This window comes from Cupriavidus gilardii (genome assembly GCF_017598945.1).
Taxonomy (GTDB): Bacteria; Pseudomonadota; Gammaproteobacteria; order Burkholderiales; family Burkholderiaceae; genus Cupriavidus; species Cupriavidus gilardii_E.
In genome coordinates this window covers 1-115,343 of sequence record NZ_JAGFTW010000056.1, presented here as the reverse complement: position 1 = coordinate 115,343, position 115,343 = coordinate 1, and the positions used below count along the sequence as shown (strand labels likewise).

The 115,343-nt window shown below is 68.7% G+C and carries 87 protein-coding genes and 1 pseudogene (1 of these 88 running past the window's edge); 42 read left to right on the top strand and 46 right to left on the bottom strand.

All coding sequences use genetic code 11. The features are described 5' to 3' along the window. Positions 1-1,050 carry the 5' portion of a sensor histidine kinase gene (locus J5T34_RS20635; protein WP_208582538.1) on the bottom strand. Its footprint begins 288 nt before the window's first position, so only the first 1,050 of its 1,338 coding nucleotides appear in the window; its start codon is at positions 1,048-1,050; the stop codon falls past the left edge of the window. 124 nt (positions 1,051-1,174) lie between these two features. Between J5T34_RS20635 and J5T34_RS20630 the strand changes: the two genes are divergently transcribed. From J5T34_RS20630 to J5T34_RS20615, 4 genes are all read left to right on the top strand, one after another. Next, positions 1,175-1,615 (top strand): helix-turn-helix transcriptional regulator, encoded by a 441-nt coding sequence (locus tag J5T34_RS20630; RefSeq protein ID WP_208582536.1) that lies wholly within the window; start codon positions 1,175-1,177, stop codon positions 1,613-1,615. 74 nt (positions 1,616-1,689) lie between these two features. After that, the gene (locus tag J5T34_RS20625) at positions 1,690-2,100 is read left to right on the top strand and encodes a VOC family protein (protein WP_208582534.1); all 411 of its coding nucleotides are present in this window, start codon (positions 1,690-1,692) and stop codon (positions 2,098-2,100) included. Positions 2,101-2,167: 67 nt separating this feature from the next. Further along, the gene (locus J5T34_RS20620) at positions 2,168-2,356 is read left to right on the top strand and encodes a hypothetical protein (RefSeq protein WP_208582532.1); all 189 of its coding nucleotides are present in this window, start codon (positions 2,168-2,170) and stop codon (positions 2,354-2,356) included. Continuing rightward, on the top strand, positions 2,329-3,144 hold the full coding sequence (locus J5T34_RS20615; protein ID WP_208582530.1) for a MetQ/NlpA family ABC transporter substrate-binding protein: 816 nt from the start codon (positions 2,329-2,331) through the stop codon (positions 3,142-3,144). Before J5T34_RS20620 ends, J5T34_RS20615 begins: the two co-directional genes overlap by 28 nt. Here J5T34_RS20615 and J5T34_RS20610 read toward each other — a convergent pair. The 6 genes from J5T34_RS20610 to J5T34_RS20585 all read right to left on the bottom strand — a co-directional run bounded on the left by J5T34_RS20610 (position 3,141) and on the right by J5T34_RS20585 (position 8,655). Beyond that, positions 3,141-3,887, bottom strand: coding sequence for an ABC transporter permease (locus tag J5T34_RS20610; RefSeq protein ID WP_208582528.1), 747 nt, complete (start codon positions 3,885-3,887; stop codon positions 3,141-3,143). The two genes, J5T34_RS20615 and J5T34_RS20610, sit on opposite strands and share 4 nt — an antisense overlap. Positions 3,888-3,898: 11 nt before the next feature. Further along, positions 3,899-5,089 carry an ABC transporter substrate-binding protein gene (locus J5T34_RS20605; protein WP_208582526.1) on the bottom strand — a complete coding sequence of 397 codons (1,191 nt, stop codon included), beginning with the start codon at positions 5,087-5,089 and terminating at the stop codon, positions 3,899-3,901. Continuing rightward, positions 5,061-5,915 carry an ABC transporter ATP-binding protein gene (locus tag J5T34_RS20600; protein ID WP_208582524.1) on the bottom strand — a complete coding sequence of 285 codons (855 nt, stop codon included), beginning with the start codon at positions 5,913-5,915 and terminating at the stop codon, positions 5,061-5,063. Before J5T34_RS20600 ends, J5T34_RS20605 begins: the two co-directional genes overlap by 29 nt. Then, positions 5,912-7,042 carry an acyl-CoA dehydrogenase family protein gene (locus J5T34_RS20595; RefSeq protein ID WP_208582522.1) on the bottom strand — a complete coding sequence of 377 codons (1,131 nt, stop codon included), beginning with the start codon at positions 7,040-7,042 and terminating at the stop codon, positions 5,912-5,914. Before J5T34_RS20595 ends, J5T34_RS20600 begins: the two co-directional genes overlap by 4 nt. A gap of 20 nt (positions 7,043-7,062) precedes the next feature. Continuing rightward, on the bottom strand, positions 7,063-7,623 hold the full coding sequence (locus J5T34_RS20590; protein ID WP_208582520.1) for a carboxymuconolactone decarboxylase family protein: 561 nt from the start codon (positions 7,621-7,623) through the stop codon (positions 7,063-7,065). Between the two features lie 114 nt (positions 7,624-7,737). Continuing rightward, positions 7,738-8,655, bottom strand: a complete 918-nt coding sequence (locus tag J5T34_RS20585; protein ID WP_208582518.1) for an AraC family transcriptional regulator — start codon at positions 8,653-8,655, stop codon at positions 7,738-7,740. A 348-nt stretch (positions 8,656-9,003) separates the two neighbouring features. Between J5T34_RS20585 and J5T34_RS20580 the strand changes: the two genes are divergently transcribed. The 4 genes from J5T34_RS20580 (at position 9,004) to J5T34_RS20565 (ending at position 14,026) form a co-directional block, all read left to right on the top strand. Continuing rightward, on the top strand, positions 9,004-9,660 hold the full coding sequence (locus J5T34_RS20580; protein WP_244259108.1) for a (2Fe-2S)-binding protein: 657 nt from the start codon (positions 9,004-9,006) through the stop codon (positions 9,658-9,660). Beyond that, on the top strand, positions 9,657-10,754 hold the full coding sequence (locus J5T34_RS20575; protein ID WP_208582516.1) for an FAD binding domain-containing protein: 1,098 nt from the start codon (positions 9,657-9,659) through the stop codon (positions 10,752-10,754). The genes J5T34_RS20580 and J5T34_RS20575 overlap by 4 nt, the downstream gene beginning before the upstream one ends. Next, complete coding sequence (locus J5T34_RS20570) at positions 10,751-13,045, top strand: xanthine dehydrogenase family protein molybdopterin-binding subunit (RefSeq protein ID WP_208582514.1); 2,295 nt, start codon at positions 10,751-10,753, stop codon at positions 13,043-13,045. The genes J5T34_RS20575 and J5T34_RS20570 overlap by 4 nt, the downstream gene beginning before the upstream one ends. Positions 13,046-13,267: 222 nt before the next feature. After that, on the top strand, positions 13,268-14,026 hold the full coding sequence (locus tag J5T34_RS20565) for a MetQ/NlpA family ABC transporter substrate-binding protein (protein WP_432207692.1): 759 nt from the start codon (positions 13,268-13,270) through the stop codon (positions 14,024-14,026). 40 nt (positions 14,027-14,066) lie between these two features. Here the strand turns inward: J5T34_RS20565 and J5T34_RS20560 are convergent, their stop codons facing one another. Then, positions 14,067-14,984: an EamA family transporter gene (locus J5T34_RS20560; protein WP_208582510.1), complete on the bottom strand. Its 918-nt coding sequence runs from the start codon at positions 14,982-14,984 to the stop codon at positions 14,067-14,069. A 132-nt stretch (positions 14,985-15,116) separates the two neighbouring features. Between J5T34_RS20560 and J5T34_RS20555 the strand changes: the two genes are divergently transcribed. Continuing rightward, positions 15,117-16,004: a LysR family transcriptional regulator gene (locus tag J5T34_RS20555; RefSeq protein ID WP_208582508.1), complete on the top strand. Its 888-nt coding sequence runs from the start codon at positions 15,117-15,119 to the stop codon at positions 16,002-16,004. A 39-nt stretch (positions 16,005-16,043) separates the two neighbouring features. Here J5T34_RS20555 and J5T34_RS20550 read toward each other — a convergent pair whose 3' ends face one another. Next, the gene (locus J5T34_RS20550; protein WP_208582506.1) at positions 16,044-16,907 is read right to left on the bottom strand and encodes a tetratricopeptide repeat protein; all 864 of its coding nucleotides are present in this window, start codon (positions 16,905-16,907) and stop codon (positions 16,044-16,046) included. Then, positions 16,885-18,981, bottom strand: coding sequence for a bifunctional 2',3'-cyclic-nucleotide 2'-phosphodiesterase/3'-nucleotidase (locus J5T34_RS20545; protein WP_208582504.1), 2,097 nt, complete (start codon positions 18,979-18,981; stop codon positions 16,885-16,887). Before J5T34_RS20545 ends, J5T34_RS20550 begins: the two co-directional genes overlap by 23 nt. Positions 18,982-19,171: 190 nt before the next feature. Here J5T34_RS20545 and J5T34_RS20540 point away from each other — a divergent pair, with 190 nt between their 5' ends. The 14 genes and pseudogenes from J5T34_RS20540 (at position 19,172) to J5T34_RS20475 (ending at position 39,875) form a co-directional block, all read left to right on the top strand. Continuing rightward, on the top strand, positions 19,172-19,693 hold the full coding sequence (locus J5T34_RS20540) for a sigma-70 family RNA polymerase sigma factor (RefSeq protein WP_208582501.1): 522 nt from the start codon (positions 19,172-19,174) through the stop codon (positions 19,691-19,693). 7 nt (positions 19,694-19,700) lie between these two features. Then, a complete protein-coding gene (locus J5T34_RS20535; RefSeq protein WP_208582499.1) occupies positions 19,701-20,750 on the top strand; it encodes a FecR domain-containing protein in 1,050 nt (349 codons plus the stop codon). Positions 20,751-20,905: 155 nt separating this feature from the next. Beyond that, complete coding sequence (locus tag J5T34_RS20530; protein WP_208582497.1) at positions 20,906-23,362, top strand: TonB-dependent receptor; 2,457 nt, start codon at positions 20,906-20,908, stop codon at positions 23,360-23,362. 10 nt (positions 23,363-23,372) lie between these two features. Then, a complete protein-coding gene (locus J5T34_RS20525) occupies positions 23,373-24,110 on the top strand; it encodes a DUF4198 domain-containing protein (protein WP_208582495.1) in 738 nt (245 codons plus the stop codon). Then, a complete protein-coding gene (locus J5T34_RS20520) occupies positions 24,111-24,410 on the top strand; it encodes a DUF3649 domain-containing protein (RefSeq protein ID WP_208582493.1) in 300 nt (99 codons plus the stop codon). Next, positions 24,377-26,041 (top strand): PepSY-associated TM helix domain-containing protein, encoded by a 1,665-nt coding sequence (locus tag J5T34_RS20515; protein WP_208582491.1) that lies wholly within the window; start codon positions 24,377-24,379, stop codon positions 26,039-26,041. Before J5T34_RS20520 ends, J5T34_RS20515 begins: the two co-directional genes overlap by 34 nt. Then, positions 26,038-26,325, top strand: a complete 288-nt coding sequence (locus J5T34_RS20510) for a DUF3325 domain-containing protein (RefSeq protein WP_208582488.1) — start codon at positions 26,038-26,040, stop codon at positions 26,323-26,325. Before J5T34_RS20515 ends, J5T34_RS20510 begins: the two co-directional genes overlap by 4 nt. A 251-nt stretch (positions 26,326-26,576) precedes the next feature. Further along, positions 26,577-28,844 carry a DUF6603 domain-containing protein gene (locus tag J5T34_RS20505; RefSeq protein WP_208582486.1) on the top strand — a complete coding sequence of 756 codons (2,268 nt, stop codon included), beginning with the start codon at positions 26,577-26,579 and terminating at the stop codon, positions 28,842-28,844. A 2-nt stretch (positions 28,845-28,846) separates the two neighbouring features. Further along, entirely contained in the window at positions 28,847-31,393 is a 2,547-nt protein-coding gene (locus J5T34_RS20500; RefSeq protein ID WP_208582484.1) for a hypothetical protein, read from the top strand. Beyond that, positions 31,390-35,202, top strand: a complete 3,813-nt coding sequence (locus J5T34_RS20495; protein WP_208582483.1) for a hypothetical protein — start codon at positions 31,390-31,392, stop codon at positions 35,200-35,202. The genes J5T34_RS20500 and J5T34_RS20495 overlap by 4 nt, the downstream gene beginning before the upstream one ends. A gap of 75 nt (positions 35,203-35,277) precedes the next feature. Next, on the top strand, positions 35,278-36,858 hold the full coding sequence (locus J5T34_RS20490; protein WP_208582481.1) for a hypothetical protein: 1,581 nt from the start codon (positions 35,278-35,280) through the stop codon (positions 36,856-36,858). Continuing rightward, complete coding sequence (locus J5T34_RS20485; protein WP_208582478.1) at positions 36,851-39,268, top strand: hypothetical protein; 2,418 nt, start codon at positions 36,851-36,853, stop codon at positions 39,266-39,268. Before J5T34_RS20490 ends, J5T34_RS20485 begins: the two co-directional genes overlap by 8 nt. 143 nt (positions 39,269-39,411) lie before the next feature. Continuing rightward, positions 39,412-39,546 (top strand): annotated as a pseudogene (locus tag J5T34_RS20480) (MFS transporter); the annotation flags it as partial. A gap of 26 nt (positions 39,547-39,572) precedes the next feature. Next, positions 39,573-39,875, top strand: a complete 303-nt coding sequence (locus tag J5T34_RS20475; protein WP_208582476.1) for an addiction module antidote protein — start codon at positions 39,573-39,575, stop codon at positions 39,873-39,875. A gap of 42 nt (positions 39,876-39,917) precedes the next feature. Here J5T34_RS20475 and J5T34_RS20470 read toward each other — a convergent pair whose 3' ends face one another. The 5 genes from J5T34_RS20470 to J5T34_RS20450 form a co-directional block, all read right to left on the bottom strand. Beyond that, positions 39,918-41,246, bottom strand: coding sequence for an MFS transporter (locus J5T34_RS20470; protein ID WP_208582615.1), 1,329 nt, complete (start codon positions 41,244-41,246; stop codon positions 39,918-39,920). 144 nt (positions 41,247-41,390) lie between these two features. Further along, positions 41,391-42,149 carry a glucose 1-dehydrogenase gene (locus J5T34_RS20465; protein ID WP_208582474.1) on the bottom strand — a complete coding sequence of 253 codons (759 nt, stop codon included), beginning with the start codon at positions 42,147-42,149 and terminating at the stop codon, positions 41,391-41,393. An 85-nt stretch (positions 42,150-42,234) separates the two neighbouring features. Continuing rightward, on the bottom strand, positions 42,235-42,606 hold the full coding sequence (locus J5T34_RS20460) for a cupin domain-containing protein (RefSeq protein ID WP_208582473.1): 372 nt from the start codon (positions 42,604-42,606) through the stop codon (positions 42,235-42,237). A gap of 154 nt (positions 42,607-42,760) precedes the next feature. Beyond that, positions 42,761-44,917 carry an ankyrin repeat domain-containing protein gene (locus J5T34_RS20455; RefSeq protein WP_208582470.1) on the bottom strand — a complete coding sequence of 719 codons (2,157 nt, stop codon included), beginning with the start codon at positions 44,915-44,917 and terminating at the stop codon, positions 42,761-42,763. 320 nt (positions 44,918-45,237) lie between these two features. Next, positions 45,238-45,702: a PAS domain-containing protein gene (locus tag J5T34_RS20450; RefSeq protein ID WP_208582468.1), complete on the bottom strand. Its 465-nt coding sequence runs from the start codon at positions 45,700-45,702 to the stop codon at positions 45,238-45,240. Positions 45,703-45,992: 290 nt separating this feature from the next. Between J5T34_RS20450 and J5T34_RS20445 the strand changes: the two genes are divergently transcribed. Beyond that, positions 45,993-46,670 carry an ankyrin repeat domain-containing protein gene (locus J5T34_RS20445; RefSeq protein WP_208582466.1) on the top strand — a complete coding sequence of 226 codons (678 nt, stop codon included), beginning with the start codon at positions 45,993-45,995 and terminating at the stop codon, positions 46,668-46,670. Between the two features lie 33 nt (positions 46,671-46,703). Here the strand turns inward: J5T34_RS20445 and J5T34_RS20440 are convergent, their stop codons facing one another. From J5T34_RS20440 to J5T34_RS20420, 5 genes are all read right to left on the bottom strand, one after another. Beyond that, positions 46,704-47,594, bottom strand: coding sequence for an ABC transporter permease (locus J5T34_RS20440; protein WP_208582464.1), 891 nt, complete (start codon positions 47,592-47,594; stop codon positions 46,704-46,706). 10 nt (positions 47,595-47,604) lie between these two features. Beyond that, complete coding sequence (locus J5T34_RS20435; protein WP_208582462.1) at positions 47,605-48,483, bottom strand: ABC transporter ATP-binding protein; 879 nt, start codon at positions 48,481-48,483, stop codon at positions 47,605-47,607. A gap of 1 nt (position 48,484) precedes the next feature. Beyond that, the gene (locus tag J5T34_RS20430; protein ID WP_208582613.1) at positions 48,485-49,522 is read right to left on the bottom strand and encodes an ABC transporter substrate-binding protein; all 1,038 of its coding nucleotides are present in this window, start codon (positions 49,520-49,522) and stop codon (positions 48,485-48,487) included. A gap of 146 nt (positions 49,523-49,668) precedes the next feature. Then, entirely contained in the window at positions 49,669-50,583 is a 915-nt protein-coding gene (locus J5T34_RS20425) for a TauD/TfdA dioxygenase family protein (RefSeq protein ID WP_208582460.1), read from the bottom strand. Between the two features lie 123 nt (positions 50,584-50,706). Beyond that, positions 50,707-51,660 (bottom strand): LysR family transcriptional regulator, encoded by a 954-nt coding sequence (locus J5T34_RS20420; RefSeq protein ID WP_208582458.1) that lies wholly within the window; start codon positions 51,658-51,660, stop codon positions 50,707-50,709. A gap of 101 nt (positions 51,661-51,761) precedes the next feature. On the opposite strand from J5T34_RS20420, the gene J5T34_RS20415 reads away from it, so the two are divergent. From J5T34_RS20415 to J5T34_RS20405, 3 genes are all read left to right on the top strand, one after another. Next, a complete protein-coding gene (locus J5T34_RS20415; protein WP_208582456.1) occupies positions 51,762-52,256 on the top strand; it encodes a DUF6152 family protein in 495 nt (164 codons plus the stop codon). Between the two features lie 13 nt (positions 52,257-52,269). Beyond that, complete coding sequence (locus tag J5T34_RS20410) at positions 52,270-52,734, top strand: hypothetical protein (protein WP_208582454.1); 465 nt, start codon at positions 52,270-52,272, stop codon at positions 52,732-52,734. 370 nt (positions 52,735-53,104) lie between these two features. Continuing rightward, positions 53,105-54,175 carry an alpha/beta fold hydrolase gene (locus J5T34_RS20405; RefSeq protein ID WP_208582452.1) on the top strand — a complete coding sequence of 357 codons (1,071 nt, stop codon included), beginning with the start codon at positions 53,105-53,107 and terminating at the stop codon, positions 54,173-54,175. Positions 54,176-54,248: 73 nt separating this feature from the next. On the opposite strand, the gene J5T34_RS20400 is transcribed toward J5T34_RS20405, so the two are convergent. The 3 genes from J5T34_RS20400 to J5T34_RS20390 form a co-directional block, all read right to left on the bottom strand. Next, the gene (locus tag J5T34_RS20400; RefSeq protein WP_208582450.1) at positions 54,249-55,088 is read right to left on the bottom strand and encodes an SAM-dependent methyltransferase; all 840 of its coding nucleotides are present in this window, start codon (positions 55,086-55,088) and stop codon (positions 54,249-54,251) included. Between the two features lie 22 nt (positions 55,089-55,110). Then, on the bottom strand, positions 55,111-56,490 hold the full coding sequence (locus J5T34_RS20395) for an APC family permease (RefSeq protein ID WP_208582448.1): 1,380 nt from the start codon (positions 56,488-56,490) through the stop codon (positions 55,111-55,113). A 213-nt stretch (positions 56,491-56,703) separates the two neighbouring features. Further along, a complete protein-coding gene (locus J5T34_RS20390; protein ID WP_208582439.1) occupies positions 56,704-57,819 on the bottom strand; it encodes an NADH:flavin oxidoreductase/NADH oxidase in 1,116 nt (371 codons plus the stop codon). Between the two features lie 440 nt (positions 57,820-58,259). Between J5T34_RS20390 and J5T34_RS20385 the strand changes: the two genes are divergently transcribed. The 6 genes from J5T34_RS20385 (at position 58,260) to J5T34_RS20360 (ending at position 65,215) form a co-directional block, all read left to right on the top strand. After that, positions 58,260-59,837, top strand: coding sequence for an ABC transporter substrate-binding protein (locus J5T34_RS20385; RefSeq protein WP_244259113.1), 1,578 nt, complete (start codon positions 58,260-58,262; stop codon positions 59,835-59,837). Between the two features lie 34 nt (positions 59,838-59,871). Next, positions 59,872-60,822 carry an ABC transporter permease gene (locus J5T34_RS20380; protein ID WP_208582437.1) on the top strand — a complete coding sequence of 317 codons (951 nt, stop codon included), beginning with the start codon at positions 59,872-59,874 and terminating at the stop codon, positions 60,820-60,822. A gap of 43 nt (positions 60,823-60,865) precedes the next feature. After that, a complete protein-coding gene (locus tag J5T34_RS20375; RefSeq protein ID WP_208582435.1) occupies positions 60,866-61,753 on the top strand; it encodes an ABC transporter permease in 888 nt (295 codons plus the stop codon). Positions 61,754-61,805: 52 nt separating this feature from the next. After that, entirely contained in the window at positions 61,806-62,870 is a 1,065-nt protein-coding gene (locus J5T34_RS20370) for an ABC transporter ATP-binding protein (protein ID WP_432207691.1), read from the top strand. A 97-nt stretch (positions 62,871-62,967) separates the two neighbouring features. Then, positions 62,968-63,954 carry an ABC transporter ATP-binding protein gene (locus tag J5T34_RS20365; protein ID WP_208582602.1) on the top strand — a complete coding sequence of 329 codons (987 nt, stop codon included), beginning with the start codon at positions 62,968-62,970 and terminating at the stop codon, positions 63,952-63,954. A 70-nt stretch (positions 63,955-64,024) separates the two neighbouring features. Further along, on the top strand, positions 64,025-65,215 hold the full coding sequence (locus J5T34_RS20360; RefSeq protein ID WP_208582433.1) for an amidase: 1,191 nt from the start codon (positions 64,025-64,027) through the stop codon (positions 65,213-65,215). A gap of 31 nt (positions 65,216-65,246) precedes the next feature. Here the strand turns inward: J5T34_RS20360 and J5T34_RS20355 are convergent, their stop codons facing one another. The 5 genes from J5T34_RS20355 to J5T34_RS20335 all read right to left on the bottom strand — a co-directional run bounded on the left by J5T34_RS20355 (position 65,247) and on the right by J5T34_RS20335 (position 86,992). Further along, complete coding sequence (locus tag J5T34_RS20355; RefSeq protein ID WP_208582431.1) at positions 65,247-76,310, bottom strand: LWXIA domain-containing protein; 11,064 nt, start codon at positions 76,308-76,310, stop codon at positions 65,247-65,249. A gap of 299 nt (positions 76,311-76,609) precedes the next feature. Then, positions 76,610-77,413 carry a putative hydro-lyase gene (locus J5T34_RS20350; RefSeq protein WP_208582429.1) on the bottom strand — a complete coding sequence of 268 codons (804 nt, stop codon included), beginning with the start codon at positions 77,411-77,413 and terminating at the stop codon, positions 76,610-76,612. Between the two features lie 176 nt (positions 77,414-77,589). Next, positions 77,590-78,576: a LysR family transcriptional regulator gene (locus J5T34_RS20345; RefSeq protein ID WP_347880680.1), complete on the bottom strand. Its 987-nt coding sequence runs from the start codon at positions 78,574-78,576 to the stop codon at positions 77,590-77,592. Positions 78,577-78,623: 47 nt separating this feature from the next. Continuing rightward, positions 78,624-79,163 carry an SRPBCC family protein gene (locus J5T34_RS20340; protein ID WP_347880679.1) on the bottom strand — a complete coding sequence of 180 codons (540 nt, stop codon included), beginning with the start codon at positions 79,161-79,163 and terminating at the stop codon, positions 78,624-78,626. 248 nt (positions 79,164-79,411) lie between these two features. After that, positions 79,412-86,992, bottom strand: a complete 7,581-nt coding sequence (locus J5T34_RS20335) for an LWXIA domain-containing protein (RefSeq protein WP_208582427.1) — start codon at positions 86,990-86,992, stop codon at positions 79,412-79,414. Positions 86,993-87,737: 745 nt separating this feature from the next. Here J5T34_RS20335 and J5T34_RS20330 point away from each other — a divergent pair. Then, positions 87,738-89,030, top strand: a complete 1,293-nt coding sequence (locus tag J5T34_RS20330; RefSeq protein ID WP_208582425.1) for an MFS transporter — start codon at positions 87,738-87,740, stop codon at positions 89,028-89,030. A gap of 180 nt (positions 89,031-89,210) precedes the next feature. Here J5T34_RS20330 and J5T34_RS20325 read toward each other — a convergent pair whose 3' ends face one another. After that, positions 89,211-89,495, bottom strand: coding sequence for a hypothetical protein (locus J5T34_RS20325; protein ID WP_208582423.1), 285 nt, complete (start codon positions 89,493-89,495; stop codon positions 89,211-89,213). Positions 89,496-89,517: 22 nt separating this feature from the next. Here J5T34_RS20325 and J5T34_RS20320 point away from each other — a divergent pair, with 22 nt between their 5' ends. Then, positions 89,518-90,570 (top strand): helix-turn-helix transcriptional regulator, encoded by a 1,053-nt coding sequence (locus J5T34_RS20320; protein WP_244259106.1) that lies wholly within the window; start codon positions 89,518-89,520, stop codon positions 90,568-90,570. Between the two features lie 166 nt (positions 90,571-90,736). Here J5T34_RS20320 and J5T34_RS20315 read toward each other — a convergent pair whose 3' ends face one another. The 13 genes from J5T34_RS20315 to sctV all read right to left on the bottom strand — a co-directional run bounded on the left by J5T34_RS20315 (position 90,737) and on the right by sctV (position 103,126). Next, positions 90,737-91,771: an EscU/YscU/HrcU family type III secretion system export apparatus switch protein gene (locus J5T34_RS20315; protein WP_208582421.1), complete on the bottom strand. Its 1,035-nt coding sequence runs from the start codon at positions 91,769-91,771 to the stop codon at positions 90,737-90,739. 9 nt (positions 91,772-91,780) lie between these two features. Further along, a complete protein-coding gene (gene sctT / locus J5T34_RS20310; protein WP_208582419.1) occupies positions 91,781-92,578 on the bottom strand; it encodes a type III secretion system export apparatus subunit SctT in 798 nt (265 codons plus the stop codon). After that, on the bottom strand, positions 92,575-93,087 hold the full coding sequence (locus J5T34_RS20305; RefSeq protein ID WP_208582417.1) for a type III secretion protein HrpD: 513 nt from the start codon (positions 93,085-93,087) through the stop codon (positions 92,575-92,577). Before J5T34_RS20305 ends, sctT begins: the two co-directional genes overlap by 4 nt. Continuing rightward, positions 93,084-94,511: a FliI/YscN family ATPase gene (locus J5T34_RS20300; protein ID WP_244259105.1), complete on the bottom strand. Its 1,428-nt coding sequence runs from the start codon at positions 94,509-94,511 to the stop codon at positions 93,084-93,086. Before J5T34_RS20300 ends, J5T34_RS20305 begins: the two co-directional genes overlap by 4 nt. Positions 94,512-94,563: 52 nt before the next feature. Then, positions 94,564-95,172: a type III secretion system stator protein SctL gene (gene sctL, locus J5T34_RS20295; RefSeq protein ID WP_174105431.1), complete on the bottom strand. Its 609-nt coding sequence runs from the start codon at positions 95,170-95,172 to the stop codon at positions 94,564-94,566. Beyond that, on the bottom strand, positions 95,154-95,981 hold the full coding sequence (locus J5T34_RS20290; protein ID WP_208582415.1) for a type III secretion system protein SctK: 828 nt from the start codon (positions 95,979-95,981) through the stop codon (positions 95,154-95,156). Before J5T34_RS20290 ends, sctL begins: the two co-directional genes overlap by 19 nt. After that, positions 95,981-96,799: a type III secretion system inner membrane ring lipoprotein SctJ gene (gene sctJ / locus J5T34_RS20285; protein ID WP_244259104.1), complete on the bottom strand. Its 819-nt coding sequence runs from the start codon at positions 96,797-96,799 to the stop codon at positions 95,981-95,983. Before sctJ ends, J5T34_RS20290 begins: the two co-directional genes overlap by 1 nt. Further along, positions 96,796-97,224, bottom strand: coding sequence for a hypothetical protein (locus J5T34_RS20280; protein ID WP_208582413.1), 429 nt, complete (start codon positions 97,222-97,224; stop codon positions 96,796-96,798). The genes sctJ and J5T34_RS20280 overlap by 4 nt, the downstream gene beginning before the upstream one ends. A gap of 101 nt (positions 97,225-97,325) precedes the next feature. Beyond that, complete coding sequence (locus tag J5T34_RS20275; protein ID WP_006580119.1) at positions 97,326-97,529, bottom strand: hypothetical protein; 204 nt, start codon at positions 97,527-97,529, stop codon at positions 97,326-97,328. 106 nt (positions 97,530-97,635) lie between these two features. Next, a complete protein-coding gene (locus J5T34_RS20270; protein WP_244259103.1) occupies positions 97,636-98,859 on the bottom strand; it encodes an FHA domain-containing protein in 1,224 nt (407 codons plus the stop codon). Continuing rightward, complete coding sequence (gene sctC, locus J5T34_RS20265; RefSeq protein ID WP_208582411.1) at positions 98,859-100,538, bottom strand: type III secretion system outer membrane ring subunit SctC; 1,680 nt, start codon at positions 100,536-100,538, stop codon at positions 98,859-98,861. Before sctC ends, J5T34_RS20270 begins: the two co-directional genes overlap by 1 nt. 182 nt (positions 100,539-100,720) lie before the next feature. Continuing rightward, on the bottom strand, positions 100,721-100,987 hold the full coding sequence (locus J5T34_RS20260; protein WP_006580269.1) for a flagellar biosynthetic protein FliQ: 267 nt from the start codon (positions 100,985-100,987) through the stop codon (positions 100,721-100,723). A 3-nt stretch (positions 100,988-100,990) separates the two neighbouring features. After that, a complete protein-coding gene (sctV, locus tag J5T34_RS20255; protein ID WP_208582409.1) occupies positions 100,991-103,126 on the bottom strand; it encodes a type III secretion system export apparatus subunit SctV in 2,136 nt (711 codons plus the stop codon). Positions 103,127-103,582: 456 nt separating this feature from the next. On the opposite strand from sctV, the gene sctQ reads away from it, so the two are divergent. Further along, positions 103,583-104,722: a type III secretion system cytoplasmic ring protein SctQ gene (gene sctQ / locus J5T34_RS20250; protein WP_347880678.1), complete on the top strand. Its 1,140-nt coding sequence runs from the start codon at positions 103,583-103,585 to the stop codon at positions 104,720-104,722. After that, entirely contained in the window at positions 104,719-105,378 is a 660-nt protein-coding gene (sctR, locus tag J5T34_RS20245) for a type III secretion system export apparatus subunit SctR (protein ID WP_006576043.1), read from the top strand. The genes sctQ and sctR overlap by 4 nt, the downstream gene beginning before the upstream one ends. Before the next feature lie 71 nt (positions 105,379-105,449). Here sctR and J5T34_RS20240 read toward each other — a convergent pair whose 3' ends face one another. After that, positions 105,450-105,611 (bottom strand): DUF6726 family protein, encoded by a 162-nt coding sequence (locus J5T34_RS20240; protein ID WP_174105426.1) that lies wholly within the window; start codon positions 105,609-105,611, stop codon positions 105,450-105,452. Positions 105,612-105,711: 100 nt separating this feature from the next. Between J5T34_RS20240 and J5T34_RS20235 the strand changes: the two genes are divergently transcribed. Both J5T34_RS20235 and J5T34_RS20230 read left to right on the top strand, forming a co-directional pair. Next, a complete protein-coding gene (locus J5T34_RS20235) occupies positions 105,712-107,370 on the top strand; it encodes a L,D-transpeptidase family protein (protein ID WP_432207690.1) in 1,659 nt (552 codons plus the stop codon). A gap of 30 nt (positions 107,371-107,400) precedes the next feature. Then, on the top strand, positions 107,401-107,964 hold the full coding sequence (locus tag J5T34_RS20230; protein ID WP_208582407.1) for a YcbK family protein: 564 nt from the start codon (positions 107,401-107,403) through the stop codon (positions 107,962-107,964). A 15-nt stretch (positions 107,965-107,979) separates the two neighbouring features. On the opposite strand, the gene J5T34_RS20225 is transcribed toward J5T34_RS20230, so the two are convergent. From J5T34_RS20225 to J5T34_RS20215, 3 genes are read right to left on the bottom strand one after another with little or no spacing between them, the layout of a single operon-like run. Next, positions 107,980-109,206 (bottom strand): amidohydrolase family protein, encoded by a 1,227-nt coding sequence (locus tag J5T34_RS20225; RefSeq protein WP_208582405.1) that lies wholly within the window; start codon positions 109,204-109,206, stop codon positions 107,980-107,982. 19 nt (positions 109,207-109,225) lie between these two features. Next, on the bottom strand, positions 109,226-110,200 hold the full coding sequence (locus tag J5T34_RS20220; protein WP_208582403.1) for a Bug family tripartite tricarboxylate transporter substrate binding protein: 975 nt from the start codon (positions 110,198-110,200) through the stop codon (positions 109,226-109,228). Positions 110,201-110,216: 16 nt separating this feature from the next. Then, positions 110,217-111,455, bottom strand: a complete 1,239-nt coding sequence (locus tag J5T34_RS20215; RefSeq protein ID WP_208582401.1) for an NAD(P)/FAD-dependent oxidoreductase — start codon at positions 111,453-111,455, stop codon at positions 110,217-110,219. 98 nt (positions 111,456-111,553) lie between these two features. Here J5T34_RS20215 and J5T34_RS20210 point away from each other — a divergent pair, with 98 nt between their 5' ends. The 3 genes from J5T34_RS20210 (at position 111,554) to J5T34_RS20200 (ending at position 115,336) form a co-directional block, all read left to right on the top strand. Then, positions 111,554-112,420 (top strand): IclR family transcriptional regulator, encoded by an 867-nt coding sequence (locus J5T34_RS20210; RefSeq protein ID WP_208582399.1) that lies wholly within the window; start codon positions 111,554-111,556, stop codon positions 112,418-112,420. Positions 112,421-112,580: 160 nt separating this feature from the next. Then, entirely contained in the window at positions 112,581-114,554 is a 1,974-nt protein-coding gene (locus J5T34_RS20205) for a PhoX family protein (RefSeq protein WP_208582396.1), read from the top strand. A gap of 209 nt (positions 114,555-114,763) precedes the next feature. Continuing rightward, positions 114,764-115,336: an OB-fold protein gene (locus tag J5T34_RS20200; RefSeq protein WP_208582394.1), complete on the top strand. Its 573-nt coding sequence runs from the start codon at positions 114,764-114,766 to the stop codon at positions 115,334-115,336. The last annotated feature ends 7 nt before the right edge of the window (positions 115,337-115,343 follow it).

Sequence of the window (115,343 nt, the reverse complement as noted above, 5' to 3'; positions counted from 1 at the left end):
CCCATAGCGGATGGCATTGTCCACCAGGTTCTTGATCAGCATGCGCAGATCCGTCTCGGTTGCGGCGAGCTGCACGTTGTCGAGCCGCTCCACACCCAGGTCGACGCCTCGATCGACGGCGAGCGGCAGCAAGTCGGTCACGACATCGGTAACGACATCGGCCACCGCCACATTGTCCGGAGCACGGGGCGTGCCGATTTCCGCGCGCGCCAGTTCGAGCAAGCGGGTGATCAGGGCCCCGGTGCGCCGAATGCCGCGGCGCAGCTCTTCCAGCTGCTCGTCGACATTGTCGCGCGGCGCATGGACCAGATTCTCGACCTGCAATTGGAGGGCGGTCAGCGGCGAACGCAACTCATGCGCGGCGTTCGCGATAAAGGTGCGCTCGGTATGGATCAACCCGGACAGCCGGACCATCATCCGGTTGACCGATTCGAGAAAGGGACGCAGTTCCTCCGGCGCGGTGCTGGTATCCACCGGCTCCAGATGATTGAGGTCGGCCTGGGCCACACGCTCGCCAATGACGCTCAATGGCCGCAGCGCCTCCCTGACGCCGACCCGGATCGCCCACACCAGCACCGGCAACAGCACGATGACGGGAATTGCGGCCCATGTCGCCACCCGCCACGCATTGGCCTGGCGAACCGATCGCTGCTGCGCGATCTGCACGTAGGCATCGCCGGCCTGCAGCGCAAACACGTCCCAAACGGCGCCGTGCGCCTCCACGTCGGAAAAGCCGGGTTGAGCCCGTGGAAGCATGACCCAGGGCGCGTTGGTGTGTCCCGGGCGGACGCCGTCTTCGGGCCCCCAGGTCTGCACCAGCACAGGCGGAGGCGCCGGCGCAGCCTTGCCGCGGGACGGCGCCGGCATGACGGGCGGCGCCGGGCGAATGGCGGCAGCAGCCTGCCGCAAGTCCTCGTTGAACTCGCTGGCCAGTTGATGGACGACGATCCAGGCGCCGAACGCGCCAAGAAAGCCCACCAGCAGCGCGAGACCGCCCAGAGAAAGGCTCAATCGGCGGTGCAACGATCCGACTGCAGCTGGCTTGGCCATGTCCGACTCCGATCGCGTTGATGCCTGAAGTGTGGGCGATCGGCGCTTGCGCGCCAATCCGGGCGCGCGAGCATCCGGCCCACGCCGGGTTGAGCATGCGAGCCCAGCATGGCACGATAGCCCGATGCCCGCCGCCACCCCAGACCCCGCCCTCCGTGACCTCGCCCGCCTGCGTCGCGTGCGCGACCGCATCGATCGCGACTACGCCGAGCCGCTCGACGTCGAGGCGCTCGCCCGGGGCGTCCACATGTCGGCAGGCCATTTGAGCCGACAGTTCCGACTGGCGTACGGAGAGTCCGTCTATTCCTACCTGATGACCCGCCGTATCGAGCGGGCGATGGCGTTGCTGCGCCGCGGCGATCTAAGCGTGACCGAAGTCTGCTTCGCGGTCGGCTGCTCGTCGCTGGGCACCTTCAGCACGCGCTTCGCCGAACTGGTCGGCGTCCCGCCCAGCATTTACCGGCGCGATTGCGCGGGCGAGGCGGAGGGCATCCCGTCCTGCATCGCCAGGCAGGTGACGCGACCGATCAGGAATCGAGAAGCGCAGGCGAAGGAGCCCGTCTAGACTGCCCGCCATGGCTTCGGACCACGCCGCGAGGGCGGCGGCCGGCGCCTGTTTGCCCACCACGGAGACTGAACTTGGACATCACCATTCACTCGACCTTCCTGCCCCATTCCGATCCGGAGGTCTCGCTGGCGTTCTATCGCGACGCGCTCGATTTCGAGGTCCGCAAGGACGTCGCCTTCGGCGACCATCGCTGGATCACCGTGGGCCCGAAGGGCAAGCCGGAGACCTCCATCGTGCTGTACCCGCCCAACGCCACGCCGGGCGTCACGGACCAGGAGAAGCGCACCATCGCCGAGATGATGGCCAAGGGGACCTTCGCGATGCTGCTGTTGGGAGCGAGGGACCTGGATGGTGTCTTTCAGCGTCTGCAGGCGCTGGACGTCGAGATCGTCCAGGAGCCGACCGACCAGCCGTATGGCGTGCGCGATTTCGGCGTGCGGGATCCCGCCGGGAACATGATCCGGGTTCAGCAGTTGAAGTGAGGCCGCAAAGCGCAGACGCGACGGCCATCTCCGCTGCGCTCGCCATATGCCTTGCCCGCATATGCGCATGACGATTCTCTACTTCGTTCCTCAAGCCGCGCTCCCTACAATGAGCCGGCTGTCCATGCGGCATCGGGCGCGGCCGACGTTGCGGAGCCTGCCGGCCCGCATCGTTTCCGGCCGCGACATGCCCATCAACAATAAAGGGAACTGGAACAAGGATTCGTCATGCAACGCCGTCACCTGTTCAGGCTGATCGCCGCCACCGCCATCGCCGCCATCGGCACCGGCACCACCGTCCCCGCCTTCGCTGCCGACCAGACCATCCGGCTCGGCACCATGAGCGGCCCGGACGCGCAGATCTGGGAGGTGGTGCGCACCGTCGCCAAGCGCAAAGGTCTGGACATCAAGATCATCGAATTCAACGACTATGCGCAGCCGAACGCCGCGCTGGACGCCGGCGACCTCGACGCCAACGGCTTCCAGCACCAGCCGTTCCTGGACAGCCAGATCCAGGCGCGCCGCTACAAGATCGTCAATGTCGGCCTGACCTACGTGGCGCCGATGGGCTTCTACTCGCGCAAGTTCAAGTCGCTGAAGGAGCTGCCGGAGGGCGCGAAGGTCGGCATCCAGAACGATCCGTCGAACGGCAATCGCGCGCTGAAGCTGCTGCAGTCGCAAGGCGTGCTGACGCTGAAGCCGGGCGCCGGCGAGAACGGCAAGAACGCCACGCCGCTCGACATCGCATCGAATCCGAAGAAGCTGAAGATCGTCGAACTCGATTCGGCGATCCTGCCGCGCTCGCTCGACGATCTGGCGGCCGCCGCCATCAATACCGACTATGCGGTCAAGGCCGGCCTCACGCCGACGCGCGATGCGATCGCGATCGAGGACCTCAAGGGCCCCTACGCCAACCTGATTGCCGTCCGCGCGCAGGACCGCAACAAGCCGTGGGTCAAGGACCTGGTCGCCTCGTACCAGTCGCAGGAGGTTCGCGACTTCCTCGCCAGGCAGTTCAAGGGAGCGATCCTGCCGGCCTTCTAACCGGGGCTCCACCAGCGAAGAAGGCGCCGTGCGGCACTATCGAGCAGCGTGCCCACGGCGCCGATCACGATCACGGTGGCCAGCAGCTCGGAGTACGCCAGACGGTCCCGCGTGTCGAGGATGAAATAGCCCAGGCCCGCATTGACGCCGAGCATCTCCGCCGGTACCAGCACGATCCACACCACGCCGATCGCCAGGCGCAGCCCCGTGAGGGCGTGGCCGACCACGCCGGGCAGGATCACCCGCATCAGCATTTCGGTGGGTGTCGCAGCGAGGCTGCGCGCCAGCATCAGCCAGCGCGCATCGAGCGAGCGAACGCCTGCGGCCGTGTTCAGCACGATCGGCCACACCCCGGCAAAGGCCAGCAGAAACAGCACCGAGCGATCGCCCACGCCGAAGACCATCACCACCACGGGCATCCACGACAGCGGCGAAATCATCCGCAGGAACTGGAATGCCGGCGACAAGGCGGTATCGACCGGCCGCGCCGCGCCCACCAGCAAGCCCATCGGTACGCCGGCGATCAGCGCCATGCCGAGCGCCGCCAGCACGCGCCGCAGGCTGACCCACAGATGAAGCAGGAAGTCCGGCTGCTGCAGCAGCAGCGCCAGACTGGCCAGCGTCGCCTGTGGGGTGAATCGCTGGGCCAGAACGCCGCCCTCTGCCGTGGCCGCCCACCACACCGCTCCGAGCACGGCCAGGCCGGTAAAGGCCAGCGGCACGGCGGCCGCGCGTTGTCTCATTCCCCGGGCGGTCACGCGACAATCTCTTCCTGCCGGGTAAATCCATCCGCGATGCCGAATGCCTTCAGGCCGCCGACCGCCGCGATGCTGTTGCGCACGAAGCGGTCGTCGACGAGTTCGCGCGCCGCGCGCTGCGGATCGAGCGATGCCAGGAAGCCGCTGTTGCCTTCGATCAGCGTGCCCTTGAGCCGGCGCACCAGCTCCTCGGTGTAGCTCGGGTACGGATACGGCTGGAAATCGATGCGCCTGTCGTTCCAGGCAGCATGGCGAATGGCACCGCTGGCGAGATAGCGGCCGCGCTCCGACGGATCGGGCGCCAGCACCTTGCGCAGCGCCTCCAGCGAATGCGGCGTATAGCGGTTCGGGCCATCCTTGGACAGCAGCTGCGCCGCCTCGGCGCGATGGTCCTGCGTCCAACGCTGCGCCTTGACCACGGCATTGACGACCTTCTGCGACCAGTCGGGCCGCCGATCCAGATCCTGCTGGTGCATGAACACCACGCAGCAGGCATGGTTGCGCCAGACGTCGCCGGTAAAGCGCAGGATCTTGCCGATACCCAGCGTTTCGGCCGCCGCGTTGAACGGCTCGGCGACGATATAGCCCTCGATCTGCCGCGATGCCAGCGCGGGCGGCATGTCGGATGGCGCCATGACGACCAGGTTGACCTCCTGCGCCGCAATGGCCCCGCTCTTGCGCGCAACCGGTGTCAGCCCCGCCTGCTTCAGCATCGCCTGCAGCACGACGTTATGAATCGAGTACCAGAACGGGATGGCGACGGTCTTGCCGCCGAGGTCGCGCAGCGTATTGACCTGCGGCGCCACCGTCAGGCCAGATCCGCCGACGTGATTCCAGGCCACGACCTTGGCCGGCACCTGGCTGCCGAAGCGTGCCCAGACGGTCATCGGCGACAGAAGATGCACCACGTTGACCTGGCCGGATATGAACGCCTCGACCAGTTGTGCCCAGCTGCGCAGCAACGTGGGCTTTTCCGCGCGAATGCCCTGCTGTTCGAAGTAGCCATTGCGGTGCGCCACCAGCAGCGGCGTGGCATCGGTGATCGGCAGATAGCCGATCCGCACTGGCGCATCGGGCTCCTGGGCCGCGCGCGCGTTCAGCGCGCTCAGCAGCGGCAGCGCACCGCCCGCCGTGAACAGCGCGGACAGCTTGAGCCATTCACGCCGCGACATCGGTAACTGGCACATGGCATTCCTCGTCGGTATCGGGATGGAGAGCAGTCGCCGCGCCGGGCGCGCGTCGACCGGAAAGCTGGCGGAGGTGCCGAACGATGTCGACGCGCATGCGGTCAACGGCGTCGAGGTCCGGTTCCTGCCCCAATGACCGGTCCAGTCGCCACACGTGCGCGATCGTCGCCGTCGTGCCTGCCCGGCCTCCCAACAGTACGATGCGGTCCGACAACAGCAGGGCCTCGTCGAGATCGTGCGTGATCAGCAGCGTCGCCGGCCGGTGCGTTTGCACGATGCCGCGCAACAACGCCTGCATGTCCGCGCGGGTGACCTCATCGAGCGCGCCGAACGGTTCATCGAGCAGCAGCACCTTGGGCTGCCGGGCCATGCAGCGCGCCAGGGCCACGCGCTGCGCCATGCCGCCGGACAACTGCGCGGGGTACAGATGGCGCGCGTGGGCGAGCCCCACCGCTTCGAGGGTCCGCCGAACGAGCGCCCGCCGTTCTGCGCGGCTGCGTGCGGGTTGCCGCCGGAAATCGAGTCCGAAGGCCGCGTTCTGGCCGACCGACAGCCATGGCAGCAGGCACGGATCCTGGAACGCCACGGCGATGCCCGGATCGACGCCGCGCAATGGCCGCCCATTCATCTCCACCACGCCCGCGGCGGCGGGCTGAAGCCCGGCCAGTACTCGCAGCAGACTCGACTTGCCGGCACCGCTCGGGCCGACCACGGACACGACCTCGCCGGCGTGCAGCGCCAGATCGACGTGTTCGAACACCGCCCGACCGGCGCGGCCGCCATAGGCCAGCGCCACATCGTGCGCACGCAGCACCGGAGCCGTCATGCCGCGTTCCGCTCGGCCCGAGCCAGTTCGGTGCGCAGCTGCACCAGGCTGGGCGTGACGATCGGCAGAAAGGCCGCCTCGCGCCAACGGCGCGGCAGGCCGTCGTGCCGGCCGTTCAGATAGCCGGCGCCGCCGCGCGCCTGCACTTCGAGCTGCACGGCCTGTGTCGCGATCTCGACCAGTTCGATGCGCAACGCAAACAGCCGGCGCGGTGCTGCCAGGAACGAGCCGTCGTCGACGCCGGCCAGCAACGCCTCCGACGCCTGCTGCAGCCGCGTATCGAGCGCGTCGATATCCGCGGCCAGCACCGAACGTCCGGCGCCTTCACGAGACCGTGCCGCCCGCAGGCTGGCGCGCGCCAGTCCCAGCGACAGGCCGCACTGCATGCCCAGGAATGCCGGCCGCACGCGCGGCAAATAGTCGTGGGCGTCGTCGTGCAGCAGCCACGCCGGGTCGGACACGGCGCCATCGAAACGCAAGGCAGCCGTATGGGTGCCACGCAGGCCGATCAAATCCAGATCGCCGCTGCGCTGCACGCCGGTCGCATTGGCCGGCATTGCCAGCACGGCCGGCCGCCCGGCTTCGGCATGCTCGACCGCAACCGCGACGATGAAATTGCCCGGCACGAGATTGGTCGCCCATGGCACGACGCCATCGACGGCGTAGCCGTCGCTCCTGCTGGCAATGCGCACCTGCAGCGACTCGATGCCGCCCAGGAACTTCATCGCATTGGACAGCCCAGTGGCGCCGGCCACGCTTCCCTCCAGCAGCGCCGGCAGCCAGGCCGCGCGCAGTGCGCGGTTGGGCGACACCAGCAGATATTCGATGCATACCCGCTGTGCCCACAGCACGAAGGCGGCCGCTTGCGAATGCGCGGCCACGTCGGCCACGGCGCGAATGGCGTCCGACGTGGGGCCGCCATTGCCCCCCTGCTCGACCGGTACGCCGGTGCGGAACAAACCGCAGGCGGCCAACCGGGAGAGCAGCTGGCCGCCGGCCATGGCGCCCTGCGGCCCGCCCTCGTCGAGCGCGGCGGCGTGTGCGTCCAGCCAGGCGGCGACGGCGGGCGCAAGCACGGAGCCGGGCGTGGATGGAGGGCGGCAGGAATGCGCGCGGGAAATGGTCATGGGCAAAGCGTCTCTACCGGTCAGAGCGTGGCAGGCGACCAGCGGTACGGCTCGAGCTCGGGATTCAGCGGGGACTGCGCCAGGTTGTTGGCGAAGTTGCACAGCGTGGCCAAACTCACGCCCAACACCACGTCCAGCGCCTGGGCGGGGTCGAACCCGGCCGCCACGAAGTCCTGCAGCGCCGAGTCGGCAACCGCGCCACGATCGCGGATCACGGCCCGCGTGAACGCCGCGAGTGCATCGAGCCGGCCGTCGCCAACCTGCGACCGGCTGCGCAGCGCTTCGACCTGCTCGGGGGAGAGCTTCGCCTTCTTGAGCGCGACCGCTGTATGCCCGGCCACGCAGAATGCGCACCCATGCGTGGATGCCGCGGTGAGCTGCACTACCTCGCGCTCGGCCAGCGTCAGCGAGCTGCGGCTGTTGATCTCCGATACGGTCAGATAGGTCTCGAGCGCGGCCGGTGCATTCGACAGCGCGGCGATCAGATTCGGCAGATAGCCGTTGTTGGCAATCGCGCGCTCGACGAAGGGACGGCTCGCCGCCGGTGCGGTGTCGAGGGTCTGCAGGGGAAGTCGGCTCATGGCAGGACAGGCATCAATCGAACATGCTGCAAGTCTGCGGTGCGAGACGTTGGCGCGCCATGCGCGTCCGTCGATATTTGCTGCTGTTTCGTCTCGATCCGGGCCGGCCGTCCCTCAAGCGGCATGCGCGGGGGCTTCCGCACGGCGCCGCCATGCCCCGGGCTGCATGCCGGTGGCCTTCTTGAACGCCTTGGCGAACGCCGCTTCGGAGCGATAGCCCACGCGCTCCGCCACCTGCGCGATGCTCGCGCGCTCATCGAACAGCCGGCAAGCGATCTTCATCCGCAGGACCAGCAGGAAGGCGGCCGGCGATTGACCGCAGGCCGCCGCAAAGCGCTTGCAGAAGGTCGCCCGCGACATGTGAACCTGGCTCGCCATCCGATCGAGCGACCACGGTCTTTCCGGATGCGCGATCAGGGCCAGCACCAGCGGCGAGAACTCGGCGCTGCGCAGCACCGGCCACAGGCCGGTCGCTACGCTGTCCGATTTCGCCATGTCGCGAATCACGTAGAAGAACAGCAGTTCCACCAGCCGTACCAGCAACGGCGAAGGCGCCGCCTCGCTCAGGCGAGCTTCCGCATGGATCAGGTCGAACAGCCGATGCGCGGCATGGCAAGCGCTGTCCGCGGCCGGCAGCACGACATAGTCCGGCAGCGGTGCGAGCAGGGTTTCGGCCAGGCCGCTACGGAACGCGAAGAAGCCGCATGCGAGCCCGGTGGCGCCGGGCTCCGGGTCGCCGAGCCGCTGCATGGCCGAGCCGGGCCGGCAGGCATCGGCATGCGCCGCGGAGCCGAGATGATGCGGCACGTCGCGCAGAAAGAACACCGCATCGCCGGCACGCAGGTGCACCGGCGAGTCCGTGCCCTGCACGTGCAGCCAGCAATCGCCATGCAGCACCACGTGATAGCCGGCGCGCGAGCGCCCCGCGATGGATGCCCGCCAGCTGCCGCAATACTGGCCGACGTGAAATACCGTCGTCTCGAGTTCGAGGCTGTCGAGCACCCAATGAATGATCTGGTCTGTCTGCTGCATGGTTGTCGGGGCCGGGCATGGCATGGCCATCCTGAATGGACGTCAAGGGTAATGGGGCCAGGCGTGCGGCGGAACGAACCAGTTCGCATGTCGATATGCGACTGGCGCGCGGCGCCGCCCTCTTGCCCTTGGCGCTTTTTACCAGCCGCTATGGTCAAGATTGCATCGCGGCGCCGTACGCTCGGGCCCGCATGCCGCTCGCGGATGTAGCACGACGCACGTTTTCTCCGATCTGGTGCCGCCCCGGCGGCTTCGAACCGCTGCCGCCGCATTGGCGCAGCCTTTGCGTGGGCGCCCAGAGTGCTCCGCTTCGGCCGGGGCCCTGATGGCGAACCATGGAGGACCGACATGCTGGCACCCGAGCCCAAACCGATCACCGGCTCCCCGGAACCGACGGCGCCCCGCACCCTGCCGCCGCGCCTGCCGGTCCGGCTTCGCATCAACGGCGCCGACTACACGCTGCACGTCGAGCCGTGGGTCACGCTGCTTGACCTGCTGCGCGAGCAGCTGGACCTGACCGGTACCAAGAAGGGTTGCGACCATGGCCAGTGCGGCGCCTGCACGATTCTTGCGGACGGCCGCCGCATCAACGCCTGCCTGGCGCTCGCCGTGGCCTACGACCAGGCCGACATCACGACCGTCGAAGGACTGGCCCGCCTGTCCGGCGACGAGCGCGGCCTGCATCCGCTGCAGCAGGCCTTCATCGAATGCGATGCCTTCCAGTGCGGCTATTGCACGCCCGGCCAGCTGTGCTCGGCCGCCGGGCTGATGAACGAAACGCCGCCGCGCAACGTGCCGGAGATCCGCGAACGGATGAGCGGCAATCTGTGCCGCTGCGGCGCGTATCCGCAGATCGTCGAGGCCGTGTCGCGCGTCGTGCTGGATGGCCGAGGCGCGCAGCCAGGCGAAGCGGCAGGCAGAGGCGAACGCCACGAGGCCACCGCTGCCGCAACGCCCGCATCGGAGCCATCGCAGCCATCGCAGCCCTCGGAGCCGACGCCATGAACCCGTTCCGCTATGAACGCGCCGATACCGTGCCCGCGGCGCTTGCGCTGCTGCATCAGGCCAGCGAGGACGCATCCGGCAATGCCACTGGACGTTGCCTGGCCGGCGGCACCAATCTGGTCGACCTGATGAAGGTCAACGTGATGCGGCCCATTGCGCTGGTCGACCTCGGGTTGCTGCCGCTGGCCGAGATCGAGGCCCAGCCCGACGGCAGCCTGCATCTGGGCGCCATGGCGCGCAATGCCGACACCGCCGAGCACCCGCTGGTGCGCGAGCGCTATCCGTTGCTGCGCGCCGCCATCCTGGCCGGGGCCTCGCCGCAGATCCGCAATATGGCAACCAACGGCGGCAATCTGCTGCAGCGCACGCGCTGCTACTACTTCTACGATGCTGGCGTGCCGTGCAACAAGCGCGCGCCGGGCACCGGCTGCCCGGCCGCAACCGGGCTGGCGCGCCAGCACGCCATCCTCGGCGCCAGCGAGCACTGCATTGCCACGCACCCTTCCGACATGTGCGTGGCGCTGGCCGCGCTGGACGCGACGGTCCATGTCGAATCGGTGAACGGCACGCGCGAGATTCCGTTCGGCGAATTCCATCGCCTGCCCGGGGACCGGCCCGATGTCGATACCACGCTGGCGCCGGACGAGATCATCACGCACCTGTCGCTGCCGCCGGCCGAGGCCTTCGCCGCCCACAGCTGTTATCTGAAGGTACGGGAGCGCGCCTCGTACGCCTTTGCGCTGGTGTCGGTGGCGGCGGCGCTCGATCTCGGGCCCGATGGCCGTATCCGCTCCGCCCGTTTGGCGCTGGGCGGCGTTGCCCACAAGCCCTGGCGCGACACCGAGGCCGAGGGCCTGCTGGCCGGCAAGCCGGCGGCCCCCGAAGCGTTCGCCGAAGCGGCCCGCTTCGTGCTGCGCGAAGCGCGCGCCTGGGGCGGTCCGGCGCTGCCGGAAAGCCTGCCGGAAGCCGGCCCCAACAACGGCTTCAAGATCCCACTGGCCGAGCGCGCCATCGTGCGCGCCCTGGAAATGGCGGCGGCCGGCATCCTGACCAACACCGGTCAGGATGCGTACCGCGAGGAGACACTGGCATGACCAAGACCGTGCTCGAACCGATCGACGAGAATCAGCAGCCGGTGGCGGTGCCCGGCTCCGGCCAATGTGCGATCGGCACGCCGACGCCCCGCGTCGACGGCGTCGCCAAGGTAACCGGCCACGCGCGCTATGCGGCCGAGCATCCGGCGCCGGACCTGGCCTATGGCGTGGTGGTCAACAGCACCGTTGCGCGAGGCCGCATCGTGTCGATCGATGCAAGCCGGGCCTTGGCGGTGCCGGGCGTGCTCGACGTGATCACGCATCAAAACCGCCCCAAGGTCCGGTCGCTGCGGCTGTTCTACAAGGACATGACGGCCCCGGCCGGCTCGCCGTTCCGGCCGCTGTATGACGACGAGATCCACTACAGCGGCCAGCCGGTGGCGCTGGTCGTCGCCGAGACCTTCGAGCTGGCGCGCTACGCCGCGATGCTGGTGCAGGTGGAGTACGACGCCGCGCCGCACGAGACCGATCTGTTGGCGAATCGGCAGCACAGCCACGAGCCCTCATCGCTGAAAGCCGGCTATTCGCCGCCGCCCAAGCCCAAGGGCGACGCCGACGCGGCCTTCGAGGCCGCGCCGTTCAAGATCGATGCCGAGTATTACGCCGGGGTCGAGCACCACAACCCGATGGAGATGCACGCCAGCACCGTGATCCGCGACAGCCGCGGCCATCTGCTGATCCACGACAAGACCCAGGGCTCGCAGAACTGCCGATGGATGGTGTCGCGCGTGTTCGGCCTGCCCAGGCGCAAGGTGGTGGTACGCAACCAGTTCGTCGGCGGCGCCTTCGGGTCGGGCCTGCGTCCCCAATATCAGCTGCTGATCGCCGTGATGGCGGCGCTCAAGCTGCAGCGTTCGGTGCGCGTGGTGTTGACGCGCCAGCAGATGTTCACCTTCGGGCATCGCCCGGAGACCTGGCAGCGCGTCCGGCTCGCCGCGGACACCGACGGCCGGCTGAAGGCCGTCATCCACGAGGTCGCGGCCGAGACCTCGCGGCACGAGGACTATGTCGAGGTAGTGGCGAACTGGTCCGGCCAGCTCTACGCGAGCGAGAGCGTGCGGCTGGAATACCGGCTGGTCGATCTGGACCATTACACGCCGATGGACATGCGCGCTCCCGGCGCGGCCCACGGGGTGCATGCGCTCGAGGTCGCGATGGACGAGCTGTCGTACGCGGTCGGCATGGACCCCCTGGCGCTGCGGCTGGCCAACTACGCCGAGCGCGACGGCAACAAGGGCCTGCCCTTCTCCACCAAGTCGCTGCGCGAATGCTACGACGAAGGGGCCCGGCGCTTCGGCTGGGACAGGCGGCCGCTGCAGCCGCGTTCGATGCGGGACGGCCATGAACTGATCGGCTGGGGCATGGCCACCGGCACCTGGGACGCGATGCAGATGGCCGCGCGCGCCAGCGCCACGCTGCATGCGGACGGCACGCTGGAAGTCGCCAGCGCGGCCAGCGACATCGGCACCGGCACCTATACCGTGATGACGCAGATCGCCGCGTCGGCGATGGGCCTGCCGCTCGACCGCGTGGTGTTCCGGCTGGGCGATTCGGAGTTGCCGTTCGCCCCGATCGAAGGCGGCTCCTCGCATGTGGCAACGGTCGGCTCGGCCGTCGATGGCGCCTGCGAGCGGCTGCAGCGCCAGCTGTGGCGACTGGCCCGGGGCCTGCGCAACAGCGGCTTCCAGGGCTGCGGCTTCGAACAGGTGGCGTTTCGGGACGGCACGATCTGCCTGCGCGCCGATCCCGCCGTGGCCATGCCGCTGACGGCGCTGCTGTCGTCCCAGGGCAAGGCGCAGCTGGGCGTGCGGTACTTGCTGGTGCCCAACCTGGCCGAACAGAAGAAAACCGTGCGCGCGGTGCATTCCGCGGTGTTCTGCGAGGTGCGCGTCGACGAGGCGCTGGGCCTGGTGCGGGTGATGCGCGTGGTCAGCGCGGTGGCGGCCGGCCGCATCGTCAATCCGCTGACCGCGCGCAGCCAGGTGATCGGCGGCGTGGTCTGGGGCATCAGCCAGGCGCTGCACGAGGAGACCCATGCCGACCATGCGCTGGGCCGCTTCATGAACCATGACATCGCCGAATACCACGTTGCGGCCAACGCCGACATCCGCGATATCGATGTCGTCTTCATCGAAGAGGACGATCGCATCGTCAGCCGCATTGGCGCCAAGGGCGTCGGCGAGATCGGCATCGTCGGCGTGGCGGCCGCCATCAGCAACGCGATCTTCCATGCCACCGGCAGGCGCCTGCGGACGACGCCGATGACGCCGGACAAGGTGATGGCGCGGTAAGCCGCCCCCGAATCGGATCCGCCGCCGCGCATATGCCTTTGCCGCATATGCGCATGACAATTTGCAGCTTCGCTCCCGTCTCGCCCGTTCCTACAATGGGCCGGCAAGTTGCGCGGCGCATCGGCGCCGCGCCGGAACAGAAACGAGAACCAACGGGAGAATTCGATGCGAGTCGCAAGCCGAGTCCGGATACTGGCCACCCTGCTGCTGGCCTTCGGCGCCATGCAGTCCGTCAGCGCGGCGGACCCTGACAAGAAGGAAATCCGCTTCGGTGCGACCGCCGGCCCCTATGCCGACCAGATCCGCTACGGCATCAAGCCGGTCCTGGAAAAGCAGGGCTACAAGGTGACGATCGTCGAATTCAGCGACTACGTGCAGCCGAACCTGGCGCTCGCCGATGGCGCGCTCGATGCCAATGCCTTCCAGCATTCGGTCTACCTGAAGACGTTCTCGACCGACCGCAAGCTGCAGTTGTCGGAGGTGGTGCAGGTGCCGACGGCGCCGATCGGCATTTACAGCCGCAAGCACAAGGCGCTGAGCGAGGTGAAACCGGGCGCCACCGTCTCGCTGCCGAACGACCCGACCAATCTGGCGCGGGCCATCGCGATCCTGCAGCAGATCCGCTGGGTCACGCTCAAGCCCGGCACGGACGCCGTGCGCGCCTCGGAACGGGACATTGCCGGCAATCCGCACAGGCTGAAGCTGGTGCAGCTCGAAGCCGCCCAACTGCCCCGCTCGCTCGACGATGTCGACTATGCCTTCGTCAATGGCAATTTCGCGCTGGCCTCCGGCCTGAAGCTGACGTCGGCGCTGGCGCTGGAAAAGATCCCCGACTACTACATGAACCTTGTCGCCGTCAAAACGCGCGACCTGAACAAGCCCTTCGTTGCCGATATCCGGGACGCCTACCGTTCGGCCTCGTTCAAGGCCGTGACGCAGCAGCGCTTTGCGGGCTTCGTCGTCCCCGACTATCAGAAGTAGAAGTCGGAACTGGACAATCGGGGCGCCCACCCGGCAACGCCTATCGCAGGCGCCCCGCGCTCGCCCGGCCGCGTGGTGACAGCAGCGGCCTGATCACGATCGCCATCAGCGCCAGCCAGATCAGCGCGAGCGCGGTCACCGTATTGGCCGACACCGGCTGCCGGTAGACCAACGTCGCGACCACGAACTGCGTGGTAGGCAGAACGAACTGCAGCAGGCCGCTCATCGACAGCGACAGATGGTTGGCCGCATACGAGAACAACATCAGCGGGATCGCGGACACCAGCCCGGCCATGGCCAGCGCGGCCAGATGCAGCGTCGACATGTCGGCCGGCAAGGCCAGCGTCATGTCCGAGAACATCAGGGCCAGTCCGCAGCCGATCGTCAGGAACACGGTCTCCATCAGCAGGCCGCTGACCGCGTCCAGCGGCGTGAACTTCTTCAGGCACGCATAGCCGCCCCAGCTGATCGCAGCCGCCAGATACAGCCCGTGGTGCAGTTCGCCGCTGCGCAATAGCAGCAGCGCGATCGCCGCCGCGATCACCAGCAGCGCCGCTGCGACGACCTTGTCCACCTTCTCGCGAAAGACGATCAGCCCGACCGCGATCGAGATGCACGGCGCCGTCAGATAACCCAGACCGGTTTCGACGACATGGCCGTGAATCGAACTCCAGATGAAGATGCCCCAGTTCACCACCACCAGGGACGACGCGGCCACATGCAGGGCGAGGACGCGTGGCGCGAGCTTGTTGCGCAGTGCGCGCAACCGCCCCGTCAGCCACAGGATGGCCAGCAGCGTGGCCAGTGAAATCAGGATGCGGTAGCTGACCAGGGTGGTCGGCGCGATGCTGGCCAGCAGGCGCCAGTACAGCGACGATGCGCCAAAGATGACATTGGCGGAAACGCCGGCCACGGCCGCGGCCATGCCGTTCGGGATTCCGGGACGCGATAGGGTCATGCGGGCAAGCCTCGTCGACAGGTTGAAGCGTCTTGCGCCAGCCGCGAGCGCAAGTCCTTTACCGACACTGTAGGGGTGTCCCTCCATCGCGTAAAATGAATTGTCCAGAACGGATCATTCGGAGAAATCGATATGCTGGAATTGTCGGACCTGAAGACGTTCGCCGCCGTCGTGCAGGCGGGCGGGATCAACAAGGCGGCGGAATCCCTGCATCGGGCGCAATCGAGCATCACCGTCCGCATCCAGCAGCTGGAGGAGAAGCTCGGCGTGACGCTGTTCCGCCGCGATGGACGCAAGCTGGAACTGTCGCCGGCGGGCAAGGTGCTGATGGACTATGCGGAGCGGCTGCTCGATCTGGCCGACGAAGCGGCCGAGGCGACCCGCAACGATCGGCCCAGCGGTGCGCTGCGGCTCGGCGCGATGGAAAGCACGGCGGCGGTGCGCCTGCCCCAGCCGCTCGGCCTGTTCCACGAGATGTATCCGGACGTGGCGCTGGAACTGTCTTCCGGCGACCCGGCGGAGCTGGCCGAGCTGGTCATCCGCGGCAGGCTCGACGCGGCGCTGACCACCGATCCGGTGTCGGACAAGCGCTTGAACGCGATGCCGATCTACGAGGAGGAGCTGGTCATCGTTGCCGCGGCCGACCATCCGCTCATTGCGTCGCCCAGAGACATTCCCTCGAAGACGATCCTGGCGTTTCCGCGCGGCTGTCCGCATCGCCGGTGCCTGGAGGACTGGTTCGCCCGCTCGCGGACCACGCCGCGGCGCGTCGTCGAAGTCGGCTCCTACCACCTGATCCTCGGCTGCGTGGCGGTCGGCATGGGCGTCGCGCTGGTCCCGCGCAGCATCGTCGGCATCTATAGCGAGCGGGCCCGCCTGAGCCTTCATCCGCTGCCCGCCAAATCGGGCCGCATGGTCACGCGGCTGATCTGGCGCAAGGATGCCGGCGAGGCGAATATCCAGGCGCTGTCGCGTGTGCTGCTCAAATGCAGGGCGATGCCGGCGGTGGGCCGGGGATAGCACCGCCGCGATCCCGGCCCGGCACCCCGCGCCTGCCGGTCAGGGCTTCAGCGCCGGATGCTTGAGCGCGTGCGCCGTCTCGACCAGATGGAAGCGGAAGTTGCGTTCGTCCCGATCCAGCCCCAGTTCGCCATCGCGGTAGGCCATCGCCAGCGCCTGGATCGATTCGGGATGCTCGCGTTCGGCGGCCGCCTCGTACCATGCCACCGCCTTTGCTTCGTCGCGCGCCACACCACTGCCGTCGCGATAGGCATTGGCCAGCATGAACATGGCCTGCGGCACCCCGCCCTCGGCCGCCACCGTGAACCAGCGCGCCGCGTCGACCGGGTTCGGCTCGGCGCCGTAACCGCCGCGATGCAGCAAGCCGAGGTAGTAGGCGGCACCGACATGGCCGGCCTGCGCGGCAACCGGCAGATGCCGCCATGCCGCGGCGTAGTCGGGCTTCTGCAGCACGGCAGCGCCGGCGAGGCGAGCCCCGCCGAGGTCGGTCGGACTGCCGAGGAAAGCGGCCTTGCCGAGCACGAAATGGGCACGCGCATCGCCCTTCTCCGCCGCACGATGCAGCCACGCACGGGCCTGTTCGCGCTGGGCCGCGTCAGGGCGCGACCACAGCGTTTCCCCCAGCGCGGTCTGCGCGGCTACCTCGCCGCGCTCTGCCGCGGCGTGCAGCGCAGCGAGCGCGGCCGGGTCCCCGGCCGCCGTGGCCAGCGTCTGCCATTGGACGAGCTGCGTGCGGCGGGCTTCGTCCTGATGTGCAACCTGATGGCGCCAGACCGCTGCACCGCCGACGCAGGCCGCGGCCAGCAGGACCGCCGCCGTTGCGATCACCGGCATCGGATGCAGGCGGCGCCAGGCGAACGGCTTGCCCGTCGCGAGCGAATCAGCTGTTGAGATCGATCGCATATTTGGACAGGTTCTTGCCGGAGCCGTCGTCGGCGCTCTCCAGCGTGATATTGGTCAAGCCGGCCGCCTGCGCTTGCGGCAACTGTCCCGGCGCGGAACTGAACACCACCTTGCCGGCGGTCGCCACCTTGGTGAAGCGCCAGCTGCGCGCCGAACCGTTGGCGGCGCGCGTGATGGTGCCGATCTTCTTGATGTAGGAGATCAGCACGTCGCGGTTGGCATCGGGCGAGGCATAGACCGTCTTGCTGCCGTCGAGGCCCGGGAAGTTGCCGCCGCCGCTGGCCCGATAGTTGTTGGTCGCGACGATGAACTGCTGGCTCGCAGTCACCGGCGCGCCGAGATAGGTCAGGTTCCTGATGCGGCTGCCGACGGGCTGCGTCACGTCGATTTCGTAGCGCAGGTCCGGGGTGGTGAACATGTCGAAGTTGTAGCCCGGGAAGCTGCCGATCAGCTGCTGTTCCGTGGCGGCCGTGGTGCTGATCTGGTTGAAGCGCCGGGCCGCCGTTTCGAGCCAGGCCTTCAGTTCGTCGCCGTTGACCTTCACCGCGTAGACCGTGTTGGGATACAGATAGAGATCGGCCGCGTTGTTGATCGCGACATTGCCGGCCTGCACATCGGTGTAGTCGCTGCCCCCGCCAAACCCGCTCTTGAACGGCGCCGACACCGACAGCACCGGCAGCGCGGCCAGATCCGGCAGGTTGGCCGCGATGTAGTCCTTGACGTAGGCGGCCTGCGCCTGATTGACGATCTGGATCGCGCCGGGATCGCCCACATCGGCGAAGTAGCTGCTCATGCGGTAATCGGTGGTGCCGATCGGCGTCTTGACGTAGGCGATGGTGGCCTGGTGCTCGGCCTCGATCGCGGCGGCGACGCTGGGGTCGGCCTCGACATAGGCCTTGTCCGCCTTCTGGATCGAGCGCGCCTGCACGGTGGTCGCCGTCTTGTCGACCGTCCAGCGGGTGCCGTCATGGGCCAGCTCCAGCTTGATGACGCCCAGGTGCTTGCCCCAGTAATTGGCCATCACCGTCGGCACGCCATTGACCAGACCCTTGGCCTTGTCGACGCCGGGCAGATCGAACTGCGCCGCGGTGCTGTTGGCGTCGGGGAAGATCTGGTGCGAATGCCCGATCAGCATGGCGTCGACGCCCGGCACCCTGGACAGATGCCAGCTGGCGTTCTCCATGGTCGGCGAGTAAGGCGAGCCATCCAGGCCGCCGTGCGAGATCACCACCACCAGGTCGGCGCCTTTCGCGCGCATTTCCGGGATGTATTGCTCGGCGGCTTCCCTGGCGCCTACCGTGTAGACCTTGCCGTCGAGCCAGCGCTTGTCCCACGTCATGATGGCCGGCGGCGCGAAGCCGATGATGCCGATTTTGACCGGCGCGGTGACCGTCTTGCCGTCGGGCGTGGCGGCGCTCAGCTGTTTGGTGATGATCGTATAGGGCTGGAACAGCGGGGCCTTGGTCTTGACGCTGTAGACATTGGCCAGCACCTGCGGGAACGTCGGCCCGGCGCAGGCGGTCTGCGCGGCCGGCTCGGGCAGACCGTCGACATCGAAGCGGCTGCCGGTGACCTGATTCAGGAACGGCAGACCGTAATTGAACTCGTGGTTGCCGATGCCGCCGCCATCGAACTTCGCGGCGTTCATCACCTTGTACATCGCCAGCGTGTCGCTGCAGGGCAGCGGATTGACCTGGGCCTGGTAGTCGGCCAGTGCGGTCCCCTGGATGGTGTCGCCGTTGTCCAGCAGCAGCGTGTTGGGGAATTCCGCGCGCGCCTGCTTGATCAGCGTGGATACGCGCTCGAAGCCCATGGTCTGGTCTTCGGCCAGCTTGAAATAGTCGTAGCTGCGCACGTTGCTGTGCAGATCGGCGGTTTCCAGCAAGGCGAGCGTGGCCTTGGTGCCGGGCGCGACCGCGCCCGATGGCCCGCCCGGCCCCGGGTTGCCGCCGCCGTCGTCATCGGAACCGCAGGCAGCCAGCACGGCAACCGTCGCCAGGGCCGCCAGCCTGGACAACGTGAATCGGAGTGGGGACACGGGTCTGCTCCTTTGCTGGGGGGAGAAGCCGAACATTGTCGAGGGCGACTGTGGCGGCGGCATGGCAGAAATGTGGCAGCCGCCTTCGCTGTCCCGCCCGCCTTGACAGATTTTGTTTAACTCTGTTATTAATAATGATTACTATTTACATCCTTTCGCATTCTGCTTCGGCATGCCGGCCTCCGCCCCACCGGAGCGGCAGCCGAGCGGATCCACCTGCTGGAACATGAGTACGCCGGGCTGCCTTCAACCTTCGAGCATCGAGTCGCTGTATTGCGACCACCATCTATGGCTCAAGGGATGGCTGCATCGGCGTCTGGGCAGCGCGGAGCAGGCCGGCGACCTGGCCCACGACACCTTCGTCCGGCTGCTCAACAGCGAGCGCGTGCCGAACCGGCTGGACGAGCCGCGCGCCTACCTGACCACCGTCGCACAGCGGCTGGTGTCCAACCACTGGCGCCGGGAAAAGCTCGAACGCGCCTATCTGGAAGCCCTCGCGCAGACGCCCTGCCCCGTCGAGCTGTCGCCGGAGGAGCGGGCGATCCTGCTCGAGACGCTGTTCGAGCTCGACTGCCTGCTCGATGGTTTGCCGACGATCGTCAAGGAGGCCTTCCTGCTGTCGCAGCTCGATGGCCTGACCCATGCCCAGGTCGCCGGCACGCTTGGCATTTCGATCCCGACGGTCAAGCGCTATATCGTCAAGGCGCTGCAGCGATGCTTCTTCGCCGACCTCTCCTTCGTGGGATGACATCGCCTTGACCTCCTCCTGGTACCAAGCCACCGTCGATGCCGCCGCCATTCCACCGGACGTGGCCGAGCGCGCGCTCGAATGGCTGCTGGAACTGCAGGGCTCGCAGGGATCGCAGGGATCGCAGGGAGAAGGCGTCGCGCCCGAGGTCGTCGACGCATGGCGGCGCTGGCGTGCCGCGCATCCCGACCACGAGCGGGCCTGGCAGCGGATCGAATCGGTCAGGGGCAGGCTGCAGCCGCTGGCGTCGCCGCTGACCTCCGAGATTGCGCGCGCCGCCCTCGCCCCGCCCCGTTCCCCCAAACGCCGGCGGGCGATCAAGGTGCTGGCGGTCTCGCTGTTCGCCGGGGGATTGGCGTGGACCGCGCGCGACCATTCGCCGTGGCGCCAATGGGCCGCGGACTATCGCACCGCCGTGGGCGAGCGCCGCTCGCTGATGCTGGCGGACGGCACGCAGCTCTGGCTGAACACCGCCAGCGCGGTCGACATCGACTTCGGCCCGGCCGAACGGCGCGTGAAGCTGCTGGCCGGCGAGATCCTGATTGCCACCGCGAAGGACGACGCGCCGACGCCGCGGCCCTTTCTGGTCGAAACGGCGCAGGGCACCGCGCAGGCGCTGGGGACGCGGTATGTGGTGCGCCAGCGCGGCGACGATACCGACGTCAGCGTGTTCGAGGGGAAGGTCGAAATCCGCCCCAATGGCAATGCCGGCCGCTCGATCGTGCTGCCCGCCGGCTATCGCGCCAGCTATACCGCGGACAGCATCACCGCCCCCGCCGCGGCCGGAACAACCGGCGCGACCTGGGCCGAAGGCTTCATCGTTGCCCGCAGCATGCGGCTGGACGATTTCATCGCCGAACTGGGGCGCTACAGCCGCGACGCGCTGTCGTGCGACCCGGCGCTTGGCGGCGTACGCGTGTCCGGCTCGTTCCCCGTCGACGACATCGGCAAGGTGTTGAGCGCGTTGAGCACGACGCTGGATGTCCGCACCGAAGTGGTGACCCGGCTGTGGGGGCGAAGGGAGATTCGTATTACCCGCGATCCGCCGAAGACCTGAGCCCCGAGCCCGGAGCCCGGAACCCGGAGCCCGGAGCCCGGAGCCCGGAGCCCGGAGCCCGGAAAAAAATAATCGCCGAAAGCTGATCCGTTTTGATTTTTCGCGGGTCATGGGAGGTGAGCACACCAACTTCCCTCCTACAGAAAGGTCAGATCATGGGTCACCTTCTTGGCCACGTCGCGGCGCCCGAGCGCCAGCCAACTCACCGATTTCGACGCAAGCTGCTGGCGCGGGCGGCGCGGCATATCGCATTCGGCGCCGCCCTCGCCGCGCCTGCGCTGCTGGTCCCCGTCGCCCACGCGCAGCCGGCGGCGACACGCAGCTACGACATCCCGGCCGGTACGCTGGAAGATGCGCTCAGCCGCTTCGGCCGCGAGGCCGGCATCATGCTGTCGTTCAAGCCGGAACTGACGGCCGGCCGCACCAGCGGCGGCCTGAAGGGCAGCTACACGGTACGCCGCGGACTCGATACGCTGCTGGCCAACTCCGGGCTGGCGGCCGTCGAGCAGTCGAACGGCACCTATGTCGTCAATGCCGCGCCCAGGTCCGCGGATGCCGCAGACGGCGTCGCGACGCTGCCCACCGCCACCGTGGTGGCGGCGGCCGACGACGGCGGCCTGCCGGCTCCCTATGCCGGCGGCCAGGTCGCCCGTGGCGGTGGCCTGGGCGTGCTGGGCACGGCCGACGTGATGGACGTGCCGTTCAGCACTACCAATTACACGGCCGAGATGCTGCAGGACACGCAGGCGCGCACGCTGGCCGACGTGGTCGTCAACGAAGCATCGGTGCGCACGCTGACCTCGAGCGGCGGCTTCGGCGAAGACTTCCAGATCCGCGGCTATACCGTGGCGAGCGGCGACGTGGGCTTGAACGGCCTCTACGGCATGGCCTCGGCCAATCGGATGCCGACCGTGATGATGGAACGCGTCGAGGTCCTCAAGGGGCCCGGCACGCTGATGTACGGCATCGGCCCGAACGGCAGCATCGGCGGCGCCATCAATATCGTGACCAAGCGCGCCGGCGACGAGCCGCTGACCCGGCTGACCGGCACGTTCCAGAGCAAATCGCAACTCGGCGTGCAGGCGGACGTCGGCCGCCGTTTCGGCGAGAACAAGGAATGGGGCGTGCGCGTCAACGGCGCCTACCAGAACGGCAAGACCACGCTGGACGACGGCCGCGCCGAACAGACGGTCGGCGCGATCGGGCTGGACTATCGCGGCAGCAAGCTGCGCTGGTCGCTCGATGCCTATACGCAGCACGAGGGCATCGACAACTTCCGGCCGCAGATCGGCTTTCAGGCCGGCGTCACGTCGATCCCGGAGGCGCCGTCCGGCCACCGGAATTTCTATCCGGGCACCAAACTGAACCTGCACGATACGGCGGTGATGTCCCGGCTCGAATACGATGTTGCGCCCAACCTGATGCTGTGGGGCGCGGCCGGCTATCACGAGGGCTCCACGTATCAGGACTTCCCTTCGGGGCGCGTCGACTCGCTGGGCAACTTCATGGTGAACAACGCCTTGTACGACGCCTACAGCAAGACGCGCACCGCCGAGGTCGGGGCGCGGGCCAGCTTCGCGACCTGGGATGTCGGCCATACCGTCACGTTCAGCGCCACGCGGCTGGAACAGGAAGCCGGGAATTTCTATGGGGAGAACGCGCTGAGCGATCGACGCCCATCCAACCTCTACAACCCGGTACCGATCCCGCCGGCCTACGCCGTTCGCGGCGAGCCGCAGCGCGCCTCCGAGACCGAGCTGACCAGCTTCTCGCTGACCGACACCCTGTCGTTCGCCAACGACCGCGTGCTGCTGACCGGCGGCCTGCGCCATCAGCGCGTGGCGCTGCAGAACTTCACGTCGGGCGGCGTGCAGTCCGGCAATTACGACGACAGCGCGGTCTCCCCGCTGGCCGGCATCGTGATCAAGCCGCTGTCCAACGTATCGGTGTACGGCAACTACACCGCGGGCCTGACGCGCGGCGGCGTCGCGCCGGCCGGGACGAGAAACGCCGGCGAGGTATTTGCGCCATACAAGTCGAAGCAGTACGAAGCCGGCGTCAAGGTCGACTGGAGCCAGCGCGTCACCACGACGGTCTCGGTCTTCCAGATCGAACGTCCCAGCGCCGTCACCGATCCGGCCACCAACATCTACAGTTTCGACGGCGAGCAGCGCAACCGCGGCCTCGAATTGTCGGCCTACGGCGAGGTGATGCGCGGCCTGCGGCTGATGGCCAGCGCGACCTTCTTCGATGCCAGGCTGACGCAGACCGCGGGCGGTGCCAACGACGGCAACGACGCCAACGGCGTGCCCAGGCGCGCCTTCAACCTCGGGGTCGACTGGGATATGCCGTGGGTCCCGGGCCTGAGCCTGTCCGGCCGCGTGCTGCATACCTCGTCGATGTACTTCAACGCGGCCAATACGCTGAGCCTGCCCAGCTATACCCGCTACGATGTCGGCGCGCGCTATCGCACCCGCATCGGCACCACGCCGGTCGTGCTGCGCGCCAACGTGCTGAACCTGTTCAACGACAACTACTGGCTGGTCAGCGGGACCTATGTCACCGCGGCCGCTCCCCGCACGCTGATGCTCTCGGCGCAATTCGACTTCTGAGGCCCACCCCATGAAACTCTCTGCATCCCTCGCCTTCGCGCTGACGGCGTTTGCCACGGCGGCGCATGGTCACCAGATCTGGATCGAACAGGCCCCGGGCGGCAACGCCAGCGTCCGCTTCGGCGAATTCGCCGAGAACCTGCGCGAGGTCTCGCCCGGCACGCTCGACAAGCTGGGCGTGCCGAGCGCCGCGCTGATCTCGGCCAAGGGCGAGCAGGCCGCCGATGGCGTCAAGACGGCCGACGGCTTTGCCCTGCCCTTCAAGGCCAGCCGCGGCGACGCGATCGTTGCGCAGGCCCCGCACTACGCGCTCTATCCGTTCAAGCGCGGCGATCAACAGCTGACGGGCTGGTATTTTCCGGCGGCACGGCTGGTGACCGACTTCGCGCCGCAGGCGCCGAAGCTGGCGCTCGACGTCGTGCCTGCGGGCAAGGCGGGCGAGCTGCAGGTCTTCTTCCGCGGCAAGCCGCTGCCCAAGGCCAAGGTCGCGCTGGTGACCCAGTCCGGCTGGGCCAAGGAGAAGCAGACCGACGATCAGGGCAAGGTCGTCTTCGACATGCCGTGGCAAGGCGTGTACGTGGCCGAGGTCAGCCACCAGGACGAGACGCCCGGTGAGCGTCAGGGCCCGGGCGGACCGGAGCGGTACCACCGTGTCGACTACGTCAGCACGCTGACCTATGCCAAACCCGATGGGCTGCCGGCTGTCCCTGCCGCGCCCGCTCCCGCGGCAAAGAAGGCCGGCCACTAAATGCAAGCCGCCGTGCCCCGAGCCCGCAGGATCGGCTCCCTCGTGTCGCGCATCGTCGCCGCCGTGCTGGGCGGCTATGCGCTGGCAGCGCTGGCCAGCGTCGCCGCGCTCGCGCTGCCGATCGGCAAGCCGCAGGCGGTGCTGACCGGCATGCTGGCCAGCTTCGCCATCTACGCGGGCGCCGTGATCTGGGTGTTCGCGGTACGCAGCGCATGGCGCGCGTGGGCCGGGCTGCTGGCGGCCGCCGTCCCGCTGCTGCTGGCCGCATGGTATGCCGGCGCGGGAGGCAACGCATCGTGACAGTGCTGAAGCCTCGCACCGATATCGCGGCCAAGGGCCGCGGCATTCGCCAGACCATGTCCGACCTGCATACTTGGGCCGGGCTGCTGGCCGGATGGATCCTGTACGCGATGTTCCTGACCGGCACGGTCAGCTATTTCAAGGACGAAATCTCGCAATGGATGCGGCCCGAGCTGGCGCATCAGCAGGCGGTGCCCGACCCGGCGCTGGTTGCGCAGCGCGTCGCCGCCACCCTCGGGACGGTGGCCGCGGGCAGTCCGTTGTGGGGCATGGACATGCCGACGGCGCGGCACAACGTCGTCAGCACGTTCTGGCGCACGCCCGGCGCGCAGCCGGGCAAGCGCGCGTTCGACAGTGCGACCTTCGATCCGGCCACCGGGAAGAAGGTCGCAGCGCGCGACACGCAAGGCGGCGACTTCTTCTATCGCTTCCACTTCCAGTTCCACTACATGCCGGTGCCGTGGGGACGCTGGCTGGCTGGCCTGTGCGCGATGTTCATGCTGGTGGCGATCGTCAGCGGCGTGATTACCCACAAGAAGATCTTCGTCGACTTCTTCACCTTCCGCTGGGGCAAGGGCCAGCGCTCCTGGCTCGATGCGCACAATGCGCTGTCGGTGTTCGGGTTGCCCTTCCATCTGATGATCACCTACACCGGGCTGGTGACGCTGATGGCGATGTATATGCCCTGGGGCCAGCAGGCGGCATTCAAGACGCCGGCCGAGCGCCAGCAGCTGACGGCGCAGCTCAACGCCTCGCCGCCGCCCGTCAAGCCCACCGGCGTGCCTGCACAACTGGCGCCGATCGACCAGATGGTGCGCCAGGCCCAGGCCCGCTGGGGCCAGCACAACGTCAGCCGGGTGACGATCGCCAACCCCGGCGACGCCGCCGCCCGCGTGACCGTGCTGCGCGGCGAGGCCTCGCGCGTGTCGATGAGCCCGCAGTACCTGGTGTTCGACGGCGCGACCGGCAAGCTGCTCGACGCGCGCGACAGCGTCGGCCCGGCGGCCGAGGTGCGCGGCGTCATGTATGCGCTGCACCTGGGACGCTTCAGCGATCTGCAATTGCGCTGGCTGTATTTCATCGTCAGCCTGGCGGGCACCGCGATGGTCGGCACCGGCCTGGTGATGTGGACCGTCAAGCGGCGTCAGAAATTGCCCGAGCCGGAGCGGCCCTATTTCGGCTTCTGGCTGGTCGAGCGGCTGAATATCGCCGCGATCGCCGGCCTGTCCATCGCGATGACCGCCATGCTGTGGGGCAATCGCCTGCTGCCGGCAGATGTGCCCGCACGCGGCGCCTGGGAGATCCATCTGTTCTTCATCGCATGGGCCGCGACGCTGCTGTATGCGCTGCTACGTCCGGCCCGCAAGGCATGGATCGAACTGCTGTGGATGGCGGCGGCCCTGCTGGCGCTGCTCCCCGTGCTCAACGCGCTGACGACCGACAGGGGCCCGTGGCACAGCATCGTCGAGGCCGACTGGGTCTTTGTCGGCTTCGATCTGATGCTGTGGGCCTTTGCCGCATTGCATGCCGTGCTGGCGATGCGCACCGCGCGGCAACGGCCGCAGCGCAAGCCGGCCACAAGGACACGCGCCATGCCGTCCAGCGCCACGCTCTCGGAGGACCGCGCATGATGGATCTCGCCGCCTTCCTCCTTTGCATCATCGCCTTCGGCGCGCTGGCGCTGGCGATGGAGCGGCATCAGCAAGCCATCTTTGCCGTTTCGCTGCCACGCTCGCGCACGCGCCTGCTGCGCGCAGCCGGATGGATCGGCCTGGCCGTGGCCTTGTGGGTGCTGGTGGCCCACCGTGGCTGGGGGCTGGGGCTGGTGCATTACAGCGGCCAGACCAGCGTGGCGGCGGGCCTCGTCTACGGTGCGTTGATCGTGCGGGAGCGACGGCGCGCGGCGCGCCCGTAAGCGGGACGGCATCGGCCGCAGCGCCCACTGTTTCAGCCCTGATACGAATAAAACCGCGCGAGAAACAGACCTGCACAGAATTCATTTGCGTCCATCGTTGCCGTCGCCTCAGATAAAACGTCCCTGTCCTTCCATCGTGTGAGGCATCGGGGGTGCCGCGCGGCACTGCCCCACCCGGATCGCACGGACCGCCTGCTCGCCCGGCCAGCCCGGGCGGTCCTCGATCGACGCAGTACGCCAGGGCACGACGCATGGCCAGCAGCGAAGTCATCCGATACGCGGTGGAGTTGGGGGACAGCCTGCGGCGCGCGCTCGGCCCGGCCGCGCCCTCCGCGGATCTGGATGCGCTGCAGGCCGCTGCACAGCAACTGGACGCGCTGGCGCTGCAGGCGCCGTCCACGAGTGCCTGGACGGCGGCCGTCGACGCGTGGACCGCCGCGCGCAACAAGCTCGCCGCCCATCTGAACCGCTATCTGCTCGAAGGTCTGCCCGATATCCCGGGTTTGCAGGACCTGGTGCGCGCGCTGAACTGGGACAGCCCGCACGGCCTCGATGGCGAACTGCCGCTCGGCCCGCTGCAGCTGGCGTTTTCCTCGCCGTCGCTGGTGCTGCAGCCCAGGCTGCCCGATAACAACCTGTTGCCGCCGTTTATCGTGGGGCCGCAGCAGCCGTCGGGCATTGCGGTATCGCTGCCCTCGCCGTTCGGCGGCGGCCTGCCGGGCGGCGGCGCGATCGTGCGTCTGCCTGCGGCCGCCGGCTTCGGTGGGGCGCTGAACGTGCCGCTGGGCGCGGTGTCGGTCGGTGCGACCGCGGTGCTGGAGCGCCTGCCCGATGGCGTGCCCTCCTTTCTGGCGCTGATGGGCGTGTCGTTCATGCCGCCGATCCAGCTTTCGTTCGGTTTCTCGCTCGACCGCGTCGGCGGACTGGTCGGCGTGCACCGTCGCGCCGATACGGACGCGCTGGCGGTGGCCGTGCGATCCGGCGCGGCGGCCGACACGCTGCTGGCCACGCGCCCGCCTGCCAACCCGAGCCTCGCCATCGAAAGCTTGCGGCGCTTCTTTCCCGCCTTCCACGGGCGCCATCTGATCGCGCCGACCTTGCGGCTCGCGTGGCTGTCTGCGGGCGCGGGAGCGGGCAGCTTCCTGTCGCTCGATCTGGGCCTGGTGGCGGAGGTCCCCAGCGGCAAGGTCGTGCTGCTTGGCGTCGCGCGCGCCGGCATTCCCGGCGCACCCGGGCTGGTGCAATTGCGACTGGACCTGCTGGGCATCGTCGATCCCGCACAGGCGCTGGTATCGATCGACGCGAGCCTGGTCGACAGCCATGTGCTGGGGGTCTTCTCGGTCTACGGCGATGCCGCGATGCGGCTGCACTGGGGCAGCCAGGCGTATTCGGTGGTGTCCATCGGCGGTTTCTATCCGGGCTTCAATCCGGAGCCCGCGCAGCTGCCGGCCTTGCGCCGCGTGGGGCTGTCGATGGAAACGCTGGGCGGGCCGCTGTCGATCCGGGCCGAAGGCTATCTGGCATTCACGACCAACACCATCCAGCTCGGTGGCCGGTTCGACATCACGTTCTCGATGGGGCTGACCGCGCATGGCTTCCTGCAGCTCGATGCGCTGGTGCAGTTCCGCCCGTTCGCCTTCGTCGCCAAGGCTTGCGCAGGCTTCGACGTGCGCGCCGGCGGGTTCAGCTTCGGCGGCGTGCGGCTCGATGGCACGGTGTCCGGGCCCGGGCCGCTGGTCATTCACGGCCGGCTGACCATCGAGACGTTCCTGTTCGACGTCTCCTGGGACGAGACCTTCTCGCTGGGTAGCGGCCCGGCCGATATGGCGCCCAGTCCGGGCGAGCTGCTGACGATCCTGCAGCAGGAGATCGTGCGTGCCGGCAATGTGCGGGCCGCCTCGATCGACGATCCGGCCGTCGTGCTGGCGCCGCGCCCCACGCGCCCCGGCGTCGCTGCCGTGCCGCCGACCGGCGCGCTGCAATGGTCGCAACGGCGCGCGCCGCTGGGTTTTCCGATCGAACGCGTCGATGGCCTGCCGCTGCCGGCGCGCGCGGGCGTGCGCGTGTCGACGCCGGGCGCGGCAGTCACCGAACGCTTTGCACCGGGCCACTACTGCAACCTGAACGAGGCCGAACAGCTGAACCGTCCGCCCTTCGACGAGCTCGATGCCGGCGTGGTGCTGAGCGGCGGCCCGCCCCACCGCAGCGTGGCACTTCCAGACCCGCGCAAGGTGGACCTGATCGTGATCCTTCCCGGTACCGAACTGAAGCACGTCGTCGATCGCCTCGATCTTCGGGCCATCACGCATCTCGTCGCCGCCAGCCAGCGTCCCCCCGCACTGGGCAATACGGCACAGCTGATCCACGCATCGCGCGAAATCTGGGCCACGGTGCCGCCCACCCCATCCGCCAGCTACACCAGCGCCACCGCCGCGCATGCGTTCGCGCGCGGCAACAGCACCGGCGGTGCGGTGCCGATGGCGGACCTGCTGTCGCCGGTCGACCTGTCGGGAGTGTGAGCATGGCCAACTTCCACGCGTGGGAGGTCACGGCGCTGCGGCACGGCGCCAACGGCGACGTGGTGGCGGGACGGCTGCAGGCCGGCGCGACGCTGACGCTGGAAGAGATCGTCGACAGTGGGGTGCCGCGATCGATCGCCGCCCCCGCGCCCTACGAGTTGTTCGGCCCCGGCGATGTGCAACGCTTGGCGCCCGGGGCGATCACCCGGCGTTATCCGCCGCCGGGCGCGTCCGATGCGGAGGACACCAAGCGCGCGCTGGTCGAATTCAGTGCCGCCGATACGCTGGATCTGCCGTGGCGGTATTCGCCGGACCCGACGCTGCCGGGCGCGATACGGCCGTGGCTGGTGCTGGTGGTCGGGCTGCCTGGCGATGTCGTGCCCGGCCGCGATGGCCGCGTCACGCTGTCCGCCAAGGCGCAGGCCGACCATCGGCTCAATGACTCGCACCAGTGGGCGCACGTGCATGAGATCGATGACGACCGGTACAGCCGCATCCTCAGCCCGAAGAAGCTCGAACCGCAAACGGCCTACGTGGCCTGCCTGGTGCCCGCCTACGTGGTCGAGCCCGACGGCACGCTGCGCGATGCGTGGCCCGTCGCGGCCGGTCAACCGGTGCGCCTGACCTGCTACGACAGCTGGGGCTTTCGTACGGGCGAAGGCGGCGACTTCGGCGAGATTGCGAAGCGGCTGCGCACGCCGGTCGACGGCGAACTGAAAGCGGACTTCGGCCGTGCGAAGCTGCATTGCCTGCGGCGCGGCCAGGCCGTTGCAGGCGAGCCCGCCACCGTCGCGCTCCCGATGGGCGGCGCGCTGCAACGCGTCAGCATGGTGGGCGCGCCGGCAGACCCGGTCGCGCCCTGGCTCGCCACGGAAACCGCGGCGCTCACGGCCATGCCGCCGATGCCGCGGGGCCGCTGGCTGCTGACCGCGCCGCGCTACCACGCCCCCTTCACGATGCCGGGCACCAGCCCCGCGGCGGGATGGCGCGCGCAGTTCCATACCGATCCGCGCCATCGCGGCGCGGCGGGCCTCGGTGCATGGGCGGCGATTGCCTGGCAGGACCGCATCGCGAAGGCGGCGGCGATGCGCGCGGGCGATCTCGCGATTGCGCGCGAGCGCATCGGCAACGTCGCGCTCGGGGTCGAAGTGTCGCGCTCGTTGTGGTTTCGCCATATGCCGCCCGATCCCGTCGACAAGCTCGCGGTGCTCGGCGCCATGCTGGGCCGGATGCCGGTGAACGCGCAGCAGACCGTGTCCTCGGCCTTGACCGGACGCACGCCGGGCATGGTCCCTGCCATCTGGTCCTCGGCTGCGCGCCGGGCGCTGCGGCCGGGACCGGCGCGCTCGGCGCTGACCCGCGATGGCGTGATTCCGCATCGCGCGCTGCTCGAGGCGGCCGCGGCCTGCCCCGTCGACCCTGACGATCCCGACGCCATCTGGGAGCGACCACGCGGCGACGCCGGGCCCTTGCTGAAGGACGCGGTGCGACGCGCGTTCGACGACGAGCGGCAGGCCGACGACATGCTGCAGATGCTGATGGACAGCGGCACGACGACAGACCTGAATCGGCTGGCCGCCGCGTTCGATGCGCTGACGCCCGACGAGGACGGGCGCGTCGATCCGGACAAGGTCATTCGGGCCGTGCGCGAACCGCCGGAATGGATCGACGAGCCGGCCATCGGCCAATGGATCGACAGGCTCGGAACTAGCCGCCCGCGTTGCCGGCCGGTGGACCTGAACACATTGGGGCAACGCGTCGCCGATGCCGTCAATCCGTTTGCCGCGCGACCGCCGGTGGTCGATCGCGTGCTTGCCACCCTGACCGGCATCGACGACATCGGCCCGGTGGAGATCGAGCCCGAGCTGGACCTGCCGCTGTGGCAGTTCCTCAACGAGGCCGCGCCCGACTGGATGTTGCCGGGCATCGGCGACCTGCAACAGGACCGCGTGGTGGGTCTGGCGACCCATGCGGCCTTTGTCGAGGGCGTACTGGCTGGCGCCAACCATCAGGCGCTGGGCGAACTGCGCTGGCGCAATGTTCCGATCGCGCCGCGCTGGTCGCCGCTGCGCAAGTTCTGGCAGCGCACCGGTGGCCAGTTCGACATCCATCTGATCCGCAACTGGCCCGCGGACACGGCCCTGGGCGGTGCCGCATTGACGCCGCTGACGCGAGCCAGCGAGGCGGTGGTGCTGTTCAAGACCCCGCTGTTCCGGCGCTATCCGGACACGGTCGTGTATCTGTACGAGGCCAGGGACGGTTGGCCGGTGCCGGACCCGGACGAGCCGCTGGAGGCGTCGCGCAAGCACTTTCCGACGTTCCCCGGCAGGATCGGCCCGGATGTCGCGTTCTTCGCCTTCGACGTGGCACCGGCGGATCTGGGCAAGTACTGGGTGGTACTGGAAGAGCCGCCCGCCGGCTACCGCTTCTACAGCCGGATCGGCCAACAGGAGCTGCCCAGCGGCCCCGTCGCCGACGGGGCGGCCTACGGCCTGGCCACCTTCGCCCCGCCGGTGCGCGTGATGATCGGCAAGCTGGAGCTGGCATGAGCGCCGTCGAGGTGCTGGCACCGCTGCGGATCGAGACGCGCTTCTACGCGCCGGACGGCACACGGCCCGGCTGGCTGCTGCGGCTGCGCGTCTGGCCCGACGAATTCTCGATGGCGCGCCGGCCGGTCGCCCCATCGCCGGCCGAGTTCGATCTCTACGACGACGTGCTGCGCCAATTTCCCGCCGATACCGGCATGCAATGGCGGATGCTGGCCGCGCGGCTCGGCGTCGAGCGCGCGCTATGGCTGCGACGGACCGTCGCCCTCGTTGCGGATCCGCTGCCGCACACCGACCGCAGCACCGTGCAGCCGCGCGATCCGGCGGCCTGGCCCGACACCCATCAGCCCTACGGTCTGCCGCCCGCGATCCAGGTCTGGCTCGTCGAGACCGGGCAAGCGGGAGCGCCCACGCTCGCCGGCACGATGCATCCGAACCGGGAACGGATTGCCGAGCAGCTCGGATTGACCGCGTTCGACAATCCGGCCGCCACCGGCGAATTGCCGCAAACGTGGTGGACCTCTTTCCAGGTCGCCATGGACGTCGAACTGGCGCTCGAGATCCCCTTCCCCGCCGGCGCCCAGCCGCCTGCGCTCGATGCCATCGTGGTGGCCGGCATGGGCGACGTGTCGCCCGAACCGCTGATCGCGATGCACGCCATCAGCGGGCGCCTGTCGGTGCTGCGCCCCGGCACGCCGACCAATACGGTGGACGGCGAGGCCACGGCGGAGCTCGGCGGCAATCCCGACGCATGGCAAGGCATCGACGATGTGCCACCGTCGGCCGACAGTGCGTCGGCGGCCGTGATGCGCGCACTGGCCGGGCCGGACGCTGTCCCCATCAAGCTGCAGGGCGGCGACGTTGCCGCCAGCGGATACGACCCGTTGGTCGTGCATGCGCTGTGGCCGGTGCTGTGGGGCCACGCGCTGCGCGATGTCGTGGGCGCCGGCGAGCAGGAAGTTCGTCTGGCCGAATGGGCGCAGATGTGGCTCGCGCCGCAGGGTCCCTGTCCGGCGATACGCGTCGGCTCGCAGCCCTATGGCCTGCTGCCGGCCACCGTTCTGGCGGGCTGGACCGATCCAGACATCGCGACGGGACAGATCCGCGCATGGGCCGGCCCGTGGCGCGATGCGGCGGCTGCCGATGCCGCGATCCATCCCGGCACCGCGGTGGGCGCGACCGCGCAGCACGCGGCCGAACTGCTCGGCGAGGACACGCCGACGCGCCGCTGGGCCGTTCGGCTCGTCTCGACCCTGCCCGTCGTCAACGCGATGCGCGCCATGCGCGGACTGCCGCCGCTCGCGCCCAGCGCATGGGAGGACCAGACGGCATCGAGCCTGGCCGGCCGCAAGACGCCACTGTCACCGCTGGGCGCCTTCACGGCACAGGCGCATCTGCCTGCCAGCACGCCGGAAGCCGACAACGATGACCCCGAGACGCTGCGGCTGCTGCTGGACAACGACAGCGAAGTCTTCCCGCTGCGCTGGGACCGCAAGCTCGGCTTGCTGGGGCATCTGATCTTCGAATCGCTGTGCCTGCTGCGCGCCAGCGTCGGCCGGGCGCGCGCGGCCATCGAGGCCGGCCAGGCCGTCAACCCGCATGCCCCCCTGCCGATGCAGGCGAGCACCGATGCATGGGTCAAGCTGGTGCGGCGCGGTTATCCCGGCACGCCGTCGCAGCCGCAGCTCGACGATCTGTTTGCCTCGCCGGACCCGGGCGCGCAGCGCGTGGCCAAGCGTTGCCTGCGCGGCATCGAAGCGCTGGCGGCGCTGGTGCAGGCCTATGCGGACGATCCCGCCGGCGTCTTCGGCTGCGTACTGGCCGCGCTGGACACGGCAAGCCATCGCGTGGATCCGTGGATCACGGGCCTGGCCTGCTCGCGCCTGCACGAGTTGCAGGCCGCGCGCGCGCCGTGGCGGCTGGGGGTCTACGGCTGGGTCGATGCACCGGCACCCTACGATGCGGCCAATCCGGGCCATGGCCTGCCGCCCGGCCCCACGCCCGCCGGGCTGCTGCACGCGCCGTCGCATGCGCAGGCAATGACAGCCGCGCTGCTGCGCGATGCCGCGGTCCGCCATCCCAGCGATGCGCGCTGGCAAATCCAGATCGATTCGGCCAAGGTGCGCGCGGCAATGCGTCTGGCCGAGCGGGTTCGGCTCGGCGTGCACCCGTACGAGGCGCTGGGTCTCGAAGTCGAACGCATCGTCGGCGACTGGGATACCGTGCGCAAGCTGCGCGAGGACTATCCGATGCGCGAGTCGCATGCCGGCACGCGGTGCTGCGACGGTGCGCGGGTGCTGCGGCTGCTGTTCCGGCCGCAGCCGGGCGATCCTTCACCACCGGCGTTGCCGGCCGGCGTGCGCGAGGCGCTGGCAACCTGCGATGCGGCGCTCGACACCTATGCCGATCTGCTGGTGGCCGACGGCGTCCATGCGCTGGTGACCGGCCATGGCGGCATGGGCAATGCGGCAATGGAAGCCGCGTCGGGTCTCGGCCCACCGCCGGAACTGCGCGCGATCCGCACGCCGAGGCAGGCCAGCAGCGTGCGCGTATCGGTGTGGGCCCTGCTGCCGCCGGGCAATGCGGCCGATGCTGACGCGCCTCCTGCGGTCCTCGCCGATCCGGCGTTTGCAAGCCTGCTCGATCGGGAATTCGGCCCGGCCAGCGGCTGGACCTGGACCGTCGGTAGCGAAACGGTGAGCCTGGCCGACGTCGGCCTGCACGGCATCGAGGCGCTCGCGCTGTCTCCCGGCGAACTGGCGCAGCGACCGCGCGGCGATCGCGACGCGTCGGTGTCGCCCGGCTCCGGGACCCACGTCGGGACCAGCGCCGACATCGGTGCCGACAAGCTGGCCCGCGCCACACGCCTGGCCGAGCTGCTCGGAGGCGGCGACAGCAACCCACCGGTGCCCGGCGCAATCGACGGCCGCGACGACGAAGCGGCGCCCGCCTCGCCGTTGCACGACGCGATGATGGCCGATCTGGCTGAACGCCTCGGCGCGCTGCGCGATCGGCTGACCTCGCTGCTGGCATCGCTCGGCACGGTGGATCTGAACGACCCTGCGGCGGTTGCGTGGAGCCTTGGGCAGTGCCGGGCCTGGGGCGCCGTGCAGGCCGACGACGCGGAGCCGCTGGCCCAGGCGCTGGCCCGCCTGCAGACGCGTCTGCAGGCCACGGCCGAAGCCGGCGTCAATGGGCTGCGGCGATCGATCCGCGCCCTTGCGGGACACGCGCGCCTGCCCGTGTTGCCGCTGGTGCCGTCGCTGACCGTCGGCGCGCTGCGTGCGGCAATGCGCGACGGCGGCGGACATCCACGTACCGACCGCGAATGGCTGGAGATCGTCGCGGCCGTGCGTCCGCGCGTAGCCGGCCTGGAGGCATGGCAACTCGATCCCGCGACGTCACCGTGGCGCGCCGCCGTCCGCACGGCCGACGGATCCGGCGACCCGTGGAGTCCCGCCGGGCCGGTGGTGGTGGCCTACGGGCCCGACCCGGCCGCGCTGGCCGGCAACCTCCCCAAGGTGGCGCTCGCCGGCCTCGACGCCTGGCAGGACGCGATCCCGTCGGCGCGGCATACGACCAGCGCGGCCTTCGGCTTCAACGGTCCGAAGTCGCGCGCCCCGCAGGCCGTGCTGCTGGCCGTGCCGCCCGACGCCAGCCGGCGCCTGAGCGAAGACGAGCTGGCGGCACTGATCCTGGAGACCCGGCAGCTCGCGCGCGCCCGCGCCTGCCGCCCGCGCCCCGGTAGCCAGGTCGCCACGCCGGCGCCGCTGTCGTCGCTGCCGGACATGTTCTGGAGCCATTGGACCTGATGCGGCTGACGGCCGGACGCCAGGCGATGACCGCCGCCGCCCGACGCCACGACGCCCCCACCGATCGAGACCGCCATGTCCCTGCATCTCCGCCTCGAACCGCTCAGCCCGCCGACCGACTTCCATCGCGGCCTGCGCGCACGCGTGGCCGATCCCGTCTGGTTCCTGACGCGGCAGTGGCAGCTCGGCGAATTGCAGGGCGAGGATGCGTCCAGCCCGGTGTCGGTGGCGGTCAGCGTCAGGCATGAGCCGTTGCGCTACGCGCCGCGCCGGCCCGATCTCGATCCGGCGCGCATACCGGCCGAGGCCCTGGTCGAAGCCGAGCCCGGCGACTGGTGGACGTTCGGCCGGCGCGTCCGGCTCGGCCGCGCCGCCGCGCCGCTGCTGCCCGCGCTGTCGCCACAGCGCGGACAGAGCCTGCGCCTCGGTCCGCTTCCGCCACCGTACGAAGCCCTGTCCGGCGAATGGGACGGCCGCGCGATCTTCACCGCGGGCCTGCTCGCCGGCCACGCGCTGTGGAACGAGGTGCCATCGCCCCCTGCCGACAACTGGTCGCCGAGCCGGCTGACGCACGATGCCCGCTTCAGCGCCGGCACGCGCGGCCTGGCGATTCGCGATCACGATGGCGGCGATGTGGACTGGTATTCCGCCGATGCGGGCGATGCGGTGCTGCGCCCGGACGCGGGCACGGCCGCGCCGATGCCGCCGCCCCGACAGCTGCTGGTCAGTCGTCTGTCCTACCCCGGCGCCCCGCATCCGCGCTGGTGGCAGATCGAAGATCAGGCCGTGGACCTGGGGGCCTTCTCGCCGGACCGCTCGCATCTGGGCACGGCGCTGTTGCTGGACGTGGCGCTGGCCCATGCCGACGACTGGTTCTGGTTTCCGGTGCCGGAGCCGCCGCCGGCTGCCGACCGCAAGCGGCCGCCGTCTTCGGGCATGCTGGTGACGCTGCGCGAGACGGTGGTGCACGACAGCTTCGGCGATACGTGGACGCTCGCGCCACCGCCGCTCGACGGTCCGCACGCCTGGTCGCTGTTCCGCACGACCGGCATGGAAGCGGGCGCGCTGCTGATCTGGCCGGTCGCGGTGGCCCCGCATGCCGGTCCGTTGCTCGACGAGGTGTCGCTCGGCATCGACGAGGACGCCAATGTGGCCTGGGCCGTGGAGTTGCGCGCCGACGGCCGGGTGCTGCTGGCCGACGACGTCAGCGAGGCGGCCGCCCGGGAGACCACGCGAACCGGTACGCGCCGGTTCCGCTATCTGCCGATGACGACCCTGCCCGCGCACTGGCATCCGTATCGGCGCAGCGGCCCGGATGGCGTTCATGGCCACTGGCAGCAAGGGCTGGTGGCCGATCTCGGCGGCGTACTGCCGCGTGTACGTGCGGGCCCGGCCTCGCGCCTGATCGGCGGGCCGTCGGGGCCCGGTTTCGGCCGTGGCCACGAGATCGCTGCCGAGGCGATCGCCAGCAGCGGCGTGTCGCTGCGCCGCCGTGCCAGGCTCGCGCGCGATACCGAGGGCCGTCCGGTGCTGTGGGTCGAACGAAGCCGCACGCCGCTGACCGGACCGCCGGTCTCGCATCTGCGCTTCGACGTGATGGCGGAAGACCACGCACCGCCGGCAGGAGGAGCAGGCGAAGGAGAAGGCGATGGCTGAGGCCTATGTCGACGTCAAGCTGTTCGACGGCTTCGTGTTGCCGTACGAGAGCGGTGCCGAGCAGTATCTTGGCGAGTTCAAGCCATGGTGGGACGAGGTCGCCGCGAGTTTCCCCGGGCTGCGGCTGGACCCCGGTTTCCCGGCCGAGCAGATCCCGTTGCTGGCGCATATGGTCGATGCGGGCCGGATGCTCGGCGGCGAGCCGCCCGATCCGTTCGCGTGGTTCGAAGTGCCATGCGAGGCGGCCAACCTGGAGACGCTGGTCGGGCTGCTGTATGCGCTGCCCTTCGTCGAATGGGCGGAGCCGCGGATGCCCGCGTATCCCGCCGTGCGGATCGCCTATGGCACCAACGAGGATACGCTGGTGTCCCCGCAGCTGGCCGCGGCCCCCGGCGGCGTCGATGCCTACTACGCCTGGCGCGTGGCGGGCGGGACGGGACGCGGCGTCAACATGGTCGACGTCGAGTACGGCTGGAACCTGCAGCATATCGAGCTGGCGACCGTGCCGATCACGCCGTACTCGGTCTTCGGCGTCGCGAACCAGCTCGATACGGACCACGGCACGGCCGCCCTCGGTATCGTCGTCGCTGCCGACAACGGCGGCGGCATGGTCGGCATCGCGCCCGAGGCGCATGCCCATCTGGTGACGTCGATGCGCGCTGACGGTCAGCACTGGCTCGACGCCGCGCTGCTGATCGCCGGCGATGCGGTACGGCCCGGCGGCGTCGTGCTGATCGAGCTGAGCAGCGCGCGACCATGGCTGTCGCTACCGGGCAGGGATCCCGCGCTGCCACTGGAGCTGTGGAAAAAGGTCCAGCAGACGATCCAGCTGCTGTCCTTCTTCGGCATCACGGTGATCGAGCCCGCCGGCAATGCCGGCGTCGACCTGGACATCCGGCCGGAATGCGACCACATCAATCCGGCCAGGCCGGCCTTCCGCGATTCGCTGGCCATCATGGTCGGCGGCGCGACGCAGGCCGCCCCGGTAAACGGCGTACGGCAGCCCTGGCGGCGCGGTTCTACCTTCGGTGCGCGCGTGGACTGCTTCGCCGATTTCGAGGGCGCGCGCGCCCCTTACGACGATCCGGTCTATCCCTATCACACCTTCGGCGGCACCTCCGGCGCATCGGCGGTGATCGCCGGCGTGGTCTGCGCGATTCAGGGCATGCAGGCGGCCAGGGACGGGCAGTGCCTGTTCCCCACTTCGATTCGTGACCTGCTGCGCAATCCTTCGCTGTGTACCCCGGCCGCGTCCGATCCGCCGGGCAATATCGGCGGCATGCCGGACCTGCGAAAGATCGCGGTGCATATGGGCTGGCCGCGCATTCTCCCTGCGCCGGCCGCGGCGGCCATCGCCGGCGACAGCGCGCTGCTGGTCGGGCTCGGGGCCAATGATCGGCTCAGCCTGCGGATGTGGTCGCGGCTGCTCGGCGCCGGCCCCGAGCTGTCTCAGCCGGACAGCGCGCCGTTCCAGTTGTCGGACTCGCAGCCGGCTCTGCTGGTCTCGCTGGAGACGGCACCGCTGCTGCGCACGGTATTCGAGGTGTTCGTCACCAGCGTGCGCGGCAACTTGCGGTACTACTACTGGGACACGCTCGGCAATACCGGCGACATCGCCAGGGATTGGACCGAGATCGCCAGCCTCGCGCCGGGCTACGACGTGGCGGCGTGCCATCCACTGTATGAGCTGACCACGGTGGCCGCGATCCAGCCGAGCGGCCAATTGGTGGTGGTCGAATACGATGCCACCGAAATGGGGAACCACGATTTCTCCGCCCCCGTGCAGCTCGATTCGCTCAGCACCTACCGCCGCACGCCGGGTCCGGTGATGCTGTCGCGCCAGACGCGTACCGTCGATGTCGTCGCCATCGACGACGGCGGCGCGCTGCGCTGGATCGCCGGGCACGTTCCCGAGGGCAACACCATCACGTTCTGGCGCGATTCGGTGGCCGCCCAGTGCGACGTGGCGATGGAACCTGGCGTCAAACCCGGCATCGCCGGCACCCTCGACGGTGTCGCAGTAGTGGCGGTCGGCAGCGACGGGCTGCTCTATGCCTGCGGCTTCGGCCTGCAGCCGCTGCTGTTCGAGACGCTGATGCCGATCGGCACGGCCCCGGCCTTCGCCGCGCAAGGCCATGCAGGACTCGCACTGCTGAACGGCGATACGCTGGTGGCGGTTGCCGTCAGCGTGGAAGGCCTGCTGCATGCCGCATTCCGCCCCTTGGCGCCGGGCGGCGAATGGTCGCCCCTGCTGGCGATCGACCCGTACACCGTGGTCAGCCCCGCCGGCGGCGCCACCGTCGTGACGCAGGGCGACACCGTCATGGTGTTCGCCGTGCTGCCCGATGGCCGCGTTTGCCGAAGCGACTACACGCCGCAGAGCGGGTGGTCGCCGATCGTCGCGGCATGAGCGGCTCGGCCCCCCCCGGCCGCCTTGCATCGCCCCTGCAGCTGTCGTATGGTTGCGCCTTCAGGGATAACCGAAGCACCGCCTCAAAACCGCCGAACCTGGCCCGGCCCGCATGCCGCGGCCACCGAACGACGGGAGACTTCATGGACAGGCGCGTCTATCTGCTGACGGCAACGGTATTCCTGGCGGGCATCGCCGAAAACATCTGCATCGGCATCCTGCCTTCCATCGCCGGCGATCTCGGCGTTTCTGTGGCATCCGCGGGACAACTGACCACCAGGGCAGAATTCAGCAAGACACAAGCATGAAGGATCTGGAATACCGTGCGTTCGACCCTACGGAGTATTTGGACTGCGATGAGGCGCTCGCTGCGTTTCTCGCCGACGCGCTCGCCGACCCAGTACATCCCGAGTTATTCCCCGCAGCACTGGACGCAGTCGTACGCTCGCGCGGCAGGATTGCCGAGACGGCGCGCGCGGCGGGCCTGTCGACCTCAGAGCTATATGAGATTCTGGGCGCCGATAGTGATCCGAAACTCTCGACGTTGCGGGCCTTGCTCGATGTATTGGGCGTTGAACTGACGATCCGTCCGAAGCTCGCGCACTGAACGGCGCGGCCCGCTGGGCGCGGGCCGCGGGCGGGTTAGCGCTTATTGCGTCGTCCCGAGCGCGCCGTCGTATTGCCTGGCGCCCTGCGGCCGCGACACGAGCCGCGCCGGCACCAGCAGCGTCAGCACCGCCCCCGCTATCAGGCAGCCGGCCAGCAGATACATGCCGGCGTTGGTGCTCTGCGTCAGGTCCTTCAGCCAGCCCACCGCATAGGGACTGATAAAGCCGGCCAGATTGCCCAGCGAATTGATCATCGCGATGCCGGCCGCCGCACCGGTGCCCGCGAGGAAGGCCGTCGGCAGGCTCCAGAACAGCGGCAGCGTGGTCATGATGCCGATCGTCGCCAGCGTCAGACCCACCATCGCCAGCACCGTGCGGTCGTGCCACAGCACCGACAGCACCAGCCCGATGGCGCCGGCGATGGCCGGAATGGCGATATGCCAGCGGCGCTCGCCGGTACGATCGGCGCTGCGTGCCACCAGCACCATGCCGAGCACGGCGACGCCGTACGGGATGGCGGTCAGCAGGCCGATATCGAGCGCGCCCTTGACGCCCGTCTGGCGAATGATGGTCGGCAGCCAGAAGCTGATGCCGTACAGGCCCATCACGAAGCTGAAGTAGATCGCGCTCATCATCCACACGCGCGGGCTCGACAACACGCGCCGGATCGGCATGTCCTCCTTGTGCGCCGTTTCCGCGGCGATATTGCGCTCGAGCACCGCCTTTTCGTCGGCCGTCAGCCATTTGGCATGGCTGATGCGATCGTCGAGGAAGGCCAGCACCCACAGCCCGACCAGCACCGACGGAATGCCTTCGAGCAGGAACATCCATTGCCATCCGGCCCAGCCGTTGTGGCCGTCGAAGGTCTGCATGATCCAGCCGGACAGCGGGCCGCCGATCACCCCGGACAGCGCGACCGCCGTCATGAACCACGTGGTCGTGCGCCCGCGGCGTTCGGCGGGATACCAGTAGGTCAGGTACAGGATGATGCCGGGGAAGAACCCGGCCTCCGCGACGCCGAGCAGGAAACGCAGCACGTAGAACATCGTCGGCGTCGTGACGAACATCATCGCCGCCGAGATCAGACCCCATGTGATCATGATCCGCGCAATCCAGACGCGCGCGCCGACCTTGTGCAGGATCACGTTGCTCGGCACCTCGAACAGGAAGTAGCCGATGAAGAAGACGCCGGCCCCGAGGCCGTAGACCGTTTCGCTGAACTTCAGGTCGTTGAGCATCTGCAGCTTGGCGAAGCCGACATTGACGCGATCCAGATACGCGACCACGTAGCACAGCAGCAGAAACGGAACGAGGCGCCAGCTGACCTTGCGATAGATCGCGTCTTCGAATCCGGCATCCGTGGAACTCATGGCTGTCTCCTGAGGGTTGTCATGCGTGACGGTGATGTCGTCGGCGACGTTGTTGTGGATGTTGTCGCTGATGTTTTCGCCGATCGTGGCGTTGCCCATGCGGCCGGGCCGCCTCGTCGGCGGCCCGTGCGGTGTGCGAAGCGGTCAGACGCAGCGGCCGCCGTCCACTTCGATGCAGGTGCCGGTGACGAAGGCCGCTTCGTCCGACGCCAGGTAGAGGCAGGCCGCGGCAATATCGGCCGGCGTGGACATGCGGCCCATCGGAATCGTCGCGAGAAAGGCCGCGCGATTCTCCGGGGTATCGGGCTTGCCCATGAACTGCTCCAGCAAGCCGGTCGCGCCGATCACCGGGTTGACGCAATTGACGCGGATATTGTCGGGTCCGAGTTCGGCCGCCATCGCCTTGCTGGCGGTCACCACCGCGCCCTTGCTGGCGTTGTACCAGACCAGCCCCGGACGCGGCCGAATGGCGGCGGTCGAAGCGATATTGACGAAGACACCGCCGCCGCGCTGACGGAAATGCGGAATGAAATGGCGCGCGGTCCAATACAGGCTTTTGACATTGACGGCCTGCACGCGATCGAATTCGTCTTCGGTAATTTCCAGAATGGGTTTGTTGCGATGTGTAGTACCGGCATTGTTGACGACAATGCCGACATCGCCGAATGCCGCCAGTGCAAGCTCGCGCATTGCCTCGACATCGCCGCCCTTCGACACGTCGGCGCGCACCGCGCGGGCCTGTCCGCCCCCCTGCTCGATGGTTTGCGCCACGCCTGCGGCTTTCGCCTCGTCGATATCGGCGACCACCACACGCGCACCCTCACGCGCGAACAGATTGGCGATACCTTCGCCAAAACCGGAACCGCCGCCGGTCACCACTGCCACCTTGCCCGCCAGTCTCATGGTTGTCTCCATCGTTATATGGGGCTGCATGGCGGGACATTTTAGCTTCGCTTTGCGATTGGAGTAACGCCGGGCGGAATATTGTCTAATTCCCTTTCGCTGCCGCCCGATCTAGCACCACGAAATATTTCCGCACTGGCTCGATCACCTCGAATACCCCTTCGAATCCAGGGGGAATCACGCAGGCATCGCCGGGGCCGAATTCACGCGCCTCGCCAGCGGTATCGCTGATGCGCAGGCGGCCGCTGATCACGTGAAAGAATTCTTCCTTGCCGGCCGGGAAAGCAATGCGCCAGGCCCCGGGCTCGCAGGCCCAGATGCCGCAATCGAAATCGCCGTGCGTCGCGCTGTAATGGGTCCACGTGGTGCGATCGGGATTGCCGCGCACCAGGCGGTCGGGACGCGGATTGTCGTGGGTCGGAACGGGGTCGGTGCGGAAGTCGATCAGTTTGGTCATGGGGAAAAGACAGCTGGTCGCATCGAATCCGCGCAACGATACATCGATCACGCCCAGATGTCAGCGGCCGGCGAGGCCGGCAAGGCGGCAGGCATCGTCCCGGCACGCCCCTTCATGCCCTGCCGGCCGCTGACCTCAAGCTGAAACGCCGCTCTTACACATGACTCAGGCTCTGAATCGCCCGCATCAAGTCGGGCACGACACCCGCCACCTTGTCGTGCACGCCTTGCAGGCTCGCCTTGGCCTCGGCCGTCTGTTGTTGCTGCCTCGCAAGCCGGTCCTGCGCTTGCTCCATCCGTTGTGTCAAGGCAGCGGTCTGTGCATGCCATCGAGCGGACTCTGCCTGCCAGACCGCTTCGCGCTCGGCAGCGTGGGCTTGCTGCTGGGCCAGTTCCGCCCGCATGGCGTCAAGCTGCCGTTCGACGGTTTGGTGGTCTGCCCTCAACTTCTCGACCGTCATGCGCAATTGGCTGTTTTCCGCCTCCAGTAGTCCGAGCCTGTCCGGAGCGCTACCGGCTCTTGCACGAGTGTCGCCCCCCTGCGGCGGCTGCGCGGCCAACGGTTGGACACGGGCCGATGGCTTGCTCGCCTCGGGGCTGGACTGGTTCGGTTGCCGATGCAGCCAGTCCTGGTATGCGGCGATGCGGGCCTGCAACTGGTCTGGCGTCAACAAGGGGACCTTGTTTTCCCTCAACGCTCTCTGTTCGGCCTCGCTGATTGGCAGGCGCCGCACGGCATACGCCAACTGCAGCGCTTCGGCGGCATCCCGATTGGCCGATTTTGCCGCCCACATCAATGCCGTATTTCCCTCATTGTCAGTCGCTCGAAGGTTGGCGCGGCCACGCAACAGCGAGTGGATCGCGTCGCGGCAGCGGTCCGCAGTTCCGCTGGAATTCCTGTCCCTCGCAGCCCACATCAAGGCCGTCGTTCCCATGCCATCCTTGGCGTCCGGCTTTGCCCCCGCGTTCAACAAGGCTTCAATCGCTGGAGGCGATTTGGCGCTGGCCGCGTGCATCAATGCCGTCTTGCCATAGGTGTCCACGGCTTCGATGTCGGCCCCCGCTCGCAACAACGCGTCAATGGCATTGGCCGGATTACCGAAACGGCTCGCTGCCTTCAGCAATGGCGTCTTGCCCATGGAGTCCCTGGTTTCCGTATCTGCACCGGCAAGAAGCAGCGTGTTCAGTGCATCGTCATTGAAAGTGGATATGGCCTCCATCAATGGCGTATTTTTTGATTTCGCCCGTTCGTCGATATTCGCACCCGCTTTCAGCAAGGCCTCCAAGACCGGACCTCCACACTTCTTCCCAATCGCCACGTGCAAAGGCGTACGCCAGAAGAATGTGTCGACCGGCTTCCGTGCCAGTGTCGGACTACGCGAGAGCAGTTCACTCAGTCCGGTCTCATTACGTTCCTCCAAGTATCGATGGAACGCCTCCACGTCTTTCGCCGTTGGCGATTGCCCGCCATCGCCCTGAAGAGCGCATTGCAGCCGATGTCTCGCCTGGGCCTGAGCAACCGACAGCAAGCGCAGGCCCTTTGCTATCACGTCACGACGCTCTTCATCATTCAACTCCAGTCCGTGAACCGCGTAGTAAGTCAGCAGGTCCTCAACAGCCTCAGAGTGTTTGTGTTCCGCGGCATGCATCAATGCGCTCCAGCCATACTTGTCTACGACTTTGGGGTTCGCACCGGCCTCCAGCAGCATGCGCAGTTCCGTGGAGTTGCCCTTTTCCGCGGCCATCATCAGCGCGGTCTTTCCCTGCCGATTGGCAACGTGTGGATCAGCACCCGCTTGCAGCAGCAACCGGATCGGATCTTCCCGCTTGCTTCCGATCGGACCCGGGCCGCTGCCCCCCGCCACATACATCAACGGCGTGTTGCCCAGAAGGTCGCGAGCATTGGCGTCCGCACCGGCCCGCAGCAACTCTTTGATAGCGTGGGAGTTATGGTGTTCGGATGCGTTCATCAGCGCCGTCTTGCCGGCGCCGTCCACACTATCGTGCTTCGCTCCTGCTAGCAGCAGGCGGGTGAATATCTTCAGATCGCTTTCGCGGACATTGTGTTTGGAGGCGGCAAGCATCAGTACCGTCACCCCGCGATCGTTGGCGGCGTTGACATCGGCCCCGGCACGGAGCAGCGCGTCGATGACATCGGCGCTGCACTGGTGACGACAGACTTCCTGATGCAATATCGTCCGCCCGTCCGGAAGGCTTGCGGTGGCAAGAACAGGACGTTGCGCAAGCTGGGCCAATGCCTGATCGTCCTTGTGGTGTTCGAGCAATTGACAGAGGGCCTTCAGTTCAACCATGGTCGGCGGCAATTCCGGTTGCCCGTGACTCGCAATTGAATCGGTCCTGGCGATAACAGCAGGTAGCATGGATATCTCCCGTACGGCAGCGGTGGTAGAGCCGGCGAGCGATCAGCCGGGCGCGACACGGCGATGTGAAGCGCCCATCGGGCAACGGACCGCCCTGATCTCGCCGGGGTGTGGAACCGGCTGCGCGGATTCTAGGATCACCACCCGTCGGAACACCTGCACGGAAGCCTTGATCCTTTCGCATTTTTGCCATTGGTGCTACGCCATTGGCCCACCATGCGCACTGCTCCAGTCCTTACCGGGTCTGCCGGTCAACGCTGCGCCGCTCCCTGTCCCCGCTGTGACAGCATCCCTGCCTGGCTCTCCAGCTCGGCGAGCCGTTTCTTCAGCGCCCGCTCCTCCTGAAAGCGGACGGTCTCGTCGCGGATCACCGCGACGATGCCTGTCACCGCCCCATTGGCATCCTTCAGCAGCGCGACGGTGAAGGCGATCGACATGGCCTTGCCGTCCTTGTCGACCGCCGGCACCTTCAGCAGTTCGCTGCCGTAGCGCGTGGTGCCGGTCGCCATCGTCTTGTCGTAGCCCTGCCAGTGCCGCGCGCGCAGACGTTCGGGAATGATCAGGTCGAGCGACTGGCCCAGGGCTTCGGCCTCGGAATAGCCGAACAGGCGCTCGGCGGCCGGGTTCCATAGCGTGATGGCGCCCTTGGCGTCGGCAATGACGATGGCATCGCCGATGGCGGCCACCAGTTGCGCATAGTCGATCGATTGGGGCATGGGGTCTCCTCGCTGTCGGTGATTGCCGGCGCGTTCGTCGGCGGCCGGTCCTGAAACGACCGTAGCGCGAACCGCGCCGGTTGGCAATGGTTGCCGCGCCGTCGGCCCGGCCTTCCGCATTCGTCCCGGTACTGAGCGGCATTCGATGATTTCGCTTGGGAATCAATCGGACGACATTTATGATGCCGCCCTGAGGCGCGCCACTACGAATAAACGCTCGAACGAAGGCGCCACCGAGCCCTCGAACAACCCTCGAACAAACGTCCGTCGATCCGTCATCACCGAACAGAATGCTGCCCGCGCGTCTACCCCTCTATCTGGTGTTCCTTGTCGCCATGCTGTCGATCCTTCCGGCGAGCGCGAGCACCGGGAAACTGGAAGCCCGCCTGCAAGCGGCCGCCGCGAAAGGCGATGCCGCCACGGTGGCCCTGCTGCTCAGGCAGGGCGCGAATGTCGAAGCGCGGGACGAGAGCGGCGCCACGCCGCTGCTGATCGCGACGCGCCACAACCATATTGAAGCCGCCAGAGTGCTGATCGACGCCGGCGCGGACGTCAATGCCAGGGATCGCATCCAGGACAGCGCCTACCTCTACGCCGGCGCGCGCGGCCACAACGAGATCCTGAAGATGACGCTGACGCATGGCGCCGATCTGAAGAGCACCAACCGCTATGGCGGCACGGCGCTGATCCCGGCTGCCGAGCGCGGCCATGTCGAGACCGTGCGCATCCTGATCGCCGCGGGCGTCGACGTCAATCACATCAACAAGCTGCATTGGACGGCCCTGCTCGAGGCCATCATTCTGGGCGATGGCGGCCCACGGCACACGGAGATCGTCCGTCTGCTGGTCAATGCCAGGGCCGACGTCAATATTCCCGACGGCAAGGGCGTGACCGCGCTGCAGCATGCGCGGCAGCGCGGCTACCGGGAAATCGAGAGGATCCTGGTGAAGGCCGGCGCGCGGCAATAGGGCCACGACGACGCCACGCTCCGGGGCGCCAACCTAGCGCTGCATGCCCCAGCGCCGCACCGTCGCCGCCTCCAGCGTGCGGAATACCAGCCCTTCGACCAGCAGGCCGATCAGGATCACCATCGCCAGCCCGGCGAAGACGCGGTCGGTATAGAGCTCGTTGCGGTTCTGGAAGATGTACCAGCCCAGGCCGCCCTTGCCCGACGAGGCGCCGAATACCAGCTCGGCCGCGATCAGCGTGCGCCAGGCAAAGGCCCAGCCGATCTTCAGGCCCGAGACGATGGCCGGCAGCGCGGCCGGCACCAGAATCAGCAGCACATAGCGCAGGCCGCGCAGGCCATAGTTGCGCCCGGTCATGCGCAGCGTCTCCGGCACGCCGCGAAAGCCCGCATAGGTGTTCAGCGCCAGCGGCCACAGCACCGAGTGGATCAGCACGAAGATCAGGCTGCCGCTGCCCAGGCCGAACCACAGCAGCGCGAGCGGCAGCAAGGCGATGGCCGGCAACGGGTTGAACATCGCGGTCAGCGTATCGAGCAGGTCGCGCCCGATCGTCGTCGAGACCGCCAGCGTGGTCAGCGCGAAGGCGAGCGCGATACCCGCGGCATAGCCTTGCAGCAGGATGGTCAGCGAGATCGCGGCCTTGTTCAGCAGCTCGCCGGTCGTCAGCCCTTCGATGAAGGCCTGGGCGGTCGCCAGAAACGACGGCAGCAGCAGATCGTTGTTCTGCAGGCGGGCTACGGTCTCCCACAGCGCGGCCAGGACCAGAAGAATCACGGCGCGACGCAAGCCGCTGTTCTGCCACAGCCGCTGGCGCAGCGGCAACTGCCGCGCGACGGCCGTGGCGGTGAAGGGTTCGAGCTTGCGCTCGTATTCGGGCCGCAGCGGCGGGTGGACCGGCGCGGCTGTGGTGGCGATCGTGGTCATGGCTGGCACCTCAACGGGCCTGTGCCGCGCGCGGCGCGATGTCCGCGGCGTCGGCGTTGGGCTCAGCGCCAGCGTCTGGCGCCGGCGTGTCGAACAGCAGATGATGAATGCGCTGCGCGGTCTGCTGGAATGCCGCGCTGCCCTGGCTGTGCAGATCGAATTGGTGGCTGTTCAGCTCGGCGCGCACGCGTCCCGGATGCGGCGACAGCAGCAGGATGCGGTTGCCGACCACCAGCGCTTCTTCGATCGAATGCGTGACGAACAGCAGCGTGAAGGCCGCGTCCTGCCACAGCGCCAGCAGTTCCTCCTGCATGCGGCGGCGCGTCAGCGCATCGAGCGCGGCGAACGGCTCGTCCATCAGCAGCACCTTGGGCCGCAGCGCCAGGGCCCGCGCGATGGCAACGCGCTGTTTCATGCCGCCGGACAGCGTGTGCGGATAGGCATCGGCGAAGTTGGCAAGGCCGACCTTGTCCAGATAGTGCAGCGCCACCTCGGCCGCCTCGGCACGGCGCAGCCCTCGCGCCTGCATCAGCGGAAACATCACGTTCTGCTTGACCGTCTTCCACGGCGGCAGCTGATCGAACTCCTGGAACACCACGATGCGATCCGGGCCCGGCGCGCGCACGCGCTCGCTGTCGAGCCGGATCTCGCCCTCGATCGGCGGCACAAAGCCCGCCACCGCCTTCAGCAGCGTCGACTTGCCGCAGCCCGACGGCCCCAGCAGCACGAAGCGGTCGCCGGCATGCACATCGAAGCTGACCTGGTGCGTGGCGCGCACCACGCGCTCGGGCGTCCGATATTCCAGCGAGACGTCGCGGATCTGCAGCAGCGGGCCGCGCTGGCCGGCGGCGCCGACCACGCGCAACGGTTGCGAGACGGTGGCGGTCATGTCAGCTCCCCTGTGCGGTGGCCGGGTCGACGAAGAAGTAGTCCTGCCAGGACTTCGGCTGATTGCGGATCGCGCCGACGCGATGCATGAATTCGGCCAGCACGAAGGTGTTCTGCGGCGCGATGCGGAATTGCACCTGCGGATTCTTCAGGATGCCGACCAGCAGCGTGCGGTCGATCTTCGCCTTGTTCGCACGGATATAGAGATCCGCGGCCGCCTCGGGATTGGCGGTAACGTAGCGCGCCGCCTCGGCCAGCGCATCGACGAAAGCGCGGTAGGTCTTCGGATTGTCGTTGCGGAACTTCTCGGTGGCGTACAGCACGGTCGACGAGCTCGGACCGCCCAGCACGTCGTATGAATTGAGCACGATGCGCGCGTTGGGGTTGCCCGCCAGTTCCTGCTCCTGGAACGGCGGATTGGCAAAATGCGCGGTGACCTCGGTACCCCCATTGATGATCGCGGACGCGGCCTCGGGATGCGGCATCGCCACGGTCCATTTGTCGAGCTGATTGAACGCCTTGTCGCCCCACTGCCTGGCCGCGGCCAGCTGCAGCACGCGGGCCTGCACCGACACCGTGACCGCGGGCAACGCGATGCGGTCCTTGTCGGTGAAGTCGGCGATGGTCTTGACCTTGGGGTTGTTGCTGACCAGGTAGTACGGGAAGCTGCCCAGCGAGGCGATCCCCTTGACGTTCTGCTTGCCGCGGGTGCGGTCCCACAGCGTCAGCAGCGGTCCCACGCCCGCGCCGCCCACATCGATGGCGCCGGACAGCAGCGCGTCGTTGACGGCCGCGCCGCCCGACAGCCGGGTCCATTCGACCTTGATGTCCAGCCCCTGCTTCTGCCCCTGCTTCTCGATCAGCTGCTGTTCGCGGGCGACGTTGAGCAGCAGGTAGACCACGCCAAATTGCTCGGCGATGCGGATCTGCCCTTCCGCATGTGCCGGCGTGGCGAATGCCAGCGCGCCGGCGGCGACGCTGGCACCGACGGCAAGAGCGGTCAGGCGCGGGCCGAGGCGGCGCATCGAGCGTCGGAACAAGCGGCTGAGCAGGGACGAGCGGAAAGACGGTGCAGCCATATGGGGCTCCGGAAAATGGGTTGTCTGGTGCGATGGGATGCCCGCACCGCCGCTGGGACGGTGCGGGCGGTTGGCCGACTTGGATCAGCGCCGCGCTGTCCGTGCCGTCAGAACGGGATGTCGCCCTCGATCGTGGTGCGGTACATCACGCGGCGCTGATCCGCCGGACAGCCGGCTGCCAGATGCAGCAGCGAGCGGTTGTCCCAGAACACCAGGTCATGCGGCTGCCATCGATGGCGATAGACGAACTCCGGCTTGACGCTGTGGGCGAACAGCGCGTCGAGCAGCGCCCGGCTTTCGTCCTCGGGCAGGCCGACGATGCGCGTGGTGAAATGCTCGCTGACGAAGAGCGCGCGCCGTCCGGTCTCGGGATGGGTACGCACGACCGGCTGCAGCACCGGCTTGACCTGCGCGATCTGCTCCGGGGTCAGGTTCGGCCGCCACGGGCTGCGCTGCTGCAGCTCGGCGTAGCGCGCCAGATAGGTGTGTTCCGCCTGCCGTCCTTCGACCGCGCGCTTGAGTTCGGCCGGCAGCGTTTCCCAGGCCAGATGCTGGTTCGCGAACAGGGTGTCTCCTCCCTCCGCCGGCAGCTCTTGCGCGTGCAATAGCGAGCCCAGACTGGGCTTTTCCTTGTACGACAGGTCCGAATGCCAGAAATGGCCGGCATCGCCGAGCCCGATCGGCTTGCCGTCCTTCAGCACGTTGGAGACGATCAACACTTCCGGATGGCCCGGCAGCTGGAATTGGTGCAACACGTGGATCTGCAACGGGCCGAAGCGCCGGCTGAAGGCGATCTGCTCGTCGGGCGTGATGCGCTGATCGCGAAACACCAGCACGTGGTGGTCCAGATGGGCGCGGTGGATACGGGCGAAATCCGCCTCCGACAGCGGCTGCGACAGGTCCAGCCCCACGACCTCGGCGCCCAGCGGCGCGTCGAAGGGACGGATCTCGAAGCCGGTGCCGGCGCGTGGCGTCACGACGGGAGGACGCGCGGGCAGTGCCGCCTGGATGGAAACGGTCATGTTCGGTACGGAAATTCGGTATGGATCAGGGCACGATGCAAACGCGGTGCTCGCGCCGTCATCGACTGGGATCGATGCTAAGGAGACCGGCCATTGCAGGTCAACGAATGAAATCGTTCGGCCTTATCCGTTCTTCGCATATGGGCGCGGGCGTCCCGCGCCCCGCGGCCCGCTCTGCGCTGCCGGTGTCGTCACGGCCCGCCGCAACGCCGCCAGCGCCAGCGGCAAGGCCGGATGGCGCGAGCGCGGATCGTAGAGCGCCGCCAGCGGCAACACCAGTGCGGCCGGATAAGGCTTGAGCGGAATGCGCACGGTGCCCGCCACCGCGAGGCTGCGCGACTGCGTCGGCGCCAGCCCGATGCCGAGCCCCGCCGCGACCAGCGACAGCTGGCCATGCAGGCGCGGCGCGGTCGCTACCACCTGCATGGCGTGGCCCGCCAGGCGACAGCGGTCGCGTATCGCGGCATACAGCGCCGGTCCCTGCGCCTCGGGGAACAGCACCAGCGGCTCGGCGGCCAGCTCCGCCAGGCCGATCGCCATCCGGCCCGCCAGACGGTGATCCGCGGGCAGCACGGCGTCGAAGCGGTCGTTTGCCAGCAGCACGCTGGCAAGGCGTGCATGCGTCTCGAATGGCGGGTGGCCGATGCCCAGATCGATCTCGCCGGCCGCAATCAGCGCCAGCTGTTCATTGGTGGTGGCTTCCTGCAGCGCAAATTCGACCGGCTCGGCGACCGCCGACAGATGGCGCAGCGCGGCCGGCAAGGCGCGATAGAGGGCCGCCGAGACATAGGCGATACGCAGACGCCGACGTCTTTGCTGCCCGGCTGCACGCGCGGCCTCCCGTGCGCGCCGCTCCCCTTGCAGCAGATCGATCCCCTCCTCGCGCAGCCGCTCGCCGGCGGCCGTCAGCGCGACCCGGCGGCTGGTCCGGTCGAACAGGCGCACGCCGATCTCCTCTTCCAGCCTGGCGATGGCCCGGCTCAGATGCGGTTGCGCCATGCCGACCTGCTGCGCGGCCCGGCCGAAGTGCAAGGCATCGGCAACGGCGAGGAAGAGCTTCAGCTGCTGGAATTCCATTGATACCTCCAGGCGTATCGAACGATGCCATTTTGGTGGATTGATGCATGGATCGGCCAGCGATATCTTGGCGCCCATGCAATCGCCGAAAGGAAGGAACGATGAAGCAGCTGGTGGCAATCGCACTGTGCAGCCTGGCCATGACGCTCGGCACACCGGTGCTGGCGCATCACGGTTGGGGGTATTACGACACTGCCGCGCCCCTCTATTTCTCCGGCCGCGTGGTCTCGGTGACCTGGCGGAACCCCCATCCGCAGGTGACGATCGAAGTCGACGCCAAAGCCTTGCCGGCGAACTGGAACGCGCTGCCCGTGCCGCCGGAACTGGCCGAACTCGGCTTCGCCAGGACGCTGGCGGCGGTTCGCGCGCCGGCATCGGCCGGACGCTGGACGCTCGACCTGGCACCGATCAATCGGCTCGAACGATGGGGCATGCCGCGCGAACCGCGCCCGGGGGATCGGCTCGAGGCGATCGGCTTTCCGTCCTGCGCCGAACGCCATGTCGCGCGGCCGGCCCTGATCGTGCTGGACGGCGTCGGCGTGCGCCAGCAATCGGTCGCGCTGCCCGCGGGATGCAGCGGCGCGCCGCGCGGTTGAACGGAACGGCGGCATGGAAACGTGGGACGCATGGTTCGCCGCGGTCGAGACATGGCAGCCGGTCGTGGCGCTGCGCGCCTCGACCTGGGTCTATCCGCTGGTCAGCTGGCTGCATCTGCTCGGCATCGGCCTGCTGTTCGGCACCATCGCAGTGGTCGATCTGCGCCTTGCCGGGGGACTGGCGCGGCTCGATGACGCAGCGGTGCAGCAGACGCTGGTGCCGCTGTCGCTGGGCGGCTTCCTGCTGGCCGCGGTCTCGGGACTGATGCTGTTTGCGCCGGCGGCGCGGGAGTATCTGTCGAATCCGTGGTTCGCCGCCAAGCTGGCCTTGATCTGCACCGCCGCGCTCAACGCGCTGGCGCTGCATCTGGCCTCGCGGCGGCGGCGGGATCCCCAGCATGGGCGGCTGGCGGGGGTGCTGTCGTTGGGGCTGTGGGCTACGGTGATGCTGGCGGGGAGGATGCTGGCGTTTGGGTGATCTCGATCGTTGTCGTGGTACGGGCGCTGCTGCCCTCTCCCCCCCTCTCCCGCAAGCGGGAGAGGGGAGCGGGTCGTCGCGGTGGTGGTGCTTGCAGGCAAGCCAAGCGGATCGCTCTACCGACGCGCGGGCTCCCTCTCCCGCTTGCGGGAAAGGAGCCGCGCCGCGGGCACATGAGTACGGGAGCGCGAAGGCCGTCGCGCTGGCGACGCGGGAGCTCCCTCTCCCGCTTGCGGGAGAGGGCTGGGGAGAGGGCAACAGCGCGCAAAATTCCGCAAGCTCGCGACATGCCCCCTGAACTTTATTGTTACCTCATGGTCACATCGAGTCTGTTTTCCTCATTGCCATTCGCCCCGCCTGGGAGCCCAGCATGAAAACGACTTCGACCCGATTGTTGCCCTTGTCCACGCTGGCCGTTTCGCTGGCCTTCACCGCCGCCGCACCGACCGCGGGCGCTGCCGATCAAGCCGCAAGCCACCCCACGCCGGCCGTCACGCCCTACGGCCCGCAACTGGAAGGCTTCCCCTACCCCCACCCGATCCAGCGATTCACCTTCAAGTCGCAGCAGCAGGACCTGTCGATGGCCTTCATGGACGTCGCGCCGAAGGGCAAGTCCAACGGCCGCACCGCGGTACTGCTGCACGGGAAGAACTTCTGCGGCGCGACGTGGGAAGCCACCATCGACACGCTGGCCAAAGCCGGCTACCGCGTGATCGCGCCGGATCAGATCGGCTTCTGCGCCTCCACCAAGCCGAAGGGCTATCAGTTCAGCTTCGCACAGCTCGCCGCCAATACGCAGGCGCTGCTGGAATCCCGCGGCGTGACGCGCGCCACCGTCATCGGCCATTCGATGGGCGGCATGCTGGCCGCGCGCTTCGCGCTGCAGTATCCGAAGACGGTGGAGCAGCTGGTGCTGGTCAATCCGATCGGGCTGGAAGACTGGCAGGCGGAAGGCGTGCCCTATGCCACCGTCGATCAGCTGTATCAGGGCGAGCTGAAAACGAACTTCGATTCGATCAAGGCCTATCAGCTGCGCTTCTACTACAACGGCAAATGGCGCCCCGAATACGACCGCTGGGTCGCGATGCAGGCGGGCATGTACGCCGGTCCCGGCAAGGAGCAGGTCGCGTGGAATCAGGCGCAGACCTCCGAGATGCTGTTCACGCAGCCGGTCATCCACGAGTTCTCCCGGATCGCGGCGCCTACGCTGGTGATGATCGGCGAGAAGGACCGTACCGCGCCGGGCGCCAACCGCGCCGCGCCCGAGATCGCCAGCAAGCTGGGCAACTATCCCGAACTCGGACGCCGCGCCGCGCGCACGATTCCGAACGCGACGCTGGTGGCCTTCCCCGAGCTGGGCCATTCGCCGCAGGTCGAGTCGCCGGCGCAGTTCCACAATGCGCTGCTGCGTGGGCTCGGGGTGGCGGACGGCGCGCGTTGATCGCGCGCTTCAGCCCGATGGGCAGACCGCTTGCCGTGCATCGCCACGGCAAGCCGCCTGATCCGCGCTGGCGCTAACGCGACACCATTGTCGCGTTCCAGCGCCCTCCCCCCTCGATCGTGCCCTGCATCGTCCTGCCGCTGATCTCCCCGGTATAGCGCTGAGTACCGGCGGTAAACGCGATCCTGGTGCCATCGATGCGGCCGTCGCTGATCGGCGTGGCGGCCCCCTCTTCGCGCAGCGTCCCCTCGATCTTCTGATACTTCTGCGTCAGCACCAGCTGCCTCTCGCCCATCCGCCAGGTGCCCTGTACCTTGGCCGGAATCACCCATTTGTAGGCGGTGCAGTGCCCCGCGCAGCCCTGCGTGACCTGCGCGGTTTCGTCCGGCTCCCAGTCGTCCATCGTGAAGGTATTGGAGACGACCCGCGTGCCGGGTTTCATGTTCAGCAAGGTCGGACGCAGCCGCAGATTCAGATCGGGCAGCAGGAACAGCGTCACCACGGTCGCGTTCGAGAAGTCCGACTTGAAGATATCGCCCTGGTCGAATCTGGCGCGATTGGCGACGCCCTCGGCCTGTGCCGCACGACGCGACAGCGCCACCATGTCGGCGTTGTACTCGATGCCGCGTGCGGTGGCGCCGCGCTTGGCCGCGGTGATCACGAGCCGGCCGTCGCCTGAGCCCAGATCGACGAGATGGTCCTTCGGCGTCAGCCCCGCCATGTCGAGCATGCGATCGACCAGCGCCTGCGAGGTCGGCACCCATACCACGTCCTTGCCAGACTGACCGACCGACGGCTTGTAGACCGAGGTTTCGGAGCTCGTCTCCGTCTGTGCGAACCCCGGTTCGATGAAGGCCGCCGCCCCCGCGGCGAACAGCGCGGCTGCGACGAAGGAATGGCGCAAGATCGTCATCGACGTTCTCCTGTTCTGATGGTCACATGGGATCCGGTGAAGCATCCTGGCTCTCCGCGACTTCGACCTGCTTGCGCTTGAACAGCAGGATCGGCGCGCCAGCGGCGAGCATCGCGAGCCCGATCAGCGCCGCCGCGCCGGTATAGGTCACGCTGGCATAGAGCATGTACAGGCAGGTCAGGCAGAAGATGATCGGCGTGATCGGATACAGCGGCACGCGATACGGCAACACGCGGTCGGGATGGCGCCAGCGCAGCACGAACAGCGAGAGGCCGACCAGCAGCAGGAAGCCCCAGAACACCGGCGCGGTGTAGTCGACCATCGCCTTGAAGCCGTCGCGCGTGATGGCGCCCACGCCGATCAGCGCCAGCGCGATGATCCCTTGCGCGATCTGGCCGTTGGCCGGCGTCTTGCCGCGGCCGTCCCAGACGCCGACCCATTGCATGACGGTCATGTCGCGCGCCATCGCATAGAACACGCGCGAACCGGTGAAGATGGTGGCGTTCAGCGTCGACACCGCGGCGATCACGATGGCCGCCGTGACGATCCGCTCGCCGATCGGTCCCGCCACCACGCGCATCATGTCGGCCGCAACCGCGTCGGATTCGCGCAGCCCATCGAGCCCGAGAATCGACAGCAAGGCCAGATTGGCCAGCGTATACAGCACCACCAGAATGGCGGTGCCGCCCGCCAGCACCTTGGCGATGTTGCGCGGCGCATCCTTCAGCTCCCCGGTCAGATAGGCCGCCTCGTTCCAGCCGCCATAGGTCAGCAGCACGAAGATCATCGCCATGCCGATCGCGGCCGATTCGGGCGGCACCGCGGGCGCGGCGCGCTCGGCGGTCTCGGGCGATGCGAACAGCCCGAACAGGATGATCGCGCCGATCGCACCGATCTCCAGGAACGTCACCACCACCTGCAGGTTCTTGCCTTCGATGGTGCCGATCACATTGACCGCGGTCAGCACGATCACGGCCAACGCCGCATAAATGGCCGGAGCGAATGGGGCGAATGGTCCGAACAGGCCGGCGGGCAGCAGCTGGGCAAGGTAATCGCCCAGCATGAAGGCGACCGCCGCAATGGCGCCGGTCTGGATGACCGTGCAGCGCGCCCAACCGAACATCATCGCGGTCGAGCGGCCGTAGGCGCGGGACAGGAAGTGGTACTCGCCGCCCGCGTTGGGATGGGCCGCCGACAGCTCGGCGTAGCACAGCGCGCCGATGAAGGTGATGATGCCGCCGACGATCCAGACCAGGATGAACATCGCCTCCGACTCGACGCTGCCGGCGACGATCGAAGGCGTGCGGAAGATCCCGACCCCGACCACCAGGCCGACCATGATGGTGATGGCATCGAAGACCGACAGGATGCCCTGCGGTCGGGGTGGGTTCGGATCGGTCATGCCGGTCATCCCTATGCCTCGGACGGATGGAGCGAAACGGGCTTGCATTCCGCATGCGAATCGCTGCCGTGGAAGGCAGCGGGCTTGTCTGCCTGTCCACAATACGAAACATCCGAATGAGTGACTAGGGGTGTGGCGGCCTGCTCCGACGAGCCGTCAATCGACGTGACGGAAAGTTCGCCTCAGGGGCGCCGAAAATGACATCGGTGTCATTCAACGTTGGCCGAAAGCCGCACCGGCGAACAGGTCCTTGAACTCGCGCGGCTGCGAGCGCCAGTACTGCTTCGGGGCCTGCACCCGGGCGCCGAGTTGCGCGGCGGCATGCCACGGCCAGCGCGGGTCGTACAGCATCGCCCGCGCCAGCGACACCGCGTCGGCCTCCCCGTTGGCGATGATGCTCTCGGCCTGCTCCGGCTCGGTGATCAGCCCGACCGCGATGGTCGGCAGCCCGACCTCCGCCTTGACGCGCTGCGCGTACGGGACCTGATAGCCGGGCCCCAGCTTGATCGCCTGCTGCGGCGACACGCCGCCGGTGGTCACATGGATCGCCGCGCAGCCGCGTTTGGCCAGCGCCTTCGAGATCGCCACCGTGCCCTCGATATCCCAGCCGTTCGGCACCCAGTCGGTCGCGGAGATGCGCGCCCAGACCGGACGGTCGGCCGGGAAGACGGCCCGCACCGCGTCGAACACTTCGAGCGGAAAGCGCATCCGGTTCTCCAGGCTGCCGCCGTACTCGTCGTCGCGATGATTGGCGATCGGCGACAGGAATTGATGCAGCAGATAGCCGTGCGCGGCGTGGATCTCGATCGCATCGATACCCAGGCGCGCGGCGCGCTTCGCGGTCTCGACGAAGTCGCGCTTGACGCGTTCGAGTCCGGCCCGGTCCAGCGCTGCCGGGGCGACTTCGTTCGGGGCGTGCGGCACCGCGGACGGCGCCTCGGTCTGCCAGCCCTCGGGCTCGTCGGGACGGATCTGGGCACCGCCATCCCAGGGCGCGCGGCTCGACGCCTTGCGCCCCGCATGCGCGATCTGCATCGCGACCTTGATGGGTGAATAGGTGCGCACGGCCTTCAGCACGCGCGCCAGCGCCGCCTCGTTCTCGTCCGAGTACAAGCCGAGGTCGTAGGGCGTGATGCGTCCCTGCGGCGAGACCGCGGTCGCTTCGAGAATCAGCATGCCGGCGCCGGACAGCGCGAGATGACCGAGATGGATCAGATGCCAGTCGGTGGCATTGCCCTGCTGCGCCGAGTACTGGCACATCGGCGCGATCAGGATGCGGTTGTCGAGCTGCAGATCGCCGATCTGCAGGGGCGTGAAGAGTGCGGACATCGGGAACCTCTCGTGACTTCTTGTGGTTGGTATCGGCCCGGCACTGCGGGCCAGGCAGGCATTGTGCGGCAACTGGGCGATTGCTGCAGGCAGCCGACAACGGTGCGCATGGACGCATCCTGGTGCGAGGCCTGCCGTTCGTGGTGCGCCGGCTCCCGCCGATGGTGCCCCCGCATCGTCCCGACGCGGATCGGCGGGCCCGATACGCAGGATTGCCGCAGCAATGCAGGAAATCCGGTGGCATACCACTTGCTTTGGCAGTGCCGACGTCTCTTCCCCACTCAGGAGCCATGCCAGTGAACAGCTTTGCCTGCGCTTTCGCATCGATGTCGACCGCCGCTTCCCTCGCCACCGCCGCCTCGGCCACCGGCGCCCGTCAACGGCTTGGCCCCATCGGCGCGGCCGTGGCGCTGGCGCTGCTGGCATTGCCGGGCTCCGCGATGGCGGAGAAGGTGCTGCGCATCGGCATGACGGCGGCCGATATTCCCCGTACGCTGGGCCAGCCGGACCAGGGCTTCGAGGGCAACCGCTTCAGCGGCATTCCGATGTACGACGGCCTGACGCAATGGGATCTGAGCAAGAGCGATGGTCCGAGCCTGCTGATCCCGGGGCTCGCCACCGAATGGAAGGTGGACGCGAAGGACAAGACCAGGTGGGTGTTCAAGCTGCGTCCCAACGTCAAGTTCCATGACGGCACGCCGTTCAACGCCGATGCGGTGGTGTGGAACGTCGGCAAGGTCCTGGACAAGACGGCTAAGCAGTTCGACCCGAGCCAGGTCGGCGTGACCGCATCGCGGATGCCGACGCTGCGGTCGGCGCGCAAGATCGACGACCTGACGGTGGAACTGACCACCTCCGAGCCGGACTCCTTCCTGCCGTACAACCTGACCAACCTGTTCATGGCGTCGCCCACGCAATGGGAGAAGAAGTTCGCCGCGGTGCCGGCCTCGGTCACCGATCCGGTCGAACGTTCCAAGCAGGCGTGGGTCGCCTTCGCCGCCGATGCGGCGGGCACCGGGCCGTTCAAGATGAGCCGCTTCGTGCCGCGCGAGCGCCTCGAGGTCGTGAAGAATGCCCAGTACTGGGACGCGAAGCGCGTGCCGAAGATCGACAAGGTCGTGATGCTGCCGATGCCGGAGGCCAATGCGCGCACCGCGGCGCTGCTGTCCGGGCAGGTCGACTGGATCGAGGCGCCCGCACCGGACGCCATCGCACAGATCAAGAGCCGCGGCTTCCAGGTCTACGCCAACGCGCAGCCCCACATGTGGCCGTGGCAGCTGTCGTTCGCGCCGGGCTCGCCCTGGCTCGACAAGCGCGTGCGCCAGGCGGCCAACCTGTGCGTCAATCGCTCGGGCCTGAAGACCCTGCTTGGCGGCTATATGGCCGAGGCCAAGGGCATCGTCGAACCGGGCAACCCGTGGTGGGGCAATCCGAAGTTCGATATCAAGTACGACCCCGCCGGCGCCCGCAAGCTGATGCAGGAGGCAGGCTACTCGGCGGCCAAGCCGGTCAAGGTCAAGGTGCAGGTCTCCGCCTCGGGCTCCGGACAGATGCAGCCGCTGCCGATGAACGAGTACGTGCAGCAGAACCTGAAGGAGTGCTTCATCGACGTCGATTTCGACGTGGTCGAATGGAACACGCTGTTTACCAACTGGCGCATCGGCGCCAAGGATCCGAGCGCGCACGGCGCCAATGCGATCAACGTCAGCTTCGCGGCGATGGACCCGTTCTTCGCGATGGTCCGCTTCGTCAGCAGCAAGACACAGCCGCCGGTGTCGAACAACTGGGGCTACTTCAGCAATCCGGAGTTCGACAAGCTGATCGAGACCGCCCGCACCTCGTTCGACGACAAGGGCCGCGACAGCGCGCTGGCGAAGCTGCATGCCCGCATCGTCGAGGAAGCGCCGTTCGTGCTGATCGCGCATGACGTCGGCCCGCGCGCGATCTCGAAGAAGGTCAAGGGCGTGGTGCAGCCGCAGAGCTGGTTCATCGACATCGCCACCATGTCGATGGATTGATCCGTACGGAATCGACTGCCCGGGGCCCGCCACCATGTCCTATCTGCTTCGCCGCGCGCTGTACGCGATGCCCATTCTGCTGGGGGTCGCGCTGCTGTGCTTCTCGCTGGTGCATATCGCACCGGGCGATCCGCTGGTATCGGTGCTGCCGCCCGACGCCTCGGAAGAGATGCGCCAGCAGCTGGCCGCGCTGTACGGCTTCGACAAGCCCTTCGTCGAGCAATTCGTGCACTGGCTGACGCGCGCGTTGCACGGCGACCTGGGCACGTCGATCGCCACCAGCCGCCCGGTGATGCAGGAGGTCGCCACCGCGGTCGTCAATTCGGTGCGGCTCGCGGCGGTGGCCACGCTGATCGGCTTCACCTTCGGCTGCCTGTTCGGCTTCGTCGCAGGCTACTTGCGCGATTCGGCGATCGACCGCGCGGCCTCGTTCCTGTCGGTGTTCGGCGTCAGCGTGCCGCATTACTGGCTGGGCATGGTGCTGGCCATCGTGTTCTCGGTGATGCTGGGCTGGTTGCCGGCGACCGGTGCCGGGCCGGGCGGATCGGGCGACTGGAGCTGGAACTGGGAACATGTCCAGTACATGTTGCTGCCGGCGATCACGATGTCGGTGATTCCGATGGGCATCGTCGCGCGGACCATTCGCGCGCTGGTGGCCGAGATCCTCTCCAACGAGTTCATCGTCGGCCTGAAGGCGCGCGGCCTGTCCGACCTGGCGGTGTTCCGTCATGTGGTCAAGAACGTCGCCCCGACCGCGCTGTCGGTGATGGGCCTGCAGCTGGGCTATCTGCTCGGCGGATCGATCCTGATCGAGACGGTGTTCGCCTGGCCGGGCACCGGCTTCTTGCTGAACTCGGCGATCTTCCAGCGCGATTTCCCGCTGCTGCAGGGGACGATCCTGGTGCTGGCGGTGTTTTTCGTGCTGCTGAACCTGGCCGTCGACGCGCTGCAGACGCTGTTCGATCCGCGCATCCAACGCAACTAGCGCTACTAGCGCAACTAGCGCAACCAGTGCCCCGGAGAATTCGATGGAAATGACGCTGGACAATGCCGCCGCGCCCGCCGCGATGGAGCGCTCCCCCGGCTACTGGTCCACGGTGGGCCGCCGGCTGCTGCGCAACAAGCTGGCAATGGGCGCGGCGCTGATCCTGCTCGCGCTGATCGTGCTGGCGATCTTCGCGCCGCTGCTGATGCCGGCCGATCCCTATGCCTCGTCGATCCTGAAGCGCCTGAAGCCGATCGGCACCGAGGGCTATCCGCTCGGCACCGACGAGCTCGGCCGCGACATGCTGTCGCGTTTGATCCTTGGCGCGCGGCTGTCGCTGTTCATGGGCATCACGCCGGTGCTGATCGCCTTCGTGCTGGGAAGCGCGCTGGGCATCGTCGCGGGCTATGCCGGCGGCTGGACCAACACCGCGATCATGCGGATCGTCGATATCTTCTACGCCTTCCCGTCGGTGCTGCTCGCCATCGCGCTGTCCGGCACGCTTGGCGCCGGCGTCGGCAATGCGCTGCTGTCGCTGACCATCGTCTTCGTGCCCCAGATCGCGCGCGTGGCCGAGAGCGTCACCACCCAGGTGCGCAACCGCGAGTTCGTCGACGCGGCGCGGGCGTCGGGGGCGTCCGCCCTGACCATCGTGCGCGCGCATGTGCTGAACAACGTGCTGGGGCCGATCTTCGTCTACGCGACCGGGCTGATCTCGGTGTCGATGATCCTGGCTTCCGGCCTGTCCTTCCTCGGTCTGGGCGTCAAGCCGCCCGAGCCCGAATGGGGCCTGATGCTGAACACGCTGCGCACCGCGATCTATACCCAGCCCTGGGTGGCCGCGCTGCCCGGGGCGATGATCTTCCTGACCTCGATCTCGTTCAACCTGCTCGCCGACGGCATCCGCTCGGCGATGGAAATCAAGGACTGAGCCGATGCCGACATCTATGTCGATGCCGATGCCGATGCCGATGCCGATGCCGATGCGATTGTCCGCGCCCAACGCCGACCTCGGCGGTCCCGCCCAGCCGCTGGTGATCGCGCGCGATCTGGTCAAGCATTTTCCGTTGAAGGGCAAGATCCCCGGACGCCGCGCCGGCGCCGTGCGCGCGGTCGATGGCGTCAGCTTCGATGTGCTCAAGGGCGAGACGCTCGGCGTGGTCGGCGAATCCGGCTGCGGCAAGTCCACCACGGCGCGGCTGCTGATGCAGCTGACTGAGCAGGACAGCGGCGAACTGATCTTCGACGCGCTGGGCGTGGGGTCGGCGCAGCTGCCGCTCAAGCGCTACCGCAGCCAGGTGCAGATGGTGTTCCAGGACAGCTATTCGTCGCTGAACCCGCGGCTGACCATCGAGGAGTCGATCGCCTTCACCGCCCGCGTGCACGGCATTGCGGCGCGCGAGGCAACCGAGCGCGCGCGCCACCTGCTCGGGCGCGTGGGACTCGAGCCGTTGCGCTTTGGCGGCCGCTATCCGCACGAGCTGTCCGGCGGACAGCGCCAGCGGGTCAATATCGCAAGAGCGCTGGTGCTGCGGCCGCGTCTGGTGATTCTCGACGAAGCGGTCTCCGCCCTGGACAAGTCGGTCGAGGCCCAGGTGCTGAACCTGCTGCTGGATCTGAAGGCGGAGTTCGATCTGACCTACGTCTTCATCAGCCACGATCTGAACGTGATTCGCTATCTGTGCGATCGCGTGATGGTGATGTACCTGGGCAAGGTCGCCGAGATCGGCGACACCGAAGCGATCTACAACAATCCGGCCCATCCGTACACGCGGGCCCTGCTCGCGTCGATGCCGGCGATGGATCCGGATCGCCGCACGCTGACGCCGCCGCTGGCCGGCGACCCGCCCAACCCGATCGATCCGCCGTCCGGTTGCAGCTTCCATCCGCGCTGCAGCCTGGCCGAATCCGTGTGCGGACGGCGCGCGCCCGTGCTGTCCGACACGATGGCCGGCCATCCGGTGGCCTGTCTGATGGCCGAGGCCGACAGCGGCCACTCCCGGCCGCTGGTACGGCAATCGGCGGCCACCGCTGCCGCGCCCTGCTGAGGAGGCCAACATGAATCCCACCGTGCCCGCATCGGCATCGAACGTATCGGCATCGAACGCTTCGGGGCCAAACCCCACGCCTTCGTCCGGCACGCCAATGGTTTCCGTGCGCGACCTGCATGTCGCCTTCGACGCCGGCGGCAAGACCATCCGTGCCGTCAACGGCGTCTCGCTCGACGTCGCTCCGGGCGAAGCCGTCGCGCTGATCGGCGAGTCAGGCTCGGGCAAGAGCGTGACATTGCGCGCGCTGATGCGGCTGCATCCGCCCCGCCGCACCGCCATGACTGGCGACATCCGCATCGACGGCACCGACGTGATGCGGCTCGACGCCAAGGGACTGGCCCGCATCCGCGGCGGCACCGTCGCCATGGTGTTCCAGGAGCCGCTGCTCGCGCTCGATCCCGTCTACACGATCGGCCAGCAGATCGTCGAGTGCATCCGTACCCATGCCCGTGTCTCTGCCGCGGAAGCGCGCCGGCAAGCGCTGCAGGCGCTGGAGTCGGTGCGCATTCCGAGCCCCGAGCGGCGCCTGGCCGCCTATCCGCACGAACTGTCGGGCGGCATGCGGCAGCGCGCAATGATCGCGCTGGCGTTATCCGCCAGGCCGAAGATCCTGCTGGCCGACGAGCCCACCACCGCGCTCGATGCCACCGTCCAGATCCAGGTGCTGATCCTGTTGCGCGAGCTGCAGCGCGCGCTCGGGCTGTCGATCGTGTTCGTGACCCACGATATCGGCGCCGCCGTCGAGATCGCGGATCGGGTCGCCGTGATGTACGGCGGCCGTATCGTCGAGGAAGGTCCGATCCGGACGCTGCTGCGCGACGCGCGTCATCCCTACACCATCGCGCTGTTGCAAAGCCGGCAGCACGGCATGGCACGCGGCGAGCGGCTGACCGCCATTCCGGGATCGCCGCCCGATCTGGCGGCGTTGCCCGCCGGTTGCAGCTTTGCGCCGCGGTGCGCCCATGCGCGGCCCGAATGCCTGCAGCGCGTGCCGCCGTCCGTCTCGCTGGGGGACGGTCATCGCGTCAGCTGCGTGCTGACCGCTGCGGCCGAACCCGCATTGGCCATGGCCGTGGCCTGATTCCAGCGAACCGGAGCCGGCCATCGCGCATCGGCCGGCGTCGCGCCTTCCAACGACCTGCGGAGACCCCATGAGCCTGGCATCGCATCCCTCCCGCTCCTTCATGCCCTACCCCGAAGTCGAGGTGCCCCACGCGCAAGGCGGGCCGTTGCACGGCCTGCGCTTCGCCGTCAAGGACCTGTTCGACGTGGCGGGCTATCCCACCGGTGGCGGCAATCCGCACGTGTTGGCGATGTCGGGCATCAAGACGTCCACGGCGCCCGCGGTGCAATGCCTGCTCGACGCCGGCGCGGCGTTTGTCGGCAAGACCCATACCGACGAGCTGGCCTTCTCGATGAACGGCAAGAACGCGCACTACGGCGCACCGGTCAACGGCGCGGCGCCCGGCCGCATCACCGGCGGCTCCTCGTCCGGCTCCGCCTCCGCGGTGTCGAACGGCCTGTGCGACCTTGCGCTGGGCACCGATACCGGCGGCTCGGTGCGCGCACCGGCGAGCCATTGCGGCCTGTTCGGGATCCGCCCGACGCATGGCCGCGTCTCTTTGGCGCAGTGCCTGCCGCTGTGCGACAGCCTGGATACCTGCGGCTTCTTCGCGCACGACATCTCCACCTTCGCGCGGGTTGCCGATGTGCTGCTGGGCTCGGACGCCGCTGCCTTGCCGGCTCCGCCTCGGCTATTGCTTGCGGAAGACCTGTTTGCCTTGACTACGCCAGGCGCACGTGAAGCCCTGCTCCCCGTGGTGGCGCGTATCGAGGGCGCACTCGGCAAGGCCGATGCCGTCGCCGCCGCGGACCGCCCGATCGACGATCTCTACTGGGCCTTCCGCTATGTGCAGGGCCGGGAAGCGTGGCGCAGCGACGGGGACATGATCGAGCGCTACGGCCTGCAACTGGGTCCGGACGTGGCAGCACGGTTGGCCTTCTCGAAGGCCGTCACTGCCGGACAGCACGACGAGGCCACGCAGGTGCGCCGCGCGTTCACCGCCCACCTTGCCGCGCTGCTCGGCGACGATGGCGTGCTGCTGCTGCCGACGATGCCGGATATTGCGCCGCTGACCGACGCCGCCGCCGACACGCTCGAAGACTATCGCAACCGCGCCGTGCAGATGCTGTGCCTCGCCGGCCTGTCCGGCTTTCCGCAGATCAGCCTGCCGCTCGCCCGGCGTGATGGCGCCCCGCTGGGCTTCTCCCTGCTGGGGCCGGCCGGCAGCGATCGCAGCCTGATCGCCCTGGCCGAACGAGTGGTGGCCGCGGCCGGCTGAACGCGGCGATCGCGAGCTCGGGCCGCGGTCCTTACCGTGTCACGTCCAGCACCCACCCCGGCTCGACATGGTCGGGGTTCTCCGCCAGGTTGTACTGCGGATTCAGGTTGATCAGCTCGCGCAGCGCGTAGGCGGCGACCTGCTGGTCCGCGGTCAGCGCCTCGGCCTCGGCCTGCTCCTTCTGTCCGTCGGACAGCAGCGTATCGAGGTTGGTCGCCGCGATGCCCCACAGCGTCGAGGTCTCGACGCCCGTGCCGTACGGCTGCACGACCACGCGGCCGTTGCGCGGCCGGGGCTGTTGCGGGGGCTCAGGCTCCGGCCTGGGCGGTTGCGTCGGCTCGGTGGTCGGCGGCCTCGGCTCCTCGGTCGGCGTTTCCGGGCGCGGCGGTTGCGTCGGGGTCGGCTGCGTCGGCGACGGGTCCTGCGTCGAAGGGACCGACGGGGTCGAGGACGGCGAGGACGGTGAGGTCGGCTTGACCGGCTCGTCGTCCTCGTCGCTGCCCAAGGTCTCGAGCAGTATCTTCATGCCGAAGTTGACGATCACGCCGCCGCCCAGCAGCACCAGGCCATACGGCATCGCGCGGCCGAAGAATTCCCATTTGCGCGGCAGCAGCGATTGGTCCGGCTTGAGCTGGATGTCGCCGCCCTTGGCCGCGGCCGCCTTGTTGAACTCGCGGTTCGCGATGGTGCGCTCGACGCGCGACTGCAGGAAGGCGCCGACGCCGAACGTCGCCAGGCTGGCCGCCCCGAGGCCGCCGGCCACGCCGCCGTACGTCATCACGTCGGTCACCGCCAGCGGGATGGCGCCGGCCGCGTACATGCTCATCACGAACTTGCGCGTATGCGCCGCGCCCAGCGGCGGCAGCGCGACCTTTGCGTGGTGGCCGATGCGGTTGGCGATATTGAAGCTGGCCAGCACGCCGTTCGCCGCCAGGAAGGCGGTATTGCTGTAGGTCGCGACATTGCCCAGGTCCACACCGTGATGCATGAACCAGGTCGCGGTGGTGGCGTTGTTGATCGCCAGCGTGCCGATCTGCAGGCCGTCATTGATGCGGCCGGCAACCGTCTTGGGCGTCAGCAGGGCTGCGCCGACGGTCTTCAGCGTCTGGACGGCGGCGGCGACCTCCTCCGCGGTGGGCTTGTCCGGGTGCCCATTGACGTGGGCATCGAGCTTGTCGATCGCCCCCTTGAATTCCTCCCGCTTGGTCTTGTGAATGCCCCATATCGCGGCACGGTCGGTCGTCAGTACCTTCCTGAGCCACGCGATATCGGCAGGCGTCTGCCGATCGGTGCGGCGGATCACGCGGTTGGCGAAGGCGGTCCGCCCGGCCGCCACGCCGCCGCGATAGATGAAGCACGAGCCGGCCACCACCACGGAGGCGGCGGTACCGGGCATCGGCATGGCAGGCATGGCCGCGGCCGCGGTGGCGAAGGCTCCGCCGACCGATGCCGCGACCGTGGCACGCAGCTTCCACGGCCGCGGCGTGGGCGGGGGTGAAGACGATGCCGGCTGCGGGTGGGCTGGCGTTGGCTGGTTCGACTCGCTCGGATCGGGCGATGCAGCCCCATCCGGCTCCGACTCGCCGCCATGCCGGAACGTGGCCGAGCGCACCGTTCCCTCGGGTTCGATCGACACACGGGCGACGTTGGCCTGCGCGGCCTCGCGCATCTTCGCCAGCACGGTCACCACCGCTTGCCCGTGCGCGGCCAGACCGCCGCCGGGTTCGACCGACATCACGTCGGCGATCTTCACGCTGCCATCGGCAAAGAACGCGAACTCGACGTCCTGCAGCAGCAGGCCGCGGCCGTCCGCGCCGTTTTCGATACCGTGTTCGATGGCGTCGAGATCGCGCAGCGTGCGCGCGTTCATCCGCGCCGCATACTGCGGCAGCAGCTTGCCGTTGCCATCGAGCAGCTCGGCGCTGCCGGCCAGATAACGCTCATAGACGATGGCGGGATGGCCGAGCACCGACTCGCCCTCGCCGCCATGGATGCGCAGCGTCGGCATGCCCATCGCCTCGACCTGCGCCATGGCCTCGCGCTCCGCGCTCATCGGGAACGGCGCGATCATGCTGTCGTTGCCGAGCGCGACCGCATGGCTGTTGCCCAGCGCGAATACCGTCTTGACGGCGCCTGAGCCGAGCCGAGGGCCGAGATAGTCGACCAGGTCGACCGGCGTCTGCTGCCCATCGTCGCGCACCATGCGCACCGCATCCACGCCATCGACCGCGAAGGTACGGTTGGCATGGCGATACGGTTGCGGATGCAGCGTTTGCCAGGCGACGCCTTGCTGATCGAGCTGCAGTACCGGTTTGGGCGGGCCGCCCGCGTTGTCGGCGGCGGTTCGCGCGGCGGCGCGATCCAGCCTGTCGAGCTTGAAGCCGGCCGCGGGCAGCATCACGTCGACGCCCATCACGTCGGCCACGCGCTGCGCGAAGGCGTGCCGTGCATGCTGGCTGCCGCCATCGAGCGCCAGCACGATCGGACCGTTCTTCTTGCCTGCGTCGGCGAGTTCCAGCGCGAGCCGGTGCGCGCCGACCGCTTCGCCCTCGGCGTCGAGCAAGCCACGCTCGCCGTCGAATCGCCCCAGCACGACGTTGTAGTCGTCCGGCACCCTCGCTTTCAGCGGCGACGCGCCGAAGGTCGCATCGGCATAGCGCGGCGACGCTGCACGCCAGGCGGCCGGACCGGCAACGTTGACGTCGTTGCTGTCGCGGGCGGCCGCCGGCAGCGGCGCGTCGCCGTCTGGCATCACGAATGCGCTGTCGGGCAGCGCCAGTCCGCCTTCGGTGACGCCGACGATCGGCAGCGCCGGCATGGCGCCGTAGAAGCGTCCGCCGTGGCTGTGCACCGGCGCGTCCGACTGCGCCATCGCTTCCGGGCCCGCATCGACGCGCATCGCGCCGCCGAAGACGGTGTCGCCGCCGTCATGCCAGCCGCGGACCTCCCACTTGCCATCCGGCGCGTAGACGCGGGCGTTCAGTGCGGTGGCCAGCTGTTGCGCCAGCGGCAGCGGGCCGTCCATGCCGAAGCAGTCGTAGATCAGCACCGGCATGCCTTCGCGATAGTCCGGGTGCGAGCGGATCCGGTCGGCCAGCGCGGCCGCGTCGTAGTCGGGACGGCCGCTGCCGTCCATGTCCATGCGCACACCCTGGTATGCGCCCTCGGCCCGCACCGTGAAATAGCCGGGCACCTGCGGCACCGAGATCGGCATCGCGCGGTTGTCGAAGGTGACGTAGCCCGCCTCCGCGGCCAGATCGAGATGCGCCTTCGCCCGCGGGAAATGCCCCAGTTGCTGCAGCACGTCGATCCGTTCACCGGCCTCGTTGCGCACCAGCGGCATGCCGTCGACAAAACCTTCCGGCAGCGCCACGCGGATATCGCCTTCGTAGGCGCGGTTCAGCGCGATCTCGCCCGGCACCGTGCTGCCGTCGCGCCGCGACAGCGGCACCGTGCCGATCGCATCGTCGGCGGCCGGCACGCGGCCGGGCCGGTACTGCGCCGCGGGCACGACCTGCAGCCGCACCTTGACGCCGACCGCCGCCTGCCGGTCCAGCTGCGCCGCGGCCTGCCGCGGCGAATCGAAGACGCCGATCACCTTCGGCTTGCCATTGGCCGCATCGCCGTCGCGCACCGCCACATACTTGACGTCCGCCAGCCGGCCGCCGGTGGCGTGCACGCTGTCGATCACCGTGGCGATCGCCTCGTTGCCCGGTACGGCATCGCGCAGCGACCAGCTGCGATCGACGATCGCGGGCACATGGCGTGCCCCGCCGTTGCCCTGCCCGCCCTGGCCGGTGCCAGGGCCGGCGCCATGGAACGGACGCCGCAGCCCGTGCGCGAACAGGTCTTCGAGCACCGAGCGCGGCTGGCGGCGCGGCATCGCCGTGCCCATCAGCGCGGGCACCGGCGCGCCGGGACCGGTCACCGCATCGGCGCCGGCCCAGTGCCGCAGGAAGCGATACACGGCCGCGTGGACCTCCGGCTCGAAGCCGTCGACGGTGGGCTGCAGTTCGCGCGATACGCCGTCCACCGCCCCCGCGTGCATTGCGGCTTCGATGCCGGACAGGATCTGATCCTCGGTCGGCATCCGATGCGCATTGCCGGTCAGACGCAAGACCTCCGCGCCGACGGCATAGGCGCCCCAGTTCGACACGCTGGCCGTGACCAGATAGTCGGCGCGAACGCGCGACGCGATCTCGCTGCCATCCTGAGCCGGCTGGATGAACTTGTAGACATTGCCCATGGCGGCCTCGTTGCCGCCGTCGCCGATGCCCAGCGTGGTGATGCGCATGTCGTTCGCCGCCACCAGCAGTTCGTCGACCGCGGGGTTGAAGCCATCGATGCGCACACCGCGCATGTTGTGCTTGGTGCCGACCGCCGTGCGGCCCGGCAGTTCGACCGCCATCACGCGGTCGGGCTGCAGTTCCTCGAGCAGCGCGCGGGCCATCGGGTTGGCGCCATCGATCGGCAGGTCGAACACATGGATCGTATCGATCGGCTCGCCCATGTCGGCCAGCACCGCTTCGAGCACCGGCCGGTTGGCCGAGTCGACGACATAGGTCACACGCTTGCCCGCCGCTCGCAGCATCGCACCGAGCGCCGCCGTTCCGGGCGGGCCATCGGTCTCGGGCATGCCTTCGGCCACCGAAAAGCCCGTCAGCAGCATCACGTGCTCGGCATCGGCCAGCGAGGCAGCGGCACGCCGTGCGCTCTGCGGGATCGCGAAGCGATCGACATTGCGGCCGGTGTACGACGTCACCACGGCGTCGATCGGATCGGGCATGCGGTTCGCATCGAGGATGCCTCGCACCTGCCCCGGGTCGGTCTGCGGGCTGAATTCCGGCACGCTGAAGGCCCGCGCGCGGGGGTCCTGGGTCATGCCCTGGGCCAGCCGCACCACTTCGCCGGCGCGGCCGGTGGTCACCGTCAGCAGCGGCAGCATGTCGTCGACCCGTACGTCCTCGAACGGAATTGGCTCGGGCAGCAGGTCTTCCTGCTTGAGCACGCCGCGCTCGACCAGGCGGTCGACCAATGCCTTGGCCTGGTACTGCATCGGATCGATCAGCTTGACGTGGCCGAGGCCGCTGGCATCGAGCTGCTGCCGGATCAGCCCGGCCAACGCCGGATAATGCGTGCAGCACAGCCACAGCGAGTCCGTCTCGGGCGGAATGCGATCGGCGTTGATGTACTTGGCGACGAGCGCCTGGATCGCCGCCAGTTCGGGACCGTCCTTGGCCAGATGCTGCAGCGCGTTGACTGCGCCGGCCCATTCGACGGCATCGATCTCCAGCACGTCCTGCCCGGTCCGCAGCGCGCCGACCGCGTCGCGGTAGGCATGGTCCTTGACGGTGCCCGGCGTGGCCACCACCGCGATATGCTGGCCGCCGTCCTGCGCCATCGCGCGCGCCGTGGTGTGGATCAGATTGATGAAGTCGCGCTCGTCCAACCCGGCCCAGCCCTCGGGATAGGTGATGCAGGCCGTGTTGCAGCCCAGCGCGTTGGCGTCGGCCTGCTGTCGATGCATCGCATGCAGGCCGTCGTTGACGCGACGGATCAGGTCGTCGCGGGCGCGCCCGCCATAGGTACCCGCGGCATGGTCGCCATACGCGACCACCTGCACGCGCTTGCCGGTCATCGCGAAGATGTGCCGGGCGATATTGCTGCCGGCCAGGATGCCGCCGTTGCTCGAATCGAACACCGCCACTTCGATGATGTCGTTCATCACGCGGATGCCGAACGGTTCGGGGTCGACGCCCTGCGGCAGGAAACGGCGCTGCACGCCGTCGAGCATCTGCGCCAGATCCAGCCCTTCAGGCAGCTGCTTGGCCTGCGCCTGCAGCAGCTCGTAGACGCCGAGATAGCTGCGCTTGTCCAGACCGCGCATGCTGGTGGCACCGCGGTCGAGCGTGACGCTGTCATAGGCATGCAGCGCTGCCATGCGGTCGATCATGGCACCGACGCGCGCGGTGGATGGCATCTCGTGCTGGCTGCCGGTGGCGCGTTTCAGCGCGAAACCGACCGCCTGCGCCGCCAGGTTGGCGTTCATGCCGACCACGGGATGGCTCGCACCGATCGCCGACCACTGGTCGATATCGGCCGGCTCGACATGCAGCGACGTCATCGCGCGCTCCAGCGCCGAGCGCATGCCCGCGGTATGGCTGTCCGCGCCGATCGCGACGGTGACCAGGTCCTTCGCGTTCGCCTCGACCATCAGCTGGTCCACCATCGGCGCGCCCTCCAGGCGCTCGCCGTTGGCCAGCCGGTATTCGCCGGCACGGTTGCGGCCTGCCACTTCGACTGCGACCACCGCCTGGGTCCGGTACTTGGCCAGCAGCGCCTGCGCCTGCTGCGCGGCCCGCGTCGAGTCGGTGGCCGTGAAGGTCTCGATGCGGGCATCGGCGACGCCCAGTTCCCCTTGCAGCAGATCGGCCAGCAGCGCCTCGTGCGCGGGGTCGGTGACGTAGACCACCTCCTTGCCCAGCGCGCTCAGATAGGCGCCCAGGGACACCGCACCGAGCGGACCGTGGGTGTCGGCGCCGCCGTGCAGCGTGGCGGGCGACGTCGCGATCAGTACCGTCTCGACATTCTGCAGCGCCCGTGCCGCCAGCTCGGCGCCATAGGGCACCGACAGCGACATCGCGCGGCCGTCCATGCCGGCCACGCGGTCGAGCGGGGAGATGGCGTTCTGCAGCACGATCGACGGCTCGGCGCGCGCGGCCTCCAGCAGGGCCGCACCGCGGCCGCCGCCATGTGCGAACACGGCGCTGCGGACGTCATGCCGTGCATCGCCGCGCGTATCGACGCGTGCATCGGCGCGGCGGCGGCTGCGGCCGCTCGCGTTGGTGCGGCTCGCCGCTGGCGGCGCCTCGCCGTGCCGGCTGCGTTCGCCGGCCTCGCGCATGTATTTGGTGACGGCCTGCTGCATCGCGCGGTCCATCATGCGATTGACCACGCCGTCCTGCAGCTTCGCACCCTGCGCCACCGCGGCGTCGAAGGTCAACCGGCTGGCCAGTTTGACCGATTGCCAGGTGCCCAGCTTCTGCGGGGTGTAGCTGCGGGTGCCGGCGCCATCCGCGGCATTCGCCGTGGCGGCGGCGCGGCCGGCGGGTTCGGCCGACGGCTCTGTCGGCGTGCGCGCCGGGGTGCGCGCCGGGGTGCGCGCCGGCGTGCCGCCGGCTTCCCCATCGTGTCCGTGCGCCACGGTGGGCCGGCCGGAAGTCCCCGAGTGATGGCCTGCCTCCTCGCCGCCGGCACGCTGCGCCGCGGCCGTATCCGACGGCTGGCGTCCGCGCGCGGTGCCGTCGTTGCCAGGCCGCACCCGCACCGGCACATCGCTGCCATCGCGGCCGTTTGCCAGACCCTCGCCCGCCTGCACTGCCGTCTGCAGGGCCAATGCCTGCGCCGCTGCCTCGGCCCGCGGGGATCGGCCCAGCACGCGCATGGTCGCGTCGTGCACGGCCCGCGCGCTGCGCATCTGGATACCGGCCGGCATCATCTGCGTCATGCCCATCAGCAGCATCGCGCCGTTCTGCAGCTTCTCGGTCAGCGACATCTGGTCGCCGTGCTGGACGAAGGTGACCGCCTGCTGCGTCGTCAGCACGCCGCCTGTACCGAACGCGCCCAGGTTGAGGACAGTGCCGCCGACCGCCATGCGGTTGGCCGTGCCGGCCAGCGTGCGGGAGGCCGACTGCGCCATCGTGGCCGCCCGCGCTGTCTTCGCAGCCTGCGCGGCGACGTTCGCCGCGAGCGGGTTGGCATTGGCGGCCAGCGCGGCGGCTCTGTCCGACAGCGCCGTTGCCCGGTTGGCCAGCGCCGTGGAGCGGGTGGCCAGCCCGCCGGACGCCCGCATGGCGAGCGAGGCGCCCTTGCCGAGGCCGAGGCCGCCGATCCCGGCGACCGAGCCGAAGGCGTTGGCCCACAGCGAGAAGGCGCGCGAGTTGTCGAGCGGATTGAGCGAGCGGCCGTGGTCGGCCATGTTGCGCGCATCGACCGCCGTGACGGCCAGCCCGTATCCCATCGAGCCGAGCATGCCGCTCCAGGCCACCGCGACCAGCGGTGTCGCGGCGCCCCCGGTGGCGAGCATCACGCCGACCCCGCCGATGGCGCCCAACGCCGTCACCCCGATATCGAGCCAGGCGCGGAATTTCTCGCCGTCCGTGACGATATGGGCGTCGATGTCGTCGAATTCCGCATGGCCGTCCGCGCCAAGGCTCAGGTCTCGGGCCAGATAGACGGTGCCCTTGTCGTGCAGCTCGTTGTTCTCCTGGAAGTCGCGCTCGGCCGGCTGATCGCCCTTGCCGTAGACCGCGCCCTGATCGTCGACCCACAGCGTCTTGCCGTCCTTGCCGACGAATTCGAACACCGCGCTCTGGTAAGGCGACATGCCCGGCCCGGTCACGTACATCGGAATGACCTTGATGGTGGCACCGTCCGGCGCATCTTCGGCCAGCTGTTCCTTGATCAGCTTCGGATCGGCGTTGGGCGCGGCCAGCGCGATCGCGTTGTCGATCGCCTTGTCGTCGCCCGCCTTCACGGTCAGCTCGTCCTTGCGCAGCGCCAGCGCATCGAAGGTGCCCTGCAGGATCTCGTCCTTGTCCAGTTCGAAGCGCCGCTGGTCCTCCTGGGCCTTCTGGCTGCCGCTGTACTTCTCGTAGCCGCGGTCCATCGCGCGGGTCAGGTCGTAGTCGGCCATCGCAGGCGCGCGGTCGTGATCCTTCAGCTCCCTGGCGAAGGCGAGCGACAGGCTGGTGTGGCCCTGTGCCGCGGCATCCTGCGCACCGCCATAGATGCGCCCCTGCGTGGCGCCCATCTGGTTCTGCATCACCATCGTGAAGACGTCGTTGTCCTCGTTGGCGAGCCAGCCGGCGGTGGTGGTCGCGGCCGGACCGGTACCGAGCTCGGAGCCGGGATTGCGCGCGTAGTAGCCGGCGTCGGCGGCATCGACCACCGCCGCCAGCCCATGGTAGAACTCGTCCCAGTCGTTGTAGCTGCCGCCGGCCGGCGCGACGTTGCGCCCGGTCCAGTCGTTGCCGTATTCGCTCCTGACCGTGTCGAGCAGCGTAGTGGCGTCTTCCTCGGTCAGATGGGGCGCGACCTGCTGCATGTACTGGCCGACCCGGTCGGCGTACATGGTCTCCTGGCCAAGGATCGGCTTGTAGTCGTCGTCGTGCGTCTTGCCTTCGAGGTCCTTGCGCATCGACGCCTCGATCTGCGCGCGGAAGGCGTCGCTGCCGAAGCGTTCGCCGTCCACGGCCAGATAACGCTCGCGCTCCTGCTCGGTCTGCGCGGCATTGGCCGCGCCCTGGCGCAGCTTCAGCGCACCGACGAAATCGCCCGCATCGAGCTTCTGGCTCAGGTTGTCCTGCAGATAGCCTTCGCGTATCGGGGTCGCGCCCTTCATCAGCGACAGCATGCGTTGCAGACCCGCGGCAGCGGCGGCGCTGTCTTCCTTGCTGATGCCATCGCCACCCTGCGCGCGTGCCTGCGTTTCGGCGAAGGCGTACATCATCAGGCTGCCGTGCTCCTTGATGCCGGCGTCGTATGCCCGCTTCACCGGATCGTTGCCCGGCGCATTCTCGGCAGGGATCAGGTCATCCGCCCCCAGCGACTTGTACATGACATAGGCCGCGGGGTTGAACTCCATCAGGTCCCGCTCCTGCTGCGTCAGATCGCGTGGCGTCGCCGAGTTCGGATCCGTTTTGGCCTTCGGATCGAGCGTCAGTCCCTGGACCTGCGCCATCGCCAGCGTGGTCGGATCGGTCTGCGCCAGCTCGCGCTCGAAGTCGGTCTCCGGCGTCAGGTGCTCCAGCTCGCCGGCGATCTGGCCCTGCATGTTGGCCGTTTCGATGACCGCGCGCATGCCCTGGTCGTTGCCATAGCGCGCCTGCAATTCCTTGACGGCCTGCTGCCGGTAGCTGTCGGGCACCTTGACGCCATCACCGGCCTTCAGCGCGTCGAGCTGCGCCTGCGCGTCGCCGACACGGTTCTGCGCCTGGGTCAGGTCGTAGCCGCGATCGGTCATCGAGATCGTGCGATCGTGCGGCTGGTTGCGCAGGCTCGCCAGCCCCTTGTCGGCATCCGTCTTGTACAGCTGCGTCGCCAGCGTATCGATCTCGACCCGCATCGTGCCGAGATAGGTTTCCTCGGCCTTGTCGCGGGTCTGCTGGGCCTGCTGTACGGCCGCACGCGCGTCGCTGACCGCCTTGCCGCTTTCGGGGTCGGCGCGGCGGATGCCCATCGGAATCTCCGCCAGCGCCTTCTCTTCCCGCTCCAACGTGGCCTCGGCCTGATCCAGCTGGTCCTCGGCGACGCCCAGCTCGAAGCGCGCTCCTTGCGTGTCGCGCGCCTGCTGGGTCGGCTCGGCCTTCAGAAAGCCGTCCTTGATCTGGCCAATGTTCTGGTCGAGCACCGGATCGTTGTAGCGCTCGCGGATCTCCTTCGCCTTGGCGTCGACCGCCGCGGTGATCGCCTTGGTATCGCCGCCGGTCGCCGCGGCCTGATTCGCGGCCACGCGCAACTCGTTCTGCGCGCCGGCCATCACCATGCCGTACTTCTGCTCGATCGGCTGCCAGTCGGCGTCCGTCATGGTGCCGGCGTTGCGCCTGGTCTCGCTGTCGTCGTAGGCGCGCTTCGCGTCCTTGTGCCAGCGATCGGTATGTCCCTTGGCCTCGTCCTGCTCCTTGTCGCGCGCTTGCTGCGCGGGATCGGTGGCGGGCTTGTCGCCGCCCGGACCCTTGACCTGCACCACGCCGGCGGGCTGCGTTTGCGGGGTGTAGAGCGCCGGCGTGACGACGGGCTGATTGTTCGCCGCGCGGTCCGGCTGCTGTTTCTGGTCGGCCTGCTGCGTCTGATTGGCCTGATTGGCCTGGTTTGCCTGCTGCGCCTGGTTTGCCTGTTGCGCCTGCTGGGCCTGGTTGTTCTGTTCGTTGCGCCGGGCCGTTTCGGCTTCCTGTGCCTGCCGCTGCCGTTCGGCCTCGCGTGCCTGCGCGCGCCTCGCTTCCTCGGCCGCCGCGCGTGCCGCGGCTTCGGCAGCGGCGCGGGCCGCGGCGAGAATGGCTTCGCGGGCTTGCATCAGGTCCTTGAAATCCAGCATGACGCGCTTCTCCTGAGGAACGGGGCGATGCGAACAGCGTTGACGCGGGCACGCGCACAGCGAAGGCCCGCAGGGCCGGCGGCCGTGTGGCGGGCATCGACTGGACGGATTGCGGCCAGCGTGACAGGCCATTCTCTGCCCGGTGTGGCGCGATACCAACTAGGGAGAATCGTAGGCCGAAGGGTCGGCGGGCCACCGGGAGGGCATGGAACTACGCGAATACGTAGTCGAGGGCCGCAATGCGCCGCGACGAGGGGCAAGGACGGGCATCGCCGTCATCGCCCCGTCATCCACACCGTCTACAGCCGGTTGTTGTCGAGGTCGGTGACCAGCATGCAGCCCGGCGCATGCGTGATGCAGATTTCCGGCCGGGCTTCGCGGATGACGGCCTGGGGCGTTACGCCGCAAGCCCAGAACACCGGGATCTCGTCCTCGTCGACCGGCACCGCGTCGCCGTAGTCCGGCGCCTCGATATCTTCGATGCCGATCAGCCGCGGATCGCCGATATGGACCGGTGCGCCGTGGACGTCCGGATAGCGTGCCGTGATCTCGGTGGCGAGGATCGCATCGGCGGCCTTCAGCGGACGCATCGAGACCACCAGCTTGCCGGAGAGCCGTCCCGCCGGCCGCGTTTCGATCGAGGTGCGGAACATCGCCACGTTGCGGCCCAGATTGATGTGCTTGAGCGGGACGTTGGCGGCGATCAGGGCATGCTCGAACGAGAACGAGCAGCCGATCGCAAACGCGACGAAATCGTCGCGCCACAGCGAGGCGATGTCGGTGGTCTCCTGGTAGTCGGTGCCGTTCCGATACACGCGATACAGCGGCACATCGGTACGGATGTCGACGTCGACGCCGAGATTGCGAAAGACCGGATCGCCCGGCTCGGTGACGTCGATCAGCGGGCAGGCCTTGCGGTTCAGCGCGCAGAACTGCAGGAAGTCATAGGCCCAGTCGCGCGACAGGATGACGATATTGGCCTGGACGTAGCCCCTCGCCAGTCCGCTGGTATGGCCGCGATAACGGCCCGAGCGGATCAGGGCGCGCAGTGCGGTGGGGTCTTCGGGTAACAGTCCGTTGGCTTGCTGAAGGGGCAGGTTCATGGTCGTCGGCGTGGAGTCGTGCACGCGCGCGTGATGCGCGCTTTTCGCGAGGTGTGCAACGATTCTGGACGCCGCGCCAATGCGCTGTCCAACAAATCTTTTGGATGCAGCGCGATAAGGCTTTTCGATGACAAAGGCAAGCCGGGCTTGCCTTCGGAGACGACCGGCGCGTGCTTTCAGGCGTCGCTGGCGGGGTCGCCGCCGCTGTTCTGCGCGGCGGCATTGGCGATCAGCATCGCCTTGTCCTCGCCCGCTTCCGCACAGAACGCCGCCACCACGCCGACCGTCAGCGCGATCACCGCTTCCGACAGCTCGAGCCCCGCACCGGTGCGCCACGACGCGACGATGTCGAGCGACGGCGGATGGCTGTCGATATCGACGATCGTCAGCGTGCCGTCCTCCAGCTCGCGGCGCACCAGCACCGGCGGCACCGCGCCGATGCCGAAGCCCTCGCCGATCAGCCGCGTCATCGCCGCCACCGAATTGACGCAGCTGATGCGCGGCGACGCCACGCCGTTCAGATGGAACAGGCTGAGGATGTCCTGATGCGGGCGCGAGTTCTTGACGAAGGTGATCACGCGTTCGCCGGCAAGGTCGTCCAGCGAGCGATACGGCCTGTCATAGGCCGAGCCCCTGGCGACGATCCAGCGGATCGGGTACTTCGCCAGTTCGATATTGCGCACGGTCTCCGCGCGCAGCAGGTCGGTCTGGAAAATGATGTCGAGATAGCCCTTCTGCAGCTGGTCGCACAGATTGAGCGCCGCATCGGCGGTCAGTTCGATTTCCAGCGCCGGGTAGGCTTCCATCACGCGCCGCACCACCGACGACAGCCAGGTATGGATCACCGAGTCCATCGCGCCGATGCGCAACCGCCCTTCGCTGACGCGTGTGGAATCGATCGACTGACGCAGCCGGTGCATCGTGTTGACCATGCGCTCGGCGTACTCGAGCACCTGCTGGCCCTGCGGGGTCAGCGACACGCCGCGCGAGTCGCGCAGGAACAGCTTGACCCCGAGATCTTCCTCCAGCACGGCGATGCGGCTGGAAATCGAGGCCTGGGTGGTGAACAGTTTTTCCGCGGTCAGCCGAAAGCTTCGCAAACGGGCGACCCAGACGAACGTCTCGAGAAAGCGCAGGTTCATGTCGGCACGGGTTCGATTCACGGGTGTGGCGCAGCGCCGCCTGGGGCAGGCGCTGCGGGCCTGCCCGCTCAGCTACCCTGCGTCGACGGACGCGTTGCGTCGGCGGACTCGCGCACCGGGTAGGCCGGCGCCGCATCGACCGGCTGTTCGGCCAGCACCTTGATGCGGCCCAGCGCCTTCTGCATGTCGGCGCCCAGCGCCTGCGGATACTCGGCGCGGGGACCGGCCGGCACCGACAGCGGGTCGAGCCACATTTGCCACGTTACCACGGCGGTCCCGGCATCGGGACCGGGACTTACCTGCAGTCGGCCGCGCGTATGGTTCGACAGCTTGCGGTAAACATAGGAGTACGGCCCGCGGTCGACCAGCACGTCGACCACCGGCGGTCCGCCGTTCTTGCGCTCGGCACGACGGACGGTACCGGGCGAGCCGTCGCCCAGCACCACGCTGCACGAACGCAAGGCGGTGTCCCACCTGGCGATCGCGCAATAGTCGCCCGCCTGGGCCCATACCTGCTCGGGCGTGCGGTGAATCAGGATCGAGCGCTCGACCGGGACCAGTTGCGCGTGGGCGGTCGCCGACGCCGCGATCAGCGTGGCGAGGGCCACCGGCAACGCGCCGCGAGGGCGTCGCCGCGGAATGACGGGGGTGGGATGGGGGGCAGGCATGCCGGCGGTAGGATCGGTCGTCGGGAAAATGGTGGTCGTCGTGGTGAGACGCGCGAACACGTGTTCATACGCGCGAATAGCCCACCATCGCCCACCATCGCTGGCGGGCTCGAAGATGGCGTAGCGTACCGCGGCCGGCGCGCGTTGCCATCACCGAAGCTTCGTAGGATCGGCAACGCCTGAACGCATCAAGCCTGCCCCTCCCCGGACGGCACGATATCGACCAGCCAGCCAGGCACGATGCGGTCCGGGTCGCCGATCGAGGCGTTGAGCTGCAGCAGGTGGTCGAGCGCCCGTGCGGTCTGCCCGTTCTGCCCGTTCTCGCCGAGCGGCGCGGTCCGGGCTTCATCGTCCCGGGCCAACAGCGTATCTCGATGGCGTCCCGCGATATCCCATAGCGTGTCGCCCGGCGCCACCCGGTGATAGCCGGCCAGTACCTCGGCGGCGCGCCGCGACAGGTTGCGATGCGGCGCCGCCGTCGTCGCCACCGCTGCCTGCCGCTCGGCCAGCAGCTGCGGCGCGGCGCCGCGCGCAGTATCGGCCGGTGCCGCACGATTGCGGCCGGAGGAGCCGAACAGGTCCGGCCACTGGAACTCCTTGTTCAGCGTGATCGCATCGATCTCGCTGACGCGCGACTTCGACAGGTCCGGCCCCTTCAGGTACCACAGTTGTGCCGGGCCGACCTTGCTGCCGTATTGGCCGATCTGCAGCCGGTTGGCGGTATTGGACCCGTAGAAGCGCAGCGGCCCGATATTGGTCGCGTCCATCAGCACCGGCGTGACCGGCCACGACCACGTGGCCTGACCATCCACGTCGGTCAGCCTGCCGTTGGCGAAATTGGTGCGCAGGATGTTGTGCTTGACGTGGCCGACGCGCAGGCTCGCCATGCCCATCTTCGACAGCCACGGCAAGCCGAAGCGGTACGCGACGCCGCCCTCCAGAATATTGACGCCATCGCGCGTGCCGATCGTGGTCTTGCCGTCGCGCGAAAACGCGAACGGCGTCGTGCTGCCGCCAACCCACAGCGACTTGATGCCGCCGACGTTGAGCCACAGCGTCATCGAATTCAGCCCGTCGCGCGAACGGAAGGTAATCTGCCAGCCGTCGATGCGGGTGGTGTCCGGCAGGTTGTACTTGCGCAGTTCGCTCGGGTCGCGCGAGACATCGATCTGGCCGGTCGCGGCCGCATAGGCGCCGTGCGCCAGCGCCGCTGCGCGCGCGCCACGCTGCAGGCCGCGGCGGACCTGCGCGAAGGTCAGCGCGCTGTCGCCGCTGGCGTTGGCCAGGCCGCCTTGCAGCGCGATCGGCGCGGTCCGATCGAGTCGTTGCCGCACCGGCCCCAGCGACACCGTGCCAAGGCGCGCATCGGCGCGCTGCTGACGTTGCGCCCAGGCCAGCAGGCTGCCCGCCGCGCGCGGATTGGCAACCGCCAGCCTGTCGATCGCGCCGGTGCCAGGGCGGAACGCCGCGCGCCTGGCCTCCAGCGCTTCGCGCCGGGCGTCGCGATGGCGTGCCGCGGCCTCGTGCATCGCCGCGCGCAGGTCCTGCCGCTCGGCACGTCGTCCGCCGTTGGCACGTTGCGCGCGCCGCCATGCCTGCGTGGCCTGCTGCTCGGCAACGCGGGCATCGGCGCGCTGCCATTCGGCGCGTCGCCATTGACGCATCGCCGCCACGCCCTCGCCCACACGTGTCAGCCTCGGATCGGCAGCGGCCTGTCGGGCCAGATCGCGCAGATGCACCGCTTGCGTCTGCCACGGCGAGTCGGCACCGCCCTGCTGCGCGAGCCGTTCCATCTGCCGCGCCGCGCGCTCCAGCACCCGGCGCCATGCGGCGGGATGGGTATCGCGCAGCGCCGCCAGCGCGCCGTCGGCCGGCGGTTTGGTTCCGCCGCCACGGTGCGCCGTCCGCACCGTCGTCGGTGCCAACCCGCCCTCGCCGAACACCGCACGTCCCGCCCGTTCGGCGTGGGTCAGCGCAAGCCGCTGGGCCTGCGCCGCCAGCGCATGCTGCCGCGTCAGCGCGCGATGGGTCGCCGTACCCGGCGTCGCCGACCGCAACTGCGCTGCCAGCGCGTCGGTCACCCGCGCGGCATCGTTGGCGCTGCGCAGCGCCTGCCGCCAGGCGCGCAGGCTGGCGGCCGCCGCGCGCCGCGTATCGCGCTTGCGCACCCGCGCGGCGGCCAGCAACAGGTCGGCATAGGCGCGCCGCACCTCGCGCGCCGACTCGCTGCCTCGCGCCTCGGCACGGCCGGGCACAAAGTCCTGCCAGCGGCGCACCGTCCCCGCCTCGCCGCCCTGATAGCGCTCGCGCACGCCGCCCGCCGCCGCCAGACGCCGCCCGGCGTCGGGCGAATGCGCGGCGACCGCGTCGACGAAAGCCTGCCATGCGGCCAGCCTGGATTTGGTATTGCCAGCCGCTGCAGCCTTCGCCGCCAACGCGCTGGCCCGCTCCTGGTAGAAGATCGCGCGGCCCGCATCGAGACGGTTCAGTGCGCCGTTGCGCGATGTCCTGCTGCCGTCGGCGTGGGCGCGAGCCGGCCCGGATCGCATCACGCTGGACCATGTCATGCCGTCCGCGGCGCGGCCGACCGTCGTCGTCGGCGCCTGTGCCGCCAGGCGCAGCGATGCCCGCGGCGTCAGCATGCCGAGCCGGCGCGCCTGCAGCCACAGCAGACCGGTGCCGGCATCGGCCATGCCCATGCGGAACCGTTGGCGCAGCGACGCCGCCACGGCGCGTCGCCATCGCGGCGGCAGCGCCGGCATTGCCGGGGCGGGATCGCCAGAGCGGCGCGGCGCCACCGCATGGATATCGCCCTCGATCGATGCCCGAACCGGCTTGGTGCTTCCCTTGGGTACGTAGTCGAGCACCGCGTCGCGGTTCGCGCGCATCGCATCGAGCGTCTTCGACACCAATGCCGCGCCGTCGGTCAGCGCGGTGCGATGACTGCCGATGCGCGCGGTCAGCGCCTGCGCCTGGCTCAAGGCGTCGGCATCGCGGGTCGGCGAAGTTTGCCGCGACGGCAGCGCGGCGCGCCATTGCTGCAGTTCGCCCCGCAGATGGCGGATCGCCTCCGCGCGCGGTGCCAGCACGTCGCCCGAGCCCTTGAAATCGCGCTGATTGGCCTCGATGCGCCGCAACTCCTGCCGCAGTCCGATGGCCAGCAGCGGATGCCAGCGGGTGGCGAGCCGTTGCGCGGCCGTGTCGAGGCGGCGCAGATCGCGCACGATCGCGTTCTGCCTGGCCGGATCGATCTCCAGTTGCAGCCGCGCCAGCTGCGATTGCGCGCGCGACTCGATGCGCCGCATCTGCTGGCGCAGCGGCCCCGACAACCAGCGGTGCAGCGCCTGGCCATCGTCGAACGCGGTCTGACGCGCCAGCCGCACCAGCTTGGCTTCGGCATCGCGCTGCTTGCCGATCGCCTGCGCTGCGCCGCGGCGGCCGGCATCGAGCCAGTTCAACATGCCGAGCGTGTCGACGCGGCTGATGCGGTCCTGCACCGCGCGCCAACGCGTACGGGACACCGGATAGGCGTGCGGCGAACTTTCGGTGCGAGGCGGCGACGAAGCCGCGGCCGAGGTGGCCGCGGTTCTTGCCGTGCCGGCCGGATCGGTGCCCGTGGTCCTCGCCGAGGTCGGCACGCTCGACAGCCCGGGCAGCCGCTGCGCCAGCGAGTCCTGCCATTGCGCCAGCCGCATGCGCACCGCCGCCAACGGCGTCTGCATGGCATGGCGCACCGGCATCGTCAGCGTGGACAGCGCCTGGGCGCCGCGGTCGAGCCCGGCCGCCGTGTTGCGCCACGCCGTCGCGATGTGCCGCGTGCCGGCCACCGCGCCGGTCGCCCCCTGGCGGATCCAGCGCCCGCTGACCGGATTGATCATGAACTGCACGCCGCCGAGCAACAGCTGCGTGCGGGTGGTGGCGCGCTCGCCGGGCGTCATGTTTTCCCAATTGGACAGGGCGTTATGCGCGGTATAGCCATAGGTACCGGCACCGACGGCAAGGGCCTGGCGCCCGCTGCGGGTGGCCTGCTGCTGCAGCGCCTGCGCGCGCAGCGTCAGCTGGCTGGCCTCGTCGGTCAGGCCGCGGCTTTCGGCCACCAGCGCGCGATGGCCGGTGCGTGCGGCGCTGACACCGGCCACGCCGGCACGCACGCCGAGCGCTGACGCGAGGATGTTGAGCCCGTCGATCAGCATCTGCGGGTTCTTGTCCGGGTTCCAGCTCTGGCCGTGCGAGATCTGGTCGGCGATGCTGGCGGCTGAGGTACCCACGCCATAGGCGGTCGCGGCCCCGGCGGCAGCCATCGCGACCGGCGCCAGCGCGCCGCCGGAGCCGACCACCAGCACGACGCCCGCGAGGATGCCGACGCCGGCGGCCACCGTGTCGAGGTGGGTCTTGCGACGGAAGCTCTCCCAGCCGCTCTCGATGCGCGCGTCGCCGATCTCCAGCTCGATATTGCCCTTGCTGTCGACGGTGAACTCGCCATCGCGCGGCATCGCCAGCACGGCGTCGGCCGCCGGCAGCGTATTGTTCTCGCGGTAGTCCTTCAGATCGTCGTAGGCGCGTCCGGCCTCGTCGACGAAGCGCGGGCCCTGGTCGGTCTCCACCTTGAACAGCATCGTGCGGGTGATGCCGCGCTCGCGGCTGGCGTAGACCACAGGCAGCAGCGTCACGCGCGCATGCTCGCCGCCCTGCTCGATCAGCTGGTCGGCCACCACGTCGAGCATGTCGGCGTAGTCGTCGTCGATGCCGGCGAAGATGTCCTGCTTGCGCAGCGTCTCCGTCTGCGCGTCGGCGTCGCCCGCCAGCTGGACCTCGGGCGGAATGCCGAGAGCCAGCCCCGCCATATTGCGTGCATGGGTGCGGCCCGCCATCTCGTAGGGGCGGCCGCCATAGTCGACGTAGTGCTGATTGATGACGCCCTGCGCCATCGCGCGCGGCTCGGACACGAACAGCTCGTACAGCGCGGCGGGATCCTCGCGCTGCTCGGGCGTCAGCGTGGCCGTCAGCGCGCGGGTTTCCTGCGCGGCGCCGGCTTCGGCGGCCTCCTGCACCAGTTGCTGGCGCGCGGCGTCCTCGTTGTCGAGCGCCTGCTGCAGCGGGGCCCAGGTCGGCGCGTCCTGTTCGCGCAGATACGGATGCTCGCGCTTCCACGCCTGATGTTCGTTGCGCAGGCGCTCGACGTCGTCGCTGGCCGCGCCGCTGTCGCGTTCGCTGCGATAGCGTTCGAGCTCGGCGGCGCTGGCCGACGCCGTGGCACGCGCTCGCTCGATCGCCTCGCCGGTGGAGACGACGGTCTCGTCTTTCGCCACGTCCACACCGAGGTCGCGCGCACGGTCTTCGGCGGTCAACCGGGCGCCCAGCGCGGCCAGCAGTGCGCGATGGTCGGTGTCGACCTGCGCGGTGAGCCGGGTCAGCTCGGGATCGGCGTCGTCGTTGGCGCCATTGGCATTGGCCGTAGCGTTACCGTCGCGGCGTGCCTGCGCGATGGCCTGCGCGTCGTGGTTCAGCGTCTCGTAGTCGCGCCAAGCGGTATCCTCCGCCGCGATGGCCGATTGCAGCTGCGCATGCGCTTCCCAGACGCGTGCCGTGACCGGATCCATTTCGACGCGCGATGGGCCCTGCCCCGGGATCGACAGCGTCGTCGAGGAAGCGGGATAGTTGCCGTACTGCGTCGGATATTGCCCCGACAGCTGAGCTGGGTACTGGACATACCATCGCCCGTTTTCCTTGACCGCGACCGGCGGGGAACCCGGCGGCGCCAGCAGAGGCGCGGCGGTCGATGTGGTGGAAGCGGTCGTGGCGGACGGTTTTCCATCAGTGGCATTGCCTGCCGCATCCATGCCGTCGGGCAACACCGTCCATGCCGCCGGACGCGCGGCCTCGCCAAGGTTCGGCGTCAGCAGCGGGGAAGTCGACAGCGAGGGGGCCGTGCTCGGCAACGTGCCGGGCGGCTGCGTCGACTGCGTGGAGGTGGAGGTGGAGGTGGAGGTGGGCGTGGATCCGGATGCCGAGAAGTCGTGCGTGCGATGGGCTTCGAGCGCCAGCGCGTATTCGCCCTCCGCCGCCCGCCTTGCCTCGGTGGCGGCCAGCGCATCGCTGCGGCCATGCGCGACCGCCTGGGCCAGACGCGTTTCGTCGCGGCGTTCGCGCGCGGCGTCGATCTCCTGCTGGGTCGCCCCGGGCCGCCGCACCGTCGCGTCGTACGTCCGCGCCGCATTGGCGGCGGCCTCGTCGGCCGTGGGCAAGGCCCGCTGTGCCGCACCGCCGTCCTTGCGCCATGCGTCGGTCCGGCCCTGCCGCAACGCGTCCGCCGCGTCGCCGCTCGCGTTCGCGGCCGTCCCCTGCACGTTGGCGCGCGCCTGGCTGGCCGACTCGCGCAGCGCGGCGATGCGGCCGTCGTCCGGGGCACCGGTTCCGCCCGTCTCGCGTGCGCGCAGTCCTTCGATCAGCGCCGCGTCGGCCTGCTGCGAACTGCGCAAGGCCTGCAGCGCGTCGCGGTCGGCGCGCGCCGTCTGCATGCGGTCCTGGGCGTCGGCGTAGGCAATGCGCGCCTTCTCGCGGGCGTCGGGATTGGCTGCGTCTTCATAGGCCGTGCGCGCCTGTTCGAGGCCGGTCTGTGCCTCGCGGTACGCGGTGTCGATCTCGCCGGCACGGTCGCGCAGGGCCTGGCGGGCGGCATGGTCGTCCTTGGCCGATTGCGCCTCGGTCAGCGCGCTCTCCGCCGCCGCGTTGCGCTGCTCCAGCGTCTGCCTGGCCTGCTGGACCTCGGGCGGTTCGATCAGGCACCGATTGGCTTGCGTTTCGTCGACGCGATGCCGCTCTTCCTTGGCGGCGAGATCGTTGGCGGCGACCTGCGCGTCCCATGAGGCCTGCGCCGCGACCGCCTGCCGGTCCGCCACCCACCATGCGTCCAGCGCCGCGCCGTAGGCATCGTCGGCGCGCTGCAGCGCCGCCGCATCGCCATCCTTGCGGGCACGCTCTCGCGCCGCGCCGGCCTGCTCCAGTTCGCGACCGGTTCTGGCCAGCTCGCGCTGGGCGGCATCGCGCTCGTAGCGGCGCCATTCCGTTTCGAGCGCGGCGGCGGCGCTGTCCGCTTGCCGTCGCGCCGTGCCGGCCGTCTCTCGCGCTTCGTTCAATGCCTGCCGATCGCCCGCATCGAGCTTCGCCGGATCGCTGCCCGGCGGGGCCAGTGCCGTCACCGCGCGGTCGGCGGCGCCCAGATCCGCATCGGCCCGTTTGGCGGCGACATCGGCGACGGCGACCGTGTGCAGCTGCTGCGCATCGTCGTATGCGGCCTGCGCCGTGTCGACCCTGGCCTGGTTCTGCGGTCCCGGCTCGCGCAGCGCCTCGGCCTTGGCCTCGTCGAGCGCGATCCGCTTGTCGTGCGCGTCCAGCTCGAGCGCGGCCTCGTTCAGCTCGGCCTTGCGCGTTGCTGCGGTGGCCTCCGCGGCCTCGGCCTTGGCGATATCGTCGCGCGACTGCGAGCGCTCGGCGGCCTCGCGCGCGGCCTGCGCCTGCGCGCGTGCCGCGGCCTCGGCCTCCTGTGCCTGGCGCAGCCGCTCCAGCATCGCGGCAATCTGTTCCCGCATCTGCTGCAGCCGCGCCTGCAGCTCGGCCAGTTCCCGCTGGCGCTGGGCGGCCGAATTCGATTCGGCGTCGGCCGCGCGCGGAGGCGGCGCGGACGGTGCCGGCGGCGGGGGCGGCGGAGGCGGCGGGACCGTGATCGGTCGCACCGTCGAGGGACCGGACAGATCGGCGGGATAGCTCATCGTGACCTCGCGAGAAAGGCCGGGCGAGGCACCATGCCGATGCGGACGCGCCCCGGCCCGGGGCGCCGCCATCAGACCGCGCGTCGATGAACGCCCCGTGACGAGACGAAGCTTCGTGGTGCAAAGCGCCGCCGCTGCTGCGCTGCACAGCGATATCCCTACGAGTCTCCGTAGCGCATCCCCTGCCCCGCTTGCCACTGGCGCGCCGTATGCTTACGCGTTGCCCTCGATGGGGCGGGCGGACAAGGCGCGCTGCCTCGCCGTTTGGCGACATTGCGACATCGGGGAAAACCCGATATCCGCCCGGGTGCGCGGGAATGCCAGAACTGGCCGGGGCCCGCGTATTGACTGAGATTTAGTGGTGATCTCAATTTTTTCTTATGAGGACCCAAGCTAAAAAATAGTTGGACGAGGCGCCCGGCGAATTTGAAAAATGCAAATGCCGGGGGACATCCATCCATGCATGACAGGTTCCCGCAGACCGCCGCGAGTCATCCGGATCGCCGCGGGTCACCGCGATCGCGCGCCAACTCTCCAGGCGTGCATCGGCACACCGCCGTGCCATCGCGACCGCCAGCGTGCGGGAACCAGGACAGCGACGACGATCGTCGACCGGCGCGCTTCGGCGCGATGGCCCGATTTGCACGCGGCCTGCCTGCAACCGCCTGCAAATAAAGCCCCGTGTTTTTGGCCCCGATCAAGCCTGTACCGACGCACCGCGACGAGACACCACGACGAGGAACGCATGGAAACGCAGATTGGCAGCATCCAGGGGGAGCAGCAAAGCCGACCGTCGACCGGCCTCTTTGCCTGGTATCGCGATATCACGCCGGGAGAGCGGCGCACGTTCTGGAGCTGCAAGGTCGGCTACGCGCTCGACGCGATGGACACGCAGTTCCTCAGCTTCGTCATTCCGACGCTGATCGCGACCTGGGGCATCACGCGCGGCGATGCCGGCTTCATCGGTACCGCCACGCTGCTGACCTCGGCGGCCGGGGGCTGGATCGCCGGCATCCTGTCCGACCGCATCGGCCGCGTACGCACGCTGCAGCTGACCATCGTCTGGTTTGCCTTCTTCACGTTCCTGTGCGGCCTGGCGCAGAACTACGAGCAGCTGCTGATCGCCCGCGCGCTGATGGGTTTCGGCTTCGGCGGCGAGTGGACCGCGGGCGCGGTGCTGATGGGCGAGGCGATCCGCTCGCAGGACCGCGGCAAGGCGGTCGGCATGGTACAGGCCGGATGGGCGCTGGGCTGGGGCATGTCGGCGCTGCTGTATGCGCTGGTGTTCAGCCTGTTGCCGCCGGAGACCGCCTGGCGCGCGCTGTTTCTGATCGGCCTGCTGCCGGCGGTGTTCGTGATCTTCCTGCGCCGCCTGGTCAAGGAGCCGGAGGTCTATGCCGAGCACAAGGCCAAAGAAGCCGCCTCCGCGCAGAAGACCTCGTTCGCCGCGATCTTCTCGCCGAAGCTGCTGTCGATCACGCTGCGTGCCGCGTTGCTGACGACCGGCGCGCAAGGCGGCTACTACGCGATCACGACCTGGCTGCCGACCTTCCTGAAGACCGAGCGCGGGCTGACGGTGCTCGGCACCGGCGGCTATCTGGCGATGGTGATCGTCGGCTCGTATCTGGGCTATATCACCAGCGCCTATCTGACCGACCGCATCGGCCGCAAGCGCAATTTCATGCTGTTCGCGCTGTGCTCGATGGCGATCGCGCTGATCTACACGCAGATCCCGGTCAACGACACCGTGATGCTGCTGTTGGGCTTTCCGCTGGGCTTCTTCGCCTCCGGCATCTTCGCCGGCATGGGGGCCTTCCTGACCGAGCTGTTCCCGACCAGCGTGCGCGGTTCTGGCCAGGGCTTCTGCTACAACGTGGGCCGCGCCATCGGTGCGCTGTTCCCCTTCCTGATCGGCCATGTCAGCCAGACCATGCCGCTGGGACAGACCATCGGCGTGTTCGCCGCCGGCGCGTACGGCGTGCTGATCATCGCCGCGCTGACGCTGCCGGAAACGCGCGGCAAGACGCTGGAAGCATGACAGCCAATCGATCCCATGTCGGCGGCGATAACCCTACACGATCCAAGGAAAGTGGCGGATATACAACATGCTCGCCGCATCGCATCAACCGGCCGCAAGCCTTGTCGCAGCGCCGTTCGCGGGCATCGCGGCGGGTGGCAATGCGGCCTCGCATCGCACGGCTGGAAGGCACGCGCGATGTCATGACATGTTGGCTTGCAATAATTTGGCCGGCGCCAGATGGCAGTTGCCACCGATGGCGCCATCACGGGTTCGCACCACCACAGCATCGATAGCGGCCGCGCAACGCACGGCACGCACAACACCGGGCGCGCCGCATCGCGGCGCCGTCCGGGTTTTCCGACGGGAATGGGTCAGCAGTATGTTGGGCTTTGCCTGAAAGGCCTGGCCAGCGGGCGCGGTATGTCGCTCGCGGATCGGTCCGAGGCAAGCCTTCACGCTGTCGCGCGCCAGCGCGGCGGCCATACGCATTTGTCGGAGGCGATCGATGGAAAAAGTAGTGGAAGCCGGCCTGGGCCGCGACACCAGCCTGTCGCGGACCTTGAGAGCCGACCTGCCGCGCGCCACAAGCGACGGCACGTCGGTCCGCGGTCCACGCGGCCTGCCCCTCGTGACGGGCCCCCATGGCATCAAGGTATTTGGCGAACGGCATATCGTTCCCGTCCAGCGGCGCACGCGCCAGGGCGGCATGCCGGGACTGGTGGAGGCCATGCTGCGCGAGAGCTCGCATGAATCGCGCACCGCGCTGATGCAGTCCGCGATCCGCGGGATCGGCTTCGACTGGCTCGGCTATGGCACAGCCACCACGGCCGGCGGACAGGTGCAGCTGCGCACCTTCCTCGATACCTATTCGCATCCGGGCTGGCGCGACTACTACCTGCGCGAGCGCTACTACGAGGTCGATCCGCGCCAACCGCGGCCCGGCACCTTCGGACTGCCGCTGGTGTGGGACGTCAGCGACCTGGAGCGCAGCACCTCGGGCGGCACGCAGGCGCTGCGGCTGCGCCGCTTCCTCGACGATCTGCGCGACGCCGGCATCCGCAGCGGCGTGTTCCTGAACCTGCCGATGCCCGGCACCAGCGATTTCGTCGCGATCAGCTTCGCCTCCGGCATCGAGAGCCGCCGCTGGATCGGCGACCCCGTGATCGGCCAGGCGTTGACGGTCGGCTTCGCGCTGCACGAATTCCTGACCTGCCATGCCGATATCCCGGCGCTGGGCGGCACGCAGCGCGACGGGTTGTCCGAGGTCCAGCGCGATATCCTCGCCTGCCTGGCGCAAGGGCTGTCGGACAAGCAGATCGCCAATCGCATGGAGATGTCGATCTTCAACGTCGACTACCACATGCGCCGCCTGCGCAGCCATTTCGGCGTGCGCAATCGCGTGCAGCTGGCGCATGCGGCCACCATGCAGGACCCCACCTTGATCGCCACGGCGGTGGAGAGGATGGATCGGGCGGAGAGGATGGAGCGTGGGGGCAATGGGATGCGCGAGCGGGCGGGCGCTGGATATCGCGCGGAAGCGGCGTTATTGGATTGCTAGCGGCGGTTGCCCTCTCCCCCAGCCCCTCTCCCGCGAGCGGGAGAGGGGAGCACGTCAGCGGTCGAGCAGTGGCGTCACGGTATCCATCGCGCTGACCGGCTCCCTCTCCCGCTAGCGGGAGAGGGCTGGGGAGAGGGCAACCCACGCCAGCCAACCGCGAACCACCCTATCCCCCCTTCGCCCACCGCATCAAATCCGCCACCCGCTCGAACAGCGAGCGATCGATGAAGCGATCCAGCGGCACCGTCAGATACAGCCGCTGTGCCAGGTCCGAATCGAAGGCGGACGGAATCAGGTAGTCGGCCGCGGCCTGGCGGATGCGGGCCGCGACCTGGCCGCCGCCCTTGGCCACCACCTTGGGCAGCGTCCCCGGCCCGTCGTAGCGCAAGGCCACCGCGTACTGCGTGGAATAGACGACCGCGGTGGAGACCCGCACCCGCTCGCCGACGCCGAAGAACGCCGCCTCGAAGAACGCCGCGCGGCGCCGGCCGGCGATCATCGGGTCGCCCTGCGTATCCTTGTACTCGCGCCGGTACTCCTCCACGCTCATGCGCTGCCGCTTCATGAACTCGTAGCGCTCGTGCACGTAGTCGATCACCGCCATGATCAGGTAGATCACCGCGGCCCAGCAGCACATCATCAGCAGGATATGGGCGATCAGCAGCAGGATCTCGGCGGGCCGCGCATAGCCGGTCCGCACGCCGTCCTCGATCGCCCGCAGCGCCAGCACATAGATCAGCCCGCCCAGCAGCGCGATCTTGATCACGGTCTTCAGCAGGTTGACCAGATTGCGCACGGCGAACATCCGCTTCAGGCCCTCGGCCGGATTCAGCCGCGCCAGTTGCGGCTTGATCTGTTCGAATGCGACCAGCGGCCCGACCTGCACGAAGGCGCCGACGATGCCGCAGACCAGCGCGATCGCCGCGATCGGCAGCACGCCCATCAGCAGAAAGCGCGCACCGGCCTCGCCGAGCACCAGCATCTGTTGATCGGCCAGATGCCGGTCGATCGAGCCCATCGCACTGAGCCACAGCGCCTGGAACAACCGCACGAAATAGCGGCCCAGCAGCCAGAGCCCGACCAGCACCCCGAGAAACACGATCGCCGAGGTCACGTCGCTGCTGCGCGGCACCTCGCCGCGCTTGCGCGCATCGTCGAGCTTGCGCCGCGTCGCTTCGAGATTCTTTTCGCTATCGGCCATGGCGCGGCCTCACTGGACGCCCGCGCGTCCGCGCAGCAGGTCGATCAGCGCGTTGTCGGGCCGCAGGAAGCCCTGCAGCGTGTCGACCATCACCGACAGCATCAGCACCAGCATCAGGAACGCGACGGAGATCTTGACCGGCTGCGCAAACTGGAACACGTCGAACTGCGGCACGAAACGCGCGATCAGCGCGAAGCCGAGCTCGACGATCACCAGCAGCAGCAGGATCGGCGCGGCCAGCTTGACCACCCACGAGAACATCGTCCCGGCATAGATATTGGCGAACTGGAACGACGACAGCGAGACGTCGGGGCCGAACGACATCACCGGCCAGAAGGCAAACGATTCGACGATCACGCCGGTCATCGCGAACAGGCCACCGAACGAGGCGAACAGCGCGATGCCCAGGTGGGACAGCAGGTTCTCCATCGGGCCGTCTTCCTGCTGCGTCACCGGATCGAAGAAGGTCGCGTTGCCCGAACCGGTCTGGAAGTCGATCAGCTCGCCGATCATCTGCAGCGCGACGAAGAACAGCCCGAACGCCATGCCCAGCAGCAGGCCGATAAAGGCCTCCTTGAAGATCAGCAGCAGCCAGAGGCCACCGGCCACCGCGTCGATGTCGACGCGGGCGCCGGGCGAGACGAACAGCGCAATGGCGAGCACGATGCCGTTGCGGGCAACGCCGGGGATCGATTGATGCGACAGGAACGGCACCACGGTAAACGCCGTCAGCAGCCGCGGCATCACCATCAGGATGGGCATCACGGTCTCGCGGCCCCACTGGAAGAAGATCGCCGGATCGATCATGCCTTGATGCCCGCCTGCATGCCCCGCTGCCAGACGCGCAGCGCGGCCTCCTCGGCGGCCTCTTCCTCCCGGCGTTCGAGGTCGGCGCGTGCCGATGCCTGTTCGCGGCCGATCAGCTCGCGCGTGCCGGTCAGCCTGGCCTGCGCCTGGGCCCACAGCCGGCGGCTTTGTTCGAATTCGGCGCGACGCTGGCCCGCAATGTCCAGCGCCTGCGCCAGCGCGGCGTTGGCGCGTGCGATGCGGGCGTCGAAGGACGCCTGCCACGCCTGCGCATCGAGCAGCCCCGAGATCGCGACGCCGTCCTGCGCGGCGCTCTCGCGCAGCCGCTGCAGAAACGCCGCGCGCTCCGACAGCGCCGCGCGTACCGCGCCCTGCGCCGCTTCGGCGGCCCGCATCCCTTCGAGGAAGGCATCGCGCTTCTGCCGCATCTCGCGATGGGCGTCGTCGTGGCGGCGCTCGCGCACGCGTTCGAGCTGGCGCAGCGGCACCGCGGTGGATTCGCCGTTCATCGTCTGGCCTCCTGCGGGCCGGCGGCGCGGGCGGACGCAGCCGTCGTTGCCGGTGCGGTCGAAGCGGCCGGCGTGGGCGGCGTGATCGCGCGTTCGAGCGTGCGCAGCGTGGTCTCGTAGGCGTCGAGCTTGCCGGCCGGCTGCGCCAGGAAGGCGCGAATCTGGCCGATCGACGCGACCGCGGCGTCGGCCACCGCATCGGCGCCGGGACGGTACTCGCCGATCTGCAGCAGCAGTTCCAGCTCGCGGTATTTCGCCAGCAACTCGCGCAGCCGGGCCGCATGGCGGGCCTGCTGGTCCTCGACCACATGCGGCATCACGCGACTGACGCTGGCCAGCACGTCGATCGCCGGATACTGGCCGGCGCTGGCGAGCTTGCGCGACAGCACGATATGGCCGTCGAGGATCGAGCGCACCTCCTCGGCGATCGGGTCGCTGTCGTCCTCGCCCTCGGTCAGCACCGTGTAGGCGGCGGTGATCGAGCCGCGCGCGGCGGTGCCGGCGCGTTCGAGCAATTGCGGCAGCATCGAGAACACCGACGGCGGATAGCTGCGGCGCGTCGGCGGCTCGCCGCTGGCCAGGCCGATCTCCCGCTGCGCGCGCGCCAGTCGCGTCAGCGAATCGACCAGCAGCAGCACGCGCTTGCCCTGGTCGCGGAAGTGTTCGGCGATCGCGGTTGCGGTGTAGGCGCACTTGACGCGCTCCATCGGCGCGCGGTCCGAGGTCGCCACGACCAGCACCGTGCGCGCCAGGCCGGCATCGCCGAGGCTGTATTCGATGAATTCGCGCACCTCTCGCCCGCGCTCGCCGACCAGCGCGACGACATTGACGTCGCTCTGCGCGCCGCGCGCCAGCATGCCGAGCAGCGTGCTCTTGCCCACGCCCGGCGGCGCAAAGATGCCGACGCGCTGCCCTTCCCCCAACGTCAGCAAGCCGTCGATCGCGCGCACGCCGGTCGGCAACGGCGTGCGGATCAGCGCGCGGGTCAGCGGATCGGGCGGTTCGTTCTCGACCGGCACCTGGCTGACGCCGATCAGCGGGCCACGGCCGTCGATCGGGCTGCCCAGCGCGTCGAGCACGCGCCCGAGCAGCGCCGCGCCGGCCGGGCAGCGGTAGCCATGCATCAGCGGCACGACCTCGGTCACCGCCGACACGCCGGTGGTGCGGCCCAGCGGCGTCAGCAGCGCGGTCTGCTGTTCGAAACCGACCACCTCGGCCAGCAGCGGCGGCTCGCCCGGCGTGACCAGCTGGCAGATCTCGCCGACATGCGCCTGGATGCCGGTCGCATTGATCAGCATGCCGACCGCCTTCGACACACGGCCGCGCATCGCCACCGGCGTGAAGTGGTCGAAGGCGCGTTCGAGATCGAGCGCGGCGTGCTGCAGCGCGGCCTTCAGGTCGGATGTCGGGATCGGGTCGGCCATGGGAATCAGTGGGAAAGCTCCGCGTGGTGCTTCGGGTCAGGTCTGCGCTACCTCAACCGGCCTGCACGCGGCGCGCGAACGCTGCGAGCTGGGCCTGCAGCCCCACCTCCATCGTGCCGGACGGGGTCAGGATGCGGCAGGCGTCGGGCTCCAGGCTCGGCTCGACCACGACGTTGGCGCGGCGCGGCCAGTCCAGCGTTTCCGCCATCGCGTCGAGCAGGTTGCGCACCGCCTGCTCGCGGCCGAGCGGGATCTGGATGGTAATGAAGGGTTCGCTGCGGACCAGCACGTCGATCCGCTGCAGCGCGACCTCGAGGATGATGTCCGGGTCCAGCTCGCCGGCGATCTGCTGCACCGCCTTCATCACGATATTGGCCATGGTCCGCCGCATCGCGCCGAGCTGGCGCTCCGCCTCGGCGGCGGCGCTGACCTGCGCGGCCGCGTGTTCGGCCTGGGCCTTGGCCCAGCCTTCGCGATAGCCGTGCTGGCGCCGCTGCTCCGCGTCGCGCTGGGCGTCGGTGGTGATGCGGTGCGCCTCGCGGCGGGCGGCCTCGATGACCTCGGCCGCATCCATCAGCGCCGCGTACTCCGCCTCCTTGAGGACCTTGCGCTCGGACAGCAGCTGCAGGTTCTCGCTGGTAATCAGAAAAGCCAGTGCCATGTCGGAAACCGTTCCGGAATCAGGTTGAGCAGAAGCAGCTCGCGCAGCTGCGCGGCCTGCGGGCGGCTCAGCGCCGGCACCGGCAGCGCAGCCAGCCGGCGCGGGAACTTGCGGCGCACCGCGGTCAGCAGCGCCGGTTCGCTGCCATTCCGGGCCGTACCGATGGCGGCCGAGGCCGGCAGCGTCTGCACGAGGCCGCACAGCAGCCGGTATCCCCGTTCGGCCATCACGCGGGCGGCGGACGAAGGCCGCGCGCGGATGGGATCGAGGTTCATCGGCAGGTCGGGCAGATCGGGCACGCGCTTCAGGATGAAGGCCACGGCCTGCGGATCGAAGCGCCGTGCGGCGCGCCGCAGCCGATACGGCACCGTGCCGATCAGCGGCTGTGCCAGCGCCCCCAGCCTGCCGTCGAGCTGCTGGGCCAGGCGGCTGCGCTCGCTGGCAAAGCCCGGCTTGTGCACCGCCATGCCGCACCAGACGGCCAGCAGCCGCAGCGCGCTGCGATCGAGCAGCACCAGCCGCGCGAGCGGGTCGTTGCGCCGATCGAGCAAGGCCTGCAGCAGCAGCGCGCGGCTGTGCGCATCGTCGCCGCACGGCGACAGCGGCCCGGCCAATACCTGCGCCGCGGCCGTGCCGAAGCGATCGGCCTTGCGCAGCGGCAGCGGCCATTCGCGCGGCAACCAGCTCGGATGCTGATGCGCGAGCGGCCGCTGCGCGAAATCGGCGACGGCGCGGGCCAGCGCAAGCGACGGCACATGCAAGGACGCATGCGGGGCATGCGGCAGGCCCGCCGCGGCCAGCGCGACCATCAGGCACGGCTCCTCGTCGAGGTCCCTGCGCCCAGGCGCCCCAGCGCCTGCCGCAGGCCGCCGCGCTTCCACGCCAGCACGCCGAGCCCGGCGAGCGCCAGCGCGGCGATCACCGCGCCCGCGATCGCGGCAAAGCGGCCGACGGGGAAGCCGCTGCCGGCGGGCGCGCGCGCAACCGGTCCGATCGGCGTGAACGGCCGCGCCTCGACCAGCGACAGCGACACCTTGTCGTGGGTCACGCCCTCGATGCTGTGGGCGACCATGTCCTTGACCGTCGGCACCAGCAGCCGCAGGTCGGTATCGGGACGATGCTTGATGAAGACCGCGGCCGACGACGGCCGGATCTTGTCCGACAGCGGATCGGTGGCCGGGATCACCACGTGCACCCGCGCGGTGACCACGCCGTCGATATTGCGCAGCGTCTCGGACAGTTCCTGCGACAGCGCGAAGATATAGCGCATGCGCTCCTCGGTCGGCGTCGCCACCAGGCCCTGCTTCTGGAACACCTGGCCCAGCGAGGAAAAGCGCTCGCCGGGCAGGCCCTCGCTGCGCAGGATTTCGAGCGCCGCGGGCAGTTGCGACTCGTCGACGCGCACGCTCCAGCCGGTCTCGCCTGCGCGGACCTTGTCGGCATCGATGCCTTCGGCGGTCAGCACCGCCAGCATCTGGTTGGCTTCGGCCTCGTTGAGCGAGGCGTACAGGTCGACGCGGCAGGCTGCCAGCAGCAGCACGAGCGCCACCGGGGCAACACGGGCAAGGCGGGACAGCCTGGGCCGGCGTGTGGCCGGCATGGCCGAAGCCGCAGAGATCGGCGTCATTGCTGGTTCTTGAGCAGGCTGTTGAACAGATTGGTGCCCGCGCTGCCGATGCTCGACGTGACATGGATCGACGAGAACAGCTCGAGCGATTCGGTCTGCAGCATCATGGCCTGATAGACCACGTCGCTGGTGCTGCCCTGCTGGATCGCGGTGAACATGCTTTCGCGCATTTCGTCGAGCCGCGCAGCCTGGCGTGCGGCCTCTTCGCCCGCCGACACATAGGTGGTGCGGATCGCGGCGCCGAGCGAGGACGTGGTCGGCTCGCTGGCCGTGGTGCCGCCGGCGGTGCCATGCTGCACCATCTCGGCGAAGGTGCGCGCGTCGGCCGGATCGGCGGCCTGGTTGGCCTGCGGCGCCTGCTGGTGCGCGGACACGGAAGCCGCATCGGCAACGGCGCCTTGGGCGGCGATCGCGGTGGGATCCATCGCTGTTCTCCTGGACTGAAATGAGGGACAAGCCGGTCAGGGTGCGCGGCGCGCCGGAGCGGCCTGGCGGCCGTCCGGCGACGCGCGCGACCCCGCCGCCGTCAGTTGGTCCTCGACGTCTGCTTGACGTCCTGCATCGCGCCCTGGACCAGGTTGGCCTTCTGCGTGTTGTGCGCCATTTCGCTGCTGACCACGGCGTTCTGACGGGTCAGCGTGTCCTGCAGGGCCATGATGTTCACCGAGAACTCCTGGGCCTTCTGCTGGATTTCCTGCATCTTGGCGTTCAGATCGACTTCACCAGCCATTTCCATCTCCTTCATCAAGTGGTACTGCCACACACTCCGCATCGGCGATGCGGAACCGATTGCCGCGGCCCCATTTGTGCGGGCCCGCGGCGAATTCCAGCCGGCCTCAGCGCTGCGGCGGCGGCTCGCCGCCCTTCGCTTCCTTCAGCACCAGCCCGTCCGCCTCGATCTTCTCGATCTCGGCGCCGTTCTTCAGCACCGCGCCCTCGAAATACCGGCTGCCGTTGGCCAGCTGCACATACCGTGTGCCGTCGCCGTTGTCGGTGATGCTGACCACGCGCGCCGGAAACACGCCCTGCCAGTTGTCCCAGCGGCCCTCGCGCAGATGACGGCGCCGGCTGTCGGCGGTCTCGCGGTAGTCGATGCGATCCGACACCAGCACGCCCGGGTGCAGGTCCTCGATCACGCGCTTGACCTTGTCACGGCCGGTCACCGGGTCCGCCGTGCCGGTCAGCACCACGCGGCCGCTGCCCTGATAGGCGATGCCCACGCCGGGCTCGTCGACGTAGCGCTGGATATGCTCGATGATGTCGTCGGCCGATCGCACCTGCTGCTGCACGCCGCGCCCGAACGGCGCCAGCGCCTGCGCGATGCGTTGGCGATCGACGCGGGAATTGACGAAGCCGCGCACGGTGACGGCGCCATTGGGCAACGACACCACCTCCAGTTCCGGATAGCCGGCGACGGTCTGGCGTACCGCGGCCGGGTCGACCTGCGCGGTGCGGGCAAAGCCGCCATCGCGCGACAGCGTGGCGGCGAGCCAGCCGGCGCCGATCAGCAGCGCCATCACCAGCACGCCGATGCCGCCGAGCACCCAGCGGCTGGACTGCCGTACAGGCTCGTCGCTGTCCGCACGCGCCGCGCGGCGGCCCGACTCGGCCCAGGCGAACAGCGTGTCGGTGGTCTCGGATGCGGCCGGCGCGGCGCGCAGCAGTTCCATGTCGAGCGAGCCGACCGTCAGAATGTCGCCGCCGGCCAGCGCGATCACGCGCTGCGTGGTATCGCGGCCGTTGACCTTGACCTGCGCCTCGCCGATCCGCTCGGCCGACACCGCCAGTTCGCCGACGTTCAGCACCAGATGGCGCGGCTGCACCTCGTCGCCGGGCACGCTGATGTCGACGTCGCTGGCGGCGCCCAGCACATTGGCGCCACGCCGCAGCGAAATCACGCGGCCGTAGACGGCGCCGCCCAGCAGCCGCAGCGTCCAGCCCGGGACGCCGGCGTCGTGGCGCAGCGCGTCCGCGTGTGGGCCGGCGTGAGACCCGGCCTGCAGATCGGCGTGCGGATGGGCGTACGAGTCGGCGTGCGAATCGGCGTGCAGCGCGGCCATCAGCTCATCCCCGGCATCACCAGACGCGGTGTCAGCAGGTAGAAGCGCTCCATATTGGCCTGGCGCTTCTCCTGGTACTTGAACAGATTGCCGATGATCGGCACGTCCTGCAGGAACGGCACGCCCGACGACGCGCGCAGCTTCTCCTCGACCGTATAGCCGGCGATCAGCAGGCTCTTGCCTTCGTCGACCATCGCCTGCGTGGTGATCGAGCGGCGCCGCACGATCGGGATGTTGTCGACCGTCTCGCCGGACAGGTCGCCGTCGGCGATATCGATGCTCAGCATCACCGCGCGCCCTTCCCGTTCGTCGATCACCAGCGGCGTCACGCGCACCGCGGTGCCCGCCACCACGTTGAACAGGCCCGCGTCCTGGAAGCCGTCCACACGCACATAGAACTCGCGCATGTTTTCCAGCGCGGCCTCGGTGTTGTCCAGCGTCAGCACCTTGGGCCGCGCGACGAAGTTCGCCTGACCGCGCTCGGCCAGCGCCTTGACGCGCGTCAGCAGATAGCGCGTGACGTCGTTGCCGATCGCGCCGGTGAACTGCAGGCCCGAGCCGGCCGTGTTGCCGGTGGTGCCGCCTTCCGAGCGCGCATTGCCGAAGGTCAGCGGCGAACCGCCGCCCCCGCCGAGCTGCAGATCGACGTGGCGGGTATGCAGGCGCCAGTCCACGCCGAGGCTGTCCAGGTTCTCCTGGCTGATGTCCATGATCGTGACTTCGATCTCGATCAGCCGCGGCTTGATGTCGAGCGACGAGATCAGGCGCTGGTACTGCGCCATCCGTTCCGGCACGTCGCGGACGATCACCGCGTTCAGCCGCGTGTCGGCCTGGAACTGCGGCAGGCCGCCGAAGCCCCAATTGCCGAAGCCGGGCTGGCCGATGCCGGTGGAGCCGTCGTTCATCGACTCGAGCACCTGGCGCGGATTGGCCTGGGGCAGCGTCATGTTGTTGGCGCCGCCGCTGCGCAGTTCGGCCATGCGGCTGGCGCCTCGGCTCGGGCCCATGCTGACCGGCGTGGTCGCGGTGCCGGCGCGCTGGCGTCCATAGAGGCTGCGCAGCACGGTGACCACACCCGGTACGGTGATGTCCTTGCCCGAGCGGTTGATGCGGAAGTCCGAGGCCCACGAGTATTTCAGCGGGAAGATCTGCACCTCGGCGCGGTCGTCGTTGACGGCGCGATCGTCGAAGGCGCGCACCGCGGAACGCACGGTCTCGACGTAGCGCTTCGGCCCCGACACCATCACGGTGCCGTCGTCGTCGTTGATGGTGATCGGGTAGCGCGAGTCGATGACCTGCATATGCTCGAGCGCTTCCTGCAGCCGGTCGCCCGCGCCGCGCGCGAACGGAATGACCTCGCTGCGCGCTTCGCCGGCCGGCTCGATATAGAGCAGCGAGCCGTCGTAGTAGTAGGTCAGGCCATAGCTGGCGGCAACGCTGCGCAGGATCGACAGCGGCGAGTCGGAGAAGCGGCCGCTGATGGTGCCGTCCACGCGCGAATCGACCACCGCGGTGGTGCCCTGCGTCGACGCCAGCTCGCGCAGGAAATCGGCCACGCGCTTCTCGCTGGCCGAGATCTGGAACGGCTTGCCGGGCCAGTTCAGGTCGGCGGCGTGCAGCGGCTTGACGACGAGCCACAGCGCCAGCAGCAGGCCCAGCGCCGCAAGGCCCCGCAGCACGCGGCAGTGCGCGCCATGGAGTCTTCCTGGCGCCTTGTTCTTATCTGTCGGCAGGCCGCTCTGCACCGCGCCCGCCATGGCCAGACATCGAGGTCCGAACCGTTCGCTTGTCAACATATCCTCCCCGGTTTTCCACTGCGTCATCGTTCGTACTAAAGCGCCAATCTGTCGTCGAATCGTCGTTATAAGAAGGTCAGCATGGTCTGGATCGCCCGCTGCGAGAACCGCATCACCTCGCCGCCGAGCCAGCCGCCCAGCAGCACCAGCGATACCAGCACCGCGATCAGCCGCGCCGAGGTGCCGATGCTCTGGTCCTGGATCTGCGTGACGGCCTGCAGCACCGCCACCACCAGCGCCACCACGGTGCCGATCAGCACCACCGGCAGCGTCACCCACAGCACCACCAGCAGCGCCTCGCGCGTGATATCGAGAATCGTGTCGGCGCCCATCGCTCACTCGACCTCGGGATTGCGGATCCAGCCGACCGGCACCAGCCGCACGTCCTCGTCGACCTCCTGGTAGGACAGCACCGGCAGGCGCGGCGCGACCGGCTCGATCAGCCGCTTGATGTAGCGGCGCACGTCGACGCTGACCACCACCACGACGCGCGCGGCATTGGCCTTTTCCAGCAGCTGGCGCAGCTGCTCGCGAATCTCGCGGGTGACGTCGTGGCTCAGCAGCAGCAGGTTGCCGCGCGCGGCCTTCTCGATCGCGCCCTGCACGCGCTGCTCCAGCGCGGGTTCGAACAGCACCGCATCGATGGCGCGTTCGCCGCCAACATGGCGGCTGGTGATCAGCCGGCCCAGATCGACGCGGACCAGTTCGGTCAGCGCGATCGCATCGGTTTCCTTCGGTGCCCAGGTGACCAGGCTCTCGAAGATCGTGCGCAGATTGCGGATCGGCACGTCTTCCTGCAGCAGGCGGCGCAGCACTTCGGTGACGCGCTGCAGCGGCACCACGCGCGCCAGCTCCATCACCAGATCCGGCGCCTCGGCCTGCATCACGTGCATCATCTCCTGCACGTCCTGGATACCCAGCAGCGGCGCGGCATGCTGCTTGATGACCGCACCGACATGGACGGCCAGCACTTCCTCGCACGACAGCGTGCGCGGCGCGCCGGGCGCGGGCGCGTCGCTGCCGGCCTCGCGGCCGCCGCGGCCCGTCGGCTTGTCCTGCGGAATCCATACCGCTTCGGCGAACGGGCCGAACGGCGCGCCGACCACCGCGCGGCCCTGGTCGACCAGCGCGCGCGATCCGGGCTCGACCAGTTCCATGCCGGGGCGCAGCGCGCCGGTCGACGCCACCACGTCCTGCACGCGGATGGCGTAGGCATCGGGCTCGCCCAGCGGCCGGTACTCGATCCGCAAGCGCGGAAAGACCATGCCGAGGTCCGCTTCGACCTGGCTCTTGGCGATCGTCATGCGCTGCTCGAACTGCCGCATGTCGAGGCGATCGCGCAGCGTCGGGTCGAGGTCGAGCGCCAGCGCCGGCGCCACGGCCGAGCGCGCGTCCTCTTGCTTGCGGTCGTCCGGCATCTCGATCCACGTGACCGTGCCGGCGGTGCGCTGGCCCCGGCGCATCAGCCAGTAGCCGCAGCCTGCCACCACCAGCGCCATCGCGCCGAAGGTCCATTTCGGAAAGCCCGGCACCACCAGGAACACGGCGATGGCGACGCCCGACACCAGCAGCGCCTTCGGCTGCGCCAGCAGCTGGCGGCCGATCACGGTGCCGAGGTTGGCGGCGCGACTGTCGCTGTCGTCGGACGACACGCGCGTGATCACCACACCGGCGGCGATCGATACCAGCAGCGACGGAATCTGCGACACCATGCCGTCGCCGATGGTCAGGATCGCGTAGCGCTGCAGCGCGTCGCCGATGCTCATGTCCTTCATCAGCGTGCCGATCGTGATGCCGGCCAGGATATTGACCAGCGCGATGACGACGCCGGCGATCGCATCGCCCTTGACGAACTTCATCGCGCCGTCCATCGCCCCGTGCAGCTGGCATTCCTGCTCCAGCGAGCGACGGCGCTCCTGCGCCTGCGCGGCGCTGATGGTGCCGGCGCGGACATCGGCATCGATGCTCATCTGCTTGCCGGGCATCGCGTCCAGCGCGAAACGCGCGCCGACCTCGGCCACGCGCTCGGAGCCCTTGGCAATCACGATGAACTGCACGATCGCGATGATCAGGAACACCACGCCGCCGACCACGACGTTGTTGCCGACGATCAGCTTGCCGAAGGTCTCGATGATGTGGCCGGCATTCGCGTTCAGCAGGATCAGCTTGGTCGACGCGATATTGAGCGAGAGCCGGAACAGCGTGGTGAACAGCAGCAGCGAGGGGAAGGTCGACAGCGACAACGCCGACGGAATATAGGTGGCGACGATCAGCAGCGTCAGGCTGATGCCGAGATTGATCGTCAGCATCAGGTCCAGCAGGAAGGTCGGCAGCGGCAGCACGAACAGCGCGATCACCGCGAACAGCAGCAGCGTCAGCGCGATGTCGGACTGGCGCGAGGCCGCCGCAGCCATCTGCTGCAGGCCCGGCGCGGGGCCGATCCCCTTGGTAAATCCCGACAGTTTTGCCATGACGCGGTATGTGGGCTGCTGCGATGGTTCGATCGGCCGTTCGCCGGGACGGGCCCGGACTGCCGCACTGAATCGCGCTCCGTCACGGCCACGCAGGCCATGCCGCCGCGGCGCACCCCTGGCGAACGGTGAGCGCAGTGTATGGCGGTTGCGCCACGCGACCAATACCGAGGATTCGTAGCGGCGGGGCTGCGGACGGCCCCGCCGCGGCCGCCACTACCAAGGCTCGTAGTGGACGAGGCTGCACCTGCTTCCGTATCGTTCTTCCGTCGCGTATTTCCGCGTATTTCCGTCACCAACCGTCTCACTAACTGGCAGCGACCGCTGCGGAGAACGCTGCCGCCGGCGGGCCTTGCCATGCCTCTGCCATCCATGACGTCATCCGTTGCGCTCAGCGAACCTCCAGCCTCCGCAGGCCCCTTGTCAGCGGGCCGCGGCGGGTCGGCGCGTGCGCGCGTGCGGCTGCATCGTCCGGGAAGCAACGATGCGCCGGTCCGCGAACTGGATGCCGCGCCCGAGTTGCCGCACGTCGAAGCCGATGTGGCGGCGCTCGCCAATCGCCTGCTGTGCCGTACCGCGCCGCTGCGGCTGCGCGCCGGCGGCGCCGATTGGCTGCTGCATTTCGAGCCGCAGCCGAGCCCCTCGGCCGGGGCGGGCCCGGACGCCCAGGGCCGGGCCCACGCCAACGCTTACGCCTTCACGCTCGGCGAGACGCGCGGACAGTTGCTGTTCGATGTGCCAAGCGAACGCCGTCTGCTGGGCGTGGACGGCGCGGCGGAGACCCTGCCGGCCCTGCTGCGGCAAGCGCTGATGGCGGACGCGCTCGCCGAAGTCGGGGAAACGGTGGCCGCCGCGATTCGGCAGCCCTTTGTATGGCAGGGCGATGGTCCCCGCTCGGGCGCGCCCTGTTTTGGACTGACGCTGCGGCGCGTCGCCGATGGCGCGGCCGGCGGCGAGACGCTGCACGCGACCCTGCAGCTGGACGAGCCCGAGCGCCTCGCCGCCCTGCCGCTGCGGCACCGCGCGCCCGACACCCCGCTGCCCGCCTGGCTGGAGCAATTGCGGGTGCCGCTGGCCGTGCGCATCGGTACCACCGCCATCGCGGTCGGCGAGATGCGCGACATCCGTCCGGGCGACATCGTCGGCATCGAACGCTGGCAGACGCACGGCGGCGCGCTGGCCGTCCACTGCACGACCGGTGCCGCGGGGCTGGGCTGGCCCGCGCTCGCCGAGGGGCGGCGCATCACGATTCAACGCCCGACCGGCGCGCCCGCCGCGCCGTCGGCTCAGGGAGAGAACATGGAAGACCGCAACAACGGGCAGCGCGAGTTGCCGCATCCCGACGCCGCGCCGGCCGCGCTCGATCGGCTCGAAGAGCTGGAGGTATCGCTGCGCTTCGAAGTCGGCGACGTGTCGCTGGCGCTGGCCGACCTGCGCGAGGTGCGGCCCGGCTACGTGTTCGAACTGCCGCAGCCGCTGAAACAGAGCGAGGTGCGCATCGTCGCCGGCGGCCGCATCCTCGGTACCGGCACGCTGATCGCGGTGGGCAACCGGCTCGGCGTGCGCGTCTCCAGCTTCGCCGCGGGCGACGCATGAGCGGGAACCTGTACAACCCGGTACTGATCCTCACCGTCATCCTGGCGTTCGGCATTGCGCCGTTCGTGGCGCTGATGGTGACGAGCTATACCAAGCTGGTGATCGTGTTCGGGCTGCTGCGCGCGGCGCTGGGCCTGCAGCAGGTGCCGCCGAACATGGTGCTCAACGGCATCGCAATCATCCTGACCGCCTACATCATGGCGCCGATCGGCGCCGACGCCTTCGATGCGATCGAGCGGCGCGCGCAGAGCAATGCGCCCTTCAACGTGGGGGATGTGGTCACGGTCTACGATTCGGTCAGCGGACCGCTGAAGGAATTTCTGATCAAGCACACCGAGGAGCGCAACCGCACCTTCTTCGTGCAGTCGGCCAAGCGGATCTGGCCCGAGGGCCGCGCCGACGATCTGCAGCCGGACGACATGATGGTGCTGATCCCGAGCTTCACGCTGTCCGAGCTGACGCGCGCGTTCCAGATCGGCTTCATCATCTATCTGGTGTTCGTCGTGGTGGACCTGATCGTGGCCGCGATCCTGCTCGCGCTCGGCATGTCGATGATCGCGCCGACGACGATCTCGGTGCCGTTCAAGCTGCTGCTGTTCGTGATGCTGGAGGGCTGGACGCAGCTGATCCAGGGGCTGGTGCTGTCGTACCGCTAGGGGAGTCCGCCGCCGAGCCGACCCGGGCATCGATCGCAGAATCGACCGCGTTACCTCGGTACCTCGGTACCTCAGTCGATTACCTCGGCGCAGGCATCGGTCGGCAGCGCGGCGACATCGCCGATCACGGGCACGATCTTCAGTCCCGCGGAGGCAACCCGGCAGGGCGCGGCAAGCACGCCGCAACCGCCTAGCGCAAGGACCAGCGGCAACACCATCAGCAATCGTTTCATCGGGCAGGACCTCGTCGGCGGGAACGCGCATTGTGCACCATTCCTTGCGTGGCGGCATCCTGGGCTAGCATACGGACTGATACGCCTTTTCGGATCGCCGATGACTTTTGCCGCAACGCCCCATCTGAACGTCCCGCAACCGCCCTGTTCCGTTCCCCGTGCGCGCCGCCACGGCTGGTTCGCCGGCGCGCTGACCGCCCTGCTGATCGGCTTTGCCACGGGCGCCATGGCCCAGCCACTGTGGTTCGTCGGGGGCAAGCCGACGCAAGCCGCGCTGCAGGCGGTGTCCGCCCTGGTGGATGCGCCGGCCGACGGACTCGAGCCCGAGGACTACGACGCCGACACGCTGCGCCGGTCCATCGCCCAGGCCGCCAATGGCCCGCCCCTGCCGCCCGAGGCGGTGGATCGCCTGGACGGCGCGCTCACTGCCGCCATGCATCGCTATCTGTCCGACCTGCACAAGGGTCGCGTCGATCCGCGCAAGGTCCAGGCCAACTTCACGATGACCGAGGAGAAGCCGTTCGATCCGGACAGCCATCTGCGCGCCGCGGTGGAAGCCAACCGTCTGCCGGCCGCGATTCGCGAAGCCGCCCCCTCGTTCCCGCTCTACGGCACGCTGCGCGAGGCGCTGGCGCGCTATCGGGGGCTGGCCGCGCAGCCCCACTGGAAAACGCCGCTGCCAGCGCTGCCCGAAGGCAAGCTCAAGGAAGGCATGCGCTACACGGGCCTCGCGCAGATGGCCCAGCGCCTGACGGCACTCGGCGATCTGCCGGCGGGCACGCCGGTACCGGCGACCTATACCGGCCCGCTTGTCGCCGCGGTCAAGTCCTTCCAGGCTCGCCACGGCCTCGAAGCCGACGGCGTAATCGGCCCGGCCACGCTGATCCAGCTCAATACGCCGCCGTCGGCGCGCGTGCGCCAGATCGTGCTGACGATGGAGCGGCTGCGCTGGACGCCGCTTGCCGAAGGCAGCCGCATGATCGTGGTGAACATCCCCGAGTTCATGCTGCGCGCCTACGAGTTCCACGAGGGCAAGCTCGACATCCGGCTGGAGATGAAGGTGATCGTCGGCAAGGCGCTCGACACGCGCACGCCGCTGTTCAAGGAGGACATGCGCTATATCGAGTTCAGCCCGTACTGGAACGTGCCGCGCTCGATTGCGACAAAGGAAATCATTCCGCGCCTGCAGCGCGATCCGGCCTACTTCAATCGGCAGGGCTTCGAGTTCGTCGCCGGCAACGAGGTCATCAAGCAGCTGAATTCGGCCAATATGCAGGCCGTGCTGGACGGGCAGATGCGCATTCGCCAGCGGCCAGGACCGCTGAACGCGCTGGGCGACATCAAGTTCGTGTTCCCGAACAACCAGGCCATCTATCTGCACCACACGCCCGCGCCGCAGCTGTTCAAGCGCGGCCGGCGCGATTTGAGCCATGGCTGCATCCGCGTCGAGGATCCGGTCGCGCTGGCCAAGTTCGTGCTGAAGGACATGCCCGAATGGACCGAGGAACGGATCCGTCAGGCGATGGGCGCCGGCAAGGCCAGCACCGTTTCGCTGGCCAATCCCCTGCCGGTAACGCTGGCTTATGGCACGGCCGTCGCAAGGGCCGATGGACGGGTATACTTCCTCGCTGACATTTACGGCCAGGATAAAGTGCTCGGCCAGGCGCTGCAGCAGCGCGCCGCGCGACGGGCGTCCCATACACCTGCCGTACGCGCCACGCCGCCGGCCAACCGGGCGGCCAGCGCCCCGCCCTCCTGAACCGAGCCAAGCAAGCTAAACCATCACATCATGACGTATTCACGTGATCCGGCACGGCGCCGTTTCCTGCAACGTACCGGCGGCCTGGCGCTGAGCGCCGGCCTGACGGCCCTGGCGCCGAAGCTCGCCCTGGCCAATGTGTCGGGCGCGCGGGCGCTGGCCTTCGACCACACCCATACCGGCGAGCATCTGTCGCTGGTCTACGCGATGGGCGAACAGGTATTGCCACAGGCCCACCTGAAGCTCAATCGCTTCCTGCGCGACCACTATTCCGGCGACGTCGGCACCATCGATCCCGAGCTGTTCGGCGTGCTGTACCAGCTGCGCACGGTGCTGCGCAGCGACAACCCGTTCCAGGTCATCTCCGGCTATCGCAGCCCCAATACCAATTCGCGTCTGCGCAAGACGCGCGGCGGCGGCGTGGCGAAACACAGCCTGCATATGGACGGCAAGGCGATCGACATCCGCCTGCCCGGTGTGCCGCTGGACGATCTGCGCGACGCGGCCGTGTCGCTGCAGGCCGGCGGCGTCGGCTTCTACCGCAGCGAGAACTTCATCCACATCGATACCGGCCGCGTGCGCCGCTGGGGTTGAACCTGGCGCCGATCGTTACTGGCGCGGCTCGCTTCGTCCGCGCTTGTCCGACACGATCCGGCCGTCCTTGAAGACCAGGTGCAGCTGACGGACGTTGTTGACGTCCTCGAGCGGATTGCCGCCGACCACGATCAGATCGGCGATCTTGCCGGTCTCGATGGTGCCGAGCCGATCGCCGACGCCGCAGACAGCGGCACCATGCGCGGTCGCCGCGCGGATCGCCTGCCACGGCGTGGCGCCGTCGCGCACCCAAAGCCCCAGTTCCAGCAAGGCCGCGTCCTTCAGCGGCCGGATATCCGAGCCGAGCGCCATCCGCACGCCCGCACGCAATGCTTTCTGGAAGGCCTCGGTGTGCTGCTCGACCGCGGCCTCCGCACGGCAGCACAGCGCGTGCGCCAGATTGCGCTCGGTCGACCAGCGCCGTTCGAAGATGTTGCTGGCCTGCCCCGGCGTCAGATGACTGATCGCCAGCGTCGGCACATACCAGGTGCCGTGTTCCACCAGGGCCTCGATGCACTCGTCGTCCATGATGTAGCCATGCTCGATCGAATGCGCGCCGAGACGAACCGCGGCCTTCACCGCGGCCGGATTGGTGGCATGTGCCATCACCTTGAATTCGCGCAGCTTGCAGATGTCGAACGCCGCCTTGATTTCGTCGTCGAGCAGGAAGCTGTGCCGATGCAGGTCCCATGCCGGCCCGAGAATGCCGCCAGACAGATTGAGCTTGATATGGTCGACGCCATGCTTGATCTGCTCGCGGATCGCCTTGACGAAGCCATAGGGGCCATCGCATTCGAGCGCATGACCCGATGTCAGAAAATGCCCGCCGGTCGTGGTGAGGAAATGTCCCGCCGCAAAGACGCGCGGCCCCAGATGCTGGCCTGAATCGAACGCGCGCTTCCATGCGACATCCATGAAGCTGTGCGCGCCTGCACTGCGAAACCCGACGATGCCCGATTCCAGCAAGCCCTGCTGCAGCTTGTGGCCGAACAGCGTGACCTGATCGGGCAGCGGCATGTCGGCCAGCGTCGGGAAGTAGTCGGGGTGGATATGCACGTCCCACAGGCCCGGCATCAGGAAGGCACCCTGCAGATCGACCACCTCGCAGTCGGCCACGCCCGCGGGATCGCCGGTATGGAAGATCTCGCGGAGCTTGCCGTCCTCCAGCAGCACCGCCTTGTCGCGCTGGGCGACGGGCTCCACGCAGTCGATCAGCGTGGCATGTTTCAGCAGCGTCCTCATGCTGTCCCCTTCCCTGTCGTCATCGTTTGGCGGCTGGCGCCATCTGCCTGGCCAGCTCGCTCCATTTGGTGATTTCTGCGTCGATATAGCGGCCGAACGCTTCCGGCGACGAGCCCTGCACCACCGCGCCGAGCGAGGCATAGCGCTGGCGCACCTCCGGCATCTGCAGAATCGCGTTGACTTCGCGGTTCAGCTTTGCGACGACGGCGTCGGGCGTTTTCGCGGGCGCCAGCAGCCCCCACCAGGTGCCGCCGGTGAAGTCCGGCAGTCCCGCCTCGGCGAAGGTCGGCACATTGGGCAGCGATGGCAGCCGGGACGGCAGCGCGACGGCCAGCGCGCGCAGCTTGCCGGCCTTCACGTGTTCCTGCACCGCGGGCGGCGTGTCGAAGGTGTAGTCGATATGGCCGGCGATCACGTCGGCGATCGACGGGCCGCTGCCCTTGTACGGAACATGGGCCGCTTCGATGCGCGCGATCCGCTTGAACAGTTCGCCGCCCATATGGTTGGAGGTGTTCTCGCCGAACGACGAGTAATTGAGCTTGCCGGGATTGGCGCGCGCGTAGGCGATGAACTCGGACAGGGTCCTGGCGGGCACCGCCGGATTGACCACCAGCAGGAACGGCACCGTCCCGACCGTCGACACCGGCTTCAGGTCCCGACGCGGATCGTAGGGCAGGCTCATCGTCGCAGGCGCGATCGAGACCTCCGGCGACGCGGCCAGCAGCAGCGTATAGCCGTCGGGCTCGGCGCGCACCACCGAGGCCGCGCCGATCGTGCCGCTGGCTCCCGGGCGATTCTCCACCACGATCTGCTGACCCAGCCGCGCCGACAACTGCTCGGCCAGCAGACGGCCGCCGACATCCGTACTGCCACCTGGCGGATAGCCGATCACCATGCGAATCGGCCGCTCGGGCCAGTCCGCCGCCGCGCCAAGCTGCGGTACCGCGGCCGTCAGCAACATCGACGAGGCCGCGAGGAAAGTGCGTCGTTTCATGGTGAGCTCCCCTGTGTCACATCATCGCATCCGCAATCCGATACGCCGTATTGACCGAGTCCGTCACGCCCAGATGCCCGTGCCCAACGGCCAGCCACAGCCCCGGCTGGCCATCGGCAGGCCCGACGATCGGCACCGAATCCGGCATGCACGGCCGATGCCCCATCCACCGGCTCGGCGCCGGATCGTCCAGGCCGTCGAAGGTCTCGCGCGCAATGCGCTCCAGCATCGCCGCACGCCGCATATCGGGCGGGCGCGACAGTCCGCCGATCTCGACCGTACCGCCGACGCGCAGCCCCTCCTCCATCGGCGTGACGAACACCTTGCGGTCCGCCAGCACGACCGTGCGCGATACGGTGCGCGCGGCGTCGCGAAACTGCACGTGATAGCCCCGCTGGCTTTCCAGCGGGATATCGATCCCCAGCGGCGCCGTCAGCTGGCGCGACCACGCCCCGGCCGCCACCACGACTTCGTCGAAGCACTCGTTCGCGCGTCCATCGGCCTCCACCACGCACCAGCGCGGCCGCCCCGCAAAATCCGCCCTCTGCAACGCGCGCACCTCGGTCCGACGCCTGCCGCCGCCGCGCTGCTCGAACGCCCGCACGATCGCCTGCACATAACGCCCCGGATTGACGATCGTCGCGTGGTCCTGCAGAAAGACGCCGACCTGATAGCGCCGGCCGACGTTCGGCTCCAGCGCCTCGATGCCGGCGCGGTCCAGCGTCTCGAACTCGTAGCCGAATTCCCTGCGCATGCGCCACGACGTCGCGTCCTTCTGCAGCGCCGCGGCATCGGGATACAGATGCAGATGGCCGCGCCGAATCAGCAGCTCCGGCACGCCGATCTCCTGGGTCAGCTGCAGATGCCGCTGCACCGCATTGACGTGAATGGCATGCAGCCGCTCGGCGGCCCGCTCGACACGGCGCGGCGAGGCCGAGGCAATAAAGCGCAGCAACCACGGCAAGGCGCGCGGCAGGTACGGCAACGGCAGATACAGCGGACTGCGTTCGTCCAGCAGCATGCTGGGCAACGAGGCCAGCACGCCGGGCATCGCCAGCGGGGCCACGGAGCCCGGGCTGATCGCCCCTGAATTGCCGTAGCTGCAAGCCTGGCCGGGCTCGTCGCGATCGATCAGCGTGACCTCGGCCCCGCGCTTCTGCAGCTCGTACGCGATCGCCGACCCGACGATGCCGGCCCCGATCACGGCGACGCGTGGCGGGCGGGACGGAGGGATCGGCGCGTTCTGATGTTCCATGGAATCCGGTGGATGTCTTGACGGCTTCGAATGTAAGTGGCTCACTGTCGTCCGTGCAATAGCAAATATCGGTATCCGATATTCAGGGAGAGGCGGGAATGGCGAAGGCAAAGGCAGCACGGGGTTCGAAGGCCCGTGCTGCTGCAAGCGGCAATGACGATGGCGACCAGCGCGATCGCAGCGACGAGGACGGTCGGTCCGCCAATCCGCTGTTCATCGCGTCGATCGGCAAGGCCTTCGAAGTGCTCGAGCGGCTGGCGGACATCGGCCGCCCCGTCGGCCTGACCGAACTCTGTCAGCATGCATCGCTGAGCCGCAGCGCGCTGCAGCGCATCACCCATACGCTGACCGCGCTCGGCTATCTGCGCCAGGACCCCAAAACCCGCGCGTTTACGCTGTCGGGCAAGGTGCTGCATCTGAGCCACGCGATGCTGTCCAGCGACTCGCTGCGCGACCGCGCGCTGCCGCATCTCGAAGACCTGAATCGCCGCACCGCCGAGACCGTCAACCTGATGGAGATGGAGGCCGACGAGATCGTCTATGTGGTCCGCTTTCCTGGCTTTCGCTCGGTCAGCGTCGACCTGCACGTCGGCTCCCGGCTGCCGATCCACTGCTCCGCCGCAGGACGCGCGATCCTGGCCGAGATGGATCTGGACGACGCGATGCGGCTGCTCGCGCGCGTGCCGCGCCGCGCGATGACACCGCATACGCTGACCGAGCTGCCGGATCTGCGGTCGGCCTTGCAGACGGCACGCAAGCGCGGCTATGCGCTGAACGATCAGGAATCCTTTATCGGCGATATCTCGATCGCCAAGGCGATCCTGAACCGGCAGCGCGAGCCGATCGGCGCCGTCAATATCGCGGTGCCGACGTCGCGCTGGACGGTCGACGAAACGCTGCGGCAGCTGCTGCCGCAATTGCTGGTGACTGCGCGCGCGATCGAGCGGGACGTCAACGCGCGCTGAGGGAATGGCTCGAATCGAATGGAGCCGCCGCTGTCAAAAAACTGTCATCGTCGCTGCCTACCATCCTGACTGCGCTCCGAAGAGCGGTCCCCCTCGATGCCCGGCCACCCGCCGGGCATCGTCGTTTGCAGCGTCGAACTTTCAGATTGCTTTCAACAACATGAAGCCAACACCGAATCCCTCCCGCCGCACCCTCCTGAAATTCCTTGCCACCTCGCCGATGCTGCCGCTGGGCTCGGCCTCGGCCGCGCTGCTCGCCGGATGCGGCGGCGACGACGACGCGGACACCGCGCCGAACCCCGGCACGCCGACCGCCACCTTCACCACCGCCGAGTTCATCGGCATGGCGGCACCGACCCTGGCCGCACCGGCCGCGATGGCCACCACCACGGTCGGCTCGGAACTGAAGGTCTCGTTCAGCGACGGCAGCAGCCAGACCTACAAGCTCGCCTACCAGCCCTTCTTCATCACCGGCGATAAAGTGCCCGACGGCAAGGGCGGCACCGTGGTGGCCGGCGGCTACTTCGACATCAACAACCAGCCGATCCTCGACCGCTCGGTGCCCGGCAGCGAGCGCCAGTTCTTCTCGGATTGCGTCGACGGCAGCTCGCTGCTGACGCTGCCGAACGCCAACGTGCCTGGCATCAAGGGCAAGCCGGTGTTCGCCGTGGTGCAGTTCGAATACTCGACGCGCGACCAGGCCGGCGCCTCGACCTACGGCATGCTGCCGTCGCCGATCGCGATCCTGACGCTCGACCAGGATCCGGCCACCGGCAAGCTGACGCTGGTCAAGTACCACAACGTCGATACTTCGTCGGCGCGTGGGCTGTGGATTACCTGCGGCGCCAGCCTGTCGCCGTGGAACACGCACCTGTCGAGCGAGGAATACGAGCCCGACGCCTTCACCATCGCGTCCAACACGCAGTTCCAGCGCTTCAGCACCTTCACCTTCGGCGACCCGACCGCGGCCTCGCCCTACGACTACGGCCACCTGCCGGAAGTCACGGTCAACCCCGACGGCACTGGCTCCATCGTCAAGCACTACTGCCTCGGCCGCATCTCGCATGAGCTGGTCTGCGTCGCACCGGACGAGCGCACCGTGCTGATGGGCGACGACGCCACCAACGGCGGCGCCTTCATGTTCATCGCCGACCGCGCCCGTGACCTGTCGTCCGGCACGCTGTACGTCGGCAAGTGGAATCAAACGTCGGGCACCGGTCCGGGCTCGGCCACGCTGAGCTGGATTCCGCTTGGCCACGCCACCAGCGACGAAATCCGCGCCCTGGTCCGCGGCGGCATCAAGGCCACCGACATCTTCGACGTCAAGACCACCGATCCGGCCGATGCGAGCTATACCCGCATCCCGTTCAATGGCGGCTTCCAGTGGGTCAAGCTGATGCCCGGCATGGAAAAGGCCGCAGCCTTCCTGGAGACGCACCGCTACGCCGCGCTCAAGGGCGGCAGCCTGGGCTTCACCAAGTGGGAAGGCACGACGATCAACGTCCGCGACAAGATCGCCTATATCGCGATGTCCCGCATCGAATCGTCGATGCTGAACGGCTCGGGCGGCGTCAAGGTCGAGGGCCCCTACTCGGGCGCGGTCTACGCGCAGAACCTGCGCGGCGGCCAGTCCGACACCACCGGCGCGCCGATCCATTCGGAATGGGTGCCGGTCGATATGGCCGCCGTCCCCGAACTGATCGCCGAAGACTTCGGCGGCGGCAAGCTCAAGCAGCAGGACGCGCTCGGCAACTTCGCCAATCCGGACAAGATCGCGACGCCGGACAGCCTGAAGTATTCGGAGAAGCTACGCACGCTGTTTATCGGCGAGGACAGCAACACGCACGTCAACAACTTCCTGTGGGCGTACAACATCGACACGAAGAAACTGTCCCGCGTGCTGTCGACGCCGGCCGGCGCGGAATCGACCGGCTTGCATGCCGTGGACGAGATCAATGGCTGGACTTACGTCATGAGCTCGTTCCAACATCCGGGGGATTGGGAATCGCCGTTGCACGACATCGTGAAGCCGACGCTGGATCCGCTGGTTCGGGCGAATTACAAGGATCGGTTTGGGGCGGCTGTGGGGTATATCACGGGGGATGCGACTTCCGTGAAGCTGGCCAAGGGTTGAGCCTTAGCCGCGTTGAAAGAAACCCGGGCGCGAGGGAACGCCCGGGTTTTTTCTTTATTGGCATCCGGGTGCCAGGGCGATCGCGCCGCCGATCCTGAAAACGAAGCCGGCTTCGTCCCGATAACGGCGAAAGACGACTAGACTGTCGCCCTCGGCTGCATCCCGCATGCCGTGCCCTGCAGGGCCGGCCCTTTCATCCCCATCCCTCAATGACCGACAAGACCCGACAAATCGCCATTGCCCTGATCATATTGGCGGTGATCGCCATGCTGTGGCTGGTGGGCAACGACCAGAACAATGCCGGCGACACCGCCCCCTCTGCCATTGCCGACGCGTCGCAAGCCTCAGCAGCCAGCCCGGCCGGAGGCATTTACCGCGGCGGCACGCTGGAACCGTTCAGCATCGACCCCACGCGGCCCGCAGACCGCCTGCCGGTGTACCAGGCGGCCGCGATCCTGCAGGACTATCGCGACAACGGCGACAACGCCGATCAACGTTATCGCGGCGCCTACTTCATCGTCGAAGGCGTGGCCAGCGGTATTCGACGCGAGGGCGACACGCAGGTCTATCTCGATATCCGCACCAGCGACCCGACTCAGTCGGTACGGGCGAACCTGCTGGAGCAGCAAAACTGCGGAGCCGCGCGGCCGGTCTGCGAAGTGGAGGCCCGTGCGACGATGGTTCGGCGTGGACAGAAGGTGGCGGTGGAGTGCACGGGCGCGGGGATCGTCGATACCACGCCGGTGCTTGACGGTTGCCTGCTGCGGGGTGGGGCGAATTGATGTGAAG

Excerpts from the sequence above, each read along its gene's own strand:
- sctL (WP_174105431.1), bottom strand. The coding sequence starts at position 95,172 with ATGGCACTGGCTTTTCTGATTACCAGCGAGAACCTGCAGCTGCTGTCC.
- J5T34_RS20575 (WP_208582516.1), top strand. The coding sequence starts at position 9,657 with ATGAACCCGTTCCGCTATGAACGCGCCGATACCGTGCCCGCGGCGCTT.
- J5T34_RS20330 (WP_208582425.1), top strand. The coding sequence starts at position 87,738 with ATGGAAACGCAGATTGGCAGCATCCAGGGGGAGCAGCAAAGCCGACCG.
- J5T34_RS20425 (WP_208582460.1), bottom strand. The coding sequence starts at position 50,583 with ATGACCGTTTCCATCCAGGCGGCACTGCCCGCGCGTCCTCCCGTCGTG.
- J5T34_RS20500 (WP_208582484.1), top strand. The coding sequence starts at position 28,847 with ATGGCCAACTTCCACGCGTGGGAGGTCACGGCGCTGCGGCACGGCGCC.
- sctT (WP_208582419.1), bottom strand. The coding sequence starts at position 92,578 with ATGATCGATCCGGCGATCTTCTTCCAGTGGGGCCGCGAGACCGTGATG.
- J5T34_RS20240 (WP_174105426.1), bottom strand. The coding sequence starts at position 105,611 with ATGAAACGATTGCTGATGGTGTTGCCGCTGGTCCTTGCGCTAGGCGGT.
- J5T34_RS20620 (WP_208582532.1), top strand. The coding sequence starts at position 2,168 with ATGACGATTCTCTACTTCGTTCCTCAAGCCGCGCTCCCTACAATGAGC.
- J5T34_RS20360 (WP_208582433.1), top strand. The coding sequence starts at position 64,025 with ATGAGCCTGGCATCGCATCCCTCCCGCTCCTTCATGCCCTACCCCGAA.
- J5T34_RS20235 (WP_432207690.1), top strand. The coding sequence starts at position 105,712 with ATGACTTTTGCCGCAACGCCCCATCTGAACGTCCCGCAACCGCCCTGT.
- J5T34_RS20515 (WP_208582491.1), top strand. The coding sequence starts at position 24,377 with ATGGTATGCCGGCGCGGGAGGCAACGCATCGTGACAGTGCTGAAGCCT.
- J5T34_RS20220 (WP_208582403.1), bottom strand. The coding sequence starts at position 110,200 with ATGAAACGACGCACTTTCCTCGCGGCCTCGTCGATGTTGCTGACGGCC.
- J5T34_RS20560 (WP_208582510.1), bottom strand. The coding sequence starts at position 14,984 with ATGACCCTATCGCGTCCCGGAATCCCGAACGGCATGGCCGCGGCCGTG.
- J5T34_RS20580 (WP_244259108.1), top strand. The coding sequence starts at position 9,004 with ATGCTGGCACCCGAGCCCAAACCGATCACCGGCTCCCCGGAACCGACG.
- J5T34_RS20570 (WP_208582514.1), top strand. The coding sequence starts at position 10,751 with ATGACCAAGACCGTGCTCGAACCGATCGACGAGAATCAGCAGCCGGTG.
- J5T34_RS20400 (WP_208582450.1), bottom strand. The coding sequence starts at position 55,088 with ATGACGATCTTGCGCCATTCCTTCGTCGCAGCCGCGCTGTTCGCCGCG.
- J5T34_RS20440 (WP_208582464.1), bottom strand. The coding sequence starts at position 47,594 with ATGACCACGATCGCCACCACAGCCGCGCCGGTCCACCCGCCGCTGCGG.
- J5T34_RS20230 (WP_208582407.1), top strand. The coding sequence starts at position 107,401 with ATGACGTATTCACGTGATCCGGCACGGCGCCGTTTCCTGCAACGTACC.
- J5T34_RS20455 (WP_208582470.1), bottom strand. The coding sequence starts at position 44,917 with ATGGTTGAACTGAAGGCCCTCTGTCAATTGCTCGAACACCACAAGGAC.
- J5T34_RS20370 (WP_432207691.1), top strand. The coding sequence starts at position 61,806 with ATGCGATTGTCCGCGCCCAACGCCGACCTCGGCGGTCCCGCCCAGCCG.
- J5T34_RS20225 (WP_208582405.1), bottom strand. The coding sequence starts at position 109,206 with ATGAGGACGCTGCTGAAACATGCCACGCTGATCGACTGCGTGGAGCCC.
- J5T34_RS20355 (WP_208582431.1), bottom strand. The coding sequence starts at position 76,310 with ATGCTGGATTTCAAGGACCTGATGCAAGCCCGCGAAGCCATTCTCGCC.
- J5T34_RS20490 (WP_208582481.1), top strand. The coding sequence starts at position 35,278 with ATGTCCCTGCATCTCCGCCTCGAACCGCTCAGCCCGCCGACCGACTTC.
- J5T34_RS20270 (WP_244259103.1), bottom strand. The coding sequence starts at position 98,859 with ATGGCCGCGCTGCACGCCGATTCGCACGCCGACTCGTACGCCCATCCG.
- J5T34_RS20590 (WP_208582520.1), bottom strand. The coding sequence starts at position 7,623 with ATGAGCCGACTTCCCCTGCAGACCCTCGACACCGCACCGGCGGCGAGC.
- J5T34_RS20350 (WP_208582429.1), bottom strand. The coding sequence starts at position 77,413 with ATGAACCTGCCCCTTCAGCAAGCCAACGGACTGTTACCCGAAGACCCC.
- J5T34_RS20495 (WP_208582483.1), top strand. The coding sequence starts at position 31,390 with ATGAGCGCCGTCGAGGTGCTGGCACCGCTGCGGATCGAGACGCGCTTC.
- J5T34_RS20605 (WP_208582526.1), bottom strand. The coding sequence starts at position 5,089 with ATGTGCCAGTTACCGATGTCGCGGCGTGAATGGCTCAAGCTGTCCGCG.
- J5T34_RS20530 (WP_208582497.1), top strand. The coding sequence starts at position 20,906 with ATGGGTCACCTTCTTGGCCACGTCGCGGCGCCCGAGCGCCAGCCAACT.
- J5T34_RS20280 (WP_208582413.1), bottom strand. The coding sequence starts at position 97,224 with ATGGATCCCACCGCGATCGCCGCCCAAGGCGCCGTTGCCGATGCGGCT.
- J5T34_RS20405 (WP_208582452.1), top strand. The coding sequence starts at position 53,105 with ATGAAAACGACTTCGACCCGATTGTTGCCCTTGTCCACGCTGGCCGTT.
- J5T34_RS20595 (WP_208582522.1), bottom strand. The coding sequence starts at position 7,042 with ATGACCATTTCCCGCGCGCATTCCTGCCGCCCTCCATCCACGCCCGGC.
- J5T34_RS20585 (WP_208582518.1), bottom strand. The coding sequence starts at position 8,655 with ATGCAGCAGACAGACCAGATCATTCATTGGGTGCTCGACAGCCTCGAA.
- J5T34_RS20305 (WP_208582417.1), bottom strand. The coding sequence starts at position 93,087 with ATGAACGGCGAATCCACCGCGGTGCCGCTGCGCCAGCTCGAACGCGTG.
- J5T34_RS20630 (WP_208582536.1), top strand. The coding sequence starts at position 1,175 with ATGCCCGCCGCCACCCCAGACCCCGCCCTCCGTGACCTCGCCCGCCTG.
- J5T34_RS20460 (WP_208582473.1), bottom strand. The coding sequence starts at position 42,606 with ATGACCAAACTGATCGACTTCCGCACCGACCCCGTTCCGACCCACGAC.
- J5T34_RS20550 (WP_208582506.1), bottom strand. The coding sequence starts at position 16,907 with ATGCGATCGATCTCAACAGCTGATTCGCTCGCGACGGGCAAGCCGTTC.
- J5T34_RS20290 (WP_208582415.1), bottom strand. The coding sequence starts at position 95,981 with ATGGTCGCGCTGGCCGCGGCGGGCCTGCCGCATGCCCCGCATGCGTCC.
- J5T34_RS20300 (WP_244259105.1), bottom strand. The coding sequence starts at position 94,511 with ATGGCCGACCCGATCCCGACATCCGACCTGAAGGCCGCGCTGCAGCAC.
- J5T34_RS20335 (WP_208582427.1), bottom strand. The coding sequence starts at position 86,992 with ATGAGCTATCCCGCCGATCTGTCCGGTCCCTCGACGGTGCGACCGATC.
- J5T34_RS20395 (WP_208582448.1), bottom strand. The coding sequence starts at position 56,490 with ATGACCGATCCGAACCCACCCCGACCGCAGGGCATCCTGTCGGTCTTC.
- J5T34_RS20505 (WP_208582486.1), top strand. The coding sequence starts at position 26,577 with ATGGCCAGCAGCGAAGTCATCCGATACGCGGTGGAGTTGGGGGACAGC.
- J5T34_RS20215 (WP_208582401.1), bottom strand. The coding sequence starts at position 111,455 with ATGGAACATCAGAACGCGCCGATCCCTCCGTCCCGCCCGCCACGCGTC.
- J5T34_RS20380 (WP_208582437.1), top strand. The coding sequence starts at position 59,872 with ATGTCCTATCTGCTTCGCCGCGCGCTGTACGCGATGCCCATTCTGCTG.
- sctR (WP_006576043.1), top strand. The coding sequence starts at position 104,719 with ATGAGCGGGAACCTGTACAACCCGGTACTGATCCTCACCGTCATCCTG.
- J5T34_RS20420 (WP_208582458.1), bottom strand. The coding sequence starts at position 51,660 with ATGGAATTCCAGCAGCTGAAGCTCTTCCTCGCCGTTGCCGATGCCTTG.
- J5T34_RS20555 (WP_208582508.1), top strand. The coding sequence starts at position 15,117 with ATGCTGGAATTGTCGGACCTGAAGACGTTCGCCGCCGTCGTGCAGGCG.
- J5T34_RS20435 (WP_208582462.1), bottom strand. The coding sequence starts at position 48,483 with ATGACCGCCACCGTCTCGCAACCGTTGCGCGTGGTCGGCGCCGCCGGC.
- J5T34_RS20470 (WP_208582615.1), bottom strand. The coding sequence starts at position 41,246 with ATGAGTTCCACGGATGCCGGATTCGAAGACGCGATCTATCGCAAGGTC.
- J5T34_RS20615 (WP_208582530.1), top strand. The coding sequence starts at position 2,329 with ATGCAACGCCGTCACCTGTTCAGGCTGATCGCCGCCACCGCCATCGCC.
- J5T34_RS20540 (WP_208582501.1), top strand. The coding sequence starts at position 19,172 with ATGAGTACGCCGGGCTGCCTTCAACCTTCGAGCATCGAGTCGCTGTAT.
- J5T34_RS20485 (WP_208582478.1), top strand. The coding sequence starts at position 36,851 with ATGGCTGAGGCCTATGTCGACGTCAAGCTGTTCGACGGCTTCGTGTTG.
- J5T34_RS20415 (WP_208582456.1), top strand. The coding sequence starts at position 51,762 with ATGAAGCAGCTGGTGGCAATCGCACTGTGCAGCCTGGCCATGACGCTC.
- J5T34_RS20510 (WP_208582488.1), top strand. The coding sequence starts at position 26,038 with ATGATGGATCTCGCCGCCTTCCTCCTTTGCATCATCGCCTTCGGCGCG.
- J5T34_RS20275 (WP_006580119.1), bottom strand. The coding sequence starts at position 97,529 with ATGGCTGGTGAAGTCGATCTGAACGCCAAGATGCAGGAAATCCAGCAG.
- J5T34_RS20260 (WP_006580269.1), bottom strand. The coding sequence starts at position 100,987 with ATGGGCGCCGACACGATTCTCGATATCACGCGCGAGGCGCTGCTGGTG.
- sctJ (WP_244259104.1), bottom strand. The coding sequence starts at position 96,799 with ATGACGCCGATCTCTGCGGCTTCGGCCATGCCGGCCACACGCCGGCCC.
- J5T34_RS20445 (WP_208582466.1), top strand. The coding sequence starts at position 45,993 with ATGCTGCCCGCGCGTCTACCCCTCTATCTGGTGTTCCTTGTCGCCATG.
- J5T34_RS20390 (WP_208582439.1), bottom strand. The coding sequence starts at position 57,819 with ATGTCCGCACTCTTCACGCCCCTGCAGATCGGCGATCTGCAGCTCGAC.
- J5T34_RS20320 (WP_244259106.1), top strand. The coding sequence starts at position 89,518 with ATGGAAAAAGTAGTGGAAGCCGGCCTGGGCCGCGACACCAGCCTGTCG.
- J5T34_RS20375 (WP_208582435.1), top strand. The coding sequence starts at position 60,866 with ATGGAAATGACGCTGGACAATGCCGCCGCGCCCGCCGCGATGGAGCGC.
- J5T34_RS20385 (WP_244259113.1), top strand. The coding sequence starts at position 58,260 with ATGGCGGAGAAGGTGCTGCGCATCGGCATGACGGCGGCCGATATTCCC.
- J5T34_RS20475 (WP_208582476.1), top strand. The coding sequence starts at position 39,573 with ATGAAGGATCTGGAATACCGTGCGTTCGACCCTACGGAGTATTTGGAC.
- J5T34_RS20610 (WP_208582528.1), bottom strand. The coding sequence starts at position 3,887 with ATGAGACAACGCGCGGCCGCCGTGCCGCTGGCCTTTACCGGCCTGGCC.
- J5T34_RS20315 (WP_208582421.1), bottom strand. The coding sequence starts at position 91,771 with ATGGCCGATAGCGAAAAGAATCTCGAAGCGACGCGGCGCAAGCTCGAC.
- J5T34_RS20465 (WP_208582474.1), bottom strand. The coding sequence starts at position 42,149 with ATGAGACTGGCGGGCAAGGTGGCAGTGGTGACCGGCGGCGGTTCCGGT.
- J5T34_RS20565 (WP_432207692.1), top strand. The coding sequence starts at position 13,268 with ATGCAGTCCGTCAGCGCGGCGGACCCTGACAAGAAGGAAATCCGCTTC.
- J5T34_RS20520 (WP_208582493.1), top strand. The coding sequence starts at position 24,111 with ATGCAAGCCGCCGTGCCCCGAGCCCGCAGGATCGGCTCCCTCGTGTCG.
- J5T34_RS20410 (WP_208582454.1), top strand. The coding sequence starts at position 52,270 with ATGGAAACGTGGGACGCATGGTTCGCCGCGGTCGAGACATGGCAGCCG.
- J5T34_RS20365 (WP_208582602.1), top strand. The coding sequence starts at position 62,968 with ATGGTTTCCGTGCGCGACCTGCATGTCGCCTTCGACGCCGGCGGCAAG.
- J5T34_RS20545 (WP_208582504.1), bottom strand. The coding sequence starts at position 18,981 with ATGTTCGGCTTCTCCCCCCAGCAAAGGAGCAGACCCGTGTCCCCACTC.
- J5T34_RS20525 (WP_208582495.1), top strand. The coding sequence starts at position 23,373 with ATGAAACTCTCTGCATCCCTCGCCTTCGCGCTGACGGCGTTTGCCACG.
- sctV (WP_208582409.1), bottom strand. The coding sequence starts at position 103,126 with ATGGCAAAACTGTCGGGATTTACCAAGGGGATCGGCCCCGCGCCGGGC.
- J5T34_RS20600 (WP_208582524.1), bottom strand. The coding sequence starts at position 5,915 with ATGACGGCTCCGGTGCTGCGTGCGCACGATGTGGCGCTGGCCTATGGC.
- J5T34_RS20210 (WP_208582399.1), top strand. The coding sequence starts at position 111,554 with ATGGCGAAGGCAAAGGCAGCACGGGGTTCGAAGGCCCGTGCTGCTGCA.
- J5T34_RS20200 (WP_208582394.1), top strand. The coding sequence starts at position 114,764 with ATGACCGACAAGACCCGACAAATCGCCATTGCCCTGATCATATTGGCG.
- J5T34_RS20450 (WP_208582468.1), bottom strand. The coding sequence starts at position 45,702 with ATGCCCCAATCGATCGACTATGCGCAACTGGTGGCCGCCATCGGCGAT.
- J5T34_RS20205 (WP_208582396.1), top strand. The coding sequence starts at position 112,581 with ATGAAGCCAACACCGAATCCCTCCCGCCGCACCCTCCTGAAATTCCTT.
- J5T34_RS20325 (WP_208582423.1), bottom strand. The coding sequence starts at position 89,495 with ATGGCCGCCGCGCTGGCGCGCGACAGCGTGAAGGCTTGCCTCGGACCG.